Raw genomic sequence first — 111,870 nt, 5'->3', positions numbered from 1 at the left:
GTGGCTGACGTTGCTCCCACTGGTCGCCTTCTTCCGGGGGGCAGGTTCGGTGTGCACAACAGCATCCACAAGTGTTGCGAGACATGCAACCCCTTGACGTCTCACGCAACACATTGTTCGAATCCACTGAGCAGTGAATTGCCAGGAAACATGCGGGTCACGGGGGTTGACATGCCTCGAATGTCCGCCATAGCGTCGGGCACCACTAACGTCCCTTGGTGCAACACAGTTCGTCTGACGCAACACCTCGCTGCTGATCACAGCGAGAGGTCGAGCCCCCCAACGGCCGCCCGCAGGTGCTCTTCGTCGCCGACCTTGTGGATTGAGACTTCAGGACGCGAAGTCACCGCCATCGCACCCCCTCCGAGACCCCCCGCCCCGGAGGCTTGATGGCTCATTTCAAGGAGGACAGGATGCTCCGACACCATCGCTCCGCACGAGCTCTGACCGCTGTCGCCACCGCCGCCGCCATCGGCGCCACGGGCTGCGCCGGCTCCTCGATCACCACGAAGCCGGCCGCCGCGCCGACGGACGTGGGCACGTCGTGCGCCAAGTACGGCACCGTCAAGCTCACCGTCGGCATGTCGGAGGCCGGCGAGGCCATCGCCAACGGCTTCAAGGAGCAGGTGAAGTCCTTCCAGGCGGCCAACAAGAACGTCACGGTCGACCTGCAGATCAAGGACTGGGCCTCCTCCGCCAGCACCATCAAGCTGGTGATGTCCGGCAACAACCCGCCCGACGTCATGCAGGGCAACTCCGGCTGGGCCATCAACGGCGCCCTGTGGAAGGCGGGCCTGCTGCTGAACCTGGACCCGTACGCCAAGGCGTTCGGGTGGGCCGAGAAGTTCCCCGAATCGGCGCTGACGGTCAACAAGTTCACCTCCGACGGCAAGGCCCTGGGCGAGGGCAGCCTCGTCGCCGTCCCGCCCGCCATCCAGTACGTCGGCGTGTTCTACAACAAGGCCGTCCTGGGCAAGCTGGGCATCGACCCGGCCACCCTCGACGACAAGGCGGCCTTCCTCCAGGCGCTGGACAAGGCCAAGGCGGCCGGCGTCACCCCCGTCCTGCTCGGCGACTCGGAGAAGTGGCCGGCGCTGCACAACCTGTCGCTGTTCAACGGCTGGTACGTGGCCCCGGACACGATCAACAACTGGGTCTACAACAAGCCCGGCAGCACCTACGACGACGACGGCCACCTGAAGGGCTCGACCGACTTCCGCACCTGGATGGAGAAGGGCTACTTCAACTCCGACGCGCTGGCGACCAGCTTCACCGACGCTACCAGCCGCTTCGGCAAGGGCCAGTCCGCCTTCTTCGTCACCGGCTCCTGGGCCCTCGGCGACGTCGGCAAGGCCCTGGGCGACGACGCCGGCTTCATGCTCTTCCCGGCCGGCGACAGCGGCAAGCACGCGGCCGTCGGCGGCTACAGCCTGCCCTTCAGCATCTCGGCCAAGACCAAGTACCCCGACTGCGCGGCGGCGTTCATCGACTACGTGACCGCCGGCGACGAGGCCGTCGCGGCGCAGATCGCGGCCGGCCGTCCCTCGGCGACCAAGGCGGGCGTCAACGCCAAGATCGACGACCCGCTGCTCAAGCAGATGGTCGACGCCTACGAGCGGCTGTCCGCCGAGAACGGCCTGTTCACCTGGGAGGACTGGCCCACCCCGACCATGCTCACCTTCCAGGGCGCCGAGGCCCAGCGGCTGCTGTCGGGCGAGGTCACGCCCAAGCAGTACAACGAGTCGGTCCAGAAGAACTGGGCCGACTACATGAAGACCCGTTCCTGACCTGTCGGGCGGCGCACGAGGCGCCCATCCCGTCCCCCCTGTGAGAAAGGCCATTCGTGGACAAGGTAGTCATCACCGTAACCGTCGACTGTTCCATGTCGTATCCCGGCTTCAAGGGCATGCCGAGGATCGACGACGTGCCCGCCGTCGCGGGTGAGTACGTACGGGCGATCGACTCCGGCGCGTCGCTCGTCCACCACCACGGCGTGCACTACCTGGAGGACTCGATCCAGGAGGACGGCCGCCAGCTCTCCCGCACCGACTACGACGGCTGGGCCGACCTGACCGACCGCATCCGCGCCGAGCGAGACTCGATCATCCAGTTCGGCATCGCCAGCGCCCGGCTGGAGGAGAAGGTCGCGCTCATGAAGCTGCGCCCGGACATGATGTCGTACGCCTTCAACGTGCACGACGAGTACTTCCGGCCCGACCCGGCCTACCCCGCCAACGAGCAGTACGCCATCCACACCCGCCCCGAGCTGGAGGCGTTCTGCAAGGCGGCCAAGGAGAACGGCGTCAAGCCCGAGGTCGAGTCCTTCTACACCGGCGCGTTCTGGAACCTGGAGTTCATCCGCGACCAGGGCCTGCTCGACGACCCGGTCTGGACGACCCTGTTCCTGGGCTGGCCCGGCGGCGCCTGGACGCCCCCCACCGAGGACTCCCTGCTGTACCTGGTCCGGCACCTGCCGCCGCGGGTCAACTGGAACGTCAGCGTGATGAACCCGAAGATGCAGTGGCGCCTGCTGGCCATGGCCATGAGCCTGGGCGGCCACGTACGGGTCGGCTGGGAGGACAACCCGTACCTGCCGGACGGATCGCCGTCGCGCTCCAACGCCGAGCTCGTCGACGAGATCGTCAAGATCGCGCACCTCATGGGCCGCGAGGTGGCGACCCCCGACGAGGCCCGCGAGATCATCGGCCTGCCCGCGCGGCAGGACGGGGCCCAGCCGGCGGCCGCGGCCGCCGGCCAGAGCGCCTAGGAATCCGTCAGGACACGCCGGCGCCCCGGTGCGGTGCGGGAGACCGCGCCGCACCGGGCGCGCCACGTAGGGAAGTGGATCGCACCATGGCCGTCACGGTCACCACAGACGCCGGCCCGGCGACGCCCGCCGGCAGGCGGCCCCGCCGGGGAGTCCGGCGGGGCGAGGTCCGCGGGATGCCGTACCTGCTCATCCTGCCCGGATTCATCTTCTACGCGCTGTTCGTCCTCGTGCCCATCGCCGACACGGTCCGCCTGTCGTTCCTCGAATGGGACGGGCTCTCGCCGCAGACGTGGGTCGGGCTCGACAACTACCTCCAGGTGCTGACCGATCCGAACACCTGGACCTCGTTGCGGGTCTCGCTCGTCTTCGTCGTCTTCGGCTGCGTGCTGCCGGTGACGCTCGCCCTGCTGCTCGTCGGCATCATCGCGCGGACCAGGATCCGCGGGCTGAGCTTCTTCCGGTTCGTGTTCTTCCTGCCGTACACGATCGCCCTGGCGGTCGTCGCGATCGCCTGGCGCTGGCTCTACTCGCTGGACGGCTCGCTCAACGCGATCATCAAGGCCGTCTTCGGCTCCGACCTGGTGCGGCCGTTCCTCGGCGACGCCGGCCTGGCGCTGCCGGCCCTGGGCGTCGTCGCGTTGTGGGCGACGTTCGGCTTCGTCGTGGTCATGCTGCTGTCCGGCACGCAGCACATCCCGAAGGAGCTGTACGAGGCCGCGCGCATCGACGGCGCCGGACCGGTGCGCGAGTTCTTCACCGTGACCCTGCCCGGCATCCGCCACGAGCTGCGCGTGTCGCTGGTGATGACCCTCACCCTGTCCCTGCGCATCTTCGACCTGCCCCTGATGGCGACGCAGGGCGGCCCCGGCTACGCCACCACCACGCCGTCGCTGATGATGTACCGCGACGTCTTCGTCAACGGGCAGATCGGTCCGGGAGCGGCCATCGCCGTGCTCCTCACCCTGGTCATCTTCATCGGCGTCGGCCTGGTCAACCGGCTCGTCAGATCGGAATAACACGATGGTCTCCCGCCGCAGCAACACCATGTCCTACGTGGTCCTGCTCCTGTTCGCGGCCTTCGCGATCTACCCCTTCATCTCCACGACGCTCGTCGCCTTCAACCCGCCGGACGCGTCCGTGAGCGGGCTGGCCTGGCCGAGCCGGTGGTCTCTGGACAGCTTCGTCAGCGCCTGGGACAACCCGGACGCCGGCATCGGGCGCTCGCTGCTGAACAGCGTCCTGCTGTCCGGGGTGGTGGTGAGCGTGTCGGTCTTCTTCTCGATCCTGACCGGCTACGCGTTCGGGACGATGCGGTTCCGCGGCTCGTCGCTGCTGTTCCCGCTGTTCGTGCTCGGGCTGATCGTGCCGTACGAGGCGACCGTCATCCCGCTCTACTACCAGTTCAGGGCCTTCGACCTCATCGACACCTACTGGTCGATGATGCTGCCGTGCATCGGCGGCTCGATGGCCTTCGGCACGTACTGGATGACGTCCTTCTTCAAGTCCTTCCCCCGCGAGCTGCTGGAGGCGGCGCGGACGGACGGGTCGAACCGGTGGCAGACGCTGTGGCGGGTGGTCGTGCCCACGGCCAGCTCGCCGATCTTCGCCCTGGCCACCATCCTGTTCATCTGGACCTGGAACAACCTGCTGCTCGCGGTCGTGATGATCTCCCAGCCGGAGCTGCGCATGGTGCCCGCCGCGCTCAACTTCTTCGTCGGCCTGCAGTACGGCAGCAACTACCAGATCACCTGCGCCGCCGCGATCATGGTCGCGCTGCCGGTGATGATCGTCTACTACCTCCTCCAGCGCCGGTACGGCGCCGACGTGCTCGCCGGCTCCCTCAAGGGCTGAGGCCCGGCGCCCACCAACCATCCATTCGTCACATCCTGTACAGGAGAATCACATGTCAGTGTCGAAGCCGGGCGTCGGCATCGCGGGTCTCGGGCTGATCTCGAAGACGCACGCGGCGGCCTACCAGCGCATGTCCGACGTGGTCGACCTCGTGGCCGGCTGCGACGTCGACCCCAGGGCGGCGTCGGCCTTCACCGCCGAGTTCGGCGCCAAGACCTACACCGGCCTGCAGGACCTGATCGACGACCCGCGGGTCGACGTGGTGGACCTGATCCTCCCCCACCACCTGCACTACGACGCCGCCATGGCGGTGCTGGACGCCGGCAAGCACCTGATCCTGGAGAAGCCCGTCGCGCCGACGTACGAGCAGTCGGTGGCCATCCAGCGCCGGGCGGCCGAGGCCGGCGTGCACTTCATGGTCGCCGAGAACAGCCGGTACATCGCGGCCTACCAGGCCGTGCACCGGCTGCTGAGCGAGGGCGCCATCGGCGAGGTCATCCACGCCAGGACGTACCTGCGCTCCAACGAGAAGGCCCACCTGTCGATGCCCGGTTACTGGCGGACCCAGTACAAGCTCGGCGGCGGCCTGGTCATGGACACCGGCGCGCACTCGTTCTACCTGCTCAAGTGGCTGCTCGGCGAGTTCGAGGAGCTGACCGGCGTCTCCAGGAAGGTGTTCCCGCTCGACAACGAGATCGAGGACACCGCCGAGGTGTACGGCCGCATGCGCAGCGGCGCCCACTTCTCGTGCGGCTTCACCTCCGTGTCGGAGGTCCCCCACAGCGAGCGCCTGGAGCTCTACGGCACCGAAGGGGGCATCCTGGTGGACCAGATGTCCGACCCGGTGGTCAAGATCTTCCGTGGCCAGCACGACTACCAGGGCGAGGCGGTCGCCGGCGTGCCCTTCGGCCCCGACGCCTGGCACCCCGGCGGCTGGCACCACGAGTCCGTCATCACCGAGGTCACCGACTACGTGCGCGCCCTGGTGGAGGGACGCCCGCCGCTGATCGACTCCGGCGACACCGTGTACGCCATGCGCGTCGTCGAGGCCGCCTACGAGTCCATCCAGTCCGGGAAGACCGTCACCGTCCCGGCCGGCGCGCAGCTCTGATCCGCCCCCACAGCAGAATCTGGACCTCCCCATGAGACTCATGCGCATCGGCGCCGCCGGCGCCGAACGTCCGGTCGTCGCGATCGACGACGAGACCTACATCGACGTGTCCGACGTGGTCGCCGACTTCGACGGCTCCTTCTTCGCCGCGGGCCTGGACGGGCTCGCCGCAACCGTCGCCGACCGGGTGGCCGCCGGCGCGGCCCGCCGCTTCGCCGGTGAACGCGTCGGCGCGCCGATCGCCCGTCCGCACCAGATCCTGTGCGTCGGCCTCAACTACGCCGACCACGCCGCCGAGTCGGGCCAGGAGCCGCCGGCCGAGCCGATCGTGTTCACCAAGGCGCCGAACACGCTGGTCGGGCCCGACGACGACGTGCACATCCCGCGCGGCTCCTCGGCCACCGACTGGGAGGTGGAGCTCGGCGTCGTGATCGGTGCCCGGGCCCACTACCTGGAGAGCGACGAGGAGGCGCGCGCCGCGATCGCGGGGTACGTGCTGGTCAACGACGTCAGCGAGCGCGACTTCCAGCTGCGCCACGGCGGCCAGTGGGTCAAGGGCAAGTCGGCCCCGACGTTCAACCCGTGCGGCCCCTGGCTGGTCACGCCGGACGAGCTGGGCGAGGCGACCGGCCTGGGCATGTGGCTCGACGTCAACGGGCGGCGCCGTCAGACCGGCTCGACGGCCCACATGTTGTTCGACCCCGTCTTCGTCGTGCGTTACCTGAGCCGGTTCATGGCGCTCGAACCCGGCGACCTGGTCAACACCGGCACGCCCGCGGGCGTCGGCATGGGCTTCGACCCGCCTGTCTACCTGCGGCCGGGCGACCGGATGGAGCTCGGCATCGACGGCCTGGGCCGCCAGACGCAGTCCGTCGTGGCCGCCCCCTGACCGGCCGGCACAGGCCGGCCTACGCCGTCAGGACCGGCACGCGCTCGGCCAGTGCCCGCACCGCCTCCCGCAGCTGCATGCGGGCCAGGTGGTTGCCCAGGCAGAAGTGCGGTCCGTGGCTGAAGGCCAGGTGCGGGCGGGCCGTGCCGCCCGGCGCGTGGCGGCGGATGTCGAACCGTCCGGGGTCGGTGAAGGCCGCCGGGTCGTGGTTGGCCGCGTGCGAGTTCGGCAGCAGCACGGTGCCGGCGGGCAGCACCGCTCCGGAGGGCAGCTCGACGTCGGCGGTCAGCCGCCGCAGCAGGCCGTTGGTGCCCGGCCCGTCGAAGCGGAGGATCTCCTCCACGGCGGGCTCAGTCAGGCCGGTGCGGCTGCTGTGCGGGCAGGACAGGATGGCCCGCACGTCGTCGTACCGGACGGCCATCGGCACGGTGTCGCCGCTGGGCAGGACCACCGTGCCGACCGGGTCGGACGCCAGCCCGTCAAGAGGCGGGCCGCCGGCGTCTAGGAACGCCAGCCGGGCAGGCGGTCGGTCTCGCAGCCGGCGTCCTCGATGGCCGCCACGATGAAACTCTCCTCGACCGGGCCCTCGGTGAGCACGCTCACCCGGCCGGCCGCCAGGTTCACGTCCACGCCCACCACCCCCGGGATCAGCGCCAGCTCCCGCTTCACCGCCTCCACGCACGTGGCGCAGCTCCCGGTGTTCAGGTCGGGGATGCCGTAGGTGACGAGGCTGTGGACAAGGGTGATCATAAGGTCCTCCGAAGTGCCGTACAGGGGTTGGGTATGGGGTCCGTTTCACCACGCCGTACCCTTTTCTGAGCTTGCCGCAAGGAGAGCGGCGACGACAGCGGATGCGACTTCCCCTTCCCGCCATGGCGGGAAGCGGACAGGAGAGGTACGTGAGCGACGAGGCCACCGCCAGGCGGGTGTACACGCGGATGCGCCGGCACCGGGAGTCGTTCGGCGCGGCGGCCGCCGGGCTGGGGCTGCGCGGCGCCGAGGTCGAGCGGGCCCGCGACCGGCTGACCAGGCTCGGCCTGCTCAATCCCGGCGCCGAGATCGCCGTCGACGCGATGGCGGCGCTCAACCGCATGCTGCTCGGCGGCGAGGAGCTGCTCGGGATGCTCGCCGAGCAGCGGGCGGCCTCCAGGGAGCTCACCGAGCACTACCTGCGCCTGGACGGCGACCCCCAGGACGCCCGCGTCGAGTTCTTCCCCCGGTCCAACGTGGAGGCCCTGCGCGTGAAGCTGCGGGCGGCGACGGACCTGGCCCGCGAGGAGGTCATGGGCATGCACATGCCGCACGCCTGGGAGCCGGAACGGCTGCGGGACTCCCGCGCCGAGGACGTGCGCGCGGTGGCCCGCGGCGTGCGGGTGCGCATCATGCACGCCCAGAGCCAGCTGGCCCAGCCGGCGATGCGCGAGCACGTCCAGGGCATGCTGGAGGGCGGGGTCGAGGTGCGCACCATGCCGTTCGTCCCGGTACGGCTGATCATGCTGGACCGCGAGCTGGCCGTGGCCGAGGTGATGCCCGGCGACCTCATGGCGGGTGCGATGCTCATCGAGGGACGCGGGCTGGTCGCCTCCTACGCCGCCCTGTTCGACTACTGCTGGATGACCGCCTCCGAACCGGGCGACGTGCCCAGGGCGGCCGACGGCGAAGAGCTCAACGACCAGCAGCGGGCGGTGCTGCGCCTGCTGGCCACGGGCGCCAAGGACGACGCCATCGCCCGTGCCCTGGGCGTCTCGAACCGCACGGTGACCAGGGTCGTGGCCGAGCTGACCGCCCAGCTCGGCGCCGACAGCCGTTTCCAGGCGGGCGTCCGCGCCGCCAAGCTCGGCTGGATCTGAGCCGGGAAGGCCCCCTCTCCCCCGATCCGCGCGGCGGGCGGATCGGGCTTGTGAAAATCGCATTGTTCTATCAGGATTAGAACATGCTCTATCGCGTCGACCCGAGCAGCAGCACGCCGTTGAGCGAGCAGATCGCCGGATGCATCCGCCGCGGCATCGCCGACGGGCTGCTGACCCCCGGCGACCGGCTGCCCTCCGGCCGCGACCTGGCCTCCTCGCTGGAGGTCAACATGCACACCGTGCTGCGCGCCTACGCCGACCTGCGCGACGAAGGACTGATCGAGCTGCGTCCCGGCCGCGGCGCCACCGTCACCAGGACGAACCCGCGCGAGCGGGCACAGCTCGTGCAGACCGTCCGGCACCTTGTCACCGTGGCCCGCCGCGCGGGCCTGAACCGCGACGAACTGATGTCGCTGGTGGGGAAGGAGTTCACATGATCGGTAAGGTCCGATGGCTGACGGGCGCGGTCGCCCTGCCCGCGACGGTTCTGGGCGGTGCCGTGCTGACCGTGCTCGCCTGGCGTCAACGGCTGCCCGCCGCGTTACCCGGCCGGAGCGGCGCGGCCCACGGCTCCACCGTCACCGTCGAGCAGTTGTCCACCCTGCTGCTCGGCGTCCCGGCGGCCGTCTGGCTGGCCGGGCTGGCCGGGTTCGTCCTGGCCGGTCGCGCGCCGGCCTCGCGCGCCCATGCGATCCGGACGGCGATCCTGGTCGCGGTCGTCACGATCGTCGTCGCGCCGGCCACGTCCCTGCTGGTCATCCTGCACGCGGCACTGGACGCCCCCACCGCGGCCCAGGCGGCTGCGCCCTCGCCGGCGGTGATGGGCGTGCTCGTCCCCATGGTCACGCTCGCCGGCGCGTGCGCCGCCTTCCTGCTGGCCGGCCGCCACACCCCCGCCGGCCGGGCCACCGGCGCCCCCGCTCCCGACGCTCCACGGCTGCCGCTGCGCGGCCAGGAGAAGGTCTCCTGGCAGGAACGGCGCGTCATCCGGGCCGTCGACCTGGGCGTGGCCGCTCTCACGCTGACCGGGGCGGCCATGACGGCGGCGCTGGTCCTCACCGTCGGCCCCGCGGGCTGGGCCGGGGCCGCCGTCGTGGTCGCCGCCGTGGTGCTGCTGCCGATGCGCTCCTACCGGCTGGCCATCGACGAGCGCGCGGTGACCGTCGCGCTCGGCCCGATCAGCCGGGAGGTCGCGGTCGGCAGCGTGCGCCGGGCCGACGCGGTCGACGTCCCGGCGGATCGGTGGCTGCTGAACGGCGCCCTGCACGGCGCCGGGGCGGGCATGTTGCTGCTGCCCGGGCCCGCGCTGGCCCTGCGCCTGGCCGACGGCACCGACTTCCTGGTGTCCTGCCGCGACGCCCCCACCGCCGCCGGCCTGATCAACAGCCTGCGCGACCAGGCCGCCTGAGCGCCCGTGGCCGGCACGCCGGTGACATTGGTCAATGTGATCACGCTGATCCCATTGATCACTCGGCCACCGGCGTGCCGGAACCCGGCCTATACACTGCCGCTGTTCCTGGTTTTCGTGGCGCCCCGGCCCGTCGCGGCCGTGCGGCACCGTTCTCCTGGGGGGCGCACCTGCGCCGCCTGCGTGTACACCCGATTCACGGATGGCATGGGGCAGGTGGGATGACGACGGTCGGGAAACCGGATCGGGTCGTGCCCGAACAGGGGCGGCCGTGGCCGCGCGGCGCGGCGCGGCACTACCGCCGCGATCCGCTGGGGTTCGTGGAGCGGGCGGCGGGCGCGCGCGGGCCGGTGTTCCGCCTGCCCGACGACGGGTCGCTGTGCGTGGCCGACCCGGCGCAGGCCCTGCGCATCCTGCACGACGAGGCGGGCGACTACGCCGACGTGTCCGGGTTCTTCCACGTCGGCGGCGGGCTGCTCGGGCCGCGGGCGACGCAGGTGGCGATCGGCCGGGCGGCCCGCACGACGCTGCGCGCCCACGTGGCCGCCCGGCGCGAGCGGCTGCCCGCCGTCGTGGCGGAGCTGGGCGAGGTCAGCGAGTGGCCGTCGGCCGGGCGGGCCGCCGTGCACCGGTTCATGGCCGACGCCCTGCTGCGGCCGGACAGCCCGCCCGCCCTGCGGGAGCTGATGGCGTACGTCGTGCGGCGTGAGGTGCTGATCCGCCCCGCCGGCCAGCTCGCGCGGTTGTCGCGGCGCGCCCTGTGGGCCCGCGTGGTACGGACGCTCGCCGCCGAGGCCCGCGCCCGGCGGGGCGAGCCGGCGGACGAGGCGCGGCCCGGCGACCTGCTGGACGCCGTCCTGGGCGCCACCCCGCCCGGGACGCCCCCCGAGCACGTGGCGCAGGTGTACCTGCTGCTCTTCCGCACCACGATCGCGCCGGTCGGCCACGCGGTGGCCTGGGCGCTGCTGTCGGCGGCGGCCCACGGCGTCGACCTGGCCGCCGTGCCGCCCGACTCGGCCGTCCGCGAGTCGCTGCGGCTGTGGCCGGTGGCCTGGCTGCTCGGCCGCCCGGTACGCAGGGCCCACCAGGTCGGCGGCGTGCCGCTGGAGCCGGGCGACAGCGTGTCCGTCTGCCCCTACCTGCTCCACCGCGACGAGCGGCACTGGCCGCGGGCCACCACGTTCCGGCCCGGCCGCTGGGACGGCCCCGAGCCGCGCGGCCCCTACCTGCCCTTCGGCGGCGGCCCGTTCACCTGCGCCGGAGCGGGCGTCGCCCAGGCGCTGGCCACCGACCTGCTGGCCGCCCTGACCGACGGCGCCCGCCTGGAGGTGCGCGGCGGCGCCGGGCGGCCGCACGTCGAGGGCATCATCACGCCGCCGCCCTTCCAGCTGCGCCGCACGCCACGCCAGACCTGACCACCAGCGGTTCGTCGAGGAAGGAGGTGATCTCCCATGAGGAAGCTGCTGCGCCGCGTCACCGGCCGCCGGGTCAACCGGCAGGCCTGGTACATCTGGTAACCGAGTCCGAGCGGCCGCGCCGGGCCGAGGGCCCGGCGCGGTCACCCGGCCCGCCGGCCGTTCAGGAGGCACGCATGTCGCATGTCGAGCAGACCCTGGCGGCCTACGAAGGCGTCGCCGCCCGCTACGACGAGCTGAACGCGCAGATGGACACCGAGGCGCTGGTGGACCGCTTCGCCGAGGCGGTGGAGCGGCACGGCAACGGGGGGCGGCGGCTGCTGGACGCCGGTTGCGGCACCGGCCGCAGCAGCACGGCGTTCAGCAAGCGGGGATTCGCGGTGACCGGCTACGACCTGTCCCCGGCGATGGTGGCGACCGCGCGGCGGCGGCCGGGCGCCGACGGCATCCCGTTCCTGGTCGGATCACTCCTGCGCCCTCCGCCGGAACTGTCCGGCTTCGACGTGGTCGCCTGCGTGGACGTGCCCCTGACGTACCTGACGAGCGCCGGACAGCTGCGGCAGGCGCTGGCGGCGGCGCGCGACCGGCTCGCCCCGGGCGGGCTGGTGGTCTTCGACCTGAACACCATCGGCCACTACCGGCGCACGTTCGGCGTCCCGGTGGTCGCCGACCGCGGTGACCGGTACGTGGCCTGGTTCGCGCACTCGCCGCGGATCGAGGCCGACGAGATCGTGATCACCCAGTTCGACCTGTTCGAACGGGCCGGCGCGGGCTGGCAGCGGCTGTCGATGCGGCACGTGCAGCGCCACCACTCCGACCGCACGGTACGCCGGGCCGCCGAGCTGGCCGGGCTGCGCGTGGTGGCCGCGCACGGGCTGGTGGGCACCTCGGTGCGCGACCCGGCCGACGAGGAGGCCCACGACCGCATCCTGTACGTCGCCCGTCCCGCCTGACGTTCGCTATATTCAGAATATGGTGAATCTACCGTCCGTCCTCAACCTGCGGGGTTGCGACCTGCGTTACGCCGACAGCGGAGGCGGCGGCGTGCCGGTGGTGTTCTCGCACGGCGCCGGGGCCGACCACGTGATGTTCGACGCCCAGGCCCGCCACCTGCGGGCCCGGGGGTACCGCGTCGTCACCTGGGACCTGCGCGGCCACGGCCTCTCCCGCCCGGCCGGCGGGCGCTTCACCGCCGAGCAGGCGATCGCCGACCTGTGCGCGCTGGTCGAGCACCTGGCGCTGGACCGGCCGGTGCTCGTCGGGCAGTCCCTCGGCGGCAACCTCAGCCAGGCCGTCGTGCGGCGGCATCCCGGCCTCGCCCGCGCCCTGGTCGTCATCGGCGCCACGCCGAACACGGCGTCGTTGTCCTGGCGGGACCGCCTGCTGCTGAGGGCGGCCGCGCCGATGCTGATGATGATCCCCGCCGGAAGGCTTCCGCGGCTGATGGCCGACGCCTCCGCGACCACCCGAGCCGCCAGGGACGACGCCCGGCGGGCCTTCGGCCAGGTGCCGAAGAAGGAGTTCGTGCAGGTGTGGCGGGCCACCGTCGAGTTCCTCTCCCCCGACCCCGGTTACCGCACGCCGGTGCCCCTGTGCCTGATCCGCGGCGAGCGGGACACCACCGGCAACATCGCCTCGGCCATGCCCGGCTGGGCCCGCGCCGAAGGCGTCGAGGAGATCGTCGTCCCCGGGGCGGGCCACATCGCCAACCAGGACGACCCGCAGGCGGTCAACGGGGCGATCGACGCGTTCCTGTGCACGCTCCCGGCGCCGGGGCGGGCGCGGCGATGAGCGCGCGGCACACGTTCGTCACCTCGGTGGGCGACCTGCTGGCCTCGTGGAACCTGCCCCACGCGACCGGGCGCGTCTACGGGCTGCTGCTCCTCACCGAGGAGCCGATCTCGCTCGACACCATCGCCGCCGAGCTGGAGCTGAGCAAGGGGGCGGTGAGCACCGCGGTACGGCAGCTCGACTCCTGGGGGCTGGCCAAGGTGATCCCGCAGCCCGGCAGCCGGCGGCTCCTGGTGGAGGCCACCGGGGGGATCGAGTCGCTGCTGGAGGCCAGCCAGGCGCGGGCCAGGACCCTGATCGCCGCCCTGCGCGAGGGCGAGGCCCTGGTGAACGCCGGGCCCGCGCAGGAGCGGCTGCAGGACGTGATCGGACTGTTCGCCGGTTATGTCGACGTCGGCGGGCAGCTGCTGGCCAGGCACCGAGAGGGACGCCCCGGATCGGACACCGCGCGGCCCTCCTCCGCCGGGTAGGGTCTGCCCCACGAAGTCGATCAAGGGGGCCCGGTGGTGGAACTGCCAGACACGCGCATGGACATGTCCCGGGGCGAGCGGGCCCGACGATACGGCGACGTCGCGAGCGCGCTGGCGTTGCACAGCGACCGGCAGCTCGCCCAGGCGCTGGAGCAGGCGCGGATGCTGGGCACGGGCATCGGCGGCACGTCGGTGCTGCTGGACGTCGAGGGCGTGCCGGTCTTCGCCAAGCGCATCCCGCTGACCGACCTGGAACGCCGGCCGGCCAACGTGATGTCCACCGCGAACCTGTTCGGGCTGCCGCCGTTCTGCCAGTACGGGGTCGCCGCCATCGGCACGCCCGGCTTCGGCGCGTGGCGGGAGCTCGCCGCCGCCGCCATGACGACCGGCTGGGTGCTGGGCGGGCACAGCGCCGCCTTCCCGCTGCTGTACCACTGGCGGGTGCTGCCGGGCGCGCCGCCGCCTGCCGCCGAGCACGCCGACGTCGAGGCGGCCGTGGAGTACTGGGACGGGTCGCCCGCGGTACGGGAGCGCCTGCACGCCCTCGCCCGCGCCTCGGCCGGCATCGTGCTGTTCCAGGAGTTCATCCCCCACGACCTGAACCACTGGCTCGCCGCCCAGGTCGCCGCCGGTCAGGAGGCCGCGACGGCGGCGGCCGCCATGCTGGAGTCGTGCCTGCCGCGCGACGTGGCGTTCATGAACGGCCGGCACCTGATGCACTTCGACGGCCACTTCGGCAACATCCTGACCGACGGCGACCGTCTCTACCTCGCCGACCTGGGGCTGGCGACCTCCTCCCGGTTCGACCTGTCCAAGCCGGAGATCGAGTTCCTGGAGCGCAACCGCACCCACGACACCGCGTACGCGCTGGCGCGGCTGGTCAACTGGATCGTCAGCGACGTCTGCGGGATGCGGTCGCCGAACGGCGCCGCCGAGGAGCGCAACGCGTACATCCGCGCGTGCGCCGAGGGCGCGGACCCCGCCGGCGCGCCCCCGCCCGTGGCCGCGATGATCCGCCGGTACGCTCCCGTGGCGGCGGCCGTGAACGACTTCCACTGGCACCTGTGGGGCACCAGCAGGACGACGCCGTATCCGAGCGAGAAGATCGAACGCGCCCTGAGCGCGATGCGCTGACGGCCGGGGCCGAGGTCGCAGGTGACGACCCGGCCGCCGGTGTCATACCGTCACATCATGGACGAGCACCGCCAGAGCATCCCCGACGTTCTCCGCCCCGTACGGGACGCCGCCGCGGCCCTGGGCGAAGACCTCACCGACCTGGGCGACGCGCTGCGGGCGTTGCGGCGGGTCGAGGTGGAGGTGGAACTGGCGACCGATCTGCTGATGCGGCAGTCCAACGCGAAGGCGAACCAGGCCGGGCAAGAGACGTCCTGACCGGCCCGGCGGAGAAGCGCGGCTTCCGAGCCCTGGCCCGACGCGAACAATCATGTGACGGGCCTTCCGTGCTCGCGTTTCGCGCCGGCGGCGGTGCCGCAGGGAAGGACGGCCCGCTGATCGGCCCGCACGCCTGAATGAGCCAGTCCCGCCACGAGCCGTTTCCAGGCAGGCGTCCGCGCGGCCCGGCTCGATCAGCACAGTTACGAACGCGGGGTCGAGCCCGGCGCGCGCGCCCCGCGAGGCGATGCCGCCTCCGCTCACCCCCGGCCGGACTCCTGCTTGGCGGCGTACGCCTGCCGCCACTCCTCGGCCGCCTGCAGCATGGCCTGGCCGACGTGGTCGAAGAAGCCGGCGATGTCCTGCAGCCGGATCCCGGCGGGCGAGGTGGCTCCGACCGTCGCCGCGCCCTGGCGGGCGACGTCGGCCAGCAGCGCGTTCTGGCGGGCGCTGGCCGTCCAGCCGCGGAACCAGGCGTCTGCGTCGATGACGTAGCGGTCACGCCGCCGGCGCGGGTCGCGTTCGCGCCGGATCAGCTCCTGCCGTTCGAGCTCGCCGATCGCCTTGGAGACCGAGGCGGGGCTGACCTGGAGCCTGCGGGTGAGCTCGGCCGCGGTGAGACTGCCGCTGTCGGTGAGGTAGAGGGTGGCCAGGACGCGGGCGGTCATCCGCGTCAACCCGGTGCCGATCATGACCGCGGTGAACTCCTCCTCCAGATCGGTGACCGTCCAACGGTCGCGCGCCCCTGAGGCGGCCGGACGTCTGCGGGCGCGGTCGCGGGTGGCCTGGTGCGCCTGGTCGGCCTGGTAGCCGTCGGGGCCGCCGTTGCGGGCCACCTCGCGCGTGACGGTGGACAGCGGCCGGTTCAGGCGTCCGGCGATCTCGGTCTGGGTCAGCCCTTCGGCCAGCCCCTCGGCGATCTGCCGGCGGTCCTGCTGGGTCAGCCTGCCTCCGGGCATCGGCGGCACCTTCCTGGTCGTACGCGCAACGGACGGCTGCAGTCTTGCATTCGCCTCCATCTCATTGCAACTAGTCCAGCTTGCATTCATCAACACGCCATTGCAAGTAACGCTAAATACCTGATGAACAGGCGCTTTTTGATTGACAGATTTGCGAATGCAAGTTAGCTTTTCCATTGTCGCGAACGTCAAGCAGCGCGGCGCCCCACCCCTCGAAAGGAACCGACATGACCGCATCCAAGTCCGTGAAAGCGGCGGCGCTCACCGCCGCGACCCTGGCCGCCACGGCCCTGCCCGCCGCCGCCTCCCCCGCTCCCGGGCACACCGGGGTGCAGCAGGTGCTCGACCGGACGGTGGCCGCCGGGCTCGCGCCCGGCATGGTCGCCGAGGTCCGCGACGGCCGCCGCTCCTGGTTCGGCTCAGCCGGCGTGTCCGACACCGGGACCGGACGCGAGCGCCGGCAGAACGAGCGGTTCCGCATCGGCAGCACCTCCAAGGCGTTCACCGCCACCGTGGTGCTCAAGCTCGTGGCCGAGGGGAGGCTGAGCCTCGACGACACCCTGGACAGGCGCCTGCCCGGCCTGTTCGACGGCAGCGCCTACGAACCCGGCAAGATCACCATCAGGCAGCTGCTCAACCAGACCAGCGGCATCTTCGCCTACACCGACGACGAGAAGTTCTCCGGCACGGGCGGCGTCGAGGAGTGGTTCAAGCACCGCTTCGACACCTACACCCCCGAGCAGCTGGTGAAGATCGCTCTGGCCCACCCGCCGACCGGCGAGCCGGGCCGGCGTTTCAAATACTCCAACACCAACTACATCCTGGCCGCGATGATCGTCGAGAAGGCGACGGGCCGGACGTTCGAGCAGGAACTCGACCGGACCGTCATCCGCCCCCTGAGGTTGAACGGCACCTCCCTGCCCGGCGCCGACCCCGGGATCCGGGGCCCGCACCCCGTGCACTACTCCATCCTGTTCTCCCGCGACCCGCAGCCCACCATCTACGACGCCACCCGGATGAGCCAGTCCTTCGCCTGGGCCGCCGGCGGCCTCATCTCCACCACCACCGACCTCAACCGCTTCTTCGCCGCCCTGTTCGGCGGGCGCGTCCTGCCGGGCGCGCAGTTGCGGGAGATGCTCACGACCGTCCCCACCGAGGGGGCGGGCTGGATCCCCGACACCCGGTACGGCCTGGGCGTCTTCGAACAGAAGCTGCCCTGCGGCGCCACTGTGTGGGGCAACGGCGGCGCCACGTACGGGTCGTGGAACTACAGCATGGGCACCCGCGACGGCAGGCACCGCCTCACCACGCAGGTCAACGGCGACTGGGCGCCCCTGAGCGTCTTCAACGACGCCCTGGCCGCCGAGTACTGCCCCTCCCCCGACGCTTAGAGATCTTGAGACATTCGAACATATGGTAAACAAAGGGAGTTAGATCATGACCGAAATGCCAGCAGATTGAAGGATGCCTGTGCTCAGGAAGACCCTCACGGCCGCCGCGTTCACCCTCGTCGCCGCCACCTCCCTCATGGCGGTCCCGACGGCCGCCAGCGCGGACGTCTACTGCGGCGACGGATACAAGGTCGTCCACCAGAGCGAGATGCACAACTACACCAAGGTCTGGGGGACGGTGTACCTGACCTACAACAGCAGCACCGGCAAGAACTGCGTGACGGTCGTCAAGAGCAACTACGTCGGCACCAGCACCTGGACCAACGTCACGCTCACCGTCCAGGGCGGTAGCAGCTACGGCGTGAGCGAGACCGTCAAGTACTACGGCGGCCCGGTCTACGCCAACGCCAAGGGCGCCTGCGTGAAGTACTCGGCCATCATCGAGGCCCCCAGCGGCGCCCGCGCCATCGGCGGACGCTCCACGTGGGGCAACTGCGGCTGACCCGAACGGACCCGATCCGTCCACGCGGAGCACGGCCGCCCGGCCCCTGAACCCCGGACGGCCGCACCGCCACAACACAAGGGCCGGGAACCCCCGGAACCGTGTGCCTCCATGAGGCCCTTCAGCCCCTCGCCTCCGCCGCTCGCAGCGCACCGCGCTCCCACGGCGACGCTTCTTCGAGCCCGTGCCACCTGCAGCCCGCCCCCACAGCCGGCCCACCACGCTGCGGCACCCGCCCCTTCAAGCAGCGGCTCCAGCCCGGACGCCTGGCCGCACCGACCAGCGGCCCTCTGGCCACGACCCGCCGGCCCGCGAGCCCTCGCCCCCAGGCACCCGCGCCTCCGCAACCTTCGCGAGATCAACGCGCCCAAGCCGTATGCCAGCGTTTGCCTTTATAGCGCGTGTGCAACTATTGTCGAAGCCTGCAAGAAGCAGTGGCAATAGCAAGAAGGGTCGCGCGATGCCTCTCGCACTCCTCGCCCTGGCCATCGGGGCCTTCGGGATCGGCACCACCGAGTTCGTGATCATGGGCCTGCTGCCCGAGATCGCCGGCGACTACGGTGTCACCATCCCCACCGCCGGCCTGCTGGTCACCGGCTACGCGATCGGCGTGGTCATCGGCGCGCCTGTGATGACGGTGCTCGGCACCAGGATCAGCCGCAAGACGATGCTGCTCGTGCTGATGGGCCTGTTCGTGATCGGCAACCTGCTGTCCGCGCTGGCGCCCGGGTTCGGCGTGATGCTCGGCGGCCGGATCGTGGCCTCGATGGCCCACGGCGCGTTCTTCGGCATCGGCTCGGTGGCCGCCGCCGGCCTGGTCGCCCCGCACAAGAAGGCCGGCGCCATCGCCACCATGTTCACCGGCCTGACCGTCGCCAACGTCGTGGGCGTGCCGCTGGGCACCTTCATCGGGCAGGCGGTGGGCTGGCGCACCACCTTCGCGATCGTCGCGGGCCTGGGCGTGGTCGGCCTGCTCGGCATCGCCGCGCTGGTGCCCGCCATGCCCCGGCCAGAAGGCACCCGCCTGCGCCCGGAGCTGACGGCGTTCCGCAACCCGCAGGTGCTGCTCGCGATGGCGATGACCGTGCTCGGCTTCGGCGGCGTCTTCGCCGCGATCACCTACGTCGCGCCGATGATGACGCAGGTGGCCGGCTACTCCGCCGACGCGGTCACCTGGCTGCTCGTGCTGTTCGGCGCCGGCATGTTCCTCGGCAACCTGCTCGGCGGCCGGTTCGCCGACCGCGCCCTGATGCCGCTGCTCTACACCACCCTCGGCGGCCTCGCGGTCGTGCTGGCGCTGTTCACCCTGACCGCGCACGACAAGGTCACCGCCGCTGTGAGCATCTTCCTGGTCGGGGCGCTGGGCTTCGCCACCGTGCCGCCGCTGCAGAAGCGCGTCCTGGACCAGGCGCACGGCGCGCCGACGCTGGCCTCCGCGGTCAACATCGGCGCGTTCAACCTCGGCAACGCGCTCGCGGCCTGGCTGGGCGGGCTCGTCATCGCCGCGGGCCTGGGCTACACCGCCCCGAACTGGGTCGGCGCCCTGCTCGCCGCCGCGGCCCTCGCCCTGGCGTTCTGGTCCGCCGCCCTGGAGCGCCGTGCGCCCGCGGGTGAACCGGCTGCCGTCCCGGTTCCCGCGCTCGTCCGCGACTGACAGTCCCCTCGTCAGGCCCGGACGGCGGCGGCCATCTCCGTCAGGACGTCGTCCACCGGCGTCGCCGCGACGCCGAGGATCTCGACCGTCGAGGACGCGTCGAGCACGTTGGGCCGGTCGTACAGGTACAACATCTCGGGGAACTCGGCCATGATCGAGTCGGTGCGCCCGATCTCCGCCAGCTCGCGCAGGGACATGCGCCCCAGCCGCGGCGCGGGCGCCTGGGCGGCTTCGGCCAGTCGCCGGGCGAGCCCGCGCACCGGAAGCTCGCTGGTCGAGGGCACGTGCCAGGCCCGTCCCCAGGACGCCTCGTTCCCCGCGGCGGCGACGAGCGTGCGGGCCGTGTCGCCGGTGTAGGACCAGCTGTGCGGCGCGTCCAGATCACCGGGATAGGCGACCGGCGCGCCGGCCAGCACCTGCGCCCCGACCATGAGCGTGAACGGCGAGTACGCGCCGGCGCCGAGGAAGTCGGCGGCCCTGACCTCGGTCACCCGCACCCGGCCCGCCTGGTGGGCGGCGAGGGCGTCCTGCCACATCCGCGCCCGGACCTCGCCCTTACGGCTGGTCGGCGCCATCGGCGCCCCGTCGGCGACGGGCCCCTCGACCGGCCCGTACCCGTAGGTGTTGCCCAGCATGACGTAATCGGCCCCGCTGCGCCCGGCGGCGGCCAGCAACGCGGCGGCCAGCGGCGGCCACTCGGCCGGCCAGCGATCGTAGGGCGGCATCGCGCAGTTGAACAGGACGGCGGCTCCCTCGGCCAGCTCCGCCAGCCGGTCGGCGTCGCCGGCGTCGGCGGGCACGCGTTCGATCCGGGGATGGGCCGGGCCGCTGCCGCTCCGGGTGACCAGGCGGACCTGCCGCCCGGATTCGGCCAGCAACCGGGCGGTGGCCGATCCGGTGGCTCCGGCGCCGACGACGACATGAAAAGACACGATCTTCTCCAAAGACAGGGGACAGTGACACCGGTTGTCCACCCTGTACCGCCGGTGATCAGTACGATAGTGGCCCGAATGCCAAGTATCTGGAGGTTCGGGCCATGCACCGTGTGGCCGTCATCGCCGTCCCGCCGGCCACGACGTTCGACCTGTCCATTCCGGAGCTGGTGCTCGGCGAGATGACCGTGGACGGCCGGCCCGGCTACGACGTCCGGATCTGCACCGCCGACCCCGGCCCCATCGCCACCGGCGGCAGCCTCCACGTCACCGTCACGCACGGGCTGGAGATCGTCGAGGACGCCGACACCGTCATCGTCACCGGAACGGGCGCCCGCGACGACGTCGACCCCCGGGTCCTGCGGGCCCTGCGCCGGGCGGCGGAGACCGGCAGGCGCGTCGCCTCGATCTGCACCGGGGCCTTCGTCCTGGCGCGGGCGGGGTTGCTGGAGGGCCGCGGCGCCACCACGTACTGGGCCAGGTCGGAGGAGTTCCGCCGCCGCTTCCCGACCGTCGACCTGCGTCCTGACGTGCTCTACGTCGAGGACGGCAACATCTGGACCTCCGCCGGCCTGTCCGCCGGCATCGACCTGTGCCTGCACATGGTGCGCGGCGACTACGGGGCCGCCGCGGCCAACGCCGTGGCCCGGCTGGTCGTGGCCGCGCCGGTGCGTCCCGGCGGGCAGGCCCAGTTCATCGCCTCCCCGCTGCCGCCCGAGACCGGGCTCTCGCTCGCCGCCACCCGGGCATGGGCGCTGGAGCGGCTGCACGAGCCCCTCACCCGCGCCGACCTGGCCGCCCACGCCCGCACCAGCGTGCGCACGCTGACCCGCCGCTTCCACGCCGAGACCGGCCACAGCCCGCTGCAATGGCTCCTCCACCAGCGGGTGGAGCAGGCCAGGGAACTGCTGGAGAGCACGGACCTGCCCATGGGCCAGGTGGCCCAGCTCAGCGGCCTGGTCACCACGGACTCGCTGCGCCAGCACATCTCCCACCGCACCGGCCTCACGCCCACCGCCTACCGGGCGGCCTTCACCCGCGGAACCACGTCCGCGCCCGACGTATTGCACCAATCGATACAAAACCGGTAGCGTGCCCGTATGGCGAGGCCGAGATCGTTCGACGAGGACCGCGCCCTGGACACCGCGATGCGCACGTTCTGGGCGAACGGCTACGAGTCCACCTCCACCCGAGACCTGTGCAAGGCGCTCGGCCTCGACCGCAGCAGCGTGTACAACGCCTTCACCAACAAGCGCGAGCTGTTCAAGCGCACCCTGACCCGCTACATGGACGCCACGACCGCCGACCAGCTGCGCATCCTCGACGATCACGAGCTGCCGGCGATCGAGCGCGTCCGCGCGCTGTTCGCCAGGATCCTGCGGACCGAGGCGGAGAACCGGCGCGACGGCCACGGCCTCGGCTGCCTGACCGTCAACACCACGATGGAGCTCGCCGGCCGCGACCCGGAGATCTCCCAGATGCTCGCCCGCGACGCCGAGCGCCGGGCCGCAAGCCTGAGCGCGGCCATCAGGAGCGGCCAGCGCGACGGCGACATCGGCTCCACCCGCGACCCCGCCGAGCTCGCCCGGTTCGTCAACGCCGTGATCGCCGGGATCCGGGTGGCCGCGCAGGGCGGCGCCGACGACGCCACCATCGAGGCCATCGCCGCCACGGCCATGGACGCCCTGAGCTGACCGCTGTCTTTTTCGTGCCCGAGTTCTACACCGATCGATGCAAAAGGGAGCCCCCTTGCCCAGAGCCGTCTATGTCCTGGCCGTCGGCATCTTCGCGATGGTGACCAGCGAGTTCGCCGTCGGTGGCCTGATGCCCCAGATGGCGGGCGGGCTCGGCGTGACCGTCTCCCAGATCGGCTACCTGATCACCGCCTTCGCGGTGGCCATCTCGGTGGCCGTCCAGCTGAGCCGCCCGGAGGTGCGCGGCCGGGCCCTGGCCGTCGTCCTGAACGGGCTGATGCTCGGCACCCTGCTCGGGCTGCCGCTGTCCACCCTGATCGGCGGGCAGTTCGGCTGGCGCGCCGCCTTCTGGGCCGTCGGCGTCCTGACCGTCCTCGCCGCGCTCGCCACGACGGCGGGCGTTCCCGCCCTCGGCCGCGCCGGCGGCGACGGCGACTTCCGGCAGGAGATGGCCGTCTTCAGGAACGGCCGGCTGTGGCTGGCGCTGTCGACCAGCACCCTCATCATCGGCGCGACGTTCGCCGCCTTCAGCTACCTCAGCCCGATCCTCACCCAGGTCACCGGGTTCCCCTCCGGAGCCGTCCCGCTGCTGCTGGTCGCGTACGGCGCGGCCACCGTGGTCGGCAACCACGTCGTCGGACGCCTGGCCGACCGGCACACCGTCCGCGTCCTGCACGGCTTCGGGCTGCGCGCTCCCTTCTGGCTGGGCGCCGGGCTGGCCGCGCTCGGAGTGGCGTCCCTGCTGCCCGAGCTCGGCCGCCGCACCGGGGCGCGGTCGTCGGCGCCCAGCCGCGTCGACCCCTGCCTGGCCTCGCCCGCCGGACAGGAACGTCCCTAGGAGAACCAGCTTCCGCCGAGCTCCTGGACGGCCTTGCTGCCCTTGGGCACCAGCACCGCCTCGCTCAGCACGTTGTTGACGCTCTTGGCGTCGTTGAGCAGGGCGAACAGGAAGAACATGCCGCCACTCGCCGTACGGAAGCCGAAGACGGAGCCGCGGCCGGCGAACCCGACGTACATCCCCTTGTTGACCTGGGGGAACGCCTTACGGCTGTAGCTGTCCTTGGCCAGGCGGTAGCCGGAGTCGCCCTCCTTCTTCCTGTCCCCGTTCCAGAAGTTGCGGTACTCCTCGGCCACGGCGGCCGCCATCGCGTCGTCCATGTCCGTGATGTAGCCGTCGGCGTCGAGCAGCGGCTTGGGCATCTGCTGTCCCCAGTGCAGCGGGGTCGCGACGGCCAGCCGGAAGGACTGCCCGGGAGAGCGCAGGAACGCCAGCAGATGCGGGCGGCTGTGGCCCTTGGTGTCGCGGTAGGTCGCCTTCGCGATGAACCAGTCCCCGGCCGGCGGCTGCCGCTCCGGCCTGGGCACATAGATCGTCGGGATGCCGGCCGGGTTGATCGGTTTGTGCGCCGGCTTCCATCCGAAGCCTTCGCGGCTGCGTTCCAGGACGCCCTCGTACAGGGCGCCTTCGACGAACAGCGCGTCGAGCCGGGCGTTCGAGCGCCACCACTTGCGCTTCTTGATCGCCGCGTTGTATGTGGCCACCCACGTGCGCATGGCCGTCCGGGCCTGGGCTACGGTCAGGGCCCGCGCGGTCGCCGAGGCGTCCGGCAACGGAGACTGAGACGGAGACTGAGAGGGAGACGGCGAGGTGGCGGGCGAGGCGGCCCGGCTCGGCGTCGGCGGGTCGGCGGGGCGATAGGGCAGTCCCGGGATCGCGCCGCAGCCGGCCAGGCTCAGCACGAGAGCCACGAGCAGCGGTAGTGCGCGCACCGACAATTCCCCCAAGACAACGCAAAGACCTGACAAACACGAACATATCGGATGCGTTCTGCCGCGCCGATATACCCGCAGCTCACCCGGCACGCCCGCGGACCGGCACCGGTGGACCGGCGGACCATACACTGCCGGTCATGCCACCCAGACGCAGGCGCAGCCCTGCGGAATCACGTGCCGAGCTGCTGGCCGCCGCGGCCGAGCTGATCAGGGAACGAGGTCCGGACAACGTCAGCCTGCGGCAGATCGCCGAGGCCGCCGGGGTCGCCCACGGGCTCGTATCCCACTATTTCGGCACGTACGCCGTCCTGGTCCGGGAGGTGCTGCGGGCCGAGAACGACCGGATCGAGGCCCGCGTACGCGAGCGCATCCAGGCCGAGGACGGCGTGCCCACCGCGGCGGGGATGATGGACGTGCTCTTCGACACCCTGGCCGACGAACGTTATCTGCGCCTGTTCGTCTGGACCGAGATGCACGCCGACTACCGGGGCGCCGCGCGGCCGGAGCTGGTGGAGCTGATCGACACGATGGAGGCCGGGATCCGCGCCGCGCTCGCCGGACGGCCCACGCCCAGCCGGTCGCGCATCGAGGCGGTCGTCCTGGTGGGCCTGTCGGCCGCGTACGGGTTCGCGATCGGCGGCCGGTCGTGGCTGGCGGGCCTGGGCCACGATCCCGACGACCCGGCCCGCGAGGCGGAGTTCCGCGTCCAGCTCGCCCGGATGATGGGCGCCCACATGGTGGAGGAGTCCGGGCTGGAGCCGCCCGGCTGACTTGTTCTCCACTTGGAGAATAGGATGGTCCCGTCACTTCGACCACACGGACAGGACCGCCCATGCCCGAGCACCCCGACCTCATCCCCGCCCGGCCGGTACGCCCCTCCGACGAGGACCGCGAGCAGGCGGCCCGGCGACTCCAGGAGGCCGCCGCCGCGGGCCGGATCGAGCTGGCCGAGCTGGACCAGCGGCTCGGCGAGATCTACACGGCCCGCACCCAGGGCGAGCTCGCGCACGCGGGCCGCGACCTCCCCGAACCGGCCCGGACGGACTCACTGGTGGTCCGGGACGAGCCCCACTCGCGCTTCGCCTTCAGCGTGTTCGGCTGGTTCAGCCGCAAGGGCCGCTGGATCGCCCCGCGCGTGTTCACCTCCCTGTCGGTCTTCGGCGGCGGCGAGATCGACCTGCGCGACGCCCGCTTCGCCGACCGGGAGATCCGGGTGCGCGCCTTCGCCCTGTGGGGATACACCGAGATCGTCGTCCCCGACGACGTCGAGGTGGAGGTCAAGGGCCTCGGACTGTTCGGCGCGTTCGACCGGAGCGCCGTCAACAGGAGGCAGGGGGCGCCGCGGGTCGTCGTCAGCGGCCTGGCCCTGTTCGGCGGCGTCGGCACGAAGACCAAGCGGCCCGCCGCCAGGTGAACCGCCCTTCGCCGGTCAGAGGCGGGGGATCTCCACCTCGCGCACGGCCGACAGCGCGGCGGGCGGGAAGTCCGGCCACTGCGGCCCGTGGTGCCCCTCGCCCTGGAGGTGCTTGTCGGCGAACGCCTGGGCGGCGGCCAGCACGTCCGCGACCTGCCGCGCGGTGAGTCTCCCGGACGTCAGCGCCTCCCCCAGCTCGTGCAGGTCCAGCACCCGGTACGGAAGCCCGGGCGGGCCGACGACGAAGTCGACGTAGTGGTCGGCCACCCGGACCGTGTCACCGCTCTCCCGGATCCCGACCAGGTCGATGTACCACCAGCCGGCGCGCTCCGGCCCGAACACCACGGGCTGGTGGAGTTGCACCGACTCGTCCAGCAGCAGGAACGCCCGTTGCCGGCGCCCCGCGCCGGGACGCACGTACCTGCCCTCCGGGATGTCGAACTCGTACGCCGCCACCCGGCCCACCCGGCCCCCCGGGCACGGCAGCTCACCGCGCACAACGGTGACCCGCTCCTGGAGAGTTCGGCCCGCGCTCACACGGCGGATCGTATCGGGGGCCGGCAGCCGGTGGAGTCGTACACCGTCCGGCCGGATGCTCACGTGGGCCTCGGCCCGCAGCCCGGCCGGCCTGGTGTATGGCCAGGTCAGGAGGGGAGGAGCCAGGAAACCGGGATGCTCACACCCGCTCGCGAGACCTCGTGAGAGGGAATCGGAGAACTTCTGACGGTCGCAACCCTGATGTACGGCGCCGGCGACGTCCGCGTCGAGCAGGTGCCCGGCCCGGCCGTCGAACTGCCCACCGACGCGCTGGTCCGCGTCACCGCGTCCTGCATCTGCGGCAGCGACCTGTGGCCCTACGGCGCGATGAGGCCGGAGGAGGGCCCCGCCCGGATGGGTCACGAGTTCATCGGCGTCGTCGAGGACATCGGCTCCCAGGTGACCACCCTCGCCCGGGGCGACCTGGTCGTGACGCCGTTCGCCATCTCCGGCAACACCTGCCGGTTCTGCCGCGAGGGCCTGCACACCTCCTGCGCCGACCCGCAGGCCCGATTCTGGGACGCCGAACCGGACGAGGGCGGCCAGGCCGACGGCACCCTGGTCAAGCTGCCCGTGGAAGCCGACTCGGCCCTCATGCCGTCCCTGCTGACACTCACGGACGTGCTCGGCACCGGCCACCACGCCGCCGTGGCCGGGGGCGTGGGCCGGCGCACCCGCGTCACCGTCATCGGCGAGGGCGCCGTCGGCCTGCTGGCCGTGCTGTCGGCCAGGCGCCCGGGCGCCGAGCAGATCATCCTCATGAGACGTCACCAAACCCGCACCGACCTCGGCCGCGAGTCGGCAAGGTCTTCGACGCCACCACCGACCTCGACGGCGTCCCGGCCGCCTACCGGGACATGGCCGACCGCAAAAGCCTCAAAGTCCTCATCAAGCTCTGACCTGTCGAAGCTCACCCGAGGCGTAAGCCGCGCCGGAACGCCACCCGCGGGCGAAGCCGCTGCCAAGCGGGAGGAAGGAAACAACCCCGCGAGGAACGATCCTCAGCCCGCCAGGCCACCCCGCCCGTTGCTCCCCCGCGCACGGTCGCCATACTGCAGAAGGCGCACGGTGAAGAGCCCCCTGGTGGCCTGAGCACAGACCACCACGGCACCTCCCGCCGACCCGGTGCTCCGGAGCCGCCGTCGGCCCGGAGCACCCGCGCCCACGACATCCACGACGTCGAAAGGCCCTGATGACAGCCGACCAGCCCATCTGCTGCCCCACCTGCAAGGGAGTCCTCCCCGGCCGGCAGCCCAGCGACTACACGGCCGCCCGCGGACGCCTCGTCGTCGTCAACGGCTACTGCCAGGGCCGCTGCCCGGCCCCCGAACAGCGGCCCCGCCTCCAGGCCCCCGCGGAACACCCCGCACCCGCCGAGCACGGCACCCGGCAGCCGCTCAACGTCCCGGCGCCGGCACTCTGAGCCCGGCACACGAGACCGGGCCGCCGCCGCTCAGTCGAGGAGCTCCACGTATCCGTCCGTCCCGTGAACGCGGATCCGCTGCCCGTCCCGGATCAGCCGGGTGGCCCCCTCCACCCCCACCACCGCCGGCAGCCCGTACTCCCGCGCGATCACCGCTCCATGCGTCATCAGGCCGCCCACCTCCGTCACCAGCCCGGCGATGCCCACGAACAGCGGGGTCCAGCTCGGGTCGGTGAAGGCCGTGACCAGGATGTCCCCCGCCGCCAGATCGGCCCGCGCCATGTCCAGCACCACCCGGGCACGTCCCTCGACCGTCCCCGCCGACACCGCCAGCCCGGCCAGCGCCCCCGGCGGCACGTCCTCGCGCTGGTACCGGCCGGCGAGCACCTCGCCGTCCGACGTGAGCACGCGCGGCGGGCGCAGCGTCTCGTGCCATCGGAAGTCCTCCCGACGCCGCAGGACGAGCTCGCCGTCCGCCTCGCCCGTGCGCACGACCTCCTGCAGTTCCTGGAACCGCAGGAAGAAGACGTCCTCCCGGTCCCGCAGCACGCCCGCCCGGACGAGCCGGTCGGCCTCCCGCCACAACGCCTGCTTGTAGGCCAGGTAACGGCAGACCATGCCGTACTTCGGGAACTCCCGATAGCCCGCGAACGTGCGCACCCGGGCGATCATCCGCTCGGTCTCCGCCGCCTTCCCCTCACCGTCTGGCAGGGCCCGCAGGCGCGCCAGCACCTCCCGCTCCTTGCGCAGGGCCTCCTGACGCCCCTGCTCGAAACGCCGCGCCCCGGCACCCGCCGCGAAGTTCCGGACATTGCCGAGAATCACCGGAACGAGCATGGCGGGCCGCTCACTCCAGCGCGTCCGGGTGATGTCGATCTCCCCCGCGCAACGCATGCCGTACTGCTCCAGGAAGCCCCGGACGGCCGCGGCCGCCTCCCGGCCGCCGGGCAGCTCGCCCAGCTCCTCCAGGAAGGCGTCGCCCTCCCGCTCCTCCGCCGCCACCCGCTGCAGGAACGCCACCACCTCCGCGTGCGGACGGATCACGTCCGCGACGTCCAGCAGCGCCAGCCCCATCTCCGACGTGACGTTGTGCGGGACGGACTGCGTCAGCACATCGGCCGCGTTCCGCTCCCCCAGCCACTCCTCCAGATGGTCGTTCAGCCACCAGGCGGCCTCCATCCCCGCCATGATCGCCTGGTAGCTCCGCGGGCCGAACAGCAGACGCCGCAGCTCCGCGATGTCCGCCAGGATGAACTCGAACAGCTCAGGCCCGGACAGCTCCTCGATGCGGCGCCGCAACGCGGCCACGGACTCCCGGCCGTCCCGGACGAGCTCGGCGACCAGCTCCGGATCGGTCTCGATCGGCGCGGGCGGAGCAGCCGCGGGCGCGACACCCGACTCCTCCTGCGGCACCGCGCGGATGAAGTCGCCGCGATCCACCACCGTCTGCAACGCGTCCCGGATGAGCGGATCGGACTTCCCCAGCGTTCCGATGAGGTTCGCCCGGCCCGCGGCCGTCGCCAGGACCGGGGCCACGTCCACGAACAGCCGCCCGCCCGCCTCCGCCATCGGCCGCGACGTCGTCAGCTGCCAGAAGGACAACCCCAGCGGCTTCATCGCGTCGGTCATCATCTGCTGATGCCCCACGGAGACATAGACGTGGTTGTCCTGGTCGTCCGCGACGGGAACCGGGAACAACGTCGTGATCGGCCGGCTCTGGACGACATGGAACTCCTCACCGGCCAGACACCACTCGATGTCCTGCGGCCGGCCGAACCACGCCTCGATCCGCCGCCCCAACCCCACCAGGCGAACCGCCTGCTCATCGGTCAGGGCCCGCCGGACCGACCGCTCGGCCTCGACCGGCCCCTCCTCGGTGCCGCCCGCCGGCGACGCCCGCACCACCCGCGCCTTGGCCCCGACCGACACGTCGACGACCCGGTCGTCCCGCACCGTGTAGACGTCCCCCGCGACCACGCCCGAGACCAGCGCCTCACCCAGGCCCCACACCGCCTCCACGACGGCGGCCTTGCGGTCCGACGTCACCGGATCGGCGGTGAACAGGACCCCCGCCGCCTCGGGGAACACCATCCGCTGCACGACCACCGCCATCCGCACCCCACGGTGATCGAACCCGTTGCGACGCCGATAGACCACCGCCCGCTCCGTGAACAGCGAGGCCCAGCACCGCCGTACGTGCCGGAGCACCTCCGCCGGCCCCACGACGTTCAGGTACGAATCCTGCTGCCCGGCGAAGGACGCCGTCGGCAGGTCCTCGGCCGTCGCGCTCGACCGCACCGCGCAGGCGGCCTGCTCGCCGAGCCGGGCCAGCGACTCCCCGATCGCCGCCACCACGTCGTCGGGCACCGGCGCGCCCTCGATGACGGCGCGGATCTCCGCGCTCAGCGCGCGGACCGCCGCACGGTCGTCCGGGTCCACCTTCGACAGCAGGTCGAGCTGGGCGTCGAACGACGGCGCCGCGGAGACGACCCGCTGGAAGGCGTCGGTCGTGACGCAGAAGCCGTCCGGCACGCGGACGCCGTCGATCCGCGAGAGCTCGCCCAGGGCGACGCCCTTCCCGCCGACGTCCGCGAGGTTCGCCGCATTGATCTGCCCGAACTCCAGCACGTAACCCAATTCCGTCGCTCCATCCTTCGTCGGGGTTGGTTCGCAACGGGCAGTATGAACGACTTTTCGAGGTCTCATGAGGGGCGGAGATCCGCTATAAAGTGAAAGTGAGGGGACGTTCCCCCAGCATCGCGCCCGACCGCCGATCCTGGCCGCTCCGACGTGACTTGCCGTTCGATCGAAGATCAGATTTGCGCCCGGCACATCGCCTTTACTTTGTAGATTAATAGTAGCGCGCCGGAACGAGACGGTGTCGACACACCCACCGCGCAATCACCAGAAAGCCGATAAGGCTACCCCCATCCGGGACGCCCCTCCCCCAGAGACATGAAAAACTAGCGCCCGGGATACGGAAGCACAGCGCCCTCGAAGCGCGAGTCGCAAATCCCCATATAACCGGAAATATCCCCAGCTTCCCGGCGCTCCTCGCGCGCGACGGGTTTGGAAATCGCATGAGTTCTCCGCTTTTGTCACCCAGCGAGGCTTTCTGGCGAATTATTCCAAATGCGGGATTTTGCGTTTCCCTCGCCACCAAAGAGCTGGTCACCCACGCGTCAGGTTCCGTTATAGAGTCTGCACCCGGACCCCGCCGAAGAAAGGTGACAGGCATGCAAGACGCGGCCATCGACCGAGTAAAGCTCATCTTCACCCTGTTCGACGCCGACGGCACCGGTTACCTTGAGGCCGAAGACTTCGACCGTATGGCCAACCGTGTATTGGCGGCGTCCCCTCGTTCCACAGAAGCCGCCAAGAGCGCGATCAGTGACGCTTTCCGCCGTTACTGGACGACTCTTGTCGAGGAACTCGATTTGGACAAAGACGGCCGCATCAGCTTCGAGGAGTACAGCGCGTGCGTCCTGTCCCCCGAACGCTTCGACGACGCGCTGACCGACTTCGCCGAGGCGCTGGCCGAGCTGGGTGACCCCGACGGCGACGGCCTCATCCACCGCACCGACTTCATGGCGCTCATGACCGCCATCGGCTTCAAGCGGCGCAATGTCAACACCCTCTTCGACGCGTTCGGCCCCTCCCAGGACGACCAGGTCAAGGTCCCGGTCTGGGCCGAGGGCATCAAGGAGTACTACAGCCCCGAGAAGGCGGACATCGCGGGCGACCTCCTGCTCGGAGAGTCCAGCTGACGGGCGCCACGAGCCGGCGCGTCCGGCCTTCGACGACGAAAAGGGAGCAGTAGTGGAACCAGTCATCGGACTTGCCATCGGCCGGGGAACGGGCCCCGAGCTCGCGGCCGTCTTCGAGCGGGTGCTGACCGGGATCGCCGACGCCTGCGGCACGAAGGTGGCCCTCACCCGCTCTGAGCGGATCTATCACTCCTACGTGTCCTTGAAGGCCGGCGCGGAGGCCGAGGAGATCCGCGAGAGCACGCGGCAGGACGCCGACCACTACACGCGCTTCTGCCGCTCGCTGGCGGCCGCCGGCGTCCCCGCCGTCTTCCGTACGGCGATCAACGCCCAGTCGCTCTACCTGGTCCGCCAGCGCCTGCAGGCGGTGAAGATCGACGCCATCACCACGCCCGGGGCGTCGCTGCTGCTGGTCAGAGACCAGGCCCAGGGCTTCTACACCGGCGAGAACGTGCATCTTCCCGGCGCGCTCGTCCGCACGATGACCTTCAGCCGGGAGATCACCGAGAAGGTCATCGCGCTGGCCGTGCGCCGGGCGCGCCAGGAGTGGCCCGACGGCCGCATCGACGAGATCGTCATGGCCTACAAGTTCCACCTGCTCGACGGGGCGCTCGACGAGTGGGTGGCCGAGAGCGCCGCCCGCCACGGCGTGCAGATCGGCCTGTTCCAGCCCGACACCGTCAACCGCAACCTCATCGAACGCGGCCCCCGCCCCCGCACGCTGATCATCGCCGGCAACGAGTGGGCCGACATCATGCACGTGGTGCTGCTCGACCGCTTCGGCTCCGAGCGGCAGGAGAACCGCTGCACCGAGAACGTCTACCTGCATCCCGACGCGCGCGGCCTGGTCGAGTACCAGACCGTGCACGGCTCCGCCGACGACCTGGCGGGCACCGGGAGGGTCAACCCGGTGGCCACCGTCCGGGCCGCGGCGGCCATCGCCGAGCGGCACGCGGGGTGCGCCGGAGCGGTGCGGATGGTCGAACGCGCCCTGATGGCGCTCGACCGGCACGGCGTCGCCACCCCCGACGCCGGCGGACGCCACTCCACCACCGGCGTGGTCGACGCCCTCCTCGACGCCCTGGAGCCCGTGGCCCGGCCGGTATCGATGGCGGACTCATGACCGACGAGCAGCCACAGCCCCAGAAGGAACGTTCCATTCCGGTCCCCGGGGAACGCCAGGAATGTGCCGCCGTCCCGGCCGCCGAAGAGCGCCCGCCCGCGCAGCAACGTGCCGGCCTGGCCGCCGAGGAGCGCCCGCCCTTCGCCGAGCGTGCGGCCCTGGTTGTCGTCGACCTGCAGAACGACTTCTGTACCGGTGCCACCGCCCGTGCTCGTTACGCCGGTGACCCGGCGGCTCTGGAGACGGCCGCGGCCAACACGGCCAGAGCCCTCGCAGCGGCGCGAGCCCGCGGCATGGACGTGGTGTTCGTCCGCTTCGTCGGTGACGCCGAGCATCAGGGGCCGAGCTGGCGGCGGCGCGACCTCGCCCAGGGCAAGCCCCTCAAATGCCTCGAAGGCACCTGGGGCGCGCAGTTCCACAAGGTCGAGCCCGCGCCCGGGGAGCCGGTCTTCACCAAGTGGGCCTGCTTCGACGCCTTCCTCAGCGAGGGCTTCGAGCGGCACCTGCGCGGGCGCGGCATCGTCCGCCTGGTGTTCGCCGGCCTGTACACCGACGTCTGCGTGGACAGCACCGCCCGCACCGCGTTCCAGAAGGGCTTCCACATCACGGTGCTGACCGACTGCACCGCCAGCCGCTACCTGCCCGACTCGGAGATCCTGCGCTTCATGGCCGCCCTCTACGGCGCCCATCTCAGCTCCCACGACGTCCCCGGCTCGTGGATCCCGGAACAGGAGACCGCCGCCGTGCCAGCGGCCGGTCGACCGGCCCGAGAGGAGCGCACGTGCCGGACAACCGACAGCTCGAGATCGACAGCGGCGTCGGCCTGACCGCGCTCATGGTCGCCGCCGCGCGGGCGATCGAGACCCACCGCCCCGACTCCCTGGCCGCCGACCCCTACGCCGAGCACTTCGTCCGCGCCTCCGCCGCCTCGGCCGCCTGGCCGACCCGTCCGCGGGACGTGACCGGCGGCGACGCCAACCCTCTGTGGGGCAGGCTCGGGCGCTACTTCGGTCTGCGTACCCGGGTCCTCGACGACTTCCTGCTGCGCGCGGCCAAGGCGGGCATCCGGCAGGTCGTCCTGCTCGGCGCGGGGCTCGACAGCCGGGCTCTGCGGCTCGGCTGGCCGCGGGGACAGGTCGTGTACGAGATCGACCGGCCGGGTGTGCTGGCGTTCAAGGAGCACGTGCTCGCCTCGCTCGCCGTCGAGCCGTCTTCCCCGGTTCGAGGCGTCCCGGCGGCACGGCGTCGGGTGGTCGCGGCGGACGTGGGCGACGACTGGGCCGGCGCGCTGCTGGCCGCGGGCTTCGACGCGAACGCGCCGACCGCCTGGCTGGCCGAAGGGCTGCTGCTCTACCTGGATCCGGAGGTCGAACGGCAGCTCCAGCGGACCATCGACGTTCTGAGCGCCGAAGGGAGCGTCCTGGCGTTCGAGGCCAAGCTCGGGCTGGGGTCGCCGGCGGTCCGCGCCAACCCGGTCTACGCGGCGACCAAGGCGCAGATCGGCGTGGATCTGCTCGCGTTGTTCGACCGGAAGCCGCGTCCTGATTCCATCGGGCTGCTGAGGGGGCGGGGCTGGTCCGCCACCGTCCGTACGCCCTTCGACTTCACCCGTCAGCACGGTCGAGGCCCCCTCCCCGAACCGGACGACGCCTTGGCCACCAACCGCTGGGTGTTCGCCGACAAACCACGACAAAGCCACGTCTTGGGCGTCTCCGTCCCCACATTCCGCGACTGCTGACGGCCGGCTCCCGGGCCAGCCACGAACAGATGGCGAGGCCCCCTCGGCTGCCCCGACCGGTGGCGACCGCGAACGGTGGGAGAGCGGGGCGGCCCAGGTGGCGGGGCCGCGAATGGTGCCATGTGTGGCTGTCGGGCGCTGGTTCGGCTCGGGGGCGGGGCTTGGAGGTTGGTGTCCGGCGGCGGGGCTTGGGGGTTGGTGTCTGGGGGCGGTTGATGGTTGGGGTGGTTCTCAGGTGGTGGAGGTGTGTTCTCGTGCTGAGATCAGGATGTCCAGGATTGCGAGGGTTTCGGCCCATGGCACTGGGTTCGGGGCGCCGTCCACCATGCTGAGGAACGCCTCCATCGTCCGGACGTATCCCAGGTTGTGGACCGGGTCGGGGCCGCTCTCGATCACGATCGACTCGCTGCCGTGCCGGCCGTGGAGGGTCACCGTGTAGGCGTTGTCGTCCGAGACGCCCAGGATTTCGACCGTTCCGACTATCCCGTTCGCCCACTGCAGTGCCAGGACGCCGGTGTCCTCGGACCTGAGTGTCCGGTAGTGGCGTCTGGTTCCGGCTGCGCCGACCAGGCGCACGTCCGGGCCCAGCAGGGCGACCAGCGGCTCGACGCCGTGGATGCCCATGGTCACCATCGTCCCGCCGCCCTCGCCGGGCGTGTCCTGCCAGGCGTTGTAGCCGTCGGCCCACTGGCCCACGTCGTGCCGGACCGTCGCCCGTACCGACAGCACGTCCTGCGTGTCGGCGCGGACCCCGGCGAAGGCGGGCGCGAAACGCAGCACCGAGCCCGACATCACCCGACCGTGCACCGGCAGCCGGCGCAGGGCGTCGAGCTGCTCCCTGGTCGCGGCGGCGGGCTTGTTCACGAAACATGGCACGCCGGTCTCCAGCACCCGGCCGAGGGCGGCGGGCACGTGCGGGTTGGGCAGCGTCAGCACGACGCCGTCCGGGTTTCCCGTCAGCAGTTCGTCGAGGTCGCCCGCCACCTTGGCCTCGGGGTGCTCCTCGGTGAAGCGCCGCAGCCGCTCGGCGTCGGGCTCCCAGACGGTCAGCTCGGCGTGGCGGGTGAGGGTGCGGGCGTCGGTGTACGGATGGCTGGTGGCGAGCCCGGCGAGCGCGATGCGCACAGCTTTCCTCCAAATGGGCGATATTTCAGGAAATGATCCACATCATGTCAGGACCATGGGAACCGCTCCGGCCCCCCTCAGGGGCGAACCACTCCTGTGCCCCAGGGGCAAACCCATTCCTGGAGCACAAGGCCAACCCCGCTCCCGATCCTCCAGGAGCTGACCCGCTCCTCGGTCTCCGGTTCGGGAGCGGCCGTGGAGACGGCGGGCCGGAAGCGTGCAGCCGGACCGGGCCGTGGTTGGTGGTTTCCGGTCGTAGTCCATGACGGTGCTGCTCGGCGTGGGCGGGCAGTTGGGGCCGGCCATCCTGGTTTCCGGTGTGGGCGTCATCGTCTTGAGTGAGGTGCAGGGCGGCCAAGGGGCCGTGGTGAAAACTCGGTGGACCTGAGGGACGGTCGCTGCGAGCATGGCCGGTGATGTACCGAGCGTAGGAACACGTCGATCACTGGCAGGGGGACGGCCCAGGAGCCGTCGCTCCCTTGTCGGCAGCTCTCTGACTCTTCCCTCAGACGATCGACGTGCGGCGCCCGAGCGCGCCCGGAGAAGGACTTTCCATGGACATCCATGAGTACGCCAGGTACGACGCCACCGGCCTCAGCCACCTGATCAGGACGGGCGAGGCCGACGCCGGCGAGGTCGAGGCGGCGGCCCGCCAGGCGCTGGCGCAGGTCGACGAACACGTGAACGGCCTGGCGCTGCCGGTGTTCTCGCCGGCGCTCGACCACGCAGCCGACGGCCCCTTCGCGGGGGTGCCGTTCCTCATCAAGGATCACGGGCCGGTGGCCGAAGGGGTGCCGTTCACGCTGGGAAGCCGCGCCTATCCCGGCGTCCTCGCACAGCGCGACACCGACCTGATGGCGCGGTTCCGCGCCGCCGGCCTGGTCACGCTGGGCCTGACCACGGTGCCCGAGCTGTGCGTCAGCTTCACCACCGAGCCCGTGCGCTACGGGCCCGTACGCAACCCCTGGGCCCTCGGCCGCACCGCGGGCGGGTCGAGCGGCGGCGCGGCGGCGCTGGTGGCGGCCGGGGCTGTGCCGGTCGCGCACGCCAGCGACGGCGCCGGCTCGACCCGCATCCCGGCCGCCTGCTGCGGGCTGGTCGGGCTCAAGCTGAGCCGTGGGCGCGGCCCCTGCGGCCCGGACGCCGGCGAACTGGTGCTCGGCATGGCGGACGAGTTCGTGCTCACGCGCACGGTCCGCGACGCCGCGGGCCTGCTGGACGCGGTCCACGGGCCGGGGGTCGGCGACAAGTACACCGCGCCAACGCCGCGCGGATCGTACGCGCGGGACCTCGTGACGGATCCGGGCCGGTTGCGGGTCGCGCTGACCACCACCTCCTGGATGGGCACGGACGTGGACCCGGAGGTCGCCGCGGCGGCCGTCGCGACGGCCCGCGTGCTGGAGCAGGCGGGGCACGTCGTGGAGGAGGCGAGCCCGGCGGTCGACCGGGATGACGCCATGAGGGCGTGGATCATCGAGGCCGTCGGGGTCGCCTCCCCGTGCCTGCTCGCGCCGCGACAGCCCGACGAGGCCCGGATGGAGGCGGTCTCGCGGGAGTTCCTGAAGGCGGCCAGGCAGGCCACCGCGCTGGACATGCTGGCCGCCTTCGACGCCCAGAACCGGATCACCCGTTCGGCGGCGGCCTTCTTCGCCGGGTATGACGTGCTCGTCACGCCCACCCTGGGCCGTCTGCCGGTGCCGCACGGCACGTTGCGGTATGACGATCCCGGTCAGACACTGCGGGGATGGCTGGAGACGTTGTCCGGGTTCGGGCCGTTCACGCAGTTGTTCAACACCACCGGGCAGCCGGCGATCAGCCTGCCGCTGGGGCAGAGCGCCGGCGGGCTGCCCATCGGCGTGCAGGTCGCCGCCGCCTACGGGCGCGAGGACCTGCTGTTCCAGGTTGCCGCGTTCCTGGAACGGGCGATGCCGTGGCGGGACCGGGTTCCGCCGATCTTCGCGGGCGGCCTGCCCGGGTGACGGGGGGCCGGCCGCTCTGAGGCGGTGGGCGCGGGCGGCTCGGCTTCGAGCGGGGGCATGGTCATACCCGGTCGAGGCCGTTGCCGCCCGTGCGGCCGGTTCAGGGCCGTTGCGCCGACATGGCGGCGGGCCGTCGCGAGCGCGCTGCGAGGTGCCCGTGGACGGCCGCGTCGCGTGAACTCGATCGCCGGCTCGGGTGAAAGACGGGCGACACTACTTCCTTGCAAAGGCTCAACCACATGCCGCCCAGTACAACGCTGTCCGACGCCGCCCTGATCGAACGGTCGTGGCGAGATCCCGAGGACTTCGCCTTGCTGTTCGACCGGCACGCAGGACACATCCACCGTTATGTGGCCCGCCGGCTCGGCGACGACACGGCCGACGACGTCGTCTCCGAGACGTTCCTCGCGGCGTTCAGGCAGCGCCGGGACTACGACACCGCCCGTCCGGAGGCTCTGCCCTGGTTGTACGGCTTCGCGACCAACTTCGTCCGCCGGCACCAGCGTGCAGAGATCAATCGCTACAAGGCGTACTCGAAGGTGGGCGCGCTGCCCGACGCGGACGACGCCGCGGAGCAAGCACTTGAGCGGGCGAGCGCGCAGGCCGTACGCCGCCCGCTCGCCCGGGCGCTGGCCTCGCTGAAGGCCCGCGACCGTGACGTCCTCTTACTCGTGGCCTGGGCCGACCTCACCTACGAGGAGGTGGCCAACGCCCTGTCCATCCCGATCGGAACGGTTCGTTCCCGGCTCAGCCGGGCGCGGGCCATCCTCCGCGACGCCCTCGGCAGCATCGACCCTACGATGGAGCAGACCTCATGAACGACCAGACCGACCTGACCGACCTGCGTGACCTGTTCGCCGGCAAGCCGTACCCGACGGCGGATCGCCTCGCCCCCGCCCGTGCCGCGCTCCTGGCCGAAGCCCGTACGAAGCGCCGGTTCCGGCTCCGGCCGGCCGGGCTGCGGCGTCTGGCGCCGGCAGCGGGCCTGGTCGCGGCGATGGCCGCGGGGGTGATCGTCGTCCAGACGGTCAACTCCTCCGCGCCCGCGAGCGCCGCCGAGGTCCTGCGGCTGGCGGCCGAGGCCGCGACCGCCGCGCCCTGGCCGCAACCCCGCGACGACCAGTTCCTGCACTACGAGCGCGTCGCGGAGTCGCACAGTGAGAAGGGGGTCCGCAACGTCGTTCCGCGCCACAACACGGGTGAGGTCTGGGAGTCCGTGGACGGCTCCCGCACGGGGCTCCACTGGCACAAGCCGGCGAAGACCGTCCCCCGAGGGGGCGAGTACAAGGAGCTCCTGATCCGGTGCCCCGAACGCGGCCTCGGGCGTCCCACCTACGCCGACCTGCGCGAGTGGCCGGTCGACCGGGAGCAGCTCCGGCGCAAGCTGGCCGAACGCGGCAACGAGATGGTCGCCGGCCAGGACATGGCGACCCGGACCTGGTACGGCGTCCGCTCCGTCCTCGGCAGCCCGGTGCCGCCCAGGCAGCAGGCGGCCGTCTTCGAGATCGCCGCGACCCTGCCGGGCATCGAGATGGAGGAGCTCAAGGACGCCACCGGCAAGCCGGGCATCGCGGTGACCCGGGTGGACAACCTGGGGCCCGGGGGTACCGTCTCCCGGGAATCGCTCATCTTCGACAAGACCTCCTACGTCCTTCTGGGCGGGCAGGACTTCGTGCCGGGGCAAGGGCGTGAAGTGTGGTCCGTCACCCGTCCGCAGCTCACCGACGCCCTCCCGGCCTGGTCCAAGTCGGTGAAGCGGAAAGACTGCGCCTGAGCCCGCGTCCGGCGGACCACGGACGGACCGCAGGGCGCGACCACCTGGTGACGGGCGGCTTCGGACTACTCCCGGCGTCGTAGCCGGCCGCGCACTGGTCCCCCGGCGGTAGCGGCAGGTCACTCCGCCGGCAGGACGCCACCGGACGGCGGCGCGACCATCATGGCGGGCATGAGATCAGCAGTGAATGACCGGAAGAGGTCGGAGGTCCTCGGTTCCGCGCTGGACGGCGTGCGCCGCGCGGGCGTGCCGGGCGTGTACGCCGAGGTGCGCGACGCCGGCCGGGTGTGGCAGGGCGCCGCCGGGGTCGCCGACGTGGAGACCGGCACTCCCGTCGAGCCCGGGATGGCGCAACGGGTGGGCAGCATCACCAAGACCTTCGTCGCGGCCGCCGTCCTGCAGCGGGCCGAGCGGGGCGACCTCCAGCTCGACGCGCCGATCGGCCGCTACCTGCCCCGGCTGGTGCCGGGCGGGCGCGGGCAGCGGATCACCGTCCGGATGCTGCTCAACCACACCAGCGGCATCGCCGAGTACCTTCCCGCCGCGTTCCCGTCACTGGGCGGATTCCCGTCACTTCCGGACGTCTCGCCGGAGAGCCTGGACGGCAACCGGTTCACGTACTTCCCGCCGGCCGAGCTGATCAGGATGGGGCTCGCGGCGCCCCCGACCGGCGAGCCCGGCGGCTCTCCCGGCGTCTACTCCAACACCAACTACATGATCCTCGGCCGGCTTCTGGAGCACGTGACCGGCGCCACGGCCGAGGGGTACGTCACCCGGCACGTCATCGAACGCGCCGGGCTGCGTAACACCGCCTTCCCCGGCGGACCGAGGATCGAGCAACCGCACCCGCGGATCTACGAGTCGTTCTTCGGCATGATCGACCCGCCCCGCGACTACAGCGTGTACGACATGTCCTGGGTGCGGACGGCCGCCTCCCTGGTGTCCACCATGGAGGACCTCAACACCTTCTACGGCCTGCTGCTCTGCGGCGAGATCGTCGGCCTGTCCCTGCTGGCGGAGATGCACCGCACGGTCCCGGTCCGCGCCCACACCGGGGAGATCATCGACTACGGCCTCGGCCTGCAGAGGGTCGAGATCCCGGGAGGCGGCACCTGCTGGGGCCACGGCGGCACGGTCTGGGGCGCCACGACGATGTCGCTGACCCGCGACGACGGCAGGCGGCAGATGTCCATCACGACGAACCTGGCGAGATGGAACAGGCCGGACGCGTCGGGCAGGCCCCGGCCCCATCCGATCGACGCCGCCCTGGCCGCCTTCAGCCGGCAGGTCATGGGTCCTCGCAGCAGGGGCGGCAGCCGGGCGTGACCGAGCCCCTGCCGCCGCCCGCCGTGGCCGGACGCGGGGGCGGGGTCAGTCCGCGCGCCGGTACTGGAAGTCGTCGAAGTAGTCGCGAAGCCGCTTGTCGTGCCTCTCCACGGCCCCCGGATCGACGATCCAGAACGCGTACGCCTCCGCGAACAGCTCCCCCGCCGAGGTCTGCGCGTACGGGGTGAGGTCCTGACGCACGCTCTCCTTCTTCACGAACACCACGAAGTTGCGCAGGCACGGGGTGATGTCGTTCCCCTGCGGCGTCTTGTACTTCGCCCGCCAGCGGGCCTCCAGGATCTGCGCGTCGCACCACCGGAGGACCTCGTCCCGGTAGGTCTGCCAGGTCGTCTGGGTCACCTTGGCCGTCACGTCGAGCTTGAGCTGCTCGAACGCGCTTTCCTGCTGGTAGAGGCCCTTCTCGCCGGCCTCGATCCACCCCTGGGCCTTCTCGATCGCGTCGAGCAGGGCGTTGTACTCGGCCTTGGCGCCGGAGCCCGAGAGCTTGGGGCCGAACTCGTTCAGCGCGGTGTTGTCGGTTCTGAGCTGGAGGGCGTCGGTCACCGCGTCCTGCGGGACGCGCTCGGACGGGCGGTACCGCTGCCCGCCGACGCTCTGGACGGCCCAGGCAGCGTTGTTCCGGGACTCGGTCCGGCACGCGGCGCTCTCCACGGCATGGCCGACCTCGTGCAGGATGTCACGCACGCTCGGCGGGCAGGCGCGCGTGGAGGCGCCGCCGTAGAAGCCGGTGCCGTCGTCCCGGAAGATCGCGTCGGTTATCTTGAGCGTGCCGAGCGATCCGGACCAGGGGCCTCTCTCGTAGACGAACTTGCCCTTGTTGTGGCCGTCCGCGCCGGCGAACTCCCGCACCCGCTGGATCTCGATGCCCCGCAGCGCGGACCGGTCGGGGACGGGGACGAGCCGCAGCGCTTCGTGCAGCTTGACCAGGTGCTCGACGGTCCAGGGGCCGGTGATCGCAGCGAGGTCGTAGGTGTTGGTGAGTGACTGCGTCAGCTGGTTCAGGTCGCGGCTCGGCGGCTCGGCACCGGCCGGCAGGCCGCGCCCGACCAGGGTCGCGGTCGCGTGGCGGCCCTGGCCGTAGGCGAGGATCACCTGGCCGACGGTGGTGTCCGTGAGGGGCAGGATCTGGTGGTTGGTCTGGGGGCTGTACTCCTGGGGAGCGTACGAAGCGAGCAGCCACGTCAGGGCGTGCCGTTCCGGATCGGTCAGCTGCCCGTCCGGGAAGGTGACGGTCGCCGAGGCGAGGCCGCGCTGCCTGACCGCGGACGCGGCGACGTCGGCGGTCAGCGGCTGCGGCAGCCGCAGGTCCTGGAGTTTCACGAACGTGTAATCGATCGGCATGGGGTCTCTCCTCCTGATCCCCGCACCCTGCGCCGGGTGCCCTGCCCTGTCCCGGAGCAGCCCTGAGCCGGTTCTGATACGGTCCGTCGCCTTTACAACGTAGATTCCTTACGTCCGGATAGAGAGCAGGCCGCCGGTTGCTCGCGGGGTGGTCGCGGACGGCTCGCGATCAGGTCACGGGGACGGCCTCGGGGCCGCTGGTCGGCTAGCGTCACCGGCATGCCCCTCGCCTCGATTCCCAGCCCTTCCCAAGGGGTCTGGCATCTCGGGTTCGTCCCGATCCGGGCCTACGCGTTGTGCTTCATCGTCGCCATCGGGTTCGGCATCTGGCTGAGCGAGCGCCGCTGGCGCGCCCGCGGCGGCGAGCGGGGCACGATCGGCGACATCGCGATGCCCGCAGTGATCTTCGGGCTGGTCGGCGGCCGTCTGTACCACGTCCTCGTCGACTGGCAGACCTACTTCGGCCCGCGCGCGATCAAGGAGCCGTACCAGGCGCTGTTCGTCTGGGAGGGCGGGCTCGGCATCTGGGGCGCGGTCGCCCTGGGCGGCGTGGGCGTGTGGCTGGCCTGCCGCCGCCGGGGGCTGCCGCTCGGGCCGGTGGCCGACACGATCGCGCCCGGCATCGCGTTCGGGCAGGCCATCGCCCGGTGGGGCAACTGGTTCAACCAGGAGCTGTACGGCAGCCCGACCACCCTGCCGTGGGGCCTGGAGATCGACCAGGCCCACGGCGGCCTGCCGGGCACGCTCTACCACCCCACGTTCCTGTACGAGTCCCTGTGGGACGTGGCCCTCGGCTTCGCGCTGATCCTGGCCGGCCGGCGGCTGCGGCCGGACCGCGGCCGGCTGTTCGCCCTCTACGTCGCCGGTTACACCGCCGGACGGTTCTGGATCGAGGGGCTGCGCATCGACCCGGTCGGCGGCGTGGACCACGCGGTGACGCTGCTGGGCCTGCGGATCAACCAGTGGACCTCGATCATGCTGTTCGCCGGCGCGCTGATCTTCCTCTGGGCGACGCGCCGCAAGGAGCACGAACCGGCCCTGGAGCACAGTGCCTGACGGCCAGGACGGCGTCAGCCGGTCGGGTCCCCGAGCAGTCGTCGCAGGTCGGCGACCGGCTGGACCCCGGAGACCGGCGGACGGCCGTCGATCACCAGGCTGGGCACGCCGGTGACGCCGTGCCCGGCCGCGCGGCGCCGGTCGGCGCGCACCTGCTCGGCGTACTCGTCGCCGGCCAGGACGGCGCGCGCCTCCGCGCCGTCCAGCCCGGCCTGAGCGGCCAGCCGCCGCAGGACCTCCGCATCGGCCACGTTGAGCCCTTCGGTGTGGTACGCGTGCAGCAGCGCCTCCATCATCTCCTCGGCCCGGCCGCGGCCGGCGGCCAGCTTGACCAGCCGGTGGGCGTCGAAGGTGTTCACCGGCCGGGCCAGGTGCAGGTTCAGCTCCAGGCCCTCGGCCGCGCCCACCTCCCGGATGTGGGCGACGCGGGCGGGAGCCTGCTCGCCCCACCAGCCCGCCATGGCCTCGGCGGCGGTCGGGCCGGGGGTTCGGCCCTCGTCGGGCGCGAGTTCGTGGCTGCGCCAGACGACCTCGACGCCGTCGCGGGCGGGGTGCCCGGCCAGCGCGCGGGACAGGCGTCGCTTGCCGATGTAGCACCAGGGGCACAGCACGTCGGCGTAGATCTCGAGCTTCATGAACGTCCTGTCCTGATCGGGAAAGCGGTCGGGGGGTCAGGACATCGTGCAATCTCAACCGCGCTTGAGGTCAACCCGGCGGCGGGAGGCCGCGCCGGGAGTCCCGGCGCGGCCTTCGACGAGGGACGGGCTCAGCGTGTCGTGATCTCGCTGACGGACAGATTGCCCCAGGTGTGGTTGGCGGCATTGACGACCAGGCGCACCTGGGTGGTGGTGACCGGCGCGGGCAGCGGCACCGACCGGCGTTCGACCGTGGCGGTGTTGCTCGCCCAGCTGATGGCCGCGCCGGCCGTCCGGGTCACCCAGGCCGAGCCGTCCCAGGTCTGGACGTCGAGGGAGGCGATGCCCTGGCCCTGGCCGAAGTGGGTGGCCAGCACGACCTCGCCGACCGTCCTGGGGTTGGGGAAGGTGAGCGTGATGGTGCCCGGATAGGTGACGCCGGAGGACGGGCCGGCCCAGGTCGTGTAGTCCCAGCCGTCGGTGAGGGCGGCGGGGGTGGTGCTCTGGCCGTTGCCGAAGGAGGTGGTCACGGTCGCGGCCGGCTCGGACAGGCCCGCGCCCGCCGTCCGCTGGACGGCGCCGAGGTCGGGCATGCCCGAGGGCAGGGTCGTGCCGGAGACGTCGCGGCCGCCGTCGGAGGCGATCTCCAGGCCCTGCCGCAGGGCCGGGGACGACGCCGTCGGCAGGTAGCCGGACAGGTCGGCGAGCGTGGTGGCGACGCCCGGCGCGGTCAGCAGCGGGTTGCCGGACAGGGCCGCCCGGTCGCCGCCGGGGACCGGCCCGGAGTGGTACAGGTTGCGGTCGTACTGCACGGCGCCGCCGTCGTTGTAGGGCAGGTTGGCGCCGTTGTGGATGACGTTGTTGCGCAGCCGGATGTTGCTCACCGAGCTGCTCCACACCTTCACCAGGCTGAACGAGGCCCGGTCCGGATGGTTCTGGATGAAGGGCGTCAGCGGGACCCAGATGGTGTTGTTGTAGGCGTCGATGTTCCTGGTGTTGGTGGAGAAGGCGAAGACCTGGTTGGCGTCGTTCTGGCTGACGTTGTAGCGGATGGTGGCCTCGGCCGGTCCGGTGCCCGTTGAGACGGCGATGAAGAAGCCGCCCTCGTTGTCGTGGCTGAAGTTGTACTGGACCAGGCTGCGGTGGACGGAGGCGTCGGCGTCGAAGGCGTTGCCGTCGCTGGCCAGGCCCCAGTACTTCGTGCCGGACACCTCGTTGAACTGGACGACGGTGTCGTCGGCCCCGGCCCACCAGATGCCGACGTTGCCGTGGTTCTGGGCGGTTCTGGCGACCCGGTTGCGTTCGATGAGCGCGCCCTGGGCCTGCATGACGGTGATGCCGCCCGCCGAGATGTCGTGCACGTCGTTGCCGCGGACGACGACGCCCGTGCTCGGCGTCCAGGGCCGGTAGTCGGCGGCGGGGATGCCCATGAGGTCGCTCCACAGGGACGTCCAGCCTTCGCGCTGCATCCACTGCGACCAGGTGACGATCCCGTACGAGCGGGAGTCGGCGACCTCGTTGCCCTCGATGAGCAGGTCCTGGTAGTAGGTGGCGGTGTTCTTGCCCAGCGCGCTGACGATGATCCCGCCCGCCGACGGGTTGGAGGACTGCGAACCGGAGGCGGCGCCCTGGATGGCGTGCACGTAGTTGCCGCGCACGGTGATCCGGGGGACGGCGCCGAGGTCGGTCGCGGTGACCGCGATGCCGATGCGCGGCGTGCTCCCCGACCCGGTGTTGGTCACCTCGAAGCCGTCCAGGACGACGTCGTGCAGGTCGGCGAGCTTGACGGTCGCGTCCACGACGCCGCCGCCGGCGATGGACGGCCGGGCGCCGGCGCCGTAGGAGGTGAAGGTGACCGGGCTGCCGGCCGAGCCGGAGCCGCGCGGCGCGAGCCGCCCGGTCCACTGCCCGCCGGCCTTGAAGCGGACGGTGTCGCCGGGCTGGAAGGTCTGGGCGTTGACCTTGTCCAGGGTCCGCCACGCGGTGGACGGGGAGTGCCCGTCGGCCGAGTCATTGCCTGCGGGGTCGACGTAGTAGGAGGTGGCGGCGTAGGCCGGGGCAGGCGCGGCCACGAAGGTCAGGACCAGCGCGGCGCACGGTAAGAGAACTCGGAACACGGCAACTCCTTGGGAGGTGACGGTCGGGCGCCCGAGTTACTAATTAATCAAGGTTTAATATCTTGCCTGAAGAGGGTCAGGTCAAGAGGGAGATCCACGTCGTAGAGAAGCTCGTCCACGTGGTTGAGCGCGTGCCGGACCGCGCCGAGCACGACGGCCTGATCGGCGAGGGTGGAGATCTCCAGGGCGGGCGGTTCGAGGCAGAGCGGGTCCAGGTGCCGGCGCAGCGGCTCCATGAGCACGTCGCCCGAGCGCGAGACGCCGCCGCCCACCACCACCAGGTCGGGGTCCACGGTCAGCACGATGGCGGCGATGCCCTCGGCCAGGTCGTGCGCGTACTGCTCGACCGCCCACCGGGCGGCGGGGTCGCCGTCCCTGGCCGCGGCGAAGACCAGCCCGGCCACCTCCTCCGGCGCGGCGCCGGGGGCGAAGCGCGCCAGGTGGTCGGGGGCGCGGTGCCAGCCGACCAGGTGCAGCGCGCCGATCTCGCCCGCCATGCCGCGCCCGCCGCGGTGCAGCTCGCCGCGCACCAGGATGCCGGCGCCGGTGCGCACGCCCGACAGCACGAACACCACGTCGTCCACCTCGCGGGCCACCCCGGCCCACCGTTCGGCCAGGGCGGCCAGGTTGCAGTCGTTCTCCACCAGGATCCGGCAGGGGTAGTCGCGGCCCACCTCGGCGGCCAGGTCCAGGCCCGTCCACTCGGGCAGCCCCACGCACAGGCGGACCGTCCCGGACGGGCTCACCACGCCGGTGGTGCCCACGGCCACCGACAACACCTGGTCGGCGGTGACGCCGGCCTCCGCCAGCGCGGCCGCCATCGTCGCGCGGACGGCCGCCAGCCGCTCGGCCCTGCCGTAGTCGGCCTGCACGCGGGTGAAGCCGAGGCCGACGGGCTCGCCCTCCAGATCGGTCACCTGGGCGCGCACGCTTGAGGAGCCGATGTCGACGCCGACGACGTAGCCGGTCGTGGCCCGGAACCGGTAGAGGCGGGCCGGCCGGCCCATCTGACCGGCCTCGGGGGCGACCTCCTCCAGCCATCCGTGTCCGTGCAGCTCCTCGACCAGGCCCTCCACGGTCGGCCTGGACAGCCCGGCGCGGCGGGCCAGGTCGGTGAGCGGGACGACGCCCGCCGCGCGGATCGCCCGCAGCGTCGCGATCATGTTGATCCGCCGCAAGCGATGTGCGTCGCTTCCTTGGAGCGCGACCTTCCGCATGGACCCCCCTTGACAGTGCTGCCTGGCGACCAATACAAACAGGGACTAATAAAAACAGCTTTAATTACTAAGTGGCAAACCGGAAGGACATCGATGTCGGAACCCGTCGTCACGCTCGCCGTCGCGGGCGCGGGGCTGCGGAGCACGCTGTACGCCCGCCGGGCCCTGACGACCGGCCGCGCGAGGATCGTGGCCGTCGCCGAGCCTGATCCGCGACGCCGCGCCGCCTTCGCCGCCGAGCACGGCATCGCGCCCGGCAACGTCTTCGCCGACTGGGCCGACCTCGTCGCGGCGGGCCGGCTGGCCGACGCCATGATCATCGGCACCCAGGACCGGATGCACGCCGAGCCCGCCGTCGCCGCGGCCGACCTCGGCTACCACATCCTGCTGGAGAAGCCGATGGCCCCGACCGAGGAGGAGGCCGCGCGCATCACCGAGGCCGCCGAGCGCAACGGGGTCATCCTGGCCGTCTGCCACGTCATGCGGTACACCGACTACACGCGGGCCCTCAAGTCGCTCGTCGACCGGGGCGCCATCGGCCAGATCATGAACATCCAGCACCTGGAGCAGGTCGGCTGGTGGCACCAGGCGCACTCCTTCGTCCGCGGGAACTGGCGCAACGAGGCGGAGTCGGCTCCGCTGCTGCTGGCCAAGGCCTGCCACGACCTCGACTGGATGGCCTACATCAAGGGCAGTCTGCCGCACCGGGTGTCCTCCTTCGGCGATCTCGTCTATTTCCGCGAGGAGCAGGCCCCGGCCGGCGCCACGGCCAACTGCCTCGACTGCCCGGTGGAGGCCACCTGCCCGTACTCGGCCAAGCGGCTCTACCTGGGCTGCCTGGGCGACCCGGACAAGGAGTGGTGGCCGCTGTCGGCGGTCACCGCCGACCACACGGAGCGGGGCGTGCTGACCGCGCTGCGCGAGGGCCCGTACGGCAGGTGCGTGTTCGCCTGCGACAACGACGTGGTCGACAGCCAGGTGGTGAACCTGGAGTTCGCCGACGGCGCCACCGCCTCGCTCACCGTCACCGCCTTCGCCGCCCTGGAGCACCGCAAGACCCGGATCTTCGGCACGCACGGCTCCATCGAGGGCGACGGCGTGCGCCTGCGCCTGCACGACTTCCTCACCGACCGGATCACCGAGATCGACACCCGGACCGGCGCCGGGGCCTCGATGGCCGGCGGCCACGGAGGCGGCGACGACGGCCTGATGGACGCCTTCCTCGACGCCGTGGCCTGCGGCGACCCGGCGATGATCCGTTCCAGCGGTCACGAGAGTTTGGCCACGCACCGCGTGGTCTGGGCGGCCGAGCGCGCCCGCCTGTCCGGCACGGTGATCACTCTCGCCGAGCCCTCCCCCCTTGAAAGGTGACAACCATGACCAACGTCCTCTCCCGGACGGCCGCGCTGGTGGCGGTCGGCGCGCTCGCGTTCGGTGTGACCGCGTGCGGCAACAAGAACAGCGGCGGCCCGGCCGGGCAGGCCGAGCAGAAGTCCCTCGTCTACCGCTCCTCCTGGGGCGAGCAGGAGCCGCAGGCCAAGATCTTCAAGGCGATTCTGGACGACTTCGCCAAGCAGAACAACGTCAAGGTGGACGCGAAGTTCGTCGGCCGCAAGGGCACCGAGAACCTGCCCACCGAGATGGCCGCCGGCCAGGGCCCCGACCTGTTCGACGTCGCGACCGACAACCTGCCGGGCTGGCGGGCCCAGAACCTGAACGCACCGCTGGACGACCTGCTCACCAAGCAGGTGCCCGGCGAGGGCAAGACCGTCGGCGACGTGCTGCCCGACTCGGTCCGGCAGGCCGCCTCCGACGACAAGGGGCTGGGCTTCCTCCCGCACACCGTGATCTCCACCGCCGTCTGGTACGACGCCGCCAAGCGCCCCGAGCTGGCCGACAACCCGCCGCGCAGCTGGGCGGACCTGATCGCCTTCCTCGACAAGGAGAAGGCCGCCGGCCGGACCGGCATCGGCCAGGACGGCACCATCCCCTTCTACAACGTCTACTGGTTCTACTCGGCCCTGGTCCGCGCCAACGGCGCCGGCAGCCTGCTGGCGCTGTCGAAGGACGCCGCCGCCTGGGACAAGCCCGAGGTGCTGGCCGCCGCCAAGCAGGTCGAGCAGCTCACCAAGGGCGGCTACTTCCAGAAGGACCACATGGCCACCAAGTACCCGGCCGCGCAGGACGACTGGGCGCAGGGCAACTCCGCCCTGAACATCAACGGCACCTGGCTGGCCAGCGAGGTCAAGGCGAAGACCCCGCCCGGCGCCAAGATCCGCTCCTTCCAGCTCCCGGTCGGCGGCAAGGACTCCGTCGAGGTCGGCGCGCTCGGCTGGGGCGTCAACGTCAAGGGCAAGAACGTGGAGACGGCCAAGGAGTTCCTGGCCTTCGCGCTGCAGAGCAAGTACCTGAGCCGCATCTCCACCGAGGCGCTCAACATCCCCTCGCGCCCCGACATCCCCGCCCCCGACTTCCTGGCCGACGTGCAGAAGGCGATCGCCGAGGCACCCGCCGTGCACAAGACCTACGACACCCTGGCCGCCGACAAGGCGTACTGGGTGGACCTCCTGCTGCCCCTGGACGACCAGCTGCTGGCGGGCAAGATCGACGCCGCCGAGTTCGTCGCGCAGGGCAAGAAGAAGACCGCCGACCACCTCGCGAACAAGGGCTGACATGGCATACGGCTCCCTCGTTGCGGAGACGGCGCTCCCGTCGCGGGATCCGTACCGCGGCAAGATCCTGCGGCCGGCGCGGGAACGGGCCTTCTGGCCCTTCCTGCTGCCCGCGCTCGTGCTCTACACGCTGCTGTTCGTGCTGCCCTCCTTCTACGGCGTGTGGGTCAGCCTGTACCGCTGGGCCGGTCCGGGCGCCGAGATGGAGTGGCGCGGCCTGCGCAACTACCAGGCGCTGCTGCGCAACGACGCGTTCCTGCAGTCGTTCGCCAACACCTTCCTCCTGGCGGTCGCGGGCGGCGCGCTGGTCTTCGGGATCACGTTCCTGTCGATGATGGCGCTGCGCCACCTGAAGGGACGGGCCTTCATCCGGTCCGTCGTCTTCCTGCCGATGATCATCTCGGCGATCGCGGTCGGCGCCGCGGTCGGGTTCCTGCTCAACCCCGGCGGCGTCGTCAACCAGGTGCTGGGCTGGGCGGGCATCGACGGGCTCCCCTGGCTCGGCCCCGACCTGGTCTTCCGGTGCGTCATCGGCGGGCTGGTCTGGTCCTCCACCGGCTTCTACATCGCGCTGATGATGTCGGCCGTGGACGGCATCCCGCCCCACCTGTACGAGGACGCGGTGCTCGGCGGCGCGACCAAGTGGGAGCAGTTCCGCCACATCACGCTGCCGCTCACCTGGGACGTGTTCGCGGTCGCCGCCGTGTTGTGGGTGGTCAACAGCCTCAAGGTGTTCGAGATCGTGATCGCCTTCACCACCGGCGGCACGCCCGGCGCCCCGCCGCTGCAGGCCAGGACCGTGGCCGTGCAGCAGTACACGGTGATCACCGGGGGCGGCGTGCCCGAACTGGGGTCCGGCGCCGCGATGGGGGTGGTGGTGACCCTGATCACCATCGTGCTGATCGTCCTGGTGCGCCGCATCACCCGCCGAGAGAGCGTGGAGCTGTCATGACGACCGTCCCGGTGAGGCGTCCGCTGGCCCGGCTGCTGGGCGACCTGCTGCTGCCCCGGCTGACCGCCGTCGCCCTGTGGGCGTGGGTGGCCTTCAACCTGGCCCTGGTCGCCTGGGTCGGCCTGCAGTCGCTGAAGTCCTCCGGCGAGGTGTGGCTGCACCCGTTCGCGCTGCCCGACTCCCCCGCCTGGGAGAACTACGACTCGGCCTGGCAGGCCGGCCAGTTCTCGATCGCCGCGCTCAACAGCGTCGCGCTGACCGCGCTGGGCGCGTTCCTCATCGTCGCGATCGCGGCGCCCGCCGCCTACGCGCTGTCGCGGTCGTCGCGGCGGATCGCCGGGCCGATCACCGGGTTCTTCGCCGTCGGCCTGAGCATCCCGCTGCAGACCATGGCGATCCCGATCGTGGTGGCCAAGCTGTCGGTCTACACGTTCATGGAGGACTGGGTCACCGGCTGGTGGGACAACCGCATCACGCTGCTGGTGTTCGAGGTCGTCCTGTCGCTGCCGTTCGCGGTGTTCGTCCTGACCGGCTACTTCCGGTCGCTGCCCAGGGAGGTCGAGGAGGCCGCCGAGCTCGACGGCGCCGGGCCGCTGACGGCGTTCGTCCGCGTGATCGCGCCGCTGGCCCGTCCGGGCCTGACCACCGTGCTCGTGCTCAACGTGATCGGCCTGTGGAACTCCACCCTGCTGGTCCTGCTCATCACCCCGCTGCCCGAGGAGCGCACGCTCCCGGCGGCCCTGCTCAACCTGTACTCGACCATGCAGTACAGCTCCGACTGGGGCGGCCTGTTCGCCGGGATCGTGATCCTCATCTATCCGATGGTCATCCTCTACATCTGGCTCGGCCGGCGGGTCGTCGAAGGCATGACGGCCGGTATCGGCAAATGACCTGGAAAGGACGCCCGCTCTTGCGCGTCATCGTCACCGCTTTAACGCTGTTCGCCGGACTCCTGGCCGCCACCCCCGCGCAGGCCGAGACCGGCACCACCTACTACGTCGACGCCTCGGCCGGTAATGACGCCGCCGACGGGTCGAGCCCGGCCACCGCCTGGCGGAGCCTGGACAAGGCGAGCGAGCTGCGGCTCGGCCCCGGCGACCGGCTGCTGTTCCGGGCCGGGCAGCGCTGGACCGGCCGGCTCACCCTGAAGGGCGCCGGCGCGCCCGGCGACCCGGCGACGGTCGGCTCCTACGGCCAGGGCGCCAAGCCGCTGATCGAGGGCGGCGGGCTCGACGGCGCCGCCGTCACGATCGCCGACGTGCACGACTTCGTCGTGGACGGCCTCCAGGTGACCAACAGCGACGGCCGGGCCGTCTACCGCACCGGCGTCAACCTGTACGCCAAGGACTCCGGCAAGCTGGCGAACGTCACCCTGCGCAACCTCGACATCCACGACGTGGACGGCGCGGGCGGTCACAGCGTCGCCACCGCCGGGCTGCTGATCTCGATCAGGGGCAACCGGACGCCGACCTGGTTCGACCGGCTGGTCATCGAGGACAACGAGATCTCCAAGATCGGCTCCTACGGGATCATCATGTGGTCCACCTGGTCCCGCCGCAACGGCATGACCAGCCTCTACCCGGTCGAGACCGGCATCCCCGACAGCGAGGTGGTCGCCTGGACGCCGAGCACGGGCGTCGCCATCCGCGGCAACCACGTCCATGACGTGACCGGCGGCGGCATCACCCCGATGCACACCAAGGGCGCGCTGGTCGAGGGCAACAGGGTCGAGCGGGCGGTGACCGGCCGCACCAAGCCGACCGGCGGCAACGTCGGCATCTGGTGGCAGGGCAACGACGACCTCGTCGTCCAGCGCAACGAGGTCAGCGGCACCGGGTTCAACGGGCCGGGCTCCGACGGGCACGGCTTCGACTCCGACGCCGACAACAACCGCAGCGTCGTGCAGTACAACTACAGCCACCACAACGACGGCGGCTTCTTCATCGCGGTGTCCTTCGCCGGCGCGCCCACCCGCGACACCGTGGTCCGCTACAACGTCAGCGAGAGCGACGGCTACGAGGTGTTCGGGCTGTCCACCGCCACCCACGGCACCGACATCCACCACAACACCGTCTACGCCGACGGCCGGGTGGTCGAGGTCGAGCCGCCGCTGGCCGGGGCCGGCAAGTACCCCCTGGGCAAGGTCGTGCGGATCTACAACGACGCCGCGGGCGTCACGGTGCGCGACAACGTGTTCCTCAACGCGGCCGGCGCCGGGTTCGACGGCAAGAACGGCGCGATCTACGACCACAACCTGTACTGGGGCACGCCGCAGCCGCCGACGGGGCCCGACCACAAGGCGATCGTGGCCGACCCCCGGCTGGCCTCGCCCGGCTCCGGCGGCCTGGCCGGTTACCGCCCGCTCGACGGCTCGCCGGTGTTCGACGCGGGCGTGAGCGTGCCCGCCGTCTCCGACCTGGCCGGCACGCCCGTCCCGGACGCGGCGCCCGACCTCGGGGCCTACCAGCGGGCCGTCCCGCTCCCCGAAGTGAGCAGCACGTTCACGCCCAAGGGCCAGCTGGAGCGGCTGGCCGACCGTGACCCGGACACCTTCTGGCAGAGCGTGCCCAAGCCGCGGTTCCCCGGCACCGTCGACCTGACCTACGCCGTGCCGCGCACCTTCGGCCGCGTCGAGGTGAGCGGCTCGCCGGACATCGCGTTCGACGTCCAGACCTCCGCGGACGGCCGTACCTGGCAGACCAGGGCGAGCGGCGCGAAGCAGGCGGTGACGCTGCCCGAGGAGGTCACCACCCGCCGGGTGCGGCTGGTCGTCACCGGCGAGGGCCGCTTCCGGATCGGCGAGGTGCGGCTGAGCGTGCCCGCCGCGACCGAGCCGTACCTGCCGCCCGGCGGCGTGCCGGTGGCCACCTCGTCGTTCGTGTCGGCGTCGGCGCTGGAGAACCTGATCGACGGCGACCCCGGCACGCCGTGGGCCTCGGCCTCGACCGGGGTGACCTTCCCCGGCGACATCACCGTCGACTACCGCACGCCGCGGACCGTCTCAGAGGTCACCCTGCACACCGCCTGGGCCAAGGGCCAGGGCATCACGGACGTCTCGCTCCAGACCTGGGACGGCGACTCCTGGGTCACCCGGGTCGACCACCATCTCATCGACTGGCCGTCCAGCAGCGCCACCGTCGAGACCAGCACGATGCGGCTGCCCGCGCCGGTGTCCACGCAGAAGATCCGGCTGATCGTCCACAAGGCGAACCTCGAATGGGGCAACCTCGCCCTCTACGAGATCGTCACCCGCTGACCAGATCAGGAGAATGAAGGCATGACTCAGGTGCTGTCGGGAGCGATGCATTACTTCCGGGTCCTTCCGGAGCAGTGGCGGCAGCGCCTGGCCATGCTGCGGGCCATGGGCCTGGACACCGTCGAGACGTACGTGGCCTGGAACCTGCACGAGCCGCGGCCCGGCCACTTCGACTTCACCGGCCGGGCCGACCTGGGCCGCTTCCTGGACCTGGCGGCCGAGGAGGGGCTGCGGGCGATCGTGCGGCCGGGGCCCTACATCTGCGCCGAATGGGACAACGGCGGCCTGCCCTGGTGGCTGCTCGCCGACCGGGACGCCCCGCTGCGCTGCCACGACGAGACCTTCCTCGGCCACGTCGGGCGCTTCTTCGACGAGGTGATCCCGATCGTCGCCGCCCGGCAGGTCACCCGCGGCGGCAACGTGATCATGGTCCAGGTCGAGAACGAGTACGGCTCCTACGGCTCCGACCGGCGCTACCTGGCCCGGCTGGCCGACGGGCTGCGGGAGCGCGGCCTGGACGTCCCGCTGTTCACCTCGGACGGCGCGATCGACCACATGCTCTCCGGCGGAACCCTGCCGGGCGTGCGGGCGACGGTGAACTTCGGCTCCGACCCCGAAGGCTCCTTCGCCGAGCTGGCCCGCTTCCGGCCCGAGGACCCGCCGGCGTGCATGGAGTTCTGGAACGGCTGGTTCGACCACTGGGGCGACACCCACACCACCCGGGACGCCGCCGAGGTGGCCGGCATCCTGGAGCGCATGCTCGCCGCGGGCGCGTCGGTCAACCTCTACATGGCCCACGGCGGCACCAACTTCGGCACCTGGGCCGGCGCCAACCTGGGCGGCGACCTGCAGGACGGCGATTACCAGCCGACCGTCACCTCCTACGACTACGACGCCCCGATCGACGAGCGGGGCGCGCCGACCGAGAAGTTCTGGGCCTTCAGGAAGGTGCTGGCCGCCCACCGGGAGGGCCAGGTGCCCGAGCCGGAGCCGCTGCCGCCGACCCTGCCGCCCGGCGCCGTCGAGCTGACGCAGTCGTTGCGGCTGTTCGACGCGCTCCCGCCGGTCGCGGCCCGCTCGGCGCGCCCGCCGACGTTCGAGGAGCTCGGGCTGGCCCACGGCCTGGTGCTGTACCGGGCCACCGTGCACGGGCCGCGGGGTCCGTACGAGCTGCACGTCGACGGCCTGGCCGACCGGGCCCACCTGTTCGTGGACGGCGAGCCGGTGGCGGTGCTCGAACGGGACCGGCCGGCCGGCGTGCCCGTCGCGGTGCCCGGCCCGTCGGCGGTGGTGGAGCTGCTGGTCGAGTCGATGGGCCGGGTCAACTACGGCCCCCGGCTGGGCGACCGCAAGGGCATCGTCGGCGGCGTGCGGCACGAGCGGCAGTACGTGCACGACTGGGAGGCCGTGCCCATCCCGCTGGACGACGTGTCCGGGCTGCCGTGGGGCCGTACCGGCGCGACGACCGGGCCGGTCTTCCACCGCGGCACGCTCACCGTGGCCGAGCCGCGCGACGCCTACCTGGCCCTGCCCGGCTGGACCAAGGGGTACGTCTGGGTCAACGGATTCTGCCTGGGCCGCTACTGGGACCGGGGCCCCCAGCGCACCCTCTACCTGCCCTGGCCGCTGCTGCGGGCGGGCGGCAACGAGCTGGTCGTCCTCGAACTGGACGGCTGCCGGGAGCCGGTCGTGGAGATCCGCGAGGAGGCCGGCCTTGGCTAACCCGTGCCCGGTCGTCGTGCCCCGCCTGCAGCAGTGGGACGGCGGCGCCGGCGTCCTCCCCCGGGCCGTGCTGGCCAGGGTCGTGAGCGACGAGATCGCCCTGCGTGACCGGCTCGTCCGGGAGATCGGGCAGGTCACCGGCCTGCCCGTGGCCGCGGCCGGTGGGCCGGCGGGCGCCGGTGACGTCGTCCTGACGCTCGACCCGGCGCTGACGTGCGAGGCGGGCGGCGCCCGCTTCGCCGAGGAGGGCTACCTGCTCGCCGTCACCGGCGAGCAGGTCCGGATCTCCGCGCCCACGCCCACCGGCCTGTTCTACGGCACGCGCAGCCTGCTGCAGATCCTGCGCACCACCGCCGAGCTGCCGGTGGGCGCCGCCGCCGACTGGCCCGACTACCCGGTGCGCGGCTTCATGCTGGACGTGGGCCGCCGCTTCTTCACGCCGGGCTTCATCCGCGAGCAGCTGGCCGTCATGGGCTGGTTCAAGCTCAACGAGCTGCAGCTCCACCTCAACGACAACGGCTTCCTGGCCCCGGACGGAACCTGGGCGCAGGTGCAGGCGGGCTTCCGCCTGGTGCCGGAGGACCCCGCGCTGGCCGGGCTGGCCTCGGCCGACGGCGCCTACGACCGGGCGGACTGGGACTCCTTCGAGGAGGCGGCGGCGGCCGAAGGCGTCACCCTCGTCCCCGAGATCGACGCGCCCGCCCACTCTCTGGCGTTCGTCCGGTTCCGTCCCTCGCTCGGGCTGGGCGACGACCACCTGGACCTGTCGAAGCCGGAGGCCACGCAGTTCGTCAAGGACGTGTTCACCGAGTTCGTCCCCTGGTTCCGCGGCCCGCACGCGCACTTCGGCGCCGACGAGTACCTGGCCGACGAGCCGCGCTACCGGGAGTTCTTCAACGCGATGGCGGCCCACCTGCGGGCGCTGGGCAAACGTCCGCGCGCGTGGGGCAGCCTGACCAGGATGGCGGGCGGCGTCCCCGAGGGCTACGACCGGGACGTGGTGATCAACTGCTGGGCCACCGTCTGGTACGGCCCGCACGAGGCCGGGCGGGACGGCTACTCCTTCGTCAACACCAGCGACTCCCTGCTGTACATCGTCCCGGCCGCCACCTACTACCACCCCGACGGCCTGGACGGCGAGTACCTGTACGACCACTGGGCGCCGCACGTCTTCCCCGACGGCCAGAGCGTGGCCCCCGGCGATCCGCGGCTGCTGGGCGCCATGTCGGCGGTGTGGAACGACATCACCGCGGCGCCCTACACCGAGGACGACGTGCGCGACCTGGTCGAGCCCACCTTCGCCGTGCTGGCCCAGAAGATGTGGAGCGGCGCGGGCGGTATGCCGTACGACGCCTTCATGGACGCCGTGCGGGAGGCCGGCGGGCCGGCGCGCCCGTAGCGGCTCCGCTCACCACGTCAGGCCGGCCGGGATGAGCTTCCTGATGCCCGCGACCGGCAGGACGGTCAGGAACGACGCCACCGCCCCGATCCACATGGCGGCGGCGATCCCGAACCTGGCCCCGAGCCAGCCGGCGAGCAGGCCGCCGATCGGCAGCGTGCCCCACACGAAGAAGCGCACGGTGGCGGTCATCCGGCCGAGCAGGTGTCTCGGGCTCAGCACCTGCCGGAGGCTGACCTGGGTGATGGTGAAGACGAGCGCCGACGCCATCAGCCCGGCCACGATCAGCCGTCCGCCGTCGACCCGCCGCCGCAGCAGGGGCGTCACCGCGGCGCCGGCGACGCCGCCGACCGAGCCGGCCGTCATCACGATGCCGAGCACGAAGGCGTCCATGCCCAGGTTCCTGAGCACCAGCAGCCTCCCCGACCTCGGACAGCAGCCGGCGGCGCGCGCCGGAGGGCCGCCGGGAGCCGCGCTCCGGCTCGGCGTCGCGGGTGAGCGCGAGTGCCAGGAGGCTCACCAGGTAGGAGCAGGCATCGGCGAACAGCACGACCGGGACGCTGACGAACCGGGTGAGCAGCCCCGCCAGTGAGGGCCCGAGACTGGTGGCCACCTGGGCGGTCGTCTCGAGCCTGGCGTTGGCCTTGCTGATCTCGTGATCGGGCACCAGGACGGGCACGTACGACTGGTAGGCGACGTTGAAGAACACCGTGCAGACGCCGATGACGGTGGCGACCACGTACAGCACCCAGATGCTGAGTGTGCCGGTGAGCCACGCGGCGGGGTGACGCGCCGTCGCGGGCGAACTCGCACACGAACCCCAGGGACTCCGCGACGAGGCCGAGCAGGGAGTCGAGGTCGTTCGCGCTGCCCACCGGGACCGCGACGGCTCGGCGGGGGCCTCGTTCTGGGGTGGGGCGTGGTGCATGCTGCTCTCTCTCTGGAGGGGTCGCGGGTAGTTCGCCCCCACGTCCCCGCCGGAGTCGACACGCCCCCTCCGGGGCGGGCTCCCTCAGGGGTGGACGGCGGGCACGATGCGCCAGTCGCGCTGGAAGACGAGGTTGTGCAGGTCGGCGGCGGCGATGGCGCGCAGGACGGGGACGAGCTCCGCCGCCTGCTCCGCGTCCGCAACGTTGAGCGGCCACTCCCCCACGGTGGCGCCCCGCAGGTGCGGATGGTGGAATCCGGCGCCGTAGTGGGCGGTCAGGGTGATCGGCGCGAGGCCCGCCGCCCGCTGCGCCGGCCACGACAGCGTCCAGACGGCGAAGCTGCCGCCCGCGGCGTCGGCCCGCGTGCCGGTGGCCTCGACGGTGCCGGCGCCGAGCACGAGGTGCCGGTCGAACTCGGCCAGCACCTGCCGTGCGGGCGCGTCGAGAAGTTCGACGGCCCGCCGGAAGGCGTCCTGCTTGCCCTGGCGGGTGACGTGCCCGGCGTGGGTGCCGTCGCGCAGGTCGGCGAAGTGGCGGACGAGCGCCTCAAGGGGAGCGGGGGGAACGTTCATCGGTGGTCCTCTCGATGGTCGGACGGGTCCGGCCCGCGCAGAGCCCGCGCGAGCAGCCGGAGAAGGGGACGGCCGGGACGCAGCACGTCGCCGTGGACGGCGCCCGGCGGGCGGAGCAGCCGCGCCGGGACACCGTCCGCGCGCAGCCGTCGCGCGTAGGACTCGACGTCGTCGTGCACGGGGTCGTCGCGGCCGACGGCGAGCACGGCGGGGGCCACCCCGGCCAGGGTGGGCGCCTCCCAGTGCGTGGTGTACAGGCGGGTGCCGTCGGCGTCGCGGACGGCGGCCGGCCGGTCGCCGCGCCAGGCGCGCCAGGCCCGGCGCAGCGGTTCCGCCTGCGGGAACGCCGACGGCGAGCGCTGGTAGGACGCGCCGGCGCAGGCGGGGTCGAACGGCGGGTAGGCCAGCACCTGAGCGGCCAACGGCAGGCCGCGGTCGCGGGCGGCCAGGGCGGCGACGGCGGCGAGCGTGCCGCCCGCGCTGTCGCCGCCCACCGCGAGCGGGATCCCGGCCGCCCGGCCGTGGGCCCAGGCGAGGGCGGCGAGGACGTCCCGCACGGCGCCGGGGTGGCGGTGGCGCGGCGCGAGCCGGTAGTCGACGCTGATCACCGTCCAGCCGGACCAGGCGGCCAGGGCCGCGGTGGCGTCGTGCCAGCCGGCGGCCGAGCCGCGCTGCCAGCTGCCGCCGTGCGCCCAGACCAGCAGCCCGGCGGGCGGCGGGCCCTGCGGCCGATGGACGCGGACCGGCACGGGAGGCGAGCCGGGAAGGACGAGACGTGACCACGACGGCTCCCGGCGTCCGCCGGTCCGGGCGATCACCGCGCCACTGGGCTGAGGATCCATGAGGTGCTCCGCGACGAGAGAGGGACGGCGGGTCAGGCGTGCGCGCGGTCGCGCCGGCCGCGCAGGAAGATCGCCGCGACCAGGACGCCGAGCAGGACGAGCGCGGCGTTGACCGCGATCGCGACGGTGACGCCGTGCAGGACGGCCGCGCCGGTCACGGCCCCGGCCGTCGCGGCGGTGACGATCGCGGACATGATCGGGGTGCCCATGGTGATGCCGATCTGCTGGGACATCGAGGCCAGGCCGGTGGCCAGGCCCTGCTCGCGGTCGGGCAGGCCGGTGGTGGCGGTGACCATGAAGCCGACGATGACCAGCATGTTCCCCACGCCGCCCAGGAAGGTGGCGGGCAGCAGCAACGCCATCGAGCCCGAGGTGCCGCCGAGGAGCAGCAGCGCGCCGGTGCTGACCGCCTGCAGCAGCCCGCCGCCGACCAGCACGGTCACGGTGGAGGTGCGGGCGATCGCCTTCGGGGCGAGCAGGCCGCCGGCCACGGTGCCGAGACCGAGCACGCCGAACGACAGCCCGGCGGCCAGGGCGGTGAAGCCGAGGGTCTTCTGCAGGTAGAGGGTGAGCAGGTACACCAGGGACGTCTCGGTGACGAAGGCCAGCAGGCCGAGCAGGTTGCCCCAGGCCACGGTCGGCTTGCGCAGCACGTGCAGCGGCACGAGCGGCGCGGCGGCGCGCCGCTCGACCAGGTGGAACAGGCCGAGCAGGACGGCCCCGCCCAGCAGCCCGGTCAGGGCGAGCGGGTGGGTCCAGCCGTGCTCGCCGGCCTGCGTCAGGCCGTAGACGACGCCGAGCAGCCCGAGCGTCACGCTGAGCGCGCCGGGCAGGTCGAGCCGGGGACGGTCGGCGGGCCGGGACTCGGCGATGACGGCGGGCGCGACGATGAGCACGGCGAGGGCGACGGGCACGTTGACGAAGAACGCCCAGCGCCAGGAGAGCAGGTCGGTCAGGACGCCGCCGAGCACGGCCCCCGCGGTGAACCCGGCCGACATCAGCGCTCCGTTGAGGCCGAGCGCCTTCTGCCGCAGCGGCCCTTCGGGGAAGGACGTGGTGAGCAGGGCGAGCCCGGCCGGGGTGGCGGCGGCCGTCGCGAGGCCCTGGGCGATGCGGGCCACGATGAGGACGTCGGGGGTGGGGGCGAGCCCGCCGGCGAGCGAGGCCGCGCCGAGCAGCGCCAGGCTGCCGAGGAAGATGCGCTTGCGGCCGACCAGGTCGCCGATGCGGCCGAAGAAGAGCGTGAAACCGGCCGCGCACAGGGCGAAGGCGGTGGCGATCCACTGGAGGCCGGACAGGGAGAAGCCGAGGTCGTCGCCGATGGCGGGCAGGGCCACGTTGAGGATCGAGAAGTCGACGGCCAGCATGAACTGGGCGACCAGGAGCACCGCGAGGACGAGGCGCAGGCGGCCGGTCAGGCGCCGTGGCGGAGCCTGGGCGGCGGACGTGGGCAGGGGTGTGGTGGTGGTCATGGCAGGGCTTTCTCTCGGGCGTGCCGGTCGGCACGCCGCCACAAACGGTTCTTTAGTTCCGTTAAGATGCGAGAACAGTAGCACCGGAACCGGCGTTAAGGGAACTATGGTTCCGATAAGGGTTCGAGCGAGGAGGAGTCCGTATGGCCGCCGTGCCACCGCCGGGTGCCGTCCGTCCTGGTGGGCGTACCGCCCGCGTCCGCGAGGCCGTTCTGCGGGCCGCCGGCGACACCCTGGTCGAGAAGGGCTTCGCCGGGCTCGATCTGGCCGACATCGCCCGCCTCGCGGAGGTCGGCAAGACCACCGTCTACCGCCGCTGGGGCACGCCCGGCGCGCTCGCCGCCGACCTCCTCAAGGACATGGCGGAGACCTCGCTGCCCCGCGCCCGCAACGGCGACGTGCGGGCCGACCTGCGCGACAACGCCCGCCTGGTGGTGAAGACCCTCACCGATCCCCGCCAGGGACGCCTGTTCAGGGCGCTGATCGCCGCCTCGCTCTGCGACGGGGAGGCCGCCCGGGCGCTGCACCGCTTCTACGCCGTCCGCATCGAGGAGTGGGCCGGCTGCGTCACCGACGCGATCGGGCGCGGCGAGCTGCCACCCGGCACCGACCCGCGCCGGGTGATCGCCGCCGTGTCCGCGCCCCTGTACTACGCCCTGCTCAACACCGGAGAGTCCCTCGACGAGGCCGCCGCCGACCGGGCCGCCGCGGCGGCGCTGGCCGCGGCCCGCGCCGGAGCCCTGTGAGCCCTGTCAGATCTTGAGCTCGGCGTAGACGGTGTCGAGGAGCCGAGCACCGCCGTCAGGTGGGCGATGAGGAAGGTGTCGTCCTGGCCCGCCGCGAACCGCACCCGGCTCGCGACGATCTCGAACCTGCGCATGAGGAACCCGGTGGCCTCCAGGCTCGTCGGCATGAAGCCCTTGTGCATCGAGGCCACCTCGGTGCGCAGCCCCGTGGCCAGGCCGTCCAGGTGCTGGGCGATGTTCTCCTCCATGCTGCGCTGCTGCACCTGGGAGCTCAGGACGGAGAACACGACGGCGAAGGCCACGGACGCGATCAGGTTGAGGCCGATCGAGGAGAGCACCGCCGCCCTGGTGAGGGCCGGGTCGAAGAACACCATGAGGACCGCGGCGAGCAGCGTCACCGCGCGCCGTCGGTGCTGTGTCGTAATCACGACATGGCAGACAAACGGCACGGGTGACACCTGGCGCGCCGCGTGTCCGATCACCCACTCTCATGTGCACTGGTTGTTGCTACGAGAGGTTTCACCCCCATGCACTGGTCCGCCCATGTGACGGTGGCAGGAGTCACCACCGCCGCCCTGTTGAGCTCCCCGTTATCGGCGGCCACGGCCGCGGCCGAGCCCGCCGGCGGGAGCGTCCACCGCGTCACGCTGATCACCGGGGACGTGGTGACCGTCAGGCAGGCCGAGCCGGGCAGGCAGGCGGTGGAGGTGAAGCCGGGGCCCGGCCGTGAGCGGATGGCGTTCAGCACCACCGAGGAGAACGGCGAGCTGCGCGTCCTGCCCAAGGACGTCGTGCCCCTCCTGGCGGCCAAGCGGCTGGACCCGGCCCTGTTCTCGGTCACCCGGCTGATCGCCCAGGGGTACGACGACGCCAGGTCGGACAAGCTGCCGCTGCTGTTCCTCTACGACGGCGCCGCGCCGAAGAGCGCGTCCGCCCCTGAGCTGGAGAGCGTCAACGGCCGGGTGGTCGCCGCCGACAAGCGCACGATCGGCGGGTTGTGGAGGTCGCTCGACGGGCAGCGGGCCACGCTGTCGCAGGGCGTGTCGAAGATCTGGCTGGACGCCAAGGTCAAGGCCACCCTCGACCACAGCGTGCCGCAGGTGGGCGCGCCGGAGGCGTGGCAGGCCGGGTTCGACGGCAAGGGCGTCAAGGTCGCCGTGCTGGACACCGGCGTCGACGCCACCCACCCCGACCTGGCCGGACGCGTCAAGCAGAGCAAGGTGTTCACCGGCGAGCCGAGCGTCCAGGACGGCAACGGGCACGGCACCCACGTCGCCGCCACCATCGCCGGCGGCGACGGCAGGAAGGGCGTCGCCCCCGGCGCCGAACTGATGGTCGGCAAGGTGCTCGGCGACGACGGCTCGGGCACCCTGTCCGGCGTCATCGAGGGCATGGAGTGGGCCGCCGCCGAAGGCGCGTCGGTGATCAGCATGAGCCTCGGCGGCGGCGCGACCGACGGCACCGACCCGCTCAGCGAGGCCGTGAACACCCTCACCGAGCGCACCGGCGCCCTGTTCGTGGTCGCGGCGGGCAACGACGGCGGGACGTACTCGATCAACACGCCCGGCGCGGCGACCTCGGCGCTGACCGTCGGCGCGGTCGACGGCAAGGACGCCCTCGCGGAGTTCTCCAGCCGCGGCCCGCGCCTGGACGACGCGCCCAAGCCCGACCTGACCGCGCCCGGCGTGGCCATCGTCGCGGCCCGCGCGGCGGGCACCAGCATGGGCGAGCCGGTGGACGAGCGTTACACGGCCGCGTCCGGCACCTCGATGGCCACGCCGCACGTGGCCGGGGCCGCCGCGATCGTCAAGCAGCGCCACCCCGCCTGGACGGCCAGGCAGATCAAGGACGCGCTGATCGGCTCGGCCAAGCCCATCCCCGGCCAGCAGATCGACGACGCCGGCGCCGGCCGCCTGGACGTGGCCCGCGCGGTGCGCCAGGGCGTGACCGCGACCGGCGTGGTCGACCTCGGCAAGCACCAGCAGGACCAGGGGCCGGCCACGGCCGAGGGCACCATCACCTACGCCAACGGCACGGCCGCCCCGGTCACGCTGCAGCTGGCCGCCACCCTCGACAAGGCCGAGCTCAGCGCCGCGTCCGTGACGGTCCCGGCGGGCGGCACCGCCGACGTCAAGGTCACGGTGGACCTGGCCGAGCTCTCCTTCGGCCGGTACGGCGGGCTGGTCACCGCCACGGCGGGCACGGAGCAGGTTCACACCACGCTGGCGCTGACCTGGAAGGGCCCGCAGCACAAGGTCCACTTCACCGCCGTGGACGCCTCGGGCCGACCGACCGGCGCCGACACGCTGTCGATGTTCGGCGCGTCGCAGCAGGACGACCTGTTCACCTGGCTGCCCCCGGAGGGGCTGACCGTGGAGGTGTCCGAGGGCACCTACATGACGCAGTCGCTCAACCTGGGCGGCGGCTGGGGCCGCACGCACCCGCGGGACGGCATGGTCGTCATCCCCGAGCTCAAGGTCGACCGCGACCTGGACGTGGTGCTGGACTTCCGCAAGACCACCCCGGTGACCATCAGAACCAAGGAACCCGCCGAACAGGTGGGCATCTACACCTACTTCACCTATCGCGCGTTCGGCTCGCGCAAGATCTCCCAGGGCGTCATGAACTTCGACGTCATCGAGGGGCTCAACGTCTCGCCGACCCAGCCCGTGCGGGACGGCTCGTTCGAGTTCGCCTCGCGCTGGCAGCTCGTCGCGCCCAAGCTCACCGTCCGCGTGCCCGGCTCGGGCGAGCCGTACCCGATGGGCTTCCTGGGCCGGTCGCCGGCCGTGGACGGGCGGCACATGTGGCGGCTCGCCGACGGGGCCGCCGGGTCCAAGGGCAAGGCCGCGGTCATCCGCAGCGAGGACATCGACTGGTCCGACCCGTCCGGGGCGGCGATCAAGGCGGGCGCGGTCGCCGTGATCCTGGTGCTCTCCCCCGACGACGCGTTCGACCACGGCTGGCGGCCGGTCGGCGCCGACCTGCCGATCCCGGCGCTGGTGGTCGCCAGCGACGACGGGCAGCGGATGCTGGAGCGGATGAAGAAGGGCAACGCCAGGCTGGAGGTCACGGGGCAGATGGACTCGCCCTACCTCTACGACGTCATGCAGGTCTCCGACGGCCGGGTGCCGGACAAGATCGTGCACGAGGTGAACGACGGCAACACCGCCCGGGTCACCACGACCTATGCCGACAACGGCGGCTTCGGCTGGGCCAAGGAGCAGCGCTTCGGCTGGCGTCCGTGGCAGTCGTACTCGCTGGGCCAGCAGATGGAGACCCAGCGGATCGTCAGGACGCCGCTGCGCCGCACCGAGTACGTCAGCGCCGACGGCTCCTACTGGCAGCACCTCGTCAACCACCAGTACGTCTGGGACGAGATGGGCCGCCTGCTCGACGGCATGACCGAGCAGCCGCGCACCTACCGGCCCGGCACGCGGATCAGCGAGAGCTGGCACGCCCCGGTGGTCCGTCCGGCGATCCCCGGCTGGCTCAAGCCGTCCACCCGGGAGGGCGACACGATGGAGATCCGCGTCCCCGAGTTCGTGGACTCCTCCGGGCACGTCTCCCGCGCGGGCGTCGACAACGACACCGCCTCGGCCCGGTTCTTCCGCGACGGCACGCTGGTGGCCGAGCGCGACGCCGCCTGGGGCGCGTTCCCCGCGGCGCCGCAGGAGGCCGCCTACCGGCTGGAGCTGTCCACCAGGCGTACCTCGGAGGAGTGGACCACGGCCACCGCGACCGAGACGGCCTGGACGTTCCGCTCCAAGCCGGGCGACCGGGTGCTGCCGCTGCTGCAGGTCGACTATGACGTGCGCCCGGAGCGCCCCGGTCTGGTGGGCTTCGCCGTACGGCATCAGGAGGGCGTGACCGGGGCGCGCGCGAAGGACCTGAAGCTGGAGCTGTCCTACGACGACGGCGCGACGTGGCGGCGGCAGCCGGTGATCCCGCTCGGCGACGGCCGCTACGACGCGATCGTGCTGCGCCCGCACCCGTCGCTGCGGGTCACCGCCACCGACTCGGCCGGCAACACGGTCCAGCAGACGGTGATCAGGGCCTACTGATCGGTCAGAGCCAGTTCTCGCGGGCGGCGTGCCAGGCCAGTTGCATCCGGGTCTGCGCACCCGCCCGTTCCATCAGGTAGGCGATCCTGCGCTGCACCGTCCGCTGGGAGATCTTGAGCTGGGTGGCGATCGACTTGTCCGGAACGCCCGCGACCAGCAGCGACAGCAGGTAGAGATGGTCGGCGTCGAGCGGGCTGCCCGGGTTGGTGAGACTGACCGGGGTGGCCCGCTCCCACAGGCTCTCGAACAGGGCCTTGAGGGCGTCGAGCAGGCTGCTGGGCCGGATCAGCGCGGCGGTGAGCTGGGTCAGGCCGTCGGTGTGCTGGATGAGCGGGAGCACGCCGAGCTCGCCGTCCGCGATGATCATCCGTACCGGCAGGACGGGCAGCGCGCGGGCCTGCTCCCCCAGCGTGATGCCGTCGGCGAGGTTGACCAGCATGCCGGGTTCCTCCAGCAACGCCCCTTCGTAGATGACGCGGTAGCCGACGCCGCGCCGCAGCGCGGCGAGCTCCTCTCCGTTCTCCTGCGAGCTCATCGCCACGTGCCCGGCCCGGCACAGGCTGAGCACCTCGTGCCGGGCGCCGTCCTGGAGCAGCCGGAGCTGCTCGCGCAGCGCCGCCCGGCTGGTGATCACCTCGATGAGCTGCGCGGCCTCGCGCCGCCTGGCGTGCGCCAGGTACTCCCCCGTGAGCTGCTCCATGGCGTGCCGCGCCCGGTCGACCTCGGCCTGCCGCCGGTGCAGCCGGGCCGCGAGCGCGACGTCGGGGGCGACCGCCGTGAACCGGCCGGGCTCGCCCGCGACGGCGCGCGCCAGGCCCTTGGCCAGCAGTGAGCCGAGCGCCTGCCGCGCCACCTCGGCCGGCACGCCCAGCTCCTCGGCCAGGGCGTCGGACTCCACCTCGGTGGTCCTGACCAGCAGCCGGTAGGCGGCCTCCTCCTCCGCGCCCAGCCCCGCCGCGCTCAGCACGTGCCGCACACGGCCCGATCCAGATTCACCCGGCCATTGTAGAGAGCGGCCGCCGGGGCGACGGCCGGGCCTGTCACGTCACGAGTTCGGTGCGCAGTTCGTGGCTGTCGTCGGGGAGCCGGGCCTCGTAGAAGACGCGGTGGGCACCGTCGGGGAGCGGGAGCACGTCGAGGTACCGGACGTCGGCCACCGGCGGCCCGTCCACCGGCGCCAGCAGCGGCGCTCCGCCGGCCCCGGTCGCGCCGGGCGTGGCGAGGCCGGTGCGTTCGCGCCAGTTCTCCGCCGCCGAGGCCCGCCCGTCGTAGCAGGCCCGGCCGTCGGGCAGGACGCTGGTCAGCCGGGCGCCGCGGGCGTCCCACGAGCCGGGGCGGCCGGTGAGGACGGTGCCGTGCCACCGCCAGCTCAGCCCGTCGCGGCTGGTGGCGTACGCGGTGCTCATCCGGTCCTCCGCGCCGGGCGTCTCCAGCGGGTGGCAGCAGATCCAGGCCCGCCATCCGGTGCCGTCGTACCGGATCACCGGGTCCTTGACGCCGGTCCGGGCGTCGCCGGTGAGCACCGGCCGGACGTCCGCCCCGGCCAGGCCCTCCGGGGACGCCGCCTCGACGACGCCGATCCACCAGTGCCTGGTCCCCGGCGTGGCGCAGCTGACGTACAGCCGCCATCGGCCGGAGGGCAGGCGCACCAGGGCGGGGCGCTCCACCATCGCGGCGCCGAAGCGGCCGCGCGGCAGGACGGCGACCGTGGTGAACCGCTCGCCGTCCGTGGAGCGGGCCACCGCGTTGTGGTCCTCGCCGCCGGCGCGTACGCGGTAGGCCAGGACGTACGTCCCGTCGGCGTCGAGCGTGGCGCTCGGCGCGCCGGCCCAGTGCTGCGGCCCGCGACCGGGCGCCGGGACGGCGACGACGTGACGCTCCTTGCCCGGGTCGGGCAGCGGGAAGGAGGGCACGAGCGGAGAACGGGGGTACGCGCTTGCGGTCATGGTCCGAGTCTGCGCGGGAGCGGGATCGCGAGGCAGTGGCAGTACTGCTCATATACGGGAATTTCCTGCCATACTCGGTGACCGGGATCCGGCACCCCTGACGAAAGGGCGACATGACGGCACGATCGGCACGACAGCCCGCTCCGGCCCGCGCGGGCAGAGCGGCGAAGAGGCCGGTTCCTCCCGGCTGCCACCTCCCCACGGCGGGCGCGTCCGCCGGGCGTGGACGGCCGTCGTGACCGCGGGCCTCGACGTGCCCGACCGGCGTGGCCGTACCGGCCTGGACCAGGCGGGACGCGACCTGACCGGCAACCCCCGGGTGCGGGTGCGCGACGTGCGGCTCCTGGCCTGCAACTGGTACGTCCTGCGCACCACCACCTTCGACTACCAGCACGCCGACGGCCGCTGGAGCACCCAGCAGCGGGAGACCTACGACCGCGGCAACGGCGCCACCGTGCTGCTGTACGACCCCGCCCGCCGCACCGTCCTGCTGACCCGGCAGTTCCGCTACCCCGCCTACGTCAACGGGCACCCCGACGGGATGCTCCTGGAGACCGCGGCCGGGCTGCTGGACGACGACGCGCCGGAGGAGGCGATCCGGCGCGAGGCCGCCGAGGAGACCGGCCACACCGTCGGCGAGGTCGAGCTGGTCTTCTCCGTCTACATGAGCCCGGGGTCGGTGACCGAGCGCCTGCACTTCTACGCCGCGCCGTACAGCGCCGCGACCCGCACCTCGGCGGGCGGCGGTGTCGCGGCGGAGGGCGAGGACATCGAGGTCGTGGAGCTCGGCTTCGACCACGCACTCGACCTGATCGGGCGGGGCGAGATCGCCGACGCCAAAACGATCATGCTGCTGCAGTGGGCGGCGCTGAGCGGCCCCTTCTCCCCCGCCCGCACGCCGGACCGGCCCGTGGCACGGCCGTAGGGGCCGTCCGGCCCGGCGTCACAGAAGGCGGCGGAAGGCGCGGCGTCACGGAAGGCGGCGGAAGGCGCGGCGGTAGGCGGCGGGGGCGACGCCGCGCCGGGCGGCGAAGTGGTGGCGCAGGGTGTCGGCGCCGCCGAACCCGGCTCGGACGGCCACGGCGTCCACGCTCAGATCGGTGGTCTCCAGCAGCTCCTCGGCCAGCTGGAGGCGGCGTTCGAGCAGCCAGCGGTGCGGGGTGGTGCCCGTCAGGTCCTTGAACCGCCGGGCGAACGTGCGCGGCGACATGGCCGCGCGCGCCGCGAGCGCCTCCACCGTCAGCGGCCGGTCGAGGTGCTGCTGGATCCAGTCGAGCAGCTCCGCCAGTTCGTACGGGGTGCGCCGCGGCGGCATCGGCGCCTCGACGTACTGGGCCTGCCCGCCGGCGCGATGGGCCGGTACGACCAGGCGCCGGGCCAGGGCGTTGGCCGTGGCGGCTCCGTACTCCAGCCGGATGAGGTGCAGGCAGGCGTCGATCCCGGCCGCGGCTCCGGCGCTGCTGAGCACGGGGCCGTCCTCGACGTACAGGATGCCGGGCTCGACGGTGATCCGGGGATGGCGGCGGGCGAGCAGGTCGGCGAACTGCCAGTGGGTGGTGGCGCGCCGGCCGTCGAGCAGCCCGGCGGCGGCCGGCAGGAACGCGCCGGTGCAGACGGTCAGCACCCTGGCGCCGCGCCCGACCGCGTCCCGCAGCGCCGCCAGCAGGGCGGCGGGGACGGGCGCGTCGAGTCGCGGCCAGGCCGGGACGGCCACCAGATCCGCCTCGGCGAGCCGGTCGAGCCCGTGCTCGACGTGGACGGCGAACCCCGAGGTCGTGGGGATGGCGCCGGGCTCCGCCGCGCAGACCGCGAAGTCGTGGACGGGCAGCCCGTCGTCGGTGCGGTCCAGCCCGAACACCTGGCAGACGATCCCGAGCTCGAACGCGGCGACCATGTCCCCGACCACGGCCGCGACCCTGCGCATCACGCCCGCCAGTATGGCAGGAACTTCCCGCACCGGGGCATTTCCGCCGCACGGTCAGGTGGGTGCCCGGACAGGGCCGCCGGACCACCGGCGGACCTCGCCGCCGACGGGCGGCCTCGCGTTTGCGGCGCGCTTGTCCGGGCATGGCGTGCTGACCCAGGAGAACGTGAGTTCGAGGAGAGTCAGCATGAGTCACGGACCGGTGGAGAAGGACCCCGACGAGTGGACGACCGGCGACGAGCCCATGACCGGCCCGCAGGAGTCCTACCTGCACACCCTGGCCAGGGAGGTGGGCAGGGAGGTGCCCGGTGGGCTGAGCAAGGCCGAGGCGTCCCGGTTGATCGACGAGCTCCAGGAGAACAGCGAGCGCCTGCGCGCGTCCGGCGCGCCGCCGGAGGGCGCCGGCTGATCCGCCGGGCGCCGGCCCGCGAAGGGGAGGCGGTTCCCCCTCGGGAGGGAGATCGCGGGGGGGCCGCGCGGCCTACCGTGGGCGGCCATGAGATCACTGACACGGCCCGCGCTGCTGGCCGCGGGCTGGGCGGCGGCGGCCGCGCTCGTGCTGGTGGCGCCGGGGAACCTGGTCATGCGGCTGGCGTTCGGCAAGCTCGACGACCCCGCGCTGGCCCGGCAGTCGCTGTGCGCCGCGCTGGGGGTGCTGCTGGCGCTGGCGGCCGTCCGCTTCGGGACGCGTACCGCCGCGCGGCCGCACCGGCGGCGGGCCGACGGGACGGTCCGGCCCGCCCTCTGGGCCAGGGCGGCGACCTGGACGGCGGCCGTCCTGCCGGTGCTGGGCTTCTCGGTGCCGCACCTGCTGTGGGGGCTGGGCCTGCCGCTGGGCGTGGCGGAGGGCTCCCGCGCGGGCCTGGCCGGTCTGGGCGGCTCGGCGGTGTTCTGGGTGCTGCTCGTCGCCGGGCCGGTGGGCGGGGGCCTGCTCACCCTGGGACTGATCGCCCGATGGGGACAGATCGTCCCGCGGTGGGTGCCCCTGGCGGGAGGACGGCGGGTGCCGCGCGCGCTCGCGGCGGTCCCGGCGGCGGCCGTGGGCATGCTGGTCGGCCAGTACGGCGCGATGATGACGAGCTGCCTCGCGTTCGGCGTCACCCGCGGGTGCGCGCCCGGCGGCGGCGCCGAGGTCCTGGACGGGAGCTGGGGATTCGCCGGGACCTACCCGGTCTTCCTGCTCTGGGGGACCTCGCTGCTGACCGCCGCCGCCGGTTACCTGGACACGACCGCGCGGGCGCCGGTCAGTGGCTCGTTCAGTGGCTCATTCAGTGGCTCATTCAGTGGCTCATGACGTGCCGGCGCTTCGGGGGCTTGCCGTAGCCGAGCAGGCCCATCATGCCCTGCTCCTGGTGGTAGAGGTTGTGGCAGTGGAACATCCACTCGCCGGGGTTGTCGGCGTGCACGTCGATGCTGATCCGCTTGTACGGCATGACGTTCACGGTGTCCTTCCGCGGCCCGCCGCGCTCGGTGGTCCGGACCTGGAAGGTGTGGCCGTGCAGGTGCATCGGGTGCCACATGTGCGTGTCGTTGTGCATGACGATCCTGATCGTCTCGCCCCGGTCGACCCGCAGGCGCAGCGGGTCGTCGGCGAGGTGCCCGTTGAGCGGCCACTCGCTGCCGGAGGTGCCCTGACGCCAGCCGAGCGTGACGGTGACCGTCCTGGACGGCGGGCTCAGCTGGTCGCGGCGGCGCGCCTCGAGGTCCTGGTAGGCGAGCTGCCGCCGCTGGAGCTCCGGCACGGCGCCGTCCGGTGACGGCGTGCGCGCGCCCGGCGAGGTGCGCACCACCGCGAACGCCCGCCCGGCCTTGCCCTCCGCCATCGCCATCAGCGGGAACGCCCCCGCGTCGAGCGTGACGACGAAGTCGTAGCGCTCCCCCATGCCGATCACGACCGTGTCCACGGTGACCGGCTTGACCGGGAAACCGTCGGTGTGGGTGATGGTCAGGCGGTGGCCGCCGAGCGCCACCCGGAAGGCGGTGTCGGCGGCCGCGTTGATCACCCGGAACCTGGCGCGCACGCGGGGACGGCTCATGAAGATGGTGGGCTCGTCGGCGGTACGTCCGTTGACCAGGTAGTACGGGTAGCGCGCGTGCCCGGACGTGCCGCCGAGGACGTGGCTGCTCAGGGTGTCGTCGTGCGGGGTGGTGCTCAGCGCGCGCAGCGTGTCGTCGGGCGTGCCGTTGACGCCGTCCTGCCAGTCGTCGAGGACGACCGTGAACTCCTGGTCGTACCCGAGCGGCTCGTACGGGTCCTCCACGATCAGCGGGCCGTACAGGCCGCGGTCGCTCTGCATGCCCACGTGGGAGTGGTAGAAGTAGGTGCCCGGGTCGGGGACGGTGAACACGTAGTCGAACGTCCCGCCGGGCCGGGTCGGCCGCTGCGAGAGGCCGGGCGCGCCGTCCATGTCGGCGGCGATCCTGATGCCGTGCCAGTGCACGGTGGTCGGCGCGGGCAGGTCGTTGACGAGCCTGGCCCGTACCGTGCCGCCGGCCGTGGCCCGGATGGTCGGGCCGGGCAGCAGGCCGTCGTAGGCCCAGGTGGACACCGTCCGTCCGCCGAGGGACACGGTGGCGGGCGCGGCCCGCAGCACCCTCCTGCCGGCCGTCTCGGCGGCCCTTCCCGCCGACGGCCCGGCGGACGCTCCGGCGGCGGCCGCCGGAACGGCGCCCAGGGCGGCGAACATGCCGCTGACGAACAACCTGCGGGACACGGTCCCACGCGAATCAGTCACTACGGATCCCCCTCATCCATCTCGCAAAATAACGGAGAGTCACCGCGGAAGGACGACGCCACGCGCGTCGGGCGGTTCAAGATCGCCGTACTCCGGCCGGGGACGGCCCGCACCCCGGCCCCGGCGCCGTCGCGACGCGGCGATCCCGGCATACTGGGCCATCGGATCATCACGTCCAGGGAGATCATGCGCATGAGCACGCCGTCGTCGCAGCCGGGGGCCGAGCGGGCCGGCGGGCCGTCCGTCCGGATCGGCGCGCTCGTCCCGCTCACCCCGCCCGGCTGGGTCGAGGCGGGCCGCCACCTGCTGGCCGGGCTGGAGCTGGCCGTGCGGGACGTCAACGACGCCGGCGGCATCGGCGGCCGGCCGCTGGAGCTGGTGGTCCGGGACACCGCCGCCGACCCGCGGAAGGCGGCGGCGGCCGTGGACGAGCTGGACCGGCTCGGGGTGGCCGCGCTGGCCGGCGAGTACCACAGCGTGGTCGCCCGGGCCGCCGCCGCCCGCGCCGAGGCCGTCGGCCTGCCGTTCCTCTGCTCCTCGGCGGTCCTCGACGCGCTCACCGAGGAGCCCGCGACGTGGGTCGCGCGCCTGGCCCCTGCGCAGTCGCGCGGCTGGCGGATCTTCGCCGACTTCCTCCTCGGCGCGGGCCACGAGCGCGTCGCGGTGGCGAGGCAGGCGAGCGTCTACTGGGCGTCGGGGCTCGGCATCCTGCGCGACCACCTCGCCGCCCGCGGCGGCACGGTCACCGAGCTCGACCTGACCGCGCTCACCCCCGCGGCCGTGTGCGACGAACTCGCCCGCGACGGCGCGACGGCGCTGCTTCTCCTGGCCGGCCACCCGGAGCCGGCGGTGCCGATCGTGCGGGCCGTGCGCCGCGACCGGCGCCTGGCCGGGACCCTGATCGGCGCGCCGGCCGGGCAGCCGGAGTTCCCGGGGTGGGCCGAGTCGCTGGGCGACGACGGCGCCGCGATCCCGTTCCTGTGCTACCTGCCCGAGAGCCTGAGCCCTCTGGGCGTCCGGGTGGCGGCGGCCCTTCGCGAGCGGCTGGCCGCGACGCCGTCGTTCGTCGCCTTCGAGGGCTACGACACGGTCACCGTGGTGGCCGAGGCGCTGCGGTCGCACGGCGTGGACCGGGCGGCCGTCGCCGGATCCTGGCCGCACCTCGCGGTCGAGGGCACCCGGGGGCCGATCCGGTTCTCCCGCGCGCCGGGCGTCAGCGTCTGGCAGTGGGCCTGGCCCCCGATCCAGGTGGCCGACCGCGACCCGGCGAACCCGGAGCGCTTCCGCACCCTGCACACCGCCTGACCACCGCGCGGGACGCCTCAGGAGGGGTGGCGGGACACGTCGTGCCTCTCCGTCAGCCGTTCGAGGCCGGCCGACCGGTAGGTGGCGACGGCACCGGCGTTGGAGCTCGGGCAGCACACGAGCACGCTGGACGAGCCGGCCTCCCGCAGCGCGCGCGCCGCGGCGACCGTGATCGCCCGGCCGTGCCCGCGCCCCCGGTGGTCCCGGTGCACCCCCATCGGCTCGATCAGCCCCGGCCTGCCCGCACCGGCCGACCAGACCGCCACGGCCGCCACCGCCGCGCCCTGGTCGTCGCGGGCGAGCAGGCACCGCGCGCCGGTGTACGGGACGCCCGCCGCCATCGCGTGCCAGCGCTCCTCGGTGAAGGTCGAGCCGTCGAACGACGCCCGGATGACGGCGGCCCACTCGTGCGCCTGCTCCGGCCCCACCGCCTCGACGTGCACGCCGGGATCCGGGACAGGCGCGCCGAGGTCGCGCCCGAGGATCGTCCACGGGTCGTCGGCCGCCCAGCCGTCCTTCAGCAACAGGTCCCGGACCAGCGCGCCCGGCGGCGACTCGACGTACACCCGCCCCTCGGGCAGCACCCCGCGTGCGGGCTCCGACACGTCTCCGGCCACCCGGCGGGCCAGTTCCTCGTCCTGCGCCGCCCCCGGCGCGAACGCCAGCCGCAGCAGGTCGGCGCCGTCCAGCAGCCCGGCCGCGACGATTTCCCCGGCCCGGCTCCAGGTCAGGGTGGCCGCCGCCGTGCACTCCGGGCCGAACCGCCAGAACCATCCCAGGTCACCCGGATGCAGTTGCACGGGCTCTCCTTCGCGCTGCCACTCCCCCAGCAGCCGCACCGCGTCGCCGAGCCCGTCGATCCCCGGCCTGCCCGTCTCGATCGTCATCCCCCGATCACACACCACCCAGCCCGCCGTCCGCACCCGGATTTCCCGCGGGCCGGGAGGGCGGCTAGGGGATCCGCGGGGCCGCGAGCCGGTCGTCGGTCCAGGCCGCCGTGATCGTCGTGACGCCGGTCTTGCCGAGCATGGGCTTGCGGCGCGAGAGCTCCAGCAGGGCCTCGTCGCTGATCGCCGCCGGCGGGCCGGTGCCGTTCCGGACCGTCGGACGGGCCGTCGAATGGGCCGTCGAATGGGCAGTCACACCCCTACTCCACCGGTGGGGCGATCTGCTTTCACGGCCGGGGTGGCGGCCTCGCGCTCAGGGGAGCCGGAACACACGTCGCGCGCCGCGACATGGCGTCGCGGCGCGCGATGGGCGGGCGGGTCTCCTGGCTCAGGCCACGTCGGGGTGCACGCGGAAGCGGTCCCAGACCCGGTGCAGGGGCAGCAGGGCGAGCACGTCGCGCAGCACCCCCTCGCCGTCCTGGCCGGTGACGACGCCCGGCGCCTGCGCGGGGATCCCCGCGGCCTGCAGCGCCTGCGCGGCCGTGCCCCAGCCGCCCACCGCCTTGGCGTGCCGGTACGCCTCGCCGACCAGGAGCAGCACGCGCGGGTCGACCGGGGTGCCGCCGTCGCCGGCCTTGGCGTCGCGGGCGCCGTACGCGTCGTCGCCCGGAGCGGGCGCCCCGGCCAGCAGCACGGCGTCGAACTCGACGGAGCGAGCCGCGGCGAAGGTGCGCTGGACGGCCAGCGTGCCGCCCAGCATGCCGCCCTTGGGCGCGATGACGAGCGGCGTCATCCCGCCGTCGAGCACGGCCTGGCGGACGGCGCCCACGGCGCCGAGGTCGCTGGTCTCGTCCGCGACGATGCCGATGATCCGGCCGTCCAGCGGCCACTCCCGGCCGACCTGCGACAGCGCCGGGCTCGGCGCCGGGTCGGCGAGCGGCACGGTGGGCTCGGGGGCGGGCAGCCCGAGGCCGTCGGCGACCTCCCGGCACAGGACCGGGTCGATGTTGGCCAGCACCCGGAGCTGACGTTCCTTGACCGCCTGCTCGTAACACTTGCCCAGCTCGAAGGTGTAGGCGCTGATCAGGTGCTCGCGCTCGACCGGGGACAGGCTCAGCCAGAACAGCCGCGGCTGGCTGTAGTGGTCGGAGAAGGTCGCGGGCGCCTCGCGCACCTTGCGTCCGGCGACCTCCAGCGGCACCTCGACGTAGGCGCCCTGCTCGGCGCCGGCCTGGAAGGGGCAGCCGCCGTCCAGGGAGTTCGGCCGGTACGGGGCCACCCCGCGGTGGACGGCCGTCTGGTGGAGGCCGTCGCGCAGCATGTCGTTGACCGGCGCGTGCGGCCGGTTGATGGGGATCTGCGCGAAGTTCGGGCCGCCCAGGCGGGTGATCTGCGTGTCGAGGTAGGAGAACAGCCGCGCCGCCAGCAGCGGGTCGTCGGTGATGTCGATGCCCGGCACGAGGTGCCCGACGTGGAAGGCGACCTGCTCGGTCTCGGCGAAGAAGTTCGACGGGTTGGCGTTGAGCGTCATCAGGCCGACCGGGTGGACGGGGGCCAGCTCCTCGGGCACGATCTTCGTCGGGTCCAGCAGGTCGATGCCCTCGAACATCTGCTCCGGCGTGTCCGGGAAGACCTGGATGCCCAGCTCCCACTGCGGGTGCGCGCCGGCCTCGATGGCGTCGGCGAGGTCGCGCCGGTGGAAGTCGGGGTCGACGCCGCCGGCGATCTGGGCCTCCTCCCAGGTCAGCGAGTGCACGCCGAGCTTGGGCTTCCAGTGCCACTTGGCCAGCGTCGTCTCCCCCGCCGCGTTGACCAGGCGGAAGGTGTGCACGCCGAAGCCTTCCATCATGCGGAACGAGCGCGGGATGCCGCGGTCGGACATGTTCCACATCGTGTGGAAGGTGGCCTCGGTGTGCAGGGAGACGAAGTCCCAGAACGTGTCGTGGGCGCTCTGCGCCTGCGGGATCTCCCGGTCGGGATGCGGCTTGCCGGCGTGGATGACGTCGGGGAACTTGATGCCGTCCTGGATGAAGAAGACCGGGATGTTGTTGCCGACCAGGTCGAACACGCCCTCGGCGGTGTAGAACTTGGTGGCGAAGCCGCGGGTGTCGCGGACGGTGTCGGCCGAGCCGCGCGACCCGAGCACGGTGGAGAAGCGGACGAAGACCTGGGTCCTGGCGCCCTCGGCGAGGAAGGCCGCCTTGGTGATGTTCGAGGCGGTGCCGTACGCCTGGAACACGCCGTGGGCGGCGGCGCCGCGGGCGTGCACCACCCGCTCGGGGATGCGCTCGTGGTCGAAGTGCATGACCTTCTCGCGCAGGTGGTGGTCCTGCAGCAGCACCGGGCCGCGCGGGCCGGCCTTCAGCGAGTGGTCGGTGTCGCGCAGCCGCACCCCCTGGGCGGTGGTCAGGTACTCGCCACCCTGGGCCATCTGGTCCTGCGAGGCGCCGGTGGGCTGCCCGGTGGGCGAGACGGTCTCGGGCCCGGTCTGGTCCGGCTTGGGCGGCAGCGGCTCCCGCGGTTCGGTCGGCTCCTCAAGCTCGGGCGGCAGGCTGCTGGGCACGCCAGGGATCTCGGCGGGCTTCACCGCGTCGTGATCGGTGACGGCGCCGACGACCTTCTCCACGGCGGACTTGAGCGGGTGCGACTCGTTCATGCTTGGTTCCTTCGGAAGGGCCACAACGGATTGACCAGGTCTGGCGCCTCCCTACCCATGCTCAGCCGTATAACGCGAATAGTCGCACTTCAGGGCGGTTCGCGACCCCGCGCGAACACGATCGGAACGCTTCCGGAGCAGCGCGGAACGCCGATCCCCTTTTCGCGTTCTTTGCCCTGCGTTGGGGTGTTCTTGGTTTGGCGGAGGCCGACCGGGTAGCCACAGGCGGCATCAATCCCACGAGGAGGGCACCCATGAGTGAATACCCGACGGGGACCGGCCAGGAGGGAACGCTCCATCAGGGCAAGGCCGCCGCGCAGGAGGTCGCCGGGACCGCCAAGGAGGCCGGCGTCCAGGTGGCCGGCGAGGCCAGGGCCCAGGCCAGGAACGCCGTCGACGAACTGCGCGACCGGGTGCGCGCCCAGTCCGAGCAGCAGAGCCGGCGTGCCGCGCAGAGCCTGCGGGAGTGGTCGGAGGACCTGTCGGCCATGCACGAGCAGGCCAAGCCCGACTCGCCGGTGACCAACGTCGTCCGCCAGGCCGCCGACCAGGGCCGGCGCGCGGCCGACTACCTCGACAGGCACGGCCTGGCCGGGGTGGTCGGCGAGGTGCAGAGCTTCGCCCGCCGCCGCCCGGCCGCGTTCCTGGCCGGCGCCCTGGCCGCGGGCTTCCTGGTGGGCCGCGTCATCAAGGCCTCCGGCGACAGCTCAGGGACGGCCTCCCAGCCCGCGGTCCCGCCGCCGCCCGCCGACCCCACCCTGCCGAGCGCCGCGCAACCCGGCGCGGCGCCGCCGCAACCGCTGCACCGGCCGCTCGGCGACCCCCTCGGGCAGGACGACACCCGCCCGGTGCCGCCGCTCACCACGCCACCGGCCGCTCCGGCCGCTCCCGCGGCGCCCGCCTACGGCGCCGGGAGTGACCTGCCATGACCGCGCAACCCGAGGAACCGACGCTCGGCCAGCTGGTCGGCGAGATCGGCGAGGACATCTCCAAACTGTTCCGCCAGGAGGTGGAGCTGGCCAAGATCGAGCTCCGCCAGGAGGCGACCAAGGCGGGCAAGGCGGCCGGGATGCTCGGCGGCGCCGGCTTCGCCGGTTACATGATCGCGCTGCTGGTGACCCTGGCCGTCATGTTCGGCCTGGGCGAGGTGATGGGCCTGGGCTGGGCCGCGCTCGTTCTCGCGGTCGTCTGGGCGGTCATCGGCGGAGTGCTGTACGTCAACGGGCGCAACCGGCTGCGCGAGATCAACCCCAGACCCGAGCAGACCATCGAGACGCTCAAGGAGGACGCGCAATGGGCACGCGACCTGAGGAAGTGAGACACGAGATCGCCGTCACGAGGGCCGAACTCGCGGCCGACGTGGACCGGCTGGCCGACCGGACGAGCCCGGCGCGGATCGCGCGCCGCCGTACCGAACGGGTGCGGGAGGCGGCGCGCTCGTTGCGGGAGCGGGTGATGGGAACCCCTTCCCATGGCGCGTCCCATGCCGCCGGCCGGGCGCGGCACGGCGTCGCCGCCACCGCCGGCTCGATGGGCGAGGGGGCGCACCAGGCCGGCCAGGCGGTGATGGAGGGCGCCCACCAGGCGGCCGGCACCGTGCGGCACGGCGCCCACGTGGCGGCCGAGACCGTCCGGGCCGCGCCGGAGCAGGCCAGGCGGGGCACCCAGGGCAACCCCCTGGCGGCCGGGCTGATCGCCTTCGGCGCCGGTCTGCTGGCCGCCACGCTCATCCCCGTCACCGAGGCGGAGGAGCAGGCCGTCGGCCAGCTCCGCGACCAGGTCGGCGACGTGCTGGAGCCGGTCGTGGAAGCCGGTCGCGAGTCGGCGCAGCAGCTCGGCCAGGACGCCAAGGAGCTGGCGGGGCAGGCCGTCCAGCAGGTGAAGGACAGCGCGTCGGAGGCGGCCGCCGCCACCGCCGACCAGGCCCGCGAGCAGGCCCGACAGGTGGGCGGGCACCGCTAGACGCCCGCCCGGACGTGCCCAGGCCCGCACAGCCGCATCAGGCCGTGCGGGCCTGCGCCGTTGTCCGGCGGGTCACCTGGCGTCCCCGGCCTCCTGCGTGGCTGCGGTGTCCGGGGGCTCGAAGGCCAGGGGCAGGCACAGGCCGATCTGGGAGTAGATCTCGAGCTGGTCGTAGTAGAGGCGCTGGCTGGAGACGAGCCCGTCGCGCAGGTCCCAGAACCAGCAGGCCCGCACGGTGATCTGGCGGCCGGTCGCGGCCAGCACCTCGCCCCCGACCGTCAGGTAGGGGCCGGAGTGCGTCCCGGTCGCCGTCAGCTCGGTGGCGATCGTGTCGCCCAGGGGGACGGTCTCCCACAGCGTGAAGTGCAGGTCGGGAAAGCCGTCCCAGATCTGGGTGAAATAGGAGGCGATCTCCTCAGGACCGCCCGCCTCCATCTCGGGGCTCACGACGACCGCGTCCGGCGCGTAACACCGCGACACCGCCTCGATGTCGTGCGCGTTGGCCGCGCCGATCAGCCGGTGCACGATGTCGTCCGTCGCCGGCGGCACCTCTTCCATGCCAGGGACCGTACCCGGACCAGGGCAGCGCACCGCCAAACGGTCGTCAGCAGCGGCTCATGGATGGGTGGCCGCCGCCGGGGCGGCGGGCGTGCGGAGGGTGCGCAGCTCGCCGAGCAGGTCCCGGATCAGCGCGGAGCCGGCCAGTTCGCGGGTGGTGACGTAGCCCACCCGGCGGCGGGGGGCGTCCTCGCCGAGCTCGGCCGTGGCGACCCTGGCCGGGGCGTCCACCGTGGACAGGCGGGGCACGATCGCCGCGCCGAGCCCGTGCCCGACCATCGACATGACGACGCCGTCGTCCTCGACCGTGATGTCGCCGGGCGGGATCCACTCCTGCGCGGCCAGCCAGCGCCGGGTCTCGCCCGAGCAGTTCTCGTGCCAGTCGATCATGGGGAGCGACCGCGGGTCCGGATGCCCCAGCGGATGGGCCAGCACGTACGGCTCCTCGTACAGCTCCTTGCCGACCAGGCCGTCCACGTACATCGGCAGGGTCAGGACGCCCACGTCGGCCCGGCCGTCGGCCACCTCGCCGGCGATGCCCCTGCCCAGGTCCGGCACGATGCGCACGTCCACGGTGACCTTGGGGTGCCGCCGGCCGAACCGGACCAGCACGCGCGGCAGCAGGTGGAAGGCGGCGCTGCGGAAGGCGGCCAGCCGGATGGTCCCGGTGGCCTCGCCGCGGGCGGCGGTGCGCGTGTCGGCCCGCATGACCTCCATGAGCCGCAGGATGTGCCGGGCGTGCCCGACCGCGGCCCGCCCCGCCGCGGTGGCCCGCGCGCCGGGGCGGCCGCGCTGGAACAGCACGGCCCCCATCTTCCGCTCGGCGGCGCGCAGGGCGTGCGAGACGGCCGACTGGGTCAGCCCCAGCCGTACGCCGGCCGCCGTGACGCTGCCCTCGCCGTCGACGGCGACCAGGACGCGCAGTTCCGCGGGGGTGAGATCGTCCACGGCGGCGACAACGGAGGAAGACCTCTCATGCATTCCGCGACCGCTGGGGAAGGCCGCCCCGGGCTACGCGATCAGCAGGCGGAGGCCGAGCTCGGCCTCGTCGAGATCGAGCAGATCACGGTTGCGTGCGGCCCACCGGCCGGAGGCGAGGTCGGCACGCAGGTCGCGCACCGCGCGCCGCTCGACATCCGGCCCGAGCCTGGCCCAGACCGACATCCCACGGCGGACGTCCTCCTCCAGGTACGCCTCCGGCCGGCGCCAGAAGGCCTCGAACAGGCCGTCGGCGCAGTCCCACGGGATGGGCACGGGTTCCAGCCGGGCCCCGATCGCCGCCGCCAGCTCGGTCACCAAGGGCCGGCCGGCCACGAGGCCGGCGACCTCGGGCAGGTAGTCGCGGGACAGCCAGAACCGGTCGCGCCAGCCGGCGTCGCCGGTGTCGTGGGTGAACACCACCACGCGCCGGGCGACCCGCCGCATCTCGCGCAGGCCGCCGAGCACGTCCGGCCAGTGGTGGACCGACGAGACGGCCATGGCGGCGTCGAAGGACCCGTCGTCGAACGGCAGGCGCTCGGCGGACCCGGCCAGGCACGGCGCCGCCCCCGCCGGGCGCTGCGAGCGCATGAGCGCCGACGGCTCCACCGCCAGGACGTAACGGCCGGGCGGCTCGTAGGACCCGGTGCCCGCGCCGACGTTCAGCACGGTCCGGGCGTCGCCGAGGGCATCCCAGATGCGCGCGGCGATGCGGGGATCGGTGCGCCGCGTCGTGGTGTAGGCCGCTCCGATGGTGTCGTACAACGGCGTTCCGGACATTCGGCACCGCCTTCCCGGCCGTCACCGTCCGACGGGAGGCCGCTTGATCGTTGTTTTCGGATCGATCGACAGGTGAAACCTCTTCACGGCCCTGGCTCGGCCGTCCTCACAACCGCCGGACGCGCAGCACGGCGGTCAGCATCGGCAGGGTGAACTCGCCGTCGGCGGTCTCGGGCCGGCCGGCGAGGTAGGCGCGGATCCGGCCGAGCCGGGCCGCGCGTTCCCCTTCGGGCATGACGAGCATGCCCGCCCTGGTCGCGAGCGTCTCGGCGAGGGAGTCCGCGGTGCGGCGCTGGCCGTGCGGGAACTGCTCCTGCTCCGGCGTCCCGAACCGGGCGGGCGCGCCCGGCCCGGGCAGGTGCATCCCGGCCGTCTCGGCGCGCCAGGCGGCGGGCGTGTCGCGCGGGCCGACCGCCTCGCCGCCACCGGCCTGCGCAAGCCCGGCCACCCAGTCGACGCCGTCGTCGAGCACGTTCCACAGGCCGGCCAGGACGCCGCCGAGAGCCAGGACCCTGGCGATCTCGGGCCCCGCGACGGCCATGTCGAACCAGTGCATGGCGTTGCCGGCCAGCACCGCGTCGACGGACGCGGCCGGCAGCGGGATCGCCTCGGCGCTGCCCGGCAGGGCGCGGACGTCCGGCAGCGCCCGGCGCAGCTCGGCCAGCATCGCCGGGTCGGGCTCGACCGCGACGACCTCGACGCCCAGCTCGACCAGCGTCGCGGTCAGCTTGCCGGTGCCGGCCCCGAGGTCGAGCACCCGCCGCCCCGGCGCCGCCTCCAGCGCCCAGCGCACGGCGGCGTGCGCGTAGTCCGGGCGGTGCTCGGCGTACGCGGCCGCCGCGGCTCCGAATGACGAGCTGTGACGTAGCCGTTCGTCCGGCTCCACGCGCTCTCCTTCCCCGCCCCGCCGCCCGGCGGAGCCCTGAGTCACCCGCATCCTAAGATCACCGATCCCGGAACGCCCGGCGGCGTCTAGGAGCGGGCGGGATCGGTGGCGCCGGTGTAGGCGGGGACGGGCAGCGGGCGGTCGAGGAGGAAGGCGCGGATCAGGCCGCGGTAGAGGTCGGGACGGCCGTTGGCGATCGAGTGGCCGGCGCCCGGGACGTACACCAGGGTCGAGTCCGGCAGGGTGCGCCGGTAGTCGTAGGTGACCTCCCACTTCAGGTAGTCGCACTGCCCGCGCATGATGAGCACCGGCACCCGTACCCCGCGCAACCGGGGCCGCGGGTCGGGGACGGCGGCGGCGTCCTCGGCGGTGACCTGGTTGCTGTAGAAGCCGGGCAGGTTCCCGTGCACGGGGGCGGGTTTGGCGTCCGCGCAGCCCGTGGCGTCCTTGGCCACCAGCAGCAGCGCGCGCATCCGGGCGTCGGCCTCGGCGTCGGGCACCAGCGCCCGCGCCGCGGCCGGGTTCGCACCCAGGAGCAACGACTGGACCAGCATGCGCGGGGAGCTCGTCAGCGCGTCGGCCTGGGCCTGGAGGGGGGCGGGCAGTCCGTCCCACGGGCTGCCGACGCCGCCGGGGAAGGCGGGCTCCCAGATCGCGCCCGGCGAGGTGAGCACGGCCTTGGCCACCCGGCCGGGGTGGGCGGCGAGGTAGGCGGCCGACAGGGTGCCGCCCCACGACCTGCCGACCAGGACGATCTTCGGGGCGCCGATGGCCTGGCGGACGGCCTCCAGGTCGGCGACGTGGCGGGCGACCGTGTACCCGGCCGGGTCGGCCAGCCGGGTCGAGCGTCCGGCGCCGAGCTGGTCGTAGGCGTAGACGTCGAACCCGGCGGCGGCCAGCTCCTCGCTGCCCTCCGGCAGCCCCTCCCCGGGCGTGCCCGGCCCGCCGTGCAGGAAGATCACCGGCGGGCGGCCGGCCGTGCCGGATCCGGCGAGCTTGACGTAGGCGAGCCGGGAGCCCGTCGGGAGCTGCCAGTACGCGACCCCGGCGGGCGTCGCGCCCGGCGGCGGGACGGGGAAGGGCCGGAAGACCGCCAGCCCGGCGAGGGCGGTGAGCGCCACGGTGTTCACCACCACGTAGGGCGGCACCAGCCGGGGCAGCCCCAGCAGCCGGAGCGCGGGACGTCCGAGCAGCCAGGTGACGGCGGCGACGGCGAGCACCCCCGCCCCCGCGAACAGCGGCACGGCGGCCGTCACGGCCGCCACGAGCAGGAAGACCAGGGCCCCGGCGGCGACCGCGGCGATCTCGGCGCCCACCAGCAGGATCGCGCCTGACACACGTTTCATGTGCCACAACGTTAGGAACGCGCGCGCCGCGTCTCCTCCTGCCGGCGACCGATCCGTGCCCCCGCCACGCGGCGGGGGTCAGCCGGCCCCGGGGCGGATCAGGCCGGACTCGTAGGCGTGGATGGTCGCGTGCAGCCGGTCGCGCACGCCCAGCTTGGCCAGGATCGCCGCGACGTGGTCCTTGACCGTGGCGGGGCTGAGCGCCAGGACGGCGGCGATCTCGGCGTTGGACAGCCCGCGCGCGACGTGCCCGAGCACCTCGCGCTCGCGAGCGGTGAGCCCGTCGGGCCGCGCGGGCGGGCCGGGGTCGGCGGCCGCGGCGAAGCGCTCGAGCAGCCGCCGGGTGATCACCGGGTCGAGCAGCGCGTCGCCGCGCGCGATCACCCGCACCGCGTCCACGACCCGCGCCGGCTCGGCGTCCTTGAGCAGGAACCCGGACGCGCCCGCGCGCAGCGCGCCGAACACGTACTCCTCCAGGCCGAACGTGGTCAGCACGACGATCCGCGTACCCGGCGTGCCGGCGGTGATCCGGGCGGTGGCGGCGAGCCCGTCGAGGCCGGGCATCCGGACGTCCATGAGCGCCACGTCCGGGCGCAGCTCGGCGGCGAGCGCCACGGCGGACTCACCGTCGGCGGCCTGCCCGACCACGTCGAGGTCGGGTTCGGCGGCCAGCACCGCGGCGATCCCGATCCGGACCACCGCCTGGTCGTCGACGACGATCACCCTGATCATCTGGGCAACCATACCCGCACGTCGTCCGGGCCGCCGGTGGCCAGCGCCCCGCCGTACCCGTCGGCCAGGGTGTGCAGCCGGCGGCGGGCGCGCCGGGCCGCCGTGCCCTCGACGAGCACGCCGTCGGGCAGGTAGGACACGGTGATCCGGTCCCCGGCCAGCTCCTCGACGGCCCGGAACACGCCGACCTCCAGCTCGGGGGTCAGGCCGCCGGGGTCGCCGACGTGGTGCACGCCCGACTGCCGCCGGGCGGCCAGCACCTCCAGCCCGGCGAGCGTCGGCGGCGGGCCGTCGGCTCCGGCGGGGCGGCGCAGCTCGTCCAGCAGCCGCCGGAGCGTGTCGATCGCGGCGCGGGCGGCGTCGCGCACCGCCGCCAGGTCGCCCTTCCCGGCCGCCGCGACGACCGCGTCCGCGTGCCGGGCCGCCGTGCTGCGCAGGCCCTCGACGATCCGCTCGCGCTCACCGCGCGCCACGTCCGCCAGCCGGCCGGCCAGCAGGTCGCGTTCGGCGGTCGCGGCCGCGCGCCGCCGCGCCCGCGCCCGGCCGACCAGGACGCCCGCCGCCCACGCCGGAGCCGACAGGAGCACCACGGCCGTGGCGAGCACCGCCCAGGCGGCCGTCCGGTCGCCGGCGATGCCCGGCCCGAGGGCCAGCGCGAGGCCGCCCACCAGGCCGACGGCGAGGATCGCGAGCACGCCCCGCCGCCTGGGGTGGTGGGCGCCGAAGGCGTAGAGCTGGGCCAGCTCCACCCACCACGCCCAGAGGAACAGGTCGCCCGCGGGGGTCGGGGTCAGGCCCGCCATCGCCACCGGATGGATCGACAACATCGCGGCGAGGCTCCACGCGGGCCGCCGCACCCGCCACCACAGAGGCAGGGCGTGCAGGACGAAGAGGGGGCCGAGCACGAGGAACTCCCGCGGCGCCGGAGTGCCTCCCGGCAGCAGGCTCGCCCCCATCGTCAACGCGACGGCGAGCCCGGCCAGCGCCGCGTCCCAGGCCCGCCGCCCGCGCCACCACGCCCGCCGGAACGGGGGCGGCCCGGCGGGGGCGGGGAAGGCGGCCCGGACCGTCCAGCCGCCGGCGTCCGGGCCCGCCGTGAGCGTGCCGCCGCAGGCCGCCACGGTCGTGGCCAGCCCGGACAGGCCGTGGCCGGTGCCCAGGTCGTCGTGCTCCCGCGTGCCGCCGGTGTCGCGCACCTCGACGGTCAGCCGGCCGGGTTCGCCGAGGACGGCGACGTCCAGCCGGGCGCCGCCCGCGTACCGCGCGGCGTTGGTGAGGCCCTCCTGGACCACCCGGTAGGCGGCCGCCGCGACCTCGGGCGGGGCGGCGGCGGCCGTCCTGCGGTAGCCGACCCGGCCGGGGTCCGCGCGGGGGCCGGGCCAGGAGGCGACCAGGGCGTCGATCGCCGGCAGGTCGCAGACGGCCTCCCGCGCGCCCGCCAGTTCGGCGCGGGCCAGGCGGGCGGCGTCCCCGGCGTGGCGCAGGGCGGACTCCCGCATCGCCGGGTCGGCCACGTGCAGCGCGGACGCCGCGGCCACCGCGATGCCGGTGAGCCGGTGGGCGGCGGTGTCGTGCAGCTCGGCGGCCATCCTGAGGCGCACGGCGTCCGCCACGGCCGCGGCCGCCCGCGATCGCGCCGCCCGGTGCGCGGCCAGGGCCGCCCGCCGCGTCCGGCCCCGCCGGTGCGCCCGCCCGAACGCCCAGACGACCGCGCCCACGCCGCCCGCCACCAGCGCCACGCCCGCCAGCGCCTGCGGCGGCCAGCCGCGGGCCGCCGCGACGGTCGTAGCCGCCGCCACCAGGGCCGCGGCGACCGTGATCGTGATCCCGGCCGTGCCGCGGACGGCCGCGCCGTACAGGAGGGCGACGCCGACGAGCGCGCACCACAGCAGAACGGAGGTCACGGCGTCAGGCTAGCTTCCGCGGATCGGCCCCGCCCATGCCCGCGTTCGTTGGCTACCGTCGGGGCATGACCCTCTACTGCCTGGCCTGCCTGCAGCAGAAACGCTCCACCGAGGCGTACACGATCATGCGGGGTTACGCCCTCTGCTTCGACCACGTCGAGCAGATCCTGGCCGACCGGCGGATGAGCCACCCGTCGCTGGACGGGTCGGCGTTCCGTCGGGACCTCGCACGGATCGTCGGCCGCGACTAGCGGCGCACCTTGTACCGCAGGTGCAGCACCCCCTCGCCCTGGACGACCACGTGCGGGTCCGCCAGGAGGTGCTGCCCGGCGACGCGGCCGAAGTAGGGCTTGCCCGAGCCGAACACCACCGGCACGACGTCCATCGCCACCTCGTCCACCAGCCCGGCCGCGAGCAGCTGGCCGCCGACGTCGCCGGCGTTCACGCTGACGACCCGGTCCCCGGCCAGCTCCTGGGCCCGGGCGACGGCGGCCGTCACGTCGGCGGCGAAATGGTAGGACGCCTCGGGGTGCCAGCCCTCGGGCTTGGGCCGGTGGGACACCACGACCACGTGCTCCCCCGCGGGCGGCCGTCCCTCCCAGCCGTTCACCAGGTCGAACAGGGTGCGGCCCATGATGATCACGCCGACCGACTCCCAGATCGGCCGGACGTACTCCGCCGACGCCTTGGAGACCCTGAAGCGGCCGCCGGCGCCGGAATGGTCGTAGTCCTGGTCGTCGCCCGGCGTGAGCGGGGTGTCGCCGTTCCAGTACCAGTCGTGCAGGGGGCCGACGTCGTCGTTGCCGTCGGCGATGAAGCCGTCCACCGACACCGCGCTGTTCATGATCACTGCGCCCACAGGGTCTCCTCGGTCCTCGTCAGAAGTACGCCTGCGATCCTGCCGCCTCGTAGGGCTGCCGGGCTTGTAGAAAATCAATCGGCGGGCATCGGGCCGTCGTCCGGCGGGAAGCCCGGCTCTGCGGGGAGCCGGCGCCGCAGGGCCAGGTACCCGGTCGGGGTGTGGCCGGTGAAGTCCTTGAACTCCCTGCTGAAGTGGGCCTGGTCGAAGTAGCCCGCCGTGTGAGCGAGCGCCGTCCAGTCGACCGGGCGCGACGCTTCCACGGACAGGATCAGCCGGGCGAAACGGTAGATCCGGGCCACCCGCTTCGGAGTGACGCCGACATGGGACTTGAACTGCGCGGCCAGGTGGTTGCCGCTCACCCCGGCGGCGTCGGCCAGCGCGCCGACCGGGACCGCGCCGTACGTGGCCGCCAGGCGGCCGCCCGCGTGCCGGACCAGGTCGAGGTTGCGCGACGCCGTCCCCGCGAACCGCGCCCGCAGCTCCTCCTCCACCACCCGCAGGACGCCGGCGGCCGAGGCGAGGTCGCCGGCCCGGTCCCGGATCCGGTCCAGGGACCGCTGCCAGAGGGCGTCGGCCGGCACCCACCGGTCGCGCAGCTCGCCCGCCGGCACGCCGACGAACGGCGTCATCCCCCACGGCTTGAAGTGCACCCCGACCAGCCGCACCCGGGCGGGGTACTCGTAGTGGAACCGCCTGGTCCACATCCCCATGAACCAGCCGTCGGCGAACACGGCCGGCGGCACGGAAGGGTCGGAGTCCCACAGGCGGGCGGGGTCGCCCAGGTTGACGAACAGGTGTCCCGACGGCATCGGCGGGACGTTCATCAGCCGGTGCCGCGGCACCCCGGTCAGGCAGTAGATGTCGTCGATGAACCGGTCGAGCGGCGGGGCGGGCACCCGTCCGACGTATTGCATGGGACCAGTGTGACCGAGGTGATCGTGCCCCTGCATCGAATCTTCACCTCGGGTGCGCATCGGCCGCATACCGGTCTGCTTCGATGTCGGCGTGACCGATCGGAGCAGGCCCTCGTCCGGGCCAGGGGACGTTCGCTGGGCCTTCGGCTGCGCGTTCCCGGCCGTCGCCGCGATCGCGTGCGCGACCGCGGGCACCTGGTACGAGGTCTCCTTGGTGGCGCACGCGCACGTCTACTGCGAGGGTGACCTGAGCGCGGGTGAGGGCTTCGCCGGCACCGTCTGGGTGCTGAGCAGGTTCGTGCTCTTCCCGGCCGTGTCGGCCGGGTCGGCGCTGCTCTCCCTGCCGGTCCAGTTGCTCGCGCGGCTGCCGTGGGCCGCCCGGCGGCTGTGGCCGCAGCTCCTCCTGACGGTGCTAGCCCTCGCCGTCACGCTCGCCGGGCCGGTCGCGCTGACCCTGTACGACCTGGCCACCCAGGGCACCACCGGCGACTGCGTCCTGCCCTGGTGGCCTGCGTGGCTGCCCACGTAGGGACGGCCTCCGGGGCTCGGCGGGCCGGGCCGCGCGCCTAAGGTAGGGGCTTGTGCTCTACGGCAGATCTGCGGAAATCAGCGTTCTCGACGAGGTGATCGCGCGCGCCCGCGACGGCGCCGGCGGCGCGGTGGTGTTGCGCGGCGAGGCGGGGGCGGGCAAGACGGCCCTGCTCGACGCGGCGGCCGCGCGCGGCGGCGCGATGCGGGTGTTGCGGCTCACCGGCGTCGAGTCGGAGTCCGACCTGGCGTTCGCGGCGCTGCACCAGCTTCTGTGGCCGGTGGCCGGTTCGCCCGGCACGCTCGACGCGCTGCCCGAGCCGCAGCGCCTCGCCGTCCGCGCGGCCCTGGGGCTGGCGGCCGGGGGCGCCGGTGACCGGTTCCTGCTGGCGGCCGGCGTGCTCTCGCTGCTGGTCGAGGCCGCCGCGCCGGACGGGCTGGTCTGCGTGGTGGACGACTTCCAGTGGGTCGACCGGGCCTCGGCCGACGCGCTGCTGTTCGCCGCCAGGCGGCTCGCGACCGAACGCGTCGCGATGCTGCTCGCGGTCCGCGGGGACGCCGCGGTCAAGGGCGTGCCGCTGACGGTGGAGGTGCGCGGCCTGGCCGAGAGCGCCGCGGACGAGCTGCTGGCGTCCCGCCACGGCGCGCTGCCCGTCCAGGTGCGGCGCGAGCTCGTCACGCTGACCGGCGCGAATCCGCTCGCCCTGCGCGAGATCGCCGCCCGCCTGACGCCCGCCCAGCTCGCCGGACGCGAACCGCTGCCCGACCCGCTGCCCGGCGGCGCCCGGCTGTTCGGCGACCGGGTGGCCGCGTTGTCCGCCGCCGCCCGGCTGGCCGCCCTGGTCGCCGCCGTGGAGGGCGACCTCGACGTGGTCCTGCGCGCCGCCGGCCGGCTCCTCGCCGAACGCGCGGATCGGCCCGGCACGCATGACGGCCACCCGGCCTCCACGGAGGCTGGGGCGGAGCGGGCGGCATCGGCCTCCACGGAGGCGAAATCTGAGGCGGAGGCGAAGTCTGAGGCGGAGGCCGGGCGGGCGGCGTTGGCCGAGCTGGAGGAGGGCGGGCTGGCGGAGGTGTCGGGCACCGGCGTGCGCTTCCGTCACCCGCTGATCCGTTCGGCGGTGCACGAGGCGGCCGCTCCGGCCGAGGTGCGCCGGGTGCACGCCGTCCTGGCGGGACTGACCGCCGACGACCGCCGCGCCTGGCACCTGGCCGGAGCCGCCCTGGGCCAGGACGAGGAGGTCGCCGCCGCGCTGGTGGCCGCCGCCGGCCGGGCCCGCGACCGCGGCGGGTACGGCGCCGCCGCCACCGCCCTGGCCAGAGCCGCCGAGCTGACCCCCGAGCCGCGCGAACGGGCCGTCCGGCTGAAGGACGCCGCCGTCGCGGCCTGGCTCGGCGGCCGTCCCGGCCAGGCGGAGTCGCTGCTGGCCGAGGCGCGCGAACGGGCCGGCGGCGACGTCGCCGTGACCATGGAGATCGCCCAGCTCCGCGGCCGGTTCGAGCTGAACTCGGGCAACGCCGCCGAGGCCGTGCGGATCCTGGCGGCGGGCGACAGCCTGGACATGCTGGCCGACGCCTCCGAGGCGGCCGCGTACGTCGGCGACACCGCGATGATCGTCGAGCTCGGCCGTCGGGCCGCCGCGCACCCGGAGGGTTTCCTGCGGGACACGGTGGCCGGCATCGGCCTGACCCTGGGCGGCGACGCCGCCGGGCCCGGACTGCTGCGCCGGGCGCTGGCGCGGGCCGGTGAGCTGGAGGACCCGGCGGGCCACCTGTGGGCGGCGGCCGCGGCCAGCCAGCTCGGCGAGACGGACCTGGCCGCCGAGCTGAGCGACCGGGCCGGGCAGGTGGCCAGGGTGTCGGGCATGGCGGGGCAGTTGCCGGTCGTGCTGGAGTTCGTGGCGACCGCCGAACGGCTGGCCGGGCGGCTGGCGCGCAGCGAGGCCCTCTCGGAGGAGGGCCTGGAGCTGGCCCGCGAGGCCGGTTACGAGAACACGGTGGCCGCGCACCTGGCCAACCTGGCGGTGGTGGCGGCGCTGCGCGGCGAGGAGGAGGACTGCGAGCGGCAGGCCCGCGCGGCGCTGGCCATCGCCGTCCCCCATCGGGTGGGGCTGCGCGCGGGGGTGGCGGCGTACGCGCGGGCGATGCTCGACCTGTGCCTGGGCCGGCACGCGGCGGCGCGCGACCGGTTCGCGGCCATCGCCGCGGCCGGGCCGGGCACCGGGCATCCGGCGGTCGTCTGGCGGACGACCCCCGACCGCGTCGAGGCCGCCGTCGGAGCGGGCGACGAGGCGGGCGCGCGGGCGGCGCTGGAGGCGTACGAACGGGGGTCGCGGCACGCGACGACGCCGGAGTCACGCGCGCTGCTGGCACGCTGCCGCGGCCTGGCCGAATCGCGCGAGGACGCCTTCGACGAGGCGCTGCGGCTGCACACCAACCCCTTCGAGGCGGCCAGGACGGCCCTGCTGCTGGGCGAGCGGTTGCGCCGGGGGCAACGTCCGGGCGAGGCGCGGGCGCATCTGCGGATGGCGTGGGAGACGTTCGAACGGGCGGGCGCGCGGCCGTGGGCGCGGCGCGCGCAGGAGGAGCTGCGGGCCGCGGGCGAGAGCGGGCAGGCGCCGGCCGCAGCCGTGCTCGACGCGCTGACCCCGCAGGAGTTGCGCATCGCGGGCCTGGTCGCCGACGGGTTGTCGAGCAAGCAGATCGCCGCCCAGCTCTTCCTGAGCCCGCGGACGGTCGAGTACCACCTGTACAAGATCTATCCGAAGCTGGGCATCGGCTCCCGTACTGACCTGGCGCGGCTAGTAGTTCTACAGAAGGCGCCCGTAGCCGGGCCGGGCAAGCTGTGAGGCATGCAAAACGTGAACATCTGGAGTGAAGAGTTCGGCGCCGCCACCGACGAGCCGATCCTGCTGATCATGGGTTCGATGTCGCAGGGCGTCCTGTGGCCGGACGAGTTCGTCGGGCTGCTGACCGCGGGCGGCCGCCGGGTGATCCGGTACGACCACCGTGACACCGGCATGTCGGACACGGTCGACTTCGCGGCGCACCCGTACACGTGGGAAGACATCAAGGACGACGTCTACCGGGTGATGGACGCGCACGGCCTGGACAGCGCGCATCTGGTCTGTCACTCGGCGGGCGGGTTGCTGGGGCAGTTCGTCGCGGTGGAGCGGCCGGAGCGGGTGCGGTCGCTGACGGTCATCGGCTCCTCGCCGCTGGGCGGCGGCGAGGGGCAGGTCATCATGCGGGCGCTGCTGGGGCAGCCGCAGCCGGAGGGCAGCCTGCCGGTGCCGCTGCCGGAGTTCGTGGCCTTCTACCAGGCCCTGATCGCGTCGCCGCCGCCGCAGGACCGGCGGGCGGCGATCGAGGGCATGATCGCCGAGCAGCGTCTGCTGCACGGGCCCGGGCTGCCGTTCGACGAGGACGCGGCGCGCCGGTTGCAGGAGCGCATCTACGACCGGGCACGCGACCTGTCGGCGACGGTCAACCATCGGCTGGCGGCGGGCGCCAAGCCCGATTTCGAGCCGGTGGGCGTGCTGCACCAGGTCAAGGCGCCGACGCTGGTGATCGAGGGCACCCACGAGCCGGCCAAGCCGGGTCACGGCGCGCTCATCGCCGAGCAGGTGCCGGGGGCGCGGCTGATGATGGTGGAGGGCCTGGGGCACACGCTGCCGCCGGAGGTGCACGAGGAACTGGCCACCGCCGTCCTCGCGCACACGTCCCCTCGCGACCACTGACCGGCGTGCGGCCGACCGGGCTCAGCGGGTGGGGGTCTCCGGGGGAGCGCCGGCGGGCAGGGCGCGGCGCGCCAGCGTGACGTAGAAGTCCGTCCCCGTCCGCAGGACGGCGTCGTTGAAGTCGTACTCCCTGCTGTGCAGCGGGTCGCCGCCCCGGCCGGGTTCGGTGCCGTTGCCGAGGAAGGCGAAGCAGGCCGGTACGGCCCCGGCGAACACGCCGAAGTCCTCGCTCGGCATGACGGGCGCGCAGTCGGGGTCGACGCCGTCCTCGCCGGCGACCGCGACGGCCGCCTCGACCGCCGCGGCGACGCAGGCGGGGTCGTTGACGGTGGGCGCGAACTCGTGGGTGTAGGTGACGGCGTACGTCGCGCCGTGGGCGGCGCCGATGCCCTCGCAGAGCCGCCGGACCCGGTCTTCCAGAAGCCGTGCGACGCCGGGGTCGAAGCTGCGGGTGTCCCCTCTGATGACGACCTCGCCGGGGATGGCGTTGCGCGCGCCGTCGGTGCTGATGTCGGTGCAGGACACCACGGCGGGCAGCGCGGGGTCGACGTTGCGGGCGACGACCGTCTGCAGGGCCAGGACGATCTCCGCGCCCACCACGATGGGGTCGACGACCATGTGCGGGCGGGCGGCGTGCCCGCCACGGCCCCGGATGCGGATCTCGAAGTTGTCCTCGCCGGCCATGATGCTCCCGGCGCGGGTCAGGAAGTGGCCGGCGGGGACGCCGGGCCAGTTGTGCAGCCCGTACATGGCCTGGACGGGGAAGCGGACGAGCAGGCCGTCGTCGAGCATGGCCCGCGCGCCGCGGCCGGGTTCCTCGGCGGGCTGGAAGACGAACCGGACGGTTCCCTCGAAGCCGCCCTCGGCGGCCAGGACGGCGGCGGCGCCGAGCAGCATCGCCATGTGCCCGTCGTGGCCGCAGGCGTGCATGAAGCCGGGGTTGCGGGAGACGTGGGCGCGCGTGCCGGGCTCGTCCAGCGGCAGGCAGTCCATGTCGGCCCGCAGCCCGACCGCCCGGCCGGTGCCGCCCCTGGTCAGGGAGGCGACGACGCCGGTGCCGCCGACGCCGGTGACGACGTCGAGGCCCGCCGCCTCCAGCGCCTCGGCCAGGTAGGCGCTCGTCGCGTGCTCGGCGAAGGCCGGCTCGGGCCGCCGGTGCAGGTCGTGCCGCCAGGCGCGCAGCCGGGAGTCGAGGTCGGTCACGAGCGGGTCCTTCCGTGCCGGTGGAGCACCATGATGGACGCGTCCGGCCGCCCGATCAATGCGGGGAGGGCCGCAGGTGCTCGTCGAGCCAGTTCAGCACCTTGGAGACGAGGCTGATGCGGTTGGCGCGGTTGCGGAACTCGTGGCCTTCGTCCTCGAAGAGCAGCAGGTCGCAGGGCACCCCGCGGGCGCGGGCCGCCCCGAACGCCTGCCGGGCCTCGTGCACCGGCACGTTGGTGTCCTGCGTCCCGTGCACGACCAGGAGCGGGGCGGCCAGCCGGTCGAAGGCGCGCAGCGGGGACAGGGCGTGCAGCAGGTCGCGGTCCGCCTCCGGATGCCCGTACTCGGACACCGCCGCTGCGGCGATCCACGGTTCGGTACGGGCGTAGAAGGTCTCGAAGTCGGCGATTCCGCTCATGTTCACGCCCGCGCGGAAGAGGCGGGGATGGCTGACGAGGGCGGCCAGGGTCAGGTAGCCGCCGTACGACCAGCCCATGCAGGCCAGCCTGGACGGGTCCGCCGCGCCCGTCCGCAGCAGCTCGGCGGCGCAGTCGGCGACGTCCTCGACCGCGCGGAAGCGCAGCGCCAGGTCGTCGGCCTGGCGAAAGGCCCGCCCGTACCCGCCCGAACCGCGCACGTTGGGCGCCAGCACCCCGATCCCGGCGGCCAGGAGGTTCTGGTAGAGCGGGTTGAAGGTGGGGCGTTCCTGATCCTCCGGCCCTCCGTGCAGCGACACCACGAACGGCGCGGGCCCGTGGACGTGCGCCGGACGGTAGAGCCAGGCGGCCAGCTCCAGCCCGTCGCGGGCCGGGAAGCGCAGCAGCTCGGCGCCGGTCGCGACCGGGAGCCGCCCGGCCCCGGCGGCGTACCGGTACGTCCCGGAGGTCAGGTCGCACAGCAGCACGTGCGAGGGCTCCTCGGGGCTCTCGGCGGCGAGCACCGCCGTGCGGCCGTCCCAGGCGACGCGGACCGAGGTGACCACGTCGGCGGGCGGCGGCGGAAGCGGCCTGACGTGCACGGCGGGCAGCTCCACGACGTCCAGCGCCGAGCGGCCGTGCTCGTTCCACAGCAGGACGCCGCGGCGGCCGTCGGCGCTGAGCGCGAACCGGTCCAGCTCGGCGTGCGGCCGCTCGGCCAGCACGACGGGATAGGCGTTGCGCCGCACCGCCAGCAGCGCGGCCCGGTCGCGACCGGCGTCCGACACCAGGTAGGCGATCTCGCCGTCGGGCGACAGGACCCCCTGGTCGGTCGAGCCGGGCAGCCCGGGCAGCAGGTCGCGCTCGCCGCCCGGCGGGTGACCCGGGACGGCGTCGGCCGCGTACATCCGGCGCAGGCCGCGCGGCCCGCGCCGGAGCAGCATGCGCGCGTGGTCGCGGCTGACCGCGGCCGGCCACAGCAGCTCGCCTGCGGCGATGACCTGCCGCGCGCCGGTGACGGCGTCGGCCAGCTCGGCCCGGGTCAGGCCGGCGGCGGAGGTCTCGGCCACCAGGACCGACTCGCCCCGGCCGGTCCAGCGGACGAGCGCGGCCGACCCGTGCGGCGGGACGGCGAGCGGCCGCAGCTCGCCGCCGTGCGGGCGCACGGTCCACACCTGCGTGTGCTCGCCGCCGTCCGGCGCCACCAGGACCGCCAGGTGCTCCCCCGTGGGCCCCCAGCTCACGTCCACGACCGGGTGGTGGCCAGTGTCGACCGGCCAGGCGTCCAGATCCGCGCCGAGCGGCTGGACCCACACCCGGGGCACGCCGTCCTGGTCGCCGACGAAGGCCACGGCGCTGTTGTCGGGCGCCAGCGCGGGCCGGCGGCAGCTCCAGGCGCGCAGCGCGGCGGCCGACGGCAGGTGCGACAGGTCGCCGAGGATGTCCGGCATCACATCTGGTGGGCCTGGAGCCACAGTTCCAGCAGGCCGATCTGCCACAGCGTGTTGACGCCGGTCGTCGCCCTGTCGGACTCGGGGTCGGCCAGCAGCCGCCGCACGAACTCCGGACGGAACAGGCCCCGCGCGCGGGCGGCCCCGCTGGTGAGGGCGTCCCGCACGAGGTCGAGCAGCGGCCCTTCGACGTGCCGGACGGCGGGCACCGGGAAGTAGCCCTTCGGCCGGTCGACGATCTGCGCGGGCAGCAGCCGGCGGGCGGCGTCCTTGAGCACGCCCTTGCCGCCGTGGGCCAGTTTGAGCCCGTCGGGGCAGGCGGCGGCCAGCTCGACCAGGTCGTGGTCGAGGAACGGCGTGCGGGCCTCCAGCCCGTGGGCCATGGTCATGTTGTCGACGCGTTTGACCGGGTCGTCGATCAGCATGGCCGTGGTCTCCAGGCGGAGCACGGCGTCGAGGGCGGTGTCGGCGCCCGGCCGCGCCACGTGCTCCCGGACGAAGTCGCCGCTGACGTCCCGGTCCAGCAGGTAGCCGGGGGCCAGGACGCCGGACAGCTCCTGGTGCGGGCGGTCGGCGAACTCCCTGCAGTAGACCTCGGCCGCCCGCTCGCGCGGCGCGTCCGCCAGCGGCGGGAACCAGCTGTAACCGGCGAACACCTCGTCGGCGCCCTGGCCCGACTGAACGACCTTCACGTGCCGGGCGACCTCCTGCGACAGCAGGTAGAAGGCGACGCAGTCATGGCTGGCCATCGGCTCGCTCATGGCGCCCACCGCGCGTTCCAGCCCGTCCAGCAGGCGGTCGCCGGGGATCCGGATGCGGTGGTGGTCGGTGCCGAACCGGGCGGCGACCAGGTCGGAGTAGGCGAACTCGTCCCCCTGCTCGCCGCCGGCCGCCTCGAAGCCGATGCTGAACGTGGTCAGGCCGCTCTGCCCCTCCTCGGCCAGCAGCGCCACGATGAGGCTGGAGTCCAGGCCGCCGGAGAGCAGCACGCCGACCGGCACGTCGGCGACCATCCGGCGGCGCACCGCCGTGCGCAGGGCGTCCAGGGTGGCCCGGCGCCACTCCTGCTCGCTGAGCCCCGCGTGCTCGGGCATCGCGGAGCGGGTGTAGGGCGGGTCCCAGTAGCGGTGGTCGGTGCTCGTGCCGTCCGCCTCGACGACCCGCACGGTGGCCGCCGGCAGCTTGCGCACGCCCGCGAGGATCGTGCGCTCGCCGGGCACGAGCGAGTGGAAGGTCATGTAGTGGTGCAGCGCCTCCCGGTCGATGCCGGTGTCCAGGCCGCCGCCCGCGGCCAGGGCGGGCAGCGTCGAGGCGAAGCGCAGGCGGCGGGCGTCGTGGCTGACGTACATGGGTTTGATGCCGAGCCGGTCGCGGCCGAGCACGAGCCGGCCGCTGTCCCGCTCGTGGATCGCGAAGGCGAACATGCCCTTGAAGTGGCCGACGCAGTCGGCGCCCCACCGGTGGTACGCCTTGAGCAGCACCTCGGTGTCGGAGGTGGAGTAGAACCGGTAGCCCGCGCCGCGCAACTCCTCGCGCAGCTCGCGGTAGTTGTACAGGCAGCCGTTGAACACCACCGCCAGGCCGAGCCCGGCGTCCACCATCGGCTGGGCCGCCTTCTCCGACAGATCGATGATCTTGAGCCGCCGGTGGCCCATCGCGACGGCCCCCTGCGCCCACAGGCCGGAGCCGTCCGGCCCGCGGTCGTGCATCGCGTCGGTCATCCGGCCCACCGCGCCGATGTCGGCCTCCGCGCCGTCGAACCTGAGCTCACCGCTCAGCCCGCACATGCCGCCACCCCCGTCTCGCCGAGGCCGGCCATCAGGCCGCCGGCCGGCACGAAGGGAGGTCGTGGTCGCCCGTCGGCCGGTCCCACTCGCACGCGCGGGTCTCGCTGAGCACCAGGTCGACCACGTCCGCCAGGCTGCCCCGCTCGGCGTACGCCGCCCGCTGGCGGGCCGCCGACGTGCCCGTCTGCAGGACCTGCCGGGTCAGCCCGGTCACCAGCTCCCAGTCCCCGGCCGCCTCCAGTTGCGGGCGCAGGCCCGTCACCAGGTCCTCGACCACCTCCTTGGCCGGGCGCGGCACGCCCTCCACCGGATCGACCAGGTCGCCCTCCAGCCCCCACCGGGCCGCCTGCCAGGTCGCCGCGCGCGCCGCCTCCACCTGCACCTCCGGCCCGGGGCCGCGGCGCGCCGCGGCCACCTCCCTGGCCACCAGCGCCCGGAACAGCCCGGCGATCAGCACGACGTCCTCCACCCGGGGACAGGCGTCACAGATGCGCAGCTCCACCGTCGGCACATGTTGCGAGGGCCGGACGTCGAAATAGAGCATCCCCGCGTCGCTGATCACCCCGGACCGGATCAGCCCCCGCACCATCTCCTGGTACTCGGCCGCCGAGCCGAACTTGCCGATCGGCCCCGTCGTCGGCCACCGCTGCCAGACCAGCGTGCGATAGCTGGCGTAGCCGGTGTCGGCGCCGTCCCAGAACGGCGAGCTGGCGCTGAGTGCCAGCAACGGCGCCACCCAGGGCGTCAGCCGGTGCGCCACCGCGACCGCCAGGTCCGGGTCGGGCACCTCCGCGTGCACGTGCGTGCCGCAGATGAGCTGCTCACGGGTCAGCACCTGGAAGTCGCTGAGCATCTTCTCGTATCGCTGGTCGGGGAAGACCTTCACCTCGTCGAGGTCGGCCAGCTGCGGCGTGCCGACCGCCGCGATCCCCAGCCCCAGCTCGTCGGCGGCGGAGATCAGCTTGCGGCGCAGGCGGCACACGTCGCGGGCCAGGTCGTCCAGGGCCAGGAACGGCGCGCTGTTGGCCTCGACCATCGACCGCTGCAGCTCGTGCGTGAAGCTCTCCTCGGGCAGCGCGCTCAGCAGCGCCCCCGCCCGCGCGGTCACCCGGCGTGTGGTCGCGTCGACGATGTGGTACTCCTCCTCCACACCGACCCGGATCGCTCCCCCGGACCCCTCCACGGTCACCACTCCCATCATTAGGCACTCGAAGCCACCCCCTTCTCCCCCGAAAACGGGCTTCAGCACCTCTTGACCTCCACAAATGAAGGTCAGGCCGCAAATACGGCCTGTCGGATGCTCAGTGAGAGTGCCGGTGGGGGTCGGCGTGGAGGTGGGTGCGCATGCCCTGGGGGTCGAACAGGATGAGCAGCTCGACCGTGCCGCCGTCGGCGCTGCCCAGCCAGTGGGGCATGGACGTGTCGAACTCGGCCGCCTCGCCGACCGGCAGCGTGAGGTCGCGGTCGCCGAGGACGAGCCGCAGGCGCCCGGTGAGGACGTAGAGCCATTCGAAGCCGTCGTGGGTCTGCGGGGCCGGTTCGAGCGGTTCCGGCCGCGCGGGGATGATCATCTTGAACGCGTGGACCCCGCCCGGCCGCCTGGACAGCGGCACGAACGTCATCCCGAACCGGGTGATCGGCTTGAGGTGGATCCGGGGGTCGCCGGTGCGCGGGGCGCCGACCAGGTCGTCGAGCGGGACGTCGTAGACGCGGGCCAGCGGCAGCAGCAGCTCCAGCGTGGCCCGGCGCTGCCCGCTCTCCAGCCGGGACAGCGTGCTCTCCGAGACGCCGGTCGTGGTGGCGAGCTCGGCCAGGGTGATGCCGCGGTGACGACGCAGGGCTCGAAGGCGCGGCCCCACCGCGCCCAGCACCTCGTCCATGTCATCCTGCACGACGGCCATCTTGCCATAACCGCAAGTTTTCGTGCCAGATCGGCGAGCTGCTGGTCGGATTGATCCCACACTGATCGACGGCAGCACCGGCCGTCGACCCCGCCACTCCCCTCAGGACAGGACCACATGACCACCGCTCCACGGCCGTCGCCCGGCCGCCTCGCCCGATCCGCGCGCACGGCGGCGACCGTCGCGCTCGCCCTCCTGCTCCCGCTCGGCGCCACGGCCTGTTCGACGCCCGCCGCCCCTCCCCCGCCCGCCGCCTCCTACACCACCGCCACCCAGGACGACCCGCGCTTCGGCACGACGTTCCGGCACGAGTTCGCCGACGTGGACGGCGTGCGCATGCACTACGTGAAGGGCGGGACCGGCACGCCGGTGGTGCTGATCCACGGCTGGCCCCAGACCTGGTACGGCTGGTGGCCGATCATGCCGGACCTGGCCCGGCACCACACCATCTACGCCGTGGACCTGCCGGGGCTGGGCGACAGCGAAGGCTCGCCCACCGGCTACGACAAGGCCACGCTGGCGCGGTACGTGCACCAGCTGATCGCCGGGCGGCTCGGGATCAGGGACGCCGCCGTCGTCGGCCACGACTTCGGCGCCGCGGTGGCGTTCCAGTACGCGAGCCGGTTCCCCGCCGACACCGCCCGCCTCGGCTACCTGGACCTGCCGCTGCCCGGCCCGGCCGTCGACGCGGCCACGTACCGGTCGCTGAGCTGGCACATCGCCTTCCACTCCCAGCGCCGGGTGCCCGAGGCGGTGGTGGGCGACGACGTCCGCGAGTACCTGGCGCTGTTCTACCCCCAGGTCTCCTACGGAGGAACGGCGTTCGGCGGCACCTCGCAGCGGTCCCCGTTCACCGACGCCGAGATCACCGAGTACGCCCGCACCTACAGCCGGCCGCAGGCCCTGTCGGGCGGCTTCGAGCTCTACCGCGCCCTGGACCAGGACGTGCGCGACACGACGGCGGCGGCGCCGGTACGCGTCCCGGCGCTGCTCATGACCGCCCAGGGGCAGCTCGACGCGATCCGGGCCACGGTGTCACCGCGCCTGACCAGGATCGTCCGCGCGGTGGACGTCCCGCGCGCCGGGCACTGGCTCGTCGAGGAGAACCCCGGTTTCGTCACCGCTGAGCTGGAGCGGTTCCTCGACGGCTGACCCGGCCGGCGACCAGGACGGCGGGTCCACCCGCTCCAGCCTGCTCCAGCCGGTCCAGCCCCGCCGGCGCAGCAGCTCGATCAGCCGGCGGGCGGGCGGGACGGCGTCGAACGCCAGGGCGTCCATCAACCGGACGAACTGCGGCTCCACGTCGAGGTCGTCGACATAGCCCTCGTCCCGCTCGCCGGTCAGCCGCGTGAGGCAGGCGGCCAGCTCATCGGCCAGCTCCTCCAGCCGAGGGTCGTCGGCGGACCGGGTGAGGGCCTGGCCCAGGTTGCGGAAGAAGCCGACGAAGTCCGGGTCGTCGAGCTGCTCGCGTTTGCGGGCCATCCACTCCGGCACGCGTCCGGGCGAGTGCGCGGCCAGCAGGATCCAGCCGTCGCGTTCGGCCTGGACGATGTGGTCGTCCACGCCGAGTGCCCGCAGCCGGTCGAGGTACCCGACCACCTCAGGCGGCAGCGCCAGGCCGTCCCCGGCGGCCAGCCGGGCGATCCGCGCCCGGTGGCGCTGCTGCCGCCGGATCTCCGCGCGCAGCCGCCGGTCGATGTCGGCGAGCGCGGCGGCGAACTCCTCCTCGCCGGCCCGCAGCAGCTCCCGCACCCGCGCGAGCGGCACCCCGGCCTCGGCGAGGGTCCGGATCCTGATCAGCTCGACCGCGGCGGCGGCGTCGTACCTGCGGTAACCGTGGCGGTCGCGCTCGGGCTCCGGCAGCAGTCCCTTGGCGTGGTAGTGCCGCACCGCCCGCACGGTCACCCCCGCGTACGAGGCCAGTTCGCCGATGGTCAGCATGAGACCAGCCTTCCAGAGGTCGTCAAGAAGCCGCCTTCCGGATGATCCGGGCGATCTCGGTGGCGTGCGTGAAGACCAGCCCGTGGTCGGCGTCGAGCCACGTCGTGGCGATGCGCGGCCGTCGCCGGACGAGCCGCTCGATCCCGGCCCGCCAGTTACGGTTGAACCGCGCGGCGGGGCCGCCGCCCTCGCCCGCCATCGAGGTCGACATGATCATGCTGATCGGCCGGTCGATCATGCCGTACCGGGACAGGATGTCCGACCGGACCGCGTCGATCTCGACGTTCAGGTCGAGGATCTGCCGCGCGGTGAGCAGCACCTGGCGCGGGGTGCCGCGCCGGCTCCGCTGCTGCGCGGCCAGTTCCGCCCACATCGCGCGGAACTGCGGCAGGACGTCCTCGGTGAGGAACGGCTCGGGCACCGGGTTCGCCCCGTCGATCAGGACGAGCCCGGCGACGCTCCCGGGATGCCGGGCGGCGTGGTGCACGGCCAGGTCGGCCCCCAGCGAGTACCCCACGAGCACGGGGGGCTCGCCGAGGCCGAGCCGGCCCACCCGGGCCATCACGGCGTCCAGGTCGCCGAGGAACGCCTCGAAGGAGTACCGGTCCGCGGCCGGGGTGCGGCCGTGGCCGCGCAGGTCGAAGGTCACCACGTCGTGGTCGCGCCGCAGCAGCTCGATCAGCTCGCCGAGGTCGGCCTGGGTCGAGTTCAGCCCGGGGCACAGCACCAGCGGGCGGCCCCGTCCGCCGCGGGACAGCGGGATCGTGAGGCCGTCGTGGTGGGCGGTCAGCTCGCCGGACGGCGGGCGGTTCGTACTGGTCGGAGAGGTCATGCCCCCATGCTGGGACATTGACCCTGCGTCAGGGGAAGAGCGCCGGATCGCGGCCCGGGGGCGCGGGTTCTCCCGGTTCGGCATGATCCTGCTAGCCTGATCGCCGTTTCTGCCGGAGTGCGGGAGCCGAGCCGCTCGGCCCGCGCCGCCATGGAGTCTGGGGCCGACTGACGATGAGCGCGGAAGAGGATTTCCTGCAGGTCGGCGCCGAGCTGGCCGACCTGGGGGTGCGGGTCTCCAGGATGATGGGGAGGCCGGCGCTCAAGGATCAGGCGGGCAAGGTGTTCGCCAGCCTGCAGCGTGACGGTGCGATGGTGTTCCGGCTGGTCAGGGACACCTCTGAGCACGCGGCCGCGCTGGAGCTGGCCGGGGCGTGCCTGTTCGATCCCTCGGGCGAGGGCAGGGTGGTCAAGGACTGGGTGGTCGTGCCGCACTCCTCGGCCGAGCAGTGGACGGATCTGGCCGAGGCCGCCCTCAGCCGGCCCCGCTGACCGGCGGGCGCCCCTACGACGGGTGTGCCCGGCGCCTCGACTCCCAGGCCCAACCGGCCGTGAGCACCAGGACGGACGTGATCACGATCAACGGGATCACCCAGATGCGGTCGCCACGCCCGACGTCGGCCATGGCCAGGAACACGGCGATGCCGTCGAAGGCGAGCGCCACGGCGCCGGCCCCGGCGAGGAACCCGGCGGCGCCCCCGGCGACCGCGACGGTCGTACCGGCGAGCGGCCTCAGGAACCGGGCGACCCGGGCGCACAGCAGGCCGGCCAGACCGGCGTCCAGGACGAGGACGGCGGCCAGGGCGGCGCCCCAACGGTGTCCCGTCACCAGCGAGCTCATGTAATCCCAGGGGTCGTCGGCTTCGACGAGGCCGAGCACCTTCGTGAGGCCGAGCACCGCCAGTACGGCGACGGCCGCCGTCGTCACCGTGACGGCCCTGCGCTGCCACCCCAGCCCGGGGACCTCGGCGGGCGGCAGAACCTTGGTGCGGTCCCCGGCATCGACCCGGCCCGGCTGCTGCTCGCCGAGCAGGGCCGGCGCCTCCTCGGCGGTCGGCCTGCCGTGCGGATCCTTGTCGAGCAGCCGGGTGATGAGCGGCGCGAGCCGGCCCGCCCGGCGTGGCGGCGGAGGCTCCGCCAGCAGGACGGCGGTCAGCGTGGCCGGCTGGGTGTCGCGGCGGAACGGCGAGACGCCCTCGACGGCCTGGTAGAGGGTCACGCCGAGGGAGAACAGGTCACTGGCCGGGAGCCCGTCGGTGCCGCGCAACCGTTCGGGGGCCGTGTACTCGGGTGAGCCGACGAGCATCCCGGCGGTCGTCAGGGCGGTGTCGGCGGTGTGGACGGCGATGCCGAAGTCGGTGAGCAGCACTTTGCCGTCCGCGGAGAGCATGACGTTGGCCGGCTTGACGTCGCGGTGCACGATGCCGGCCCGGTGCGCCGCGCCGAGCGCCGCCAGCAGCCCGGCGGCCAACTGTGCGGCGCGGTCCACCGGCAACGGCCCGTGCGTGTCGAGGTGCTCCTGCAGTGACCGGCCCTCGACCAGCTCCATCACGATCCAGGGCAGCCCGTCCTGGACGATGTCGTGGACGGCGACGACGTTCTCGTGCGCCCGGAGCCGGACGGCGTTGCGCGCCTCGCGTGCGGTGCGCTCCAGCCGCCTGTCCTGCTCCGCCTGCGGCAGGCCGGGCGGCAGGCGCAGTTCCTTGATCGCCACGTTGACGTCCAGGATCTGGTCGTGGGCGCGCCAGACCTGCCCGAACCCGCCGGTGCCAAGAAGGGCGACCAGCCGGTAACGTCCGCCGACGAGGTGACCAGGCTGCGCCGATGTCATGACCATCCGCCCTCTTGCCCTGTATGACGATGATCACAATAGCCACCGGACGGGGTGGCCGGCGGGTCACATGACGATCAGAGTTCGCCGGGGTCGAGGCGGGCGCGCAGGGCGCTGGGCGTCTCGGCGAGGTGCTTGCGGACCGTACGGGTCAGGTGCGCGTGGTCGGCGAAGCCGTACATGGTGGCCAGCTCGGCCAGCTGGGCGCCGCCGTCGGCCAGGTGCTCCAGCACGGCCCGCACCCTCAGTTCGTTGCGGTACTCGCTGATCGTGCGGCCGGTGACGTGGCGGAAGATCCTGCCGACGTGCTTGGGCGAGGCGCCGACCAGCCGCGCCAGGTCCTCGGCTCCGTCGTTGAGATGACCGCAGGAGAGCGCTTCCTGCACGGCGAGGGCCATGCGGCGGTGGATCACCCGCGTCGTGGGCGGCGCGCCGGGGCCGGGCCGCTCGGTCCGGGGCGGGAGAGCCGCCAGCAGGCTCCGCACCCGTTCACCCACCTCCAGGGGGTCAGCGCCCTTCCTGCAGGCGGACAGCAGCTCACGATGGCGCAGGTCGAGCAGGGCGCTGATCGCCAGCATCCAGCCCGAGGCGCCCTGGACGCCCGCAACGTGCTCGTCGTAGGCGTCAGGGGTCAACGCGATCCAGGTGTAGCGGATCTCGCCCGCCGACGGATAGGCGAAGCGCTCCTCCAGCCCTTCGCTGGTCACGTAGCCGCCGGCGGCGTCGAGGAAGGAGTCCTGCCCCGACGCGTGCCGGCGGAAGCCGCCCATCCGCATCAGCACCACGGCGTGGCCGACGTCCGGGGCCCACGGCGACCAGCCCTTCACCTGCCCTCCGGTGCGCATGTCATGGACGGACACGCCCGAGCCGGGATCCTTGCCGAGTTCCTGTCGCCACATGACATCCAGACTCGCCGCCCGATCGCCCTCACCAGCGCCGAGATCATCGCGATTCGGCAACATCTGGGCCGGTGGCGCGATCGTCCGGCGGAGCGCGACGCCGGCGACGGGGCTCCGACGGCGGGCGACCGGCGTCAGCGAATCGGCTGGATCAGCTGGGTGCGCCAGGTCTCCGGGGCCGGCCAGCTCGCCGGATCGGGCCGCGCGTCGAGGTCGAACCAGTGGTATACCTCCCAGGCCCCGCCGTCGGGCTCGTGGTCGTGCTTCCTGAGCCAGGCGTCCAGCAGGGCGTAGGTCTCGCCCAGACTGTCGTGCGATCCGAGGTGCCAGGTGGCGACGGCCGTGCCGCCGGGCAGTTCGGCGGCGGCGACCCGTCCCGCGCCAGCCGGACGTCCGGCCACGGGCACGCCGACCTCCACGTCCGTCTCGCCCTCCGCGAGGGTGTGGTACCTGACGAAGGGCTGTCCATCCACCCGCACGCCGGAGTCCTGGGTGTACTTCCACAGTTCCGCGAACCCTTCGCCCTGGGCCTCCGCCAGGCGGGCGATCGCGATCGTCGTCCTGATGCTCACCGTGGGCCGGGGATCGCGGTGGAGGGTCTCGAACCTCGGCTCGTGCGGCTGTCGCGTCATCGTCGTCCTTTCCTGGCCGGCAGGTCGCGTCTCATCCTGTCCGAACCGGTCGGGGCGAGGCTTGAACATCGGTGCGCGACCAATCTCCGTATGCTGTACGGTACGTTGTACGACTTGAGGAGGAGCAGCATGTACCAGCCGAGCGCCGAGGAACTGAAGAACATCGACGATTGGTTCGCCGCCTACGACGCGCTGGCCGAGGAAGGCGCGATCGAGCAGCTCGCCGACCTGGCGGTCTTCCCGATGAACGTGGCCACCGACGTGCCCGGCGGCCACGCGAGCGTCCGCCAGTGGACGCGGGCCGAGTACGTCGAGGCCATGAGGCAGTCCATGGGCGGCGGCACCGCCGGGCTCGACCTGCGCTCGACGCGCGCCCCGCGCTTCGTCAGCCAGAACCTGGTGGTCGTGGAGACCGAGGCGACGATGACGATCGAGGGCCAGGAGCACCGCATGCACTACGCCGACCTGCTGGTGCGCACCGAGGACGGGTGGGCGTTCCAGACCATGGTCCAGGGCGGCTGGGGGCACGGCTGGCCGTCCGCCAGGCGCGGCTGACAACGCCGTCCCCGGTCAGGGCGCACCTGACCGGGCGCTACCGGACGCCGCCGCGGGTCATCCGCGCGGCGGCGCCCCGGAGCAGCCCGGGAGCCAGCCGGCGATGGATCGCCGACAGGGGCGGCCACACGACGCGCCCGAGACCCCGGTCATAGCGCAGCAGGGTGGTCAGCGACACCCGCCCGTCCGCCGCCCGGACGACGAGGTTGGCGGTCAGGAACCAGGACGCGGTCTCCAGCCGGATCCAGTCGTCGCCACGCGCGGTGATCCGCCACCCCGCCACGGTGGCGGGCGATCGGCCGCGGGCGAGCCGGAGCCCCAGGAGGCCCCGCCAGATGAACCGTTCCCCCGCGCTGGGCACGTCGCCGAACATCGCCCGCGCCCACCGCTCCGCCGTCGCCCCGGCCTCGGTGGCGACGGCGTCCCCGGCGAGGGCGAAGTGGTCGGCGTAGTCGACGACGGGCAAGGAGCTCAGCGCGCGGACGGACGGCGGGATGCCGCCCGTCCCGATGGCGAACTCCAGGACGCCCGCGTCGCGCTCCCGCCAGGCCCGCTCCAGCCGCCGGACGAAGGCCGGCAGGACGAGGGTGCGGCGGAACGGCATGATGGCGGCCATGTAGCACCGTCCCAGCAGGCCGTTGGGGCGCACGAGGACGGCCATGCGCAGCTCGTGCCCGCCGCCGGCGGCCGGCGCCCATGCCAGGTGCATCACCGCGTGCACCGTGCGGTTCGCCAGCTCCAGCGCGCATTCGTCGTCCAGCACGTAGACCGGGGAGAAGGGCGCCAGGCCGGCGTCGGAGTCGTGCGGGGCGCGGCGCAGGTCGGCGGGCAGGCGCTCGCGCAACGACGGGACGCGCCTTCCGACGCCCGCCGACGCCCTGTCCCAGCCGAACAGGGCGCCCAGCTTCCAGCGCGCCGCGAGCAGCAGCCGCAGCGGCAGGGGGCCGCCGCTGGAGTCGCGCATCGCGGCGAGCACGGCCGAGAAGTCCTCCCGTCCGGCGCCGGGGGTGCGGATCACCCAGACGTCCTCCAGCTCGAAATCTCCGGCGATGTCGTGGATGCGCCAGGGCCGTCCGGTGTGGGCGGCGTTCGCCAGCCTCATGATCCCTCCTTATCTATACGGTGCCGTATATACTGAGGTTAACCACGGTTATACGGTGGCGTATACATGTATTCCGAGTGAGGTGGCACACACTGTGGGCGCGGTCCGTACGACACGGGAGGGGTGGATCGAGGAGGGGTTGCGAGCGCTGGCCGCCGGCGGCCCCGACGCGGTGCGCGTGGAGGCGCTGGCCAAGCGGCTCGGCGTCACCAAGGGCGGGTTCTACGGGTACTTCGCCGACCGGGAGGCGCTGCTTGAGGCGATGCTGGACACCTGGGAACGGGAGAGCACCGACGAGGTGATCGAGCGCGTCGAACGCGAGGGCGGCGACCCGCGCACCAAGATCCAGCGCGCCGGCGTGCTCACCTTCTCCGACGACCGCCTGCTGCCCATCGACCTCGCCGTCCGCGACTGGGCCAGGCGCGACGAGGCGGTCGCCGAACGCCTGCGGCGGGTGGACAACCGGCGCATGGCGCTGCTGCGCGAGATGATCGGCAGCTTCTGCTCCGACCCCGAGGAGGTCGAGGCCCGCAGCCTGCTGGCCTTCTGCGTGGCGATCGGCGAACACTTCCTGGCCGCCGACCACGGCGGCCGCACCCGGGCGCAGGTGCTCACCCGGGCGGCCGCCCTGCTGCTCGACAAGAGGGAAGACCAGCCGGGGCCGGCGGACGGGCCGCATCTCCGCGCCCCCGGGACGCGCGGGCCAGTATGACCCCATGACGACCATGCCCGAGAACCGCGCCGCGGACCTGCGGGTCGCCGACCTGGCCGGCCCGCTGCCCTTCCCCGACGACGCCTTCGACGACGTCATCGCGTCGCTGGTGCTGCACTACCTGGAGGACTGGGGACCGGCGCTGGCCGAGCTGCGACGCGTGCTGCGGCCCGGCGGCCGGCTCCTCGTCTCGGTCGAGCATCCCTTCGTCATCACCCTCACGCAGCACAAGGCCGGGGAGAGGCCCGGTTACTTCGGAACCCGCAACCGGGTCGAGGAGTGGACCATGGGCGGGCAGACCAGCCGGCTGAGCTTCTGGGACCGGCCGCTGCACGCGATGACCGAAGCCTTCACCGCGGCGGGCTTCCGCATCAGCGTGATCAGTGAACCGCCGTACGCGCCGGAGGCCCGCGGGCTGTTCCCCGATGAGCTCCGCGAGATCTCCGGCGCGAGGTTCCTGTGCTTCCTGTTCTTCGTCCTGGAAGCCGGCTGAAGCCCCCGGCGTCAGGACGTCGCGCGGGCCGCTAGCGGACGGTGACCACGTGAGTGGTGCGCGCCGGCCCCACATCCGAGTTGCCCGCCAGGTCGACGGTGTAGGTGTGCTCACCGGCCGCGGCCGGCGTGTCGGAGAAGCTGAACGTCCCGTCGGGGGTGGGGACCAGTTTCGCCACGTTCTTCGAGGTGACGGCGCCGTCCGGGCCGACGACCTGCAGCGAGACGGTGATGGTCGTCCGCGGGAAGGTGATGCCGCCGGCGCCGAAGGTGCCGCTGAACGCGAGGCGCGTGCCGACGTGGCCCGTCGCCGGTCCGGTCACGGTGAGCGTCGGCTCGTACGGGCCCACCGTGACGGTCACCGAGGAGCCGCTCCCCCGGAACCATGAGTTGCCCGGCCAGTACACCTGATACTTGTACGCCCCGGTGGACGGCGGCGTGTCGGTGAACTGGTAGGTCCCGTCCGCCGCCGTGGTGACCTCCTCGAACGGCCTGGAGGTGCCGTCGGGGAGCCAGCGGTACAGTTCGAGCGTCTGCACGCCGGGCGGCAGTCCGCTGCTCAGCGTGAGCCGTCCGGTGAAGGCCGACTCCTGGAGCGTGGTCACCTTGGCGGGAGCCGTCAGGGTGAGCGTGGAGGAGTGGTAGGGCGAGGGCGGCAGCCGCCAGAGGTGCATGCGGCCGGTGCCGGGCTCCTTCAGGACCGCGAAGGTGACCGTGCCGTAGAACTCGACGCTGCCCGCCACCACGGTCTTCCCCTGGTGGGCGGCCGTGTAGATGACCTCCGAGGTGGTCGCGTCGTACACCACGAGCTCGGCCGCGTCGCCTGCCGGGGAGTTCCAGCCGCCCACGACGTAGGCGTCGTTCGGGCTGGCCCCGACGGTGACGGGAACGCCCTGGTCGCCGAACCTGTTGCTGTCGTAGGCGCGGCCCCGCGTCAGGGCCGCCGTGTCCCAGGCGTCGAACCGGCGGGTGTCGTTCAGCGCCGACAGCGCCGTCGCGCCGTGCTCGGCGAGCGCGAGATCACGCAGGGCCGGCAGGCCGTTCGCGTCCCCGCGGATCTCGCCGCTCGACGTGGGCGGCGTGGTGCTGATGTCGTACACCTTGACCGTGGCGGGGCTGACCCCGGACTCCCCCGCCACCAGCGTGTTCCCGGCGACGGCGACGAGCGGGGCACCGGTCGTGGCCGGCCCGACCCGGACGAGGGTGGGGGTCGCCGCCGACGTGACGAGGCCGAGGACGCCTCCCCCGCCCGCTCCGCCGCAGCCGAACCCGATCCACAGCCGGTCGTACTCCTGCGCCAGGCTCGACGGGCACGGGTACGCGGTGAGGTCGATGCGCCTGCTGATGGCGAGGGTGGTGCTGTCGATCTCGATCAGTTCGTTCGAGCCGCGCAGCGCCGCGTACACCTTCCTGCCGTCCTCCGGCGAGGCCAGGGCGACGGCGCCGGACAGGCCGGGGATCGTGCCGACGACCTTGCCGTCGGTGGAGGTGACCACGATCCGGTCGCCGGCGGCGACGAAGACCTTCCTGTTGCGCGCCACCACGTCGCCGCCCTCCCCGGCGACGCCGAGGTCGGAGACGGTCGCGGCGTCCGCGGCGGTCGCGGCGGTGGGTGTCTGGGTGACGAGCAGGGCCGCCGCCAGGAGCAGGGGCCCGGCCCACGCGACTAATCGGCGGGGCAGCGGAGCACGGGCAGAGGTCGATGTGCGCACAGGCACTCCGTTCTGGAGACGTCCCGGCATGACTACGGGACCCGCCTCCGTTGACGATCTTCAATAATCGAACACATATTCGCATATTGGCGGGGTGTCGTCCAGAGCACTTTGATCACAGAGCTCCGCAAAGCAGGCGCTTGACTTACCAGGGCGCGCGTCGGTTACTGGACATGACAACGGCGAGTGCTGGTGCGTCAGACGGGAAGTCGATGAGCGCCGTCCGGGCCAGGCGAGCGGAAGGAACACCGTCATGACGGCCGTCCCAGATCAGGACATGTCCGGCACGTTGCCCGAGTTCCCCGGCGTCAGGGCGGCGGCGTGCCCGTTCGACCCGCCGCCGGCCCTGCAGGCGCTCCGGCAGGACGCGCCGCTGACCCGGGCACGGCTGCGCGACGGCGGCACCGTGTGGCTGGTCACCGGCTACGCCGAGCAGAAGGCGGTGCTGAGCCATCCGCAGGTCAGCTCCGACGTCACCAGGCCCGGCTATCCGCTGCCGGTCCTGGCGCCCAACCGGCCCGACAGCGCGATCAGCTTCATCCTCATGGACGACCCCGAGCACCACCGGCTGCGCCGCATGGTGCAGGGGGCGTTCACCGTCAAGCGGGTCGAGACCATGCGCCCGGCCGTCCAGCGCATCGTCGACCGTCTCATCGACGACCTGCTGGCCGGGCCGAGGCCGGTGGACCTGGTGGAGGCGTTCGCGCTGCCGGTGCCGTCGCTGGTGATCTGCGAGCTGCTCGGCGTCCCGTACGCCGACCACGGCTTCTTCCAGGACAACAGTCAGATCATCGTCAAGCGGGACGTGTCGGTCGAGGACCGGACGGCCGCGGGCGGGCGGCTGCGGCAGTACCTGGACGGGCTCGTCGGCGACAAGCTCGTCCGCCCCGGAGACGACCTGCTGTCCCAGGTGGCCGCCCGGGTCACGGCCGGTGAGCTGAGCAGGCAGGAGGCGGCCCAGATGGGCGTGCTGCTGCTCGTGGCCGGCCACGAGACCACCGCCAACATGATCGCCCTCGGCACCCTCGCGCTGCTCCGCCATCCCGGCCAGCTCGCCGTGCTGCGCGGGAGCGACGACCCCGCGCTGATCGCGGGCGCGGTGGAGGAGCTGCTGCGCTACCTGAACATCACCCACGGCGGACGCCGCCGGGTGGCCAAGGAGGACATCGAGATCGGCGGCCAGGTCATCCGCGCGGGCGAGGGCATCATCGTGGCCAACGACATCGGCAACCGCGACCCCGAGATCTTCCCCGCCCCGGACGAACTGGACGTGCGCCGCGACGCCCGCCGGCACGTGGCCTTCGGCTTCGGCGTCCACCAGTGCCTGGGCCAGCCCCTGGCCCGGCTGGAGCTGCAGGTCGCCTACGGCACGCTCTACAGGCGCATCCCCACCCTCGCCCTGGCCACCGAGTTCGAGAAGATCCCGTTCAAGCACGACGGCCAGGTGTACGGGGTGTACGAGCTCCCCGTGACCTGGTGACCGCACCAGCTCCGCAAATCCGGTGCGCCTGAGCGGACGGAGCTGCCAGCGGTGCCTCGAGACTCGTGGGCGAGCAACGTCGCCTGCCGGAGATCCCTGCTCAGGGCCGGGTTCACGCTCACGGACGGCCTGCTCGGCGCGTCCTTCCCGACGGGCGGGTGATCAGCAGCCTGTGGTTCCGGAGCGGCGCGGCGCGCGGGTCCGTGTGCGGACCTGCTCGTCGCGGCCCTCGATGGTGGCTGTCGCGGCGGCAGCGACACCTGACCGCGGCTTGCCGCGCGGGCCGGTCGCGTCCACGGATGTGGTGTATGAGTCGATCTTCGCGTGATCCTGTATCTGCAGGTTGAGCGGTCAGTGTCCGCGGGATCGAGGCCGGGGTGGATGTGTCGCCAGGGACGCATCGCAGGCGGGCTTTGGCCGGCACGTCCAACCCCATGTAGCGGCGAGCTTCGACCCACTCGTCGCTCTGCTCGGCCAGCACGGCGCCGACCAGCCGGATGATCGCGGCCCGGTCGGGGAAGATACCCACCACGTCGGTGCGGCGGCTGGATGCTTGGCCTCCAGCGCGTCCAGCACCCAGGCGTGCTGAGCGCGCACCGAGGCGGCGTCGGGCTGATCGAAGATGGTCCGCACCAGCGTGGCCACGAACGGCTGTGCGCTCTTGGCCACGCAGGTGAGCAGGTTGCGCAGGAACGACAGCCAGCCTGCGCCGTCCTCGCCGGTGGTGACCTCCAGCCCCAGGATCTCCCGCCGCCCATCAGCGTTGACGCCGGTCGCGACCAGGCAGTGCACGTTGATGATCCGGCCGCCTTCACGCACCTTCTGCGTCAGCGCGTCCAGCCAGAGGAAGGTGCAGGGGCCGGCGTCCAAGGCGCGGGTGCGGCAGGCTTCGACCTGCTCGTCCAGGATCTTGGCCATCTGGCTGACCTGGCTTTTGGAGATGTGCTTGATGCCGAGCTGCTCGACCAGCTTGTCCACCCGCCGTGTCGAGACCCCGAGCAGGTAGCTGGTGGCCACCACGCTGATCAGCGCCTGCTCGGCGCGGCGGCGGCGCTCCAGCAGCCAGTCGGGGAAGGAGGAGCCTGAGCGCAGCTTGGGGATCGCCAGTTCCACGGTGTGGCTGTTGCTTTTTGAGCACGATCTTGGTGAGCCGTGCATTCGGTGATCTGGATGACCATTGGATGGGCGGGTGGCGAAAGGCTTCCGACGGG

107 protein-coding genes and 2 pseudogenes (1 of these 109 only partly in view) are annotated in these 111,870 nt (G+C 73.0%); 61 read left to right on the top strand and 48 right to left on the bottom strand.

The window, feature by feature from the left end; genetic code table 11:
• A protein-coding gene (locus AB0J46_RS44570; protein ID WP_364341418.1) for an alcohol dehydrogenase catalytic domain-containing protein crosses the window boundary here: on the bottom strand, positions 1-20 show its beginning. The gene continues 1,021 nt to the left of window position 1, outside the view; only the first 20 of its 1,041 coding nucleotides appear in the window; it begins with the start codon at positions 18-20; its stop codon lies beyond the left edge, outside the window.
• Positions 21-413: 393 nt separating this feature from the next.
• Here AB0J46_RS44570 and AB0J46_RS44565 point away from each other — a divergent pair, with 393 nt between their 5' ends.
• From AB0J46_RS44565 to AB0J46_RS44540, 6 genes are all read left to right on the top strand, one after another.
• On the top strand, positions 414-1,787 hold the full coding sequence (locus AB0J46_RS44565) for an extracellular solute-binding protein (protein ID WP_364341416.1): 1,374 nt from the start codon (positions 414-416) through the stop codon (positions 1,785-1,787).
• 95 nt (positions 1,788-1,882) lie between these two features.
• The gene (locus tag AB0J46_RS44560; RefSeq protein ID WP_364341414.1) at positions 1,883-2,767 is read left to right on the top strand and encodes a 3-keto-5-aminohexanoate cleavage protein; all 885 of its coding nucleotides are present in this window, start codon (positions 1,883-1,885) and stop codon (positions 2,765-2,767) included.
• 86 nt (positions 2,768-2,853) lie between these two features.
• Positions 2,854-3,786 carry a sugar ABC transporter permease gene (locus AB0J46_RS44555; RefSeq protein ID WP_364341412.1) on the top strand — a complete coding sequence of 311 codons (933 nt, stop codon included), beginning with the start codon at positions 2,854-2,856 and terminating at the stop codon, positions 3,784-3,786.
• Positions 3,787-3,790: 4 nt separating this feature from the next.
• Positions 3,791-4,621: a carbohydrate ABC transporter permease gene (locus AB0J46_RS44550; RefSeq protein WP_357978078.1), complete on the top strand. Its 831-nt coding sequence runs from the start codon at positions 3,791-3,793 to the stop codon at positions 4,619-4,621.
• Positions 4,622-4,673: 52 nt separating this feature from the next.
• Complete coding sequence (locus AB0J46_RS44545; protein WP_364341410.1) at positions 4,674-5,732, top strand: Gfo/Idh/MocA family oxidoreductase; 1,059 nt, start codon at positions 4,674-4,676, stop codon at positions 5,730-5,732.
• Between the two features lie 31 nt (positions 5,733-5,763).
• Positions 5,764-6,621 carry a fumarylacetoacetate hydrolase family protein gene (locus tag AB0J46_RS44540; RefSeq protein WP_364341408.1) on the top strand — a complete coding sequence of 286 codons (858 nt, stop codon included), beginning with the start codon at positions 5,764-5,766 and terminating at the stop codon, positions 6,619-6,621.
• A gap of 19 nt (positions 6,622-6,640) precedes the next feature.
• Here AB0J46_RS44540 and AB0J46_RS44535 read toward each other — a convergent pair whose 3' ends face one another.
• Together AB0J46_RS44535 and AB0J46_RS44530 are read right to left on the bottom strand one after the other, a co-directional pair.
• On the bottom strand, positions 6,641-7,072 hold the full coding sequence (locus AB0J46_RS44535; protein ID WP_364341406.1) for a cytochrome P450: 432 nt from the start codon (positions 7,070-7,072) through the stop codon (positions 6,641-6,643).
• 50 nt (positions 7,073-7,122) lie between these two features.
• Positions 7,123-7,371 carry a heavy metal-associated domain-containing protein gene (locus AB0J46_RS44530; protein WP_352360044.1) on the bottom strand — a complete coding sequence of 83 codons (249 nt, stop codon included), beginning with the start codon at positions 7,369-7,371 and terminating at the stop codon, positions 7,123-7,125.
• Between the two features lie 149 nt (positions 7,372-7,520).
• Here AB0J46_RS44530 and AB0J46_RS44525 point away from each other — a divergent pair, with 149 nt between their 5' ends.
• The 9 genes from AB0J46_RS44525 (at position 7,521) to AB0J46_RS44485 (ending at position 14,947) form a co-directional block, all read left to right on the top strand.
• Positions 7,521-8,471 (top strand): helix-turn-helix transcriptional regulator, encoded by a 951-nt coding sequence (locus AB0J46_RS44525; protein ID WP_364341404.1) that lies wholly within the window; start codon positions 7,521-7,523, stop codon positions 8,469-8,471.
• Between the two features lie 83 nt (positions 8,472-8,554).
• Complete coding sequence (locus AB0J46_RS44520) at positions 8,555-8,908, top strand: GntR family transcriptional regulator (protein ID WP_364341402.1); 354 nt, start codon at positions 8,555-8,557, stop codon at positions 8,906-8,908.
• The gene (locus AB0J46_RS44515; protein WP_364341400.1) at positions 8,905-9,879 is read left to right on the top strand and encodes a hypothetical protein; all 975 of its coding nucleotides are present in this window, start codon (positions 8,905-8,907) and stop codon (positions 9,877-9,879) included. The genes AB0J46_RS44520 and AB0J46_RS44515 overlap by 4 nt, the downstream gene beginning before the upstream one ends.
• Before the next feature lie 221 nt (positions 9,880-10,100).
• On the top strand, positions 10,101-11,294 hold the full coding sequence (locus AB0J46_RS44510) for a cytochrome P450 (RefSeq protein WP_364341398.1): 1,194 nt from the start codon (positions 10,101-10,103) through the stop codon (positions 11,292-11,294).
• 176 nt (positions 11,295-11,470) lie between these two features.
• Entirely contained in the window at positions 11,471-12,247 is a 777-nt protein-coding gene (locus AB0J46_RS44505; RefSeq protein WP_364341396.1) for a methyltransferase domain-containing protein, read from the top strand.
• 19 nt (positions 12,248-12,266) lie between these two features.
• Positions 12,267-13,085, top strand: coding sequence for an alpha/beta hydrolase (locus AB0J46_RS44500; protein WP_364341394.1), 819 nt, complete (start codon positions 12,267-12,269; stop codon positions 13,083-13,085).
• Complete coding sequence (locus AB0J46_RS44495; protein WP_364341393.1) at positions 13,082-13,555, top strand: HTH domain-containing protein; 474 nt, start codon at positions 13,082-13,084, stop codon at positions 13,553-13,555. The genes AB0J46_RS44500 and AB0J46_RS44495 overlap by 4 nt, the downstream gene beginning before the upstream one ends.
• 36 nt (positions 13,556-13,591) lie before the next feature.
• Entirely contained in the window at positions 13,592-14,689 is a 1,098-nt protein-coding gene (locus AB0J46_RS44490) for a serine/threonine protein phosphatase (protein ID WP_364341392.1), read from the top strand.
• Between the two features lie 57 nt (positions 14,690-14,746).
• Complete coding sequence (locus AB0J46_RS44485; RefSeq protein WP_364341391.1) at positions 14,747-14,947, top strand: hypothetical protein; 201 nt, start codon at positions 14,747-14,749, stop codon at positions 14,945-14,947.
• A 260-nt stretch (positions 14,948-15,207) separates the two neighbouring features.
• On the opposite strand, the gene AB0J46_RS44480 is transcribed toward AB0J46_RS44485, so the two are convergent.
• On the bottom strand, positions 15,208-15,906 hold the full coding sequence (locus tag AB0J46_RS44480) for a MarR family transcriptional regulator (protein WP_364341390.1): 699 nt from the start codon (positions 15,904-15,906) through the stop codon (positions 15,208-15,210).
• 227 nt (positions 15,907-16,133) lie between these two features.
• On the opposite strand from AB0J46_RS44480, the gene AB0J46_RS44475 reads away from it, so the two are divergent.
• The 3 genes from AB0J46_RS44475 (at position 16,134) to AB0J46_RS44465 (ending at position 19,453) form a co-directional block, all read left to right on the top strand.
• Positions 16,134-17,297 (top strand): serine hydrolase domain-containing protein, encoded by a 1,164-nt coding sequence (locus AB0J46_RS44475; RefSeq protein ID WP_364341389.1) that lies wholly within the window; start codon positions 16,134-16,136, stop codon positions 17,295-17,297.
• A 79-nt stretch (positions 17,298-17,376) separates the two neighbouring features.
• Complete coding sequence (locus tag AB0J46_RS44470) at positions 17,377-17,799, top strand: spore-associated protein A (protein WP_364341388.1); 423 nt, start codon at positions 17,377-17,379, stop codon at positions 17,797-17,799.
• Positions 17,800-18,259: 460 nt separating this feature from the next.
• Entirely contained in the window at positions 18,260-19,453 is a 1,194-nt protein-coding gene (locus AB0J46_RS44465; protein WP_364341387.1) for an MFS transporter, read from the top strand.
• Positions 19,454-19,464: 11 nt separating this feature from the next.
• On the opposite strand, the gene AB0J46_RS44460 is transcribed toward AB0J46_RS44465, so the two are convergent.
• Positions 19,465-20,385 (bottom strand): NAD-dependent epimerase/dehydratase family protein, encoded by a 921-nt coding sequence (locus tag AB0J46_RS44460; RefSeq protein ID WP_364341386.1) that lies wholly within the window; start codon positions 20,383-20,385, stop codon positions 19,465-19,467.
• A 104-nt stretch (positions 20,386-20,489) separates the two neighbouring features.
• Between AB0J46_RS44460 and AB0J46_RS44455 the strand changes: the two genes are divergently transcribed.
• The 3 genes from AB0J46_RS44455 to AB0J46_RS44445 are packed head-to-tail and all read left to right on the top strand — an operon-like array spanning position 20,490 to position 22,917.
• Positions 20,490-21,476 (top strand): helix-turn-helix domain-containing protein, encoded by a 987-nt coding sequence (locus tag AB0J46_RS44455; protein WP_364341385.1) that lies wholly within the window; start codon positions 20,490-20,492, stop codon positions 21,474-21,476.
• A 9-nt stretch (positions 21,477-21,485) separates the two neighbouring features.
• Complete coding sequence (locus tag AB0J46_RS44450) at positions 21,486-22,079, top strand: TetR/AcrR family transcriptional regulator (RefSeq protein WP_364341383.1); 594 nt, start codon at positions 21,486-21,488, stop codon at positions 22,077-22,079.
• A gap of 55 nt (positions 22,080-22,134) precedes the next feature.
• On the top strand, positions 22,135-22,917 hold the full coding sequence (locus tag AB0J46_RS44445; RefSeq protein WP_364341381.1) for an MFS transporter: 783 nt from the start codon (positions 22,135-22,137) through the stop codon (positions 22,915-22,917).
• On the opposite strand, the gene AB0J46_RS44440 is transcribed toward AB0J46_RS44445, so the two are convergent.
• Positions 22,914-23,849, bottom strand: a complete 936-nt coding sequence (locus AB0J46_RS44440) for a hypothetical protein (protein ID WP_364341379.1) — start codon at positions 23,847-23,849, stop codon at positions 22,914-22,916. The genes AB0J46_RS44445 and AB0J46_RS44440 overlap by 4 nt on opposite strands.
• Positions 23,850-23,989: 140 nt before the next feature.
• Here AB0J46_RS44440 and AB0J46_RS44435 point away from each other — a divergent pair, with 140 nt between their 5' ends.
• Positions 23,990-24,622: a TetR/AcrR family transcriptional regulator gene (locus tag AB0J46_RS44435; RefSeq protein ID WP_364341377.1), complete on the top strand. Its 633-nt coding sequence runs from the start codon at positions 23,990-23,992 to the stop codon at positions 24,620-24,622.
• Between the two features lie 62 nt (positions 24,623-24,684).
• Positions 24,685-25,266 carry a DUF1707 domain-containing protein gene (locus tag AB0J46_RS44430; protein ID WP_364341375.1) on the top strand — a complete coding sequence of 194 codons (582 nt, stop codon included), beginning with the start codon at positions 24,685-24,687 and terminating at the stop codon, positions 25,264-25,266.
• Between the two features lie 15 nt (positions 25,267-25,281).
• Here the strand turns inward: AB0J46_RS44430 and AB0J46_RS44425 are convergent, their stop codons facing one another.
• The gene (locus AB0J46_RS44425; protein WP_364341373.1) at positions 25,282-25,803 is read right to left on the bottom strand and encodes a hypothetical protein; all 522 of its coding nucleotides are present in this window, start codon (positions 25,801-25,803) and stop codon (positions 25,282-25,284) included.
• A 201-nt stretch (positions 25,804-26,004) separates the two neighbouring features.
• Here AB0J46_RS44425 and AB0J46_RS44420 point away from each other — a divergent pair, with 201 nt between their 5' ends.
• Both AB0J46_RS44420 and AB0J46_RS44415 read left to right on the top strand, forming a co-directional pair.
• The gene (locus AB0J46_RS44420) at positions 26,005-26,895 is read left to right on the top strand and encodes an alcohol dehydrogenase catalytic domain-containing protein (protein WP_364341371.1); all 891 of its coding nucleotides are present in this window, start codon (positions 26,005-26,007) and stop codon (positions 26,893-26,895) included.
• 100 nt (positions 26,896-26,995) lie between these two features.
• Entirely contained in the window at positions 26,996-27,226 is a 231-nt protein-coding gene (locus AB0J46_RS44415) for a hypothetical protein (RefSeq protein ID WP_364341369.1), read from the top strand.
• Positions 27,227-27,256: 30 nt separating this feature from the next.
• On the opposite strand, the gene rph is transcribed toward AB0J46_RS44415, so the two are convergent.
• Entirely contained in the window at positions 27,257-29,854 is a 2,598-nt protein-coding gene (gene rph, locus AB0J46_RS44410; RefSeq protein WP_364341447.1) for a rifamycin-inactivating phosphotransferase, read from the bottom strand.
• Between the two features lie 608 nt (positions 29,855-30,462).
• Here rph and AB0J46_RS44405 point away from each other — a divergent pair.
• From AB0J46_RS44405 to AB0J46_RS44390, 4 genes are read left to right on the top strand one after another with little or no spacing between them, the layout of a single operon-like run.
• Entirely contained in the window at positions 30,463-30,993 is a 531-nt protein-coding gene (locus AB0J46_RS44405) for an EF-hand domain-containing protein (RefSeq protein WP_358297003.1), read from the top strand.
• Between the two features lie 52 nt (positions 30,994-31,045).
• Positions 31,046-32,116, top strand: coding sequence for an isocitrate/isopropylmalate family dehydrogenase (locus tag AB0J46_RS44400; RefSeq protein ID WP_364341367.1), 1,071 nt, complete (start codon positions 31,046-31,048; stop codon positions 32,114-32,116).
• Positions 32,113-32,943 (top strand): isochorismatase family cysteine hydrolase, encoded by an 831-nt coding sequence (locus AB0J46_RS44395; protein WP_364341365.1) that lies wholly within the window; start codon positions 32,113-32,115, stop codon positions 32,941-32,943. Before AB0J46_RS44400 ends, AB0J46_RS44395 begins: the two co-directional genes overlap by 4 nt.
• Positions 32,898-33,854, top strand: a complete 957-nt coding sequence (locus AB0J46_RS44390; RefSeq protein ID WP_364341363.1) for a class I SAM-dependent methyltransferase — start codon at positions 32,898-32,900, stop codon at positions 33,852-33,854. Before AB0J46_RS44395 ends, AB0J46_RS44390 begins: the two co-directional genes overlap by 46 nt.
• Positions 33,855-34,085: 231 nt before the next feature.
• Here AB0J46_RS44390 and AB0J46_RS44385 read toward each other — a convergent pair whose 3' ends face one another.
• Positions 34,086-34,979 carry a Gfo/Idh/MocA family oxidoreductase gene (locus AB0J46_RS44385; RefSeq protein WP_364341361.1) on the bottom strand — a complete coding sequence of 298 codons (894 nt, stop codon included), beginning with the start codon at positions 34,977-34,979 and terminating at the stop codon, positions 34,086-34,088.
• 262 nt (positions 34,980-35,241) lie between these two features.
• Here AB0J46_RS44385 and AB0J46_RS44380 point away from each other — a divergent pair, with 262 nt between their 5' ends.
• The 5 genes from AB0J46_RS44380 (at position 35,242) to AB0J46_RS44360 (ending at position 40,058) form a co-directional block, all read left to right on the top strand.
• The gene (locus AB0J46_RS44380; RefSeq protein WP_364341359.1) at positions 35,242-35,367 is read left to right on the top strand and encodes a hypothetical protein; all 126 of its coding nucleotides are present in this window, start codon (positions 35,242-35,244) and stop codon (positions 35,365-35,367) included.
• Positions 35,368-35,533: 166 nt separating this feature from the next.
• Positions 35,534-36,958: an amidase family protein gene (locus AB0J46_RS44375; protein WP_364341357.1), complete on the top strand. Its 1,425-nt coding sequence runs from the start codon at positions 35,534-35,536 to the stop codon at positions 36,956-36,958.
• Between the two features lie 239 nt (positions 36,959-37,197).
• On the top strand, positions 37,198-37,776 hold the full coding sequence (locus tag AB0J46_RS44370; protein ID WP_364341356.1) for an RNA polymerase sigma factor: 579 nt from the start codon (positions 37,198-37,200) through the stop codon (positions 37,774-37,776).
• Positions 37,773-38,732, top strand: a complete 960-nt coding sequence (locus tag AB0J46_RS44365; RefSeq protein WP_364341354.1) for a CU044_5270 family protein — start codon at positions 37,773-37,775, stop codon at positions 38,730-38,732. Before AB0J46_RS44370 ends, AB0J46_RS44365 begins: the two co-directional genes overlap by 4 nt.
• A 171-nt stretch (positions 38,733-38,903) precedes the next feature.
• The gene (locus tag AB0J46_RS44360) at positions 38,904-40,058 is read left to right on the top strand and encodes a serine hydrolase domain-containing protein (protein ID WP_364341352.1); all 1,155 of its coding nucleotides are present in this window, start codon (positions 38,904-38,906) and stop codon (positions 40,056-40,058) included.
• Between the two features lie 45 nt (positions 40,059-40,103).
• On the opposite strand, the gene AB0J46_RS44355 is transcribed toward AB0J46_RS44360, so the two are convergent.
• Entirely contained in the window at positions 40,104-41,420 is a 1,317-nt protein-coding gene (locus AB0J46_RS44355; protein ID WP_364341350.1) for a hypothetical protein, read from the bottom strand.
• A 219-nt stretch (positions 41,421-41,639) separates the two neighbouring features.
• Here AB0J46_RS44355 and lgt point away from each other — a divergent pair, with 219 nt between their 5' ends.
• Positions 41,640-42,476 carry a prolipoprotein diacylglyceryl transferase gene (gene lgt / locus AB0J46_RS44350; protein WP_364341348.1) on the top strand — a complete coding sequence of 279 codons (837 nt, stop codon included), beginning with the start codon at positions 41,640-41,642 and terminating at the stop codon, positions 42,474-42,476.
• Positions 42,477-42,490: 14 nt separating this feature from the next.
• Here lgt and AB0J46_RS44345 read toward each other — a convergent pair whose 3' ends face one another.
• From AB0J46_RS44345 to AB0J46_RS44335, 3 genes are all read right to left on the bottom strand, one after another.
• Positions 42,491-43,111 carry a DsbA family oxidoreductase gene (locus tag AB0J46_RS44345; RefSeq protein ID WP_364341346.1) on the bottom strand — a complete coding sequence of 207 codons (621 nt, stop codon included), beginning with the start codon at positions 43,109-43,111 and terminating at the stop codon, positions 42,491-42,493.
• A gap of 131 nt (positions 43,112-43,242) precedes the next feature.
• Positions 43,243-45,228, bottom strand: a complete 1,986-nt coding sequence (locus AB0J46_RS44340; protein WP_364341344.1) for a right-handed parallel beta-helix repeat-containing protein — start codon at positions 45,226-45,228, stop codon at positions 43,243-43,245.
• 47 nt (positions 45,229-45,275) lie between these two features.
• Entirely contained in the window at positions 45,276-46,406 is a 1,131-nt protein-coding gene (locus tag AB0J46_RS44335; protein WP_364341342.1) for an ROK family transcriptional regulator, read from the bottom strand.
• A gap of 132 nt (positions 46,407-46,538) precedes the next feature.
• Here AB0J46_RS44335 and AB0J46_RS44330 point away from each other — a divergent pair, with 132 nt between their 5' ends.
• Genes AB0J46_RS44330 through AB0J46_RS44300 form a run of 7 tightly spaced genes read left to right on the top strand, consistent with a single transcriptional unit; the run spans position 46,539 to position 56,446 of the window.
• Positions 46,539-47,816 (top strand): Gfo/Idh/MocA family oxidoreductase, encoded by a 1,278-nt coding sequence (locus AB0J46_RS44330; RefSeq protein ID WP_364341340.1) that lies wholly within the window; start codon positions 46,539-46,541, stop codon positions 47,814-47,816.
• Between the two features lie 5 nt (positions 47,817-47,821).
• A complete protein-coding gene (locus AB0J46_RS44325) occupies positions 47,822-49,117 on the top strand; it encodes an extracellular solute-binding protein (RefSeq protein ID WP_364341339.1) in 1,296 nt (431 codons plus the stop codon).
• A gap of 1 nt (position 49,118) precedes the next feature.
• Positions 49,119-50,069, top strand: coding sequence for a sugar ABC transporter permease (locus AB0J46_RS44320; protein ID WP_364341337.1), 951 nt, complete (start codon positions 49,119-49,121; stop codon positions 50,067-50,069).
• A complete protein-coding gene (locus tag AB0J46_RS44315; RefSeq protein ID WP_364341335.1) occupies positions 50,066-50,959 on the top strand; it encodes a carbohydrate ABC transporter permease in 894 nt (297 codons plus the stop codon). Before AB0J46_RS44320 ends, AB0J46_RS44315 begins: the two co-directional genes overlap by 4 nt.
• Positions 50,960-50,979: 20 nt before the next feature.
• Entirely contained in the window at positions 50,980-53,325 is a 2,346-nt protein-coding gene (locus AB0J46_RS44310) for a discoidin domain-containing protein (RefSeq protein WP_364341333.1), read from the top strand.
• Between the two features lie 21 nt (positions 53,326-53,346).
• Positions 53,347-55,047, top strand: a complete 1,701-nt coding sequence (locus AB0J46_RS44305; RefSeq protein ID WP_364341331.1) for a beta-galactosidase family protein — start codon at positions 53,347-53,349, stop codon at positions 55,045-55,047.
• A complete protein-coding gene (locus tag AB0J46_RS44300) occupies positions 55,040-56,446 on the top strand; it encodes a glycoside hydrolase family 20 protein (RefSeq protein ID WP_364341329.1) in 1,407 nt (468 codons plus the stop codon). Before AB0J46_RS44305 ends, AB0J46_RS44300 begins: the two co-directional genes overlap by 8 nt.
• Before the next feature lie 9 nt (positions 56,447-56,455).
• Here the strand turns inward: AB0J46_RS44300 and AB0J46_RS44295 are convergent, their stop codons facing one another.
• The 5 genes and pseudogenes from AB0J46_RS44295 to AB0J46_RS44275 form a co-directional block, all read right to left on the bottom strand.
• A complete protein-coding gene (locus AB0J46_RS44295) occupies positions 56,456-56,857 on the bottom strand; it encodes a hypothetical protein (RefSeq protein ID WP_364341449.1) in 402 nt (133 codons plus the stop codon).
• A 28-nt stretch (positions 56,858-56,885) separates the two neighbouring features.
• Positions 56,886-57,374: pseudogene (locus tag AB0J46_RS44290) on the bottom strand (MFS transporter); the annotation flags it as partial.
• A gap of 84 nt (positions 57,375-57,458) precedes the next feature.
• Complete coding sequence (locus AB0J46_RS44285; RefSeq protein ID WP_364341327.1) at positions 57,459-57,947, bottom strand: hypothetical protein; 489 nt, start codon at positions 57,945-57,947, stop codon at positions 57,459-57,461.
• Positions 57,944-58,789 (bottom strand): alpha/beta hydrolase, encoded by an 846-nt coding sequence (locus AB0J46_RS44280; RefSeq protein WP_364341325.1) that lies wholly within the window; start codon positions 58,787-58,789, stop codon positions 57,944-57,946. The genes AB0J46_RS44285 and AB0J46_RS44280 overlap by 4 nt, the downstream gene beginning before the upstream one ends.
• 32 nt (positions 58,790-58,821) lie before the next feature.
• Entirely contained in the window at positions 58,822-60,261 is a 1,440-nt protein-coding gene (locus AB0J46_RS44275) for an MFS transporter (RefSeq protein WP_364341324.1), read from the bottom strand.
• A 143-nt stretch (positions 60,262-60,404) separates the two neighbouring features.
• Between AB0J46_RS44275 and AB0J46_RS44270 the strand changes: the two genes are divergently transcribed.
• Positions 60,405-61,007: a TetR/AcrR family transcriptional regulator C-terminal ligand-binding domain-containing protein gene (locus AB0J46_RS44270; RefSeq protein ID WP_364341322.1), complete on the top strand. Its 603-nt coding sequence runs from the start codon at positions 60,405-60,407 to the stop codon at positions 61,005-61,007.
• Here the strand turns inward: AB0J46_RS44270 and AB0J46_RS44265 are convergent.
• Positions 60,911-61,435: a hypothetical protein gene (locus AB0J46_RS44265; RefSeq protein ID WP_364341320.1), complete on the bottom strand. Its 525-nt coding sequence runs from the start codon at positions 61,433-61,435 to the stop codon at positions 60,911-60,913. The genes AB0J46_RS44270 and AB0J46_RS44265 overlap by 97 nt on opposite strands.
• Before the next feature lie 150 nt (positions 61,436-61,585).
• Between AB0J46_RS44265 and AB0J46_RS44260 the strand changes: the two genes are divergently transcribed.
• Positions 61,586-65,071 carry a S8 family serine peptidase gene (locus tag AB0J46_RS44260; RefSeq protein ID WP_364341318.1) on the top strand — a complete coding sequence of 1,162 codons (3,486 nt, stop codon included), beginning with the start codon at positions 61,586-61,588 and terminating at the stop codon, positions 65,069-65,071.
• Between the two features lie 4 nt (positions 65,072-65,075).
• Here the strand turns inward: AB0J46_RS44260 and AB0J46_RS44255 are convergent, their stop codons facing one another.
• Both AB0J46_RS44255 and AB0J46_RS44250 read right to left on the bottom strand, forming a co-directional pair.
• The gene (locus tag AB0J46_RS44255; protein WP_358296920.1) at positions 65,076-66,047 is read right to left on the bottom strand and encodes a helix-turn-helix domain-containing protein; all 972 of its coding nucleotides are present in this window, start codon (positions 66,045-66,047) and stop codon (positions 65,076-65,078) included.
• Positions 66,048-66,111: 64 nt separating this feature from the next.
• Positions 66,112-67,017, bottom strand: a complete 906-nt coding sequence (locus AB0J46_RS44250) for a hypothetical protein (protein WP_364341316.1) — start codon at positions 67,015-67,017, stop codon at positions 66,112-66,114.
• Positions 67,018-67,252: 235 nt separating this feature from the next.
• Between AB0J46_RS44250 and AB0J46_RS44245 the strand changes: the two genes are divergently transcribed.
• Complete coding sequence (locus tag AB0J46_RS44245; protein ID WP_364341314.1) at positions 67,253-67,942, top strand: NUDIX domain-containing protein; 690 nt, start codon at positions 67,253-67,255, stop codon at positions 67,940-67,942.
• A 45-nt stretch (positions 67,943-67,987) separates the two neighbouring features.
• Here AB0J46_RS44245 and AB0J46_RS44240 read toward each other — a convergent pair whose 3' ends face one another.
• The gene (locus AB0J46_RS44240; RefSeq protein WP_364341445.1) at positions 67,988-68,941 is read right to left on the bottom strand and encodes a helix-turn-helix domain-containing protein; all 954 of its coding nucleotides are present in this window, start codon (positions 68,939-68,941) and stop codon (positions 67,988-67,990) included.
• Positions 68,942-69,128: 187 nt separating this feature from the next.
• On the opposite strand from AB0J46_RS44240, the gene AB0J46_RS44235 reads away from it, so the two are divergent.
• Positions 69,129-69,350: a DUF3072 domain-containing protein gene (locus AB0J46_RS44235; RefSeq protein ID WP_364341312.1), complete on the top strand. Its 222-nt coding sequence runs from the start codon at positions 69,129-69,131 to the stop codon at positions 69,348-69,350.
• 87 nt (positions 69,351-69,437) lie between these two features.
• Positions 69,438-70,235: a hypothetical protein gene (locus AB0J46_RS44230; RefSeq protein WP_364341310.1), complete on the top strand. Its 798-nt coding sequence runs from the start codon at positions 69,438-69,440 to the stop codon at positions 70,233-70,235.
• Here the strand turns inward: AB0J46_RS44230 and AB0J46_RS44225 are convergent.
• Entirely contained in the window at positions 70,222-71,655 is a 1,434-nt protein-coding gene (locus tag AB0J46_RS44225; RefSeq protein ID WP_364341308.1) for a multicopper oxidase family protein, read from the bottom strand. The genes AB0J46_RS44230 and AB0J46_RS44225 overlap by 14 nt on opposite strands.
• A gap of 213 nt (positions 71,656-71,868) precedes the next feature.
• Between AB0J46_RS44225 and AB0J46_RS44220 the strand changes: the two genes are divergently transcribed.
• Positions 71,869-72,981 (top strand): ABC transporter substrate-binding protein, encoded by a 1,113-nt coding sequence (locus AB0J46_RS44220; protein WP_364341307.1) that lies wholly within the window; start codon positions 71,869-71,871, stop codon positions 72,979-72,981.
• A gap of 17 nt (positions 72,982-72,998) precedes the next feature.
• Here AB0J46_RS44220 and AB0J46_RS44215 read toward each other — a convergent pair whose 3' ends face one another.
• The 3 genes from AB0J46_RS44215 to AB0J46_RS44205 all read right to left on the bottom strand — a co-directional run bounded on the left by AB0J46_RS44215 (position 72,999) and on the right by AB0J46_RS44205 (position 76,524).
• Complete coding sequence (locus AB0J46_RS44215; protein WP_364341305.1) at positions 72,999-73,868, bottom strand: GNAT family N-acetyltransferase; 870 nt, start codon at positions 73,866-73,868, stop codon at positions 72,999-73,001.
• A gap of 64 nt (positions 73,869-73,932) precedes the next feature.
• Entirely contained in the window at positions 73,933-74,124 is a 192-nt protein-coding gene (locus AB0J46_RS44210) for a hypothetical protein (protein ID WP_364341304.1), read from the bottom strand.
• A gap of 132 nt (positions 74,125-74,256) precedes the next feature.
• Positions 74,257-76,524 (bottom strand): catalase, encoded by a 2,268-nt coding sequence (locus AB0J46_RS44205; protein ID WP_364341302.1) that lies wholly within the window; start codon positions 76,522-76,524, stop codon positions 74,257-74,259.
• Positions 76,525-76,778: 254 nt separating this feature from the next.
• On the opposite strand from AB0J46_RS44205, the gene AB0J46_RS44200 reads away from it, so the two are divergent.
• From AB0J46_RS44200 to AB0J46_RS44190, 3 genes are read left to right on the top strand one after another with little or no spacing between them, the layout of a single operon-like run.
• Entirely contained in the window at positions 76,779-77,453 is a 675-nt protein-coding gene (locus AB0J46_RS44200) for a hypothetical protein (RefSeq protein ID WP_364341300.1), read from the top strand.
• Complete coding sequence (locus AB0J46_RS44195) at positions 77,450-77,842, top strand: phage holin family protein (protein ID WP_358012454.1); 393 nt, start codon at positions 77,450-77,452, stop codon at positions 77,840-77,842. Before AB0J46_RS44200 ends, AB0J46_RS44195 begins: the two co-directional genes overlap by 4 nt.
• Positions 77,818-78,486, top strand: coding sequence for a DUF3618 domain-containing protein (locus AB0J46_RS44190; protein ID WP_364341298.1), 669 nt, complete (start codon positions 77,818-77,820; stop codon positions 78,484-78,486). Before AB0J46_RS44195 ends, AB0J46_RS44190 begins: the two co-directional genes overlap by 25 nt.
• Positions 78,487-78,558: 72 nt before the next feature.
• On the opposite strand, the gene AB0J46_RS44185 is transcribed toward AB0J46_RS44190, so the two are convergent.
• The 7 genes from AB0J46_RS44185 to AB0J46_RS44155 form a co-directional block, all read right to left on the bottom strand.
• Positions 78,559-79,044 (bottom strand): nuclear transport factor 2 family protein, encoded by a 486-nt coding sequence (locus AB0J46_RS44185; RefSeq protein WP_364341296.1) that lies wholly within the window; start codon positions 79,042-79,044, stop codon positions 78,559-78,561.
• A gap of 57 nt (positions 79,045-79,101) precedes the next feature.
• Complete coding sequence (locus AB0J46_RS44180; RefSeq protein WP_364341294.1) at positions 79,102-79,992, bottom strand: LysR family transcriptional regulator; 891 nt, start codon at positions 79,990-79,992, stop codon at positions 79,102-79,104.
• 63 nt (positions 79,993-80,055) lie between these two features.
• Positions 80,056-80,802 (bottom strand): class I SAM-dependent methyltransferase, encoded by a 747-nt coding sequence (locus AB0J46_RS44175; protein ID WP_364341293.1) that lies wholly within the window; start codon positions 80,800-80,802, stop codon positions 80,056-80,058.
• Between the two features lie 106 nt (positions 80,803-80,908).
• A complete protein-coding gene (locus AB0J46_RS44170; RefSeq protein ID WP_364341291.1) occupies positions 80,909-81,688 on the bottom strand; it encodes a class I SAM-dependent methyltransferase in 780 nt (259 codons plus the stop codon).
• Positions 81,689-81,774: 86 nt separating this feature from the next.
• Positions 81,775-83,034, bottom strand: coding sequence for an alpha/beta hydrolase (locus AB0J46_RS44165; RefSeq protein ID WP_364341289.1), 1,260 nt, complete (start codon positions 83,032-83,034; stop codon positions 81,775-81,777).
• A gap of 78 nt (positions 83,035-83,112) precedes the next feature.
• On the bottom strand, positions 83,113-83,766 hold the full coding sequence (locus AB0J46_RS44160) for a response regulator transcription factor (RefSeq protein WP_364341287.1): 654 nt from the start codon (positions 83,764-83,766) through the stop codon (positions 83,113-83,115).
• Complete coding sequence (locus tag AB0J46_RS44155; protein WP_364341285.1) at positions 83,763-85,670, bottom strand: histidine kinase; 1,908 nt, start codon at positions 85,668-85,670, stop codon at positions 83,763-83,765. Before AB0J46_RS44155 ends, AB0J46_RS44160 begins: the two co-directional genes overlap by 4 nt.
• A 65-nt stretch (positions 85,671-85,735) precedes the next feature.
• Here AB0J46_RS44155 and AB0J46_RS44150 point away from each other — a divergent pair, with 65 nt between their 5' ends.
• Positions 85,736-85,921, top strand: coding sequence for a hypothetical protein (locus AB0J46_RS44150; protein ID WP_352331543.1), 186 nt, complete (start codon positions 85,736-85,738; stop codon positions 85,919-85,921).
• Here AB0J46_RS44150 and AB0J46_RS44145 read toward each other — a convergent pair.
• Positions 85,918-86,529, bottom strand: coding sequence for a dihydrofolate reductase family protein (locus tag AB0J46_RS44145; RefSeq protein WP_364341283.1), 612 nt, complete (start codon positions 86,527-86,529; stop codon positions 85,918-85,920). The genes AB0J46_RS44150 and AB0J46_RS44145 overlap by 4 nt on opposite strands.
• Positions 86,530-86,603: 74 nt before the next feature.
• Positions 86,604-87,446 (bottom strand): helix-turn-helix domain-containing protein, encoded by an 843-nt coding sequence (locus AB0J46_RS44140; protein ID WP_364341281.1) that lies wholly within the window; start codon positions 87,444-87,446, stop codon positions 86,604-86,606.
• A gap of 91 nt (positions 87,447-87,537) precedes the next feature.
• Here AB0J46_RS44140 and AB0J46_RS44135 point away from each other — a divergent pair, with 91 nt between their 5' ends.
• From AB0J46_RS44135 to AB0J46_RS44125, 3 genes are read left to right on the top strand one after another with little or no spacing between them, the layout of a single operon-like run.
• On the top strand, positions 87,538-87,975 hold the full coding sequence (locus AB0J46_RS44135) for a hypothetical protein (RefSeq protein ID WP_364341279.1): 438 nt from the start codon (positions 87,538-87,540) through the stop codon (positions 87,973-87,975).
• A gap of 52 nt (positions 87,976-88,027) precedes the next feature.
• Entirely contained in the window at positions 88,028-90,823 is a 2,796-nt protein-coding gene (locus AB0J46_RS44130; RefSeq protein ID WP_364341277.1) for a LuxR C-terminal-related transcriptional regulator, read from the top strand.
• 3 nt (positions 90,824-90,826) lie between these two features.
• Positions 90,827-91,714: an alpha/beta fold hydrolase gene (locus tag AB0J46_RS44125; protein ID WP_364341275.1), complete on the top strand. Its 888-nt coding sequence runs from the start codon at positions 90,827-90,829 to the stop codon at positions 91,712-91,714.
• Positions 91,715-91,735: 21 nt separating this feature from the next.
• Here the strand turns inward: AB0J46_RS44125 and AB0J46_RS44120 are convergent, their stop codons facing one another.
• The 5 genes from AB0J46_RS44120 to AB0J46_RS44100 form a co-directional block, all read right to left on the bottom strand.
• The gene (locus AB0J46_RS44120) at positions 91,736-92,917 is read right to left on the bottom strand and encodes an amidohydrolase (RefSeq protein WP_364341273.1); all 1,182 of its coding nucleotides are present in this window, start codon (positions 92,915-92,917) and stop codon (positions 91,736-91,738) included.
• Positions 92,918-92,972: 55 nt separating this feature from the next.
• The gene (locus tag AB0J46_RS44115) at positions 92,973-94,784 is read right to left on the bottom strand and encodes a S9 family peptidase (RefSeq protein WP_364341271.1); all 1,812 of its coding nucleotides are present in this window, start codon (positions 94,782-94,784) and stop codon (positions 92,973-92,975) included.
• On the bottom strand, positions 94,784-96,571 hold the full coding sequence (locus tag AB0J46_RS44110) for an N-acetylglutaminylglutamine amidotransferase (RefSeq protein ID WP_364341269.1): 1,788 nt from the start codon (positions 96,569-96,571) through the stop codon (positions 94,784-94,786). Before AB0J46_RS44110 ends, AB0J46_RS44115 begins: the two co-directional genes overlap by 1 nt.
• 31 nt (positions 96,572-96,602) lie before the next feature.
• Complete coding sequence (locus AB0J46_RS44105) at positions 96,603-97,760, bottom strand: glutamate--cysteine ligase (RefSeq protein ID WP_364341267.1); 1,158 nt, start codon at positions 97,758-97,760, stop codon at positions 96,603-96,605.
• A gap of 112 nt (positions 97,761-97,872) precedes the next feature.
• Positions 97,873-98,463 (bottom strand): XRE family transcriptional regulator, encoded by a 591-nt coding sequence (locus AB0J46_RS44100; RefSeq protein ID WP_364341265.1) that lies wholly within the window; start codon positions 98,461-98,463, stop codon positions 97,873-97,875.
• A gap of 126 nt (positions 98,464-98,589) precedes the next feature.
• Between AB0J46_RS44100 and AB0J46_RS44095 the strand changes: the two genes are divergently transcribed.
• Positions 98,590-99,624 (top strand): alpha/beta hydrolase, encoded by a 1,035-nt coding sequence (locus tag AB0J46_RS44095; protein WP_364341263.1) that lies wholly within the window; start codon positions 98,590-98,592, stop codon positions 99,622-99,624.
• On the opposite strand, the gene AB0J46_RS44090 is transcribed toward AB0J46_RS44095, so the two are convergent.
• Both AB0J46_RS44090 and AB0J46_RS44085 read right to left on the bottom strand, forming a co-directional pair.
• Positions 99,508-100,413, bottom strand: coding sequence for a MerR family transcriptional regulator (locus tag AB0J46_RS44090; RefSeq protein ID WP_364341261.1), 906 nt, complete (start codon positions 100,411-100,413; stop codon positions 99,508-99,510). The genes AB0J46_RS44095 and AB0J46_RS44090 overlap by 117 nt on opposite strands.
• Positions 100,414-100,435: 22 nt before the next feature.
• Positions 100,436-101,245, bottom strand: coding sequence for an alpha/beta hydrolase (locus AB0J46_RS44085; protein WP_364341259.1), 810 nt, complete (start codon positions 101,243-101,245; stop codon positions 100,436-100,438).
• A 173-nt stretch (positions 101,246-101,418) separates the two neighbouring features.
• Between AB0J46_RS44085 and AB0J46_RS44080 the strand changes: the two genes are divergently transcribed.
• Complete coding sequence (locus tag AB0J46_RS44080; RefSeq protein WP_364341257.1) at positions 101,419-101,736, top strand: hypothetical protein; 318 nt, start codon at positions 101,419-101,421, stop codon at positions 101,734-101,736.
• A 13-nt stretch (positions 101,737-101,749) separates the two neighbouring features.
• Here AB0J46_RS44080 and AB0J46_RS44075 read toward each other — a convergent pair whose 3' ends face one another.
• The 3 genes from AB0J46_RS44075 to AB0J46_RS44065 form a co-directional block, all read right to left on the bottom strand.
• On the bottom strand, positions 101,750-103,075 hold the full coding sequence (locus AB0J46_RS44075; RefSeq protein ID WP_364341255.1) for a serine/threonine-protein kinase: 1,326 nt from the start codon (positions 103,073-103,075) through the stop codon (positions 101,750-101,752).
• 77 nt (positions 103,076-103,152) lie between these two features.
• Complete coding sequence (locus AB0J46_RS44070; RefSeq protein WP_364341253.1) at positions 103,153-103,974, bottom strand: helix-turn-helix transcriptional regulator; 822 nt, start codon at positions 103,972-103,974, stop codon at positions 103,153-103,155.
• A gap of 134 nt (positions 103,975-104,108) precedes the next feature.
• Positions 104,109-104,606, bottom strand: coding sequence for a GyrI-like domain-containing protein (locus AB0J46_RS44065; RefSeq protein WP_364341251.1), 498 nt, complete (start codon positions 104,604-104,606; stop codon positions 104,109-104,111).
• Between the two features lie 129 nt (positions 104,607-104,735).
• Here AB0J46_RS44065 and AB0J46_RS44060 point away from each other — a divergent pair, with 129 nt between their 5' ends.
• The gene (locus AB0J46_RS44060; RefSeq protein ID WP_364341249.1) at positions 104,736-105,161 is read left to right on the top strand and encodes a nuclear transport factor 2 family protein; all 426 of its coding nucleotides are present in this window, start codon (positions 104,736-104,738) and stop codon (positions 105,159-105,161) included.
• A gap of 37 nt (positions 105,162-105,198) precedes the next feature.
• Here AB0J46_RS44060 and AB0J46_RS44055 read toward each other — a convergent pair whose 3' ends face one another.
• A complete protein-coding gene (locus tag AB0J46_RS44055; protein WP_364341247.1) occupies positions 105,199-106,263 on the bottom strand; it encodes a DUF2867 domain-containing protein in 1,065 nt (354 codons plus the stop codon).
• 82 nt (positions 106,264-106,345) lie between these two features.
• Between AB0J46_RS44055 and AB0J46_RS44050 the strand changes: the two genes are divergently transcribed.
• The gene (locus tag AB0J46_RS44050) at positions 106,346-106,975 is read left to right on the top strand and encodes a TetR/AcrR family transcriptional regulator (RefSeq protein WP_364341245.1); all 630 of its coding nucleotides are present in this window, start codon (positions 106,346-106,348) and stop codon (positions 106,973-106,975) included.
• A 4-nt stretch (positions 106,976-106,979) separates the two neighbouring features.
• A complete protein-coding gene (locus tag AB0J46_RS44045) occupies positions 106,980-107,468 on the top strand; it encodes a class I SAM-dependent methyltransferase (RefSeq protein WP_364341243.1) in 489 nt (162 codons plus the stop codon).
• A 31-nt stretch (positions 107,469-107,499) separates the two neighbouring features.
• On the opposite strand, the gene AB0J46_RS44040 is transcribed toward AB0J46_RS44045, so the two are convergent.
• Positions 107,500-109,179, bottom strand: a complete 1,680-nt coding sequence (locus AB0J46_RS44040) for a hypothetical protein (protein WP_364341241.1) — start codon at positions 109,177-109,179, stop codon at positions 107,500-107,502.
• A 253-nt stretch (positions 109,180-109,432) separates the two neighbouring features.
• On the opposite strand from AB0J46_RS44040, the gene AB0J46_RS44035 reads away from it, so the two are divergent.
• Positions 109,433-110,659, top strand: a complete 1,227-nt coding sequence (locus AB0J46_RS44035) for a cytochrome P450 (protein ID WP_364341239.1) — start codon at positions 109,433-109,435, stop codon at positions 110,657-110,659.
• A 412-nt stretch (positions 110,660-111,071) separates the two neighbouring features.
• Here AB0J46_RS44035 and AB0J46_RS44030 read toward each other — a convergent pair.
• Positions 111,072-111,775: pseudogene (locus tag AB0J46_RS44030) on the bottom strand (transposase); the annotation flags it as partial.
• Positions 111,776-111,870: the final 95 nt, after the last annotated feature.

Origin of the sequence: Nonomuraea sp. NPDC049758 (assembly GCF_040674635.1) — a bacterium.
Lineage (GTDB): Bacteria > Actinomycetota > Actinomycetes > Streptosporangiales > Streptosporangiaceae > Nonomuraea.
The sequence above is the reverse complement of the archived record's forward strand: the minus strand, read 5'-3'. Positions and strand labels throughout refer to the sequence as shown.

Excerpts from the sequence above, each read along its gene's own strand:
- lgt (WP_364341348.1), top strand. The coding sequence starts at position 41,640 with ATGCCCCTCGCCTCGATTCCCAGCCCTTCCCAAGGGGTCTGGCATCTC.
- AB0J46_RS44215 (WP_364341305.1), bottom strand. The coding sequence starts at position 73,868 with ATGACGATCGAGACGGGCAGGCCGGGGATCGACGGGCTCGGCGACGCG.
- AB0J46_RS44205 (WP_364341302.1), bottom strand. The coding sequence starts at position 76,524 with ATGAACGAGTCGCACCCGCTCAAGTCCGCCGTGGAGAAGGTCGTCGGC.
- AB0J46_RS44530 (WP_352360044.1), bottom strand. The coding sequence starts at position 7,371 with ATGATCACCCTTGTCCACAGCCTCGTCACCTACGGCATCCCCGACCTG.
- AB0J46_RS44465 (WP_364341387.1), top strand. The coding sequence starts at position 18,260 with ATGCCTCTCGCACTCCTCGCCCTGGCCATCGGGGCCTTCGGGATCGGC.
- AB0J46_RS44235 (WP_364341312.1), top strand. The coding sequence starts at position 69,129 with ATGAGTCACGGACCGGTGGAGAAGGACCCCGACGAGTGGACGACCGGC.
- AB0J46_RS44150 (WP_352331543.1), top strand. The coding sequence starts at position 85,736 with ATGACCCTCTACTGCCTGGCCTGCCTGCAGCAGAAACGCTCCACCGAG.
- AB0J46_RS44480 (WP_364341390.1), bottom strand. The coding sequence starts at position 15,906 with ATGCCCGGAGGCAGGCTGACCCAGCAGGACCGCCGGCAGATCGCCGAG.
- AB0J46_RS44395 (WP_364341365.1), top strand. The coding sequence starts at position 32,113 with ATGACCGACGAGCAGCCACAGCCCCAGAAGGAACGTTCCATTCCGGTC.
- AB0J46_RS44405 (WP_358297003.1), top strand. The coding sequence starts at position 30,463 with ATGCAAGACGCGGCCATCGACCGAGTAAAGCTCATCTTCACCCTGTTC.
- AB0J46_RS44565 (WP_364341416.1), top strand. The coding sequence starts at position 414 with ATGCTCCGACACCATCGCTCCGCACGAGCTCTGACCGCTGTCGCCACC.
- AB0J46_RS44510 (WP_364341398.1), top strand. The coding sequence starts at position 10,101 with ATGACGACGGTCGGGAAACCGGATCGGGTCGTGCCCGAACAGGGGCGG.
- AB0J46_RS44475 (WP_364341389.1), top strand. The coding sequence starts at position 16,134 with ATGACCGCATCCAAGTCCGTGAAAGCGGCGGCGCTCACCGCCGCGACC.
- AB0J46_RS44560 (WP_364341414.1), top strand. The coding sequence starts at position 1,883 with ATGTCGTATCCCGGCTTCAAGGGCATGCCGAGGATCGACGACGTGCCC.
- AB0J46_RS44325 (WP_364341339.1), top strand. The coding sequence starts at position 47,822 with ATGACCAACGTCCTCTCCCGGACGGCCGCGCTGGTGGCGGTCGGCGCG.
- AB0J46_RS44275 (WP_364341324.1), bottom strand. The coding sequence starts at position 60,261 with ATGACCACCACCACACCCCTGCCCACGTCCGCCGCCCAGGCTCCGCCA.
- AB0J46_RS44315 (WP_364341335.1), top strand. The coding sequence starts at position 50,066 with ATGACGACCGTCCCGGTGAGGCGTCCGCTGGCCCGGCTGCTGGGCGAC.
- AB0J46_RS44230 (WP_364341310.1), top strand. The coding sequence starts at position 69,438 with ATGAGATCACTGACACGGCCCGCGCTGCTGGCCGCGGGCTGGGCGGCG.
- AB0J46_RS44250 (WP_364341316.1), bottom strand. The coding sequence starts at position 67,017 with ATGACCGCAAGCGCGTACCCCCGTTCTCCGCTCGTGCCCTCCTTCCCG.
- AB0J46_RS44380 (WP_364341359.1), top strand. The coding sequence starts at position 35,242 with ATGACGGTGCTGCTCGGCGTGGGCGGGCAGTTGGGGCCGGCCATCCTG.
- AB0J46_RS44035 (WP_364341239.1), top strand. The coding sequence starts at position 109,433 with ATGACGGCCGTCCCAGATCAGGACATGTCCGGCACGTTGCCCGAGTTC.
- AB0J46_RS44360 (WP_364341352.1), top strand. The coding sequence starts at position 38,904 with ATGAGATCAGCAGTGAATGACCGGAAGAGGTCGGAGGTCCTCGGTTCC.
- AB0J46_RS44270 (WP_364341322.1), top strand. The coding sequence starts at position 60,405 with ATGGCCGCCGTGCCACCGCCGGGTGCCGTCCGTCCTGGTGGGCGTACC.
- AB0J46_RS44515 (WP_364341400.1), top strand. The coding sequence starts at position 8,905 with ATGATCGGTAAGGTCCGATGGCTGACGGGCGCGGTCGCCCTGCCCGCG.
- AB0J46_RS44355 (WP_364341350.1), bottom strand. The coding sequence starts at position 41,420 with ATGCCGATCGATTACACGTTCGTGAAACTCCAGGACCTGCGGCTGCCG.
- AB0J46_RS44455 (WP_364341385.1), top strand. The coding sequence starts at position 20,490 with ATGCACCGTGTGGCCGTCATCGCCGTCCCGCCGGCCACGACGTTCGAC.
- AB0J46_RS44320 (WP_364341337.1), top strand. The coding sequence starts at position 49,119 with ATGGCATACGGCTCCCTCGTTGCGGAGACGGCGCTCCCGTCGCGGGAT.
- AB0J46_RS44550 (WP_357978078.1), top strand. The coding sequence starts at position 3,791 with ATGGTCTCCCGCCGCAGCAACACCATGTCCTACGTGGTCCTGCTCCTG.
- AB0J46_RS44095 (WP_364341263.1), top strand. The coding sequence starts at position 98,590 with ATGACCACCGCTCCACGGCCGTCGCCCGGCCGCCTCGCCCGATCCGCG.
- AB0J46_RS44110 (WP_364341269.1), bottom strand. The coding sequence starts at position 96,571 with ATGTGCGGGCTGAGCGGTGAGCTCAGGTTCGACGGCGCGGAGGCCGAC.
- AB0J46_RS44220 (WP_364341307.1), top strand. The coding sequence starts at position 71,869 with ATGAGCACGCCGTCGTCGCAGCCGGGGGCCGAGCGGGCCGGCGGGCCG.
- AB0J46_RS44415 (WP_364341369.1), top strand. The coding sequence starts at position 26,996 with ATGACAGCCGACCAGCCCATCTGCTGCCCCACCTGCAAGGGAGTCCTC.
- AB0J46_RS44375 (WP_364341357.1), top strand. The coding sequence starts at position 35,534 with ATGGACATCCATGAGTACGCCAGGTACGACGCCACCGGCCTCAGCCAC.
- AB0J46_RS44125 (WP_364341275.1), top strand. The coding sequence starts at position 90,827 with ATGCAAAACGTGAACATCTGGAGTGAAGAGTTCGGCGCCGCCACCGAC.
- AB0J46_RS44305 (WP_364341331.1), top strand. The coding sequence starts at position 53,347 with ATGACTCAGGTGCTGTCGGGAGCGATGCATTACTTCCGGGTCCTTCCG.
- AB0J46_RS44345 (WP_364341346.1), bottom strand. The coding sequence starts at position 43,111 with ATGAAGCTCGAGATCTACGCCGACGTGCTGTGCCCCTGGTGCTACATC.
- AB0J46_RS44450 (WP_364341383.1), top strand. The coding sequence starts at position 21,486 with ATGGCGAGGCCGAGATCGTTCGACGAGGACCGCGCCCTGGACACCGCG.
- AB0J46_RS44495 (WP_364341393.1), top strand. The coding sequence starts at position 13,082 with ATGAGCGCGCGGCACACGTTCGTCACCTCGGTGGGCGACCTGCTGGCC.
- AB0J46_RS44200 (WP_364341300.1), top strand. The coding sequence starts at position 76,779 with ATGAGTGAATACCCGACGGGGACCGGCCAGGAGGGAACGCTCCATCAG.
- AB0J46_RS44085 (WP_364341259.1), bottom strand. The coding sequence starts at position 101,245 with ATGACCTCTCCGACCAGTACGAACCGCCCGCCGTCCGGCGAGCTGACC.
- AB0J46_RS44115 (WP_364341271.1), bottom strand. The coding sequence starts at position 94,784 with ATGCCGGACATCCTCGGCGACCTGTCGCACCTGCCGTCGGCCGCCGCG.
- AB0J46_RS44330 (WP_364341340.1), top strand. The coding sequence starts at position 46,539 with ATGTCGGAACCCGTCGTCACGCTCGCCGTCGCGGGCGCGGGGCTGCGG.
- AB0J46_RS44075 (WP_364341255.1), bottom strand. The coding sequence starts at position 103,075 with ATGACATCGGCGCAGCCTGGTCACCTCGTCGGCGGACGTTACCGGCTG.
- AB0J46_RS44540 (WP_364341408.1), top strand. The coding sequence starts at position 5,764 with ATGAGACTCATGCGCATCGGCGCCGCCGGCGCCGAACGTCCGGTCGTC.
- AB0J46_RS44420 (WP_364341371.1), top strand. The coding sequence starts at position 26,005 with ATGTACGGCGCCGGCGACGTCCGCGTCGAGCAGGTGCCCGGCCCGGCC.
- AB0J46_RS44140 (WP_364341281.1), bottom strand. The coding sequence starts at position 87,446 with ATGCAATACGTCGGACGGGTGCCCGCCCCGCCGCTCGACCGGTTCATC.
- AB0J46_RS44280 (WP_364341325.1), bottom strand. The coding sequence starts at position 58,789 with ATGGATCCTCAGCCCAGTGGCGCGGTGATCGCCCGGACCGGCGGACGC.
- AB0J46_RS44195 (WP_358012454.1), top strand. The coding sequence starts at position 77,450 with ATGACCGCGCAACCCGAGGAACCGACGCTCGGCCAGCTGGTCGGCGAG.
- AB0J46_RS44080 (WP_364341257.1), top strand. The coding sequence starts at position 101,419 with ATGAGCGCGGAAGAGGATTTCCTGCAGGTCGGCGCCGAGCTGGCCGAC.
- AB0J46_RS44175 (WP_364341293.1), bottom strand. The coding sequence starts at position 80,802 with ATGTCCGGAACGCCGTTGTACGACACCATCGGAGCGGCCTACACCACG.
- AB0J46_RS44055 (WP_364341247.1), bottom strand. The coding sequence starts at position 106,263 with ATGAGGCTGGCGAACGCCGCCCACACCGGACGGCCCTGGCGCATCCAC.
- AB0J46_RS44365 (WP_364341354.1), top strand. The coding sequence starts at position 37,773 with ATGAACGACCAGACCGACCTGACCGACCTGCGTGACCTGTTCGCCGGC.
- AB0J46_RS44090 (WP_364341261.1), bottom strand. The coding sequence starts at position 100,413 with ATGCTGACCATCGGCGAACTGGCCTCGTACGCGGGGGTGACCGTGCGG.
- AB0J46_RS44520 (WP_364341402.1), top strand. The coding sequence starts at position 8,555 with ATGCTCTATCGCGTCGACCCGAGCAGCAGCACGCCGTTGAGCGAGCAG.
- AB0J46_RS44505 (WP_364341396.1), top strand. The coding sequence starts at position 11,471 with ATGTCGCATGTCGAGCAGACCCTGGCGGCCTACGAAGGCGTCGCCGCC.
- AB0J46_RS44240 (WP_364341445.1), bottom strand. The coding sequence starts at position 68,941 with ATGCGCAGGGTCGCGGCCGTGGTCGGGGACATGGTCGCCGCGTTCGAG.
- AB0J46_RS44545 (WP_364341410.1), top strand. The coding sequence starts at position 4,674 with ATGTCAGTGTCGAAGCCGGGCGTCGGCATCGCGGGTCTCGGGCTGATC.
- AB0J46_RS44060 (WP_364341249.1), top strand. The coding sequence starts at position 104,736 with ATGTACCAGCCGAGCGCCGAGGAACTGAAGAACATCGACGATTGGTTC.
- AB0J46_RS44285 (WP_364341327.1), bottom strand. The coding sequence starts at position 57,947 with ATGAACGTTCCCCCCGCTCCCCTTGAGGCGCTCGTCCGCCACTTCGCC.
- AB0J46_RS44370 (WP_364341356.1), top strand. The coding sequence starts at position 37,198 with ATGCCGCCCAGTACAACGCTGTCCGACGCCGCCCTGATCGAACGGTCG.
- AB0J46_RS44160 (WP_364341287.1), bottom strand. The coding sequence starts at position 83,766 with ATGATCAGGGTGATCGTCGTCGACGACCAGGCGGTGGTCCGGATCGGG.
- AB0J46_RS44185 (WP_364341296.1), bottom strand. The coding sequence starts at position 79,044 with ATGGAAGAGGTGCCGCCGGCGACGGACGACATCGTGCACCGGCTGATC.
- AB0J46_RS44555 (WP_364341412.1), top strand. The coding sequence starts at position 2,854 with ATGGCCGTCACGGTCACCACAGACGCCGGCCCGGCGACGCCCGCCGGC.
- AB0J46_RS44500 (WP_364341394.1), top strand. The coding sequence starts at position 12,267 with ATGGTGAATCTACCGTCCGTCCTCAACCTGCGGGGTTGCGACCTGCGT.
- AB0J46_RS44165 (WP_364341289.1), bottom strand. The coding sequence starts at position 83,034 with ATGAAACGTGTGTCAGGCGCGATCCTGCTGGTGGGCGCCGAGATCGCC.
- AB0J46_RS44435 (WP_364341377.1), top strand. The coding sequence starts at position 23,990 with ATGCCACCCAGACGCAGGCGCAGCCCTGCGGAATCACGTGCCGAGCTG.
- AB0J46_RS44065 (WP_364341251.1), bottom strand. The coding sequence starts at position 104,606 with ATGACGCGACAGCCGCACGAGCCGAGGTTCGAGACCCTCCACCGCGAT.
- AB0J46_RS44045 (WP_364341243.1), top strand. The coding sequence starts at position 106,980 with ATGACGACCATGCCCGAGAACCGCGCCGCGGACCTGCGGGTCGCCGAC.
- AB0J46_RS44485 (WP_364341391.1), top strand. The coding sequence starts at position 14,747 with ATGGACGAGCACCGCCAGAGCATCCCCGACGTTCTCCGCCCCGTACGG.
- AB0J46_RS44190 (WP_364341298.1), top strand. The coding sequence starts at position 77,818 with ATGGGCACGCGACCTGAGGAAGTGAGACACGAGATCGCCGTCACGAGG.
- AB0J46_RS44070 (WP_364341253.1), bottom strand. The coding sequence starts at position 103,974 with ATGTGGCGACAGGAACTCGGCAAGGATCCCGGCTCGGGCGTGTCCGTC.
- AB0J46_RS44430 (WP_364341375.1), top strand. The coding sequence starts at position 24,685 with ATGCCCGAGCACCCCGACCTCATCCCCGCCCGGCCGGTACGCCCCTCC.